Source organism: Streptomyces sp. NPDC015131 (assembly GCF_043079975.1).
In the GTDB taxonomy this organism is placed as follows: Bacteria; Actinomycetota; Actinomycetes; order Streptomycetales; family Streptomycetaceae; genus Streptomyces.
Genome location: NZ_JBIBVB010000004.1, coordinates 578,125 through 686,601, shown reverse-complemented (window position 1 = coordinate 686,601; position 108,477 = coordinate 578,125). Strand labels below are relative to the sequence as shown.

Annotated in this window: 125 protein-coding genes, 1 tRNA gene and 2 pseudogenes (1 of these 128 only partly in view); 40 read left to right on the top strand and 88 right to left on the bottom strand. The window is 70.0% G+C overall.

Annotated features, from left to right (window positions below; translation table 11 throughout):
• Nucleotides 1-81 precede the first annotated feature (81 nt).
• From ACF08D_RS19225 to ACF08D_RS19215, 3 genes are all read left to right on the top strand, one after another.
• Complete coding sequence (locus ACF08D_RS19225; RefSeq protein WP_392223904.1) at nucleotides 82-867, top strand: electron transfer flavoprotein subunit beta/FixA family protein; 786 nt, start codon at nucleotides 82-84, stop codon at nucleotides 865-867.
• Between the two features lie 57 nt (nucleotides 868-924).
• Nucleotides 925-1,887, top strand: coding sequence for an electron transfer flavoprotein subunit alpha/FixB family protein (locus tag ACF08D_RS19220; protein WP_392223903.1), 963 nt, complete (start codon nucleotides 925-927; stop codon nucleotides 1,885-1,887).
• Between the two features lie 153 nt (nucleotides 1,888-2,040).
• On the top strand, nucleotides 2,041-3,330 hold the full coding sequence (locus ACF08D_RS19215; protein ID WP_392223902.1) for a DUF6986 family protein: 1,290 nt from the start codon (nucleotides 2,041-2,043) through the stop codon (nucleotides 3,328-3,330).
• A gap of 115 nt (nucleotides 3,331-3,445) precedes the next feature.
• Here ACF08D_RS19215 and ACF08D_RS19210 read toward each other — a convergent pair whose 3' ends face one another.
• Nucleotides 3,446-4,423: a LacI family DNA-binding transcriptional regulator gene (locus tag ACF08D_RS19210; RefSeq protein WP_392224099.1), complete on the bottom strand. Its 978-nt coding sequence runs from the start codon at nucleotides 4,421-4,423 to the stop codon at nucleotides 3,446-3,448.
• A 371-nt stretch (nucleotides 4,424-4,794) separates the two neighbouring features.
• On the opposite strand from ACF08D_RS19210, the gene ACF08D_RS19205 reads away from it, so the two are divergent.
• A complete protein-coding gene (locus ACF08D_RS19205) occupies nucleotides 4,795-5,754 on the top strand; it encodes an ROK family protein (protein ID WP_392223901.1) in 960 nt (319 codons plus the stop codon).
• A gap of 205 nt (nucleotides 5,755-5,959) precedes the next feature.
• Here ACF08D_RS19205 and ACF08D_RS19200 read toward each other — a convergent pair whose 3' ends face one another.
• A complete protein-coding gene (locus ACF08D_RS19200; protein ID WP_392223900.1) occupies nucleotides 5,960-6,154 on the bottom strand; it encodes a hypothetical protein in 195 nt (64 codons plus the stop codon).
• 229 nt (nucleotides 6,155-6,383) lie between these two features.
• On the opposite strand from ACF08D_RS19200, the gene ACF08D_RS19195 reads away from it, so the two are divergent.
• On the top strand, nucleotides 6,384-7,424 hold the full coding sequence (locus ACF08D_RS19195) for an NUDIX domain-containing protein (RefSeq protein WP_392223899.1): 1,041 nt from the start codon (nucleotides 6,384-6,386) through the stop codon (nucleotides 7,422-7,424).
• Between the two features lie 271 nt (nucleotides 7,425-7,695).
• Here the strand turns inward: ACF08D_RS19195 and ACF08D_RS19190 are convergent, their stop codons facing one another.
• Nucleotides 7,696-8,397: an MBL fold metallo-hydrolase gene (locus ACF08D_RS19190; protein ID WP_392224098.1), complete on the bottom strand. Its 702-nt coding sequence runs from the start codon at nucleotides 8,395-8,397 to the stop codon at nucleotides 7,696-7,698.
• Nucleotides 8,398-8,477: 80 nt separating this feature from the next.
• Nucleotides 8,478-9,872 (bottom strand): dipeptidase, encoded by a 1,395-nt coding sequence (locus ACF08D_RS19185; RefSeq protein ID WP_392223898.1) that lies wholly within the window; start codon nucleotides 9,870-9,872, stop codon nucleotides 8,478-8,480.
• 166 nt (nucleotides 9,873-10,038) lie between these two features.
• Between ACF08D_RS19185 and ACF08D_RS19180 the strand changes: the two genes are divergently transcribed.
• The gene (locus ACF08D_RS19180; RefSeq protein ID WP_392223897.1) at nucleotides 10,039-11,274 is read left to right on the top strand and encodes a geranylgeranyl reductase family protein; all 1,236 of its coding nucleotides are present in this window, start codon (nucleotides 10,039-10,041) and stop codon (nucleotides 11,272-11,274) included.
• Nucleotides 11,275-11,310: 36 nt separating this feature from the next.
• Nucleotides 11,311-11,978, top strand: a pseudogene (locus ACF08D_RS19175) (IS5 family transposase); the annotation flags it as partial.
• Between the two features lie 392 nt (nucleotides 11,979-12,370).
• Here the strand turns inward: ACF08D_RS19175 and ACF08D_RS19170 are convergent.
• Nucleotides 12,371-13,654, bottom strand: a complete 1,284-nt coding sequence (locus tag ACF08D_RS19170; protein WP_392223896.1) for a hypothetical protein — start codon at nucleotides 13,652-13,654, stop codon at nucleotides 12,371-12,373.
• Between the two features lie 438 nt (nucleotides 13,655-14,092).
• Here ACF08D_RS19170 and ACF08D_RS19165 point away from each other — a divergent pair, with 438 nt between their 5' ends.
• From ACF08D_RS19165 to ACF08D_RS19145, 5 genes are all read left to right on the top strand, one after another.
• A complete protein-coding gene (locus ACF08D_RS19165; protein WP_392223895.1) occupies nucleotides 14,093-14,695 on the top strand; it encodes a hypothetical protein in 603 nt (200 codons plus the stop codon).
• A gap of 138 nt (nucleotides 14,696-14,833) precedes the next feature.
• Nucleotides 14,834-17,176 carry a macro domain-containing protein gene (locus ACF08D_RS19160; RefSeq protein WP_392223894.1) on the top strand — a complete coding sequence of 781 codons (2,343 nt, stop codon included), beginning with the start codon at nucleotides 14,834-14,836 and terminating at the stop codon, nucleotides 17,174-17,176.
• Nucleotides 17,177-17,340: 164 nt separating this feature from the next.
• The gene (locus ACF08D_RS19155) at nucleotides 17,341-17,730 is read left to right on the top strand and encodes a VOC family protein (protein ID WP_392223893.1); all 390 of its coding nucleotides are present in this window, start codon (nucleotides 17,341-17,343) and stop codon (nucleotides 17,728-17,730) included.
• A 166-nt stretch (nucleotides 17,731-17,896) separates the two neighbouring features.
• Nucleotides 17,897-18,484, top strand: coding sequence for a TetR/AcrR family transcriptional regulator (locus ACF08D_RS19150; RefSeq protein WP_392223892.1), 588 nt, complete (start codon nucleotides 17,897-17,899; stop codon nucleotides 18,482-18,484).
• On the top strand, nucleotides 18,481-19,656 hold the full coding sequence (locus ACF08D_RS19145; RefSeq protein ID WP_392223891.1) for a GDSL-type esterase/lipase family protein: 1,176 nt from the start codon (nucleotides 18,481-18,483) through the stop codon (nucleotides 19,654-19,656). Before ACF08D_RS19150 ends, ACF08D_RS19145 begins: the two co-directional genes overlap by 4 nt.
• A 101-nt stretch (nucleotides 19,657-19,757) precedes the next feature.
• Here the strand turns inward: ACF08D_RS19145 and ACF08D_RS19140 are convergent, their stop codons facing one another.
• The 5 genes from ACF08D_RS19140 to ACF08D_RS19120 form a co-directional block, all read right to left on the bottom strand.
• Nucleotides 19,758-20,036, bottom strand: coding sequence for a DUF6332 family protein (locus ACF08D_RS19140; protein WP_392223890.1), 279 nt, complete (start codon nucleotides 20,034-20,036; stop codon nucleotides 19,758-19,760).
• Nucleotides 20,037-20,127: 91 nt separating this feature from the next.
• Nucleotides 20,128-20,895, bottom strand: coding sequence for a maleylpyruvate isomerase family mycothiol-dependent enzyme (locus ACF08D_RS19135; RefSeq protein ID WP_392223889.1), 768 nt, complete (start codon nucleotides 20,893-20,895; stop codon nucleotides 20,128-20,130).
• Nucleotides 20,882-22,231 (bottom strand): MFS transporter, encoded by a 1,350-nt coding sequence (locus tag ACF08D_RS19130; RefSeq protein ID WP_392223888.1) that lies wholly within the window; start codon nucleotides 22,229-22,231, stop codon nucleotides 20,882-20,884. Before ACF08D_RS19130 ends, ACF08D_RS19135 begins: the two co-directional genes overlap by 14 nt.
• Nucleotides 22,232-22,490: 259 nt before the next feature.
• Entirely contained in the window at nucleotides 22,491-22,727 is a 237-nt protein-coding gene (locus ACF08D_RS19125) for a hypothetical protein (protein WP_392223887.1), read from the bottom strand.
• Complete coding sequence (locus ACF08D_RS19120; RefSeq protein WP_392223886.1) at nucleotides 22,724-23,404, bottom strand: endonuclease; 681 nt, start codon at nucleotides 23,402-23,404, stop codon at nucleotides 22,724-22,726. Before ACF08D_RS19120 ends, ACF08D_RS19125 begins: the two co-directional genes overlap by 4 nt.
• 260 nt (nucleotides 23,405-23,664) lie before the next feature.
• Between ACF08D_RS19120 and ACF08D_RS19115 the strand changes: the two genes are divergently transcribed.
• Nucleotides 23,665-24,891 (top strand): ROK family protein, encoded by a 1,227-nt coding sequence (locus ACF08D_RS19115; protein WP_392223885.1) that lies wholly within the window; start codon nucleotides 23,665-23,667, stop codon nucleotides 24,889-24,891.
• Nucleotides 24,892-24,943: 52 nt separating this feature from the next.
• Here the strand turns inward: ACF08D_RS19115 and ACF08D_RS19110 are convergent, their stop codons facing one another.
• From ACF08D_RS19110 to ACF08D_RS19100, 3 genes are all read right to left on the bottom strand, one after another.
• Complete coding sequence (locus ACF08D_RS19110; protein WP_392223884.1) at nucleotides 24,944-25,246, bottom strand: mycoredoxin; 303 nt, start codon at nucleotides 25,244-25,246, stop codon at nucleotides 24,944-24,946.
• A 100-nt stretch (nucleotides 25,247-25,346) separates the two neighbouring features.
• Complete coding sequence (locus tag ACF08D_RS19105) at nucleotides 25,347-25,889, bottom strand: ATP-binding protein (protein ID WP_392223883.1); 543 nt, start codon at nucleotides 25,887-25,889, stop codon at nucleotides 25,347-25,349.
• Nucleotides 25,890-26,112: 223 nt separating this feature from the next.
• Entirely contained in the window at nucleotides 26,113-26,463 is a 351-nt protein-coding gene (locus ACF08D_RS19100) for a hypothetical protein (protein WP_392223882.1), read from the bottom strand.
• A 273-nt stretch (nucleotides 26,464-26,736) separates the two neighbouring features.
• Between ACF08D_RS19100 and ACF08D_RS19095 the strand changes: the two genes are divergently transcribed.
• Nucleotides 26,737-27,879, top strand: a complete 1,143-nt coding sequence (locus ACF08D_RS19095) for a PLP-dependent cysteine synthase family protein (RefSeq protein WP_392223881.1) — start codon at nucleotides 26,737-26,739, stop codon at nucleotides 27,877-27,879.
• A 60-nt stretch (nucleotides 27,880-27,939) separates the two neighbouring features.
• On the opposite strand, the gene ACF08D_RS19090 is transcribed toward ACF08D_RS19095, so the two are convergent.
• The 3 genes from ACF08D_RS19090 to ACF08D_RS19080 all read right to left on the bottom strand — a co-directional run bounded on the left by ACF08D_RS19090 (nucleotide 27,940) and on the right by ACF08D_RS19080 (nucleotide 30,093).
• A complete protein-coding gene (locus tag ACF08D_RS19090; protein WP_392223880.1) occupies nucleotides 27,940-28,428 on the bottom strand; it encodes an SRPBCC family protein in 489 nt (162 codons plus the stop codon).
• 217 nt (nucleotides 28,429-28,645) lie between these two features.
• On the bottom strand, nucleotides 28,646-29,101 hold the full coding sequence (locus tag ACF08D_RS19085; protein ID WP_392223879.1) for an SRPBCC family protein: 456 nt from the start codon (nucleotides 29,099-29,101) through the stop codon (nucleotides 28,646-28,648).
• A gap of 161 nt (nucleotides 29,102-29,262) precedes the next feature.
• Complete coding sequence (locus ACF08D_RS19080) at nucleotides 29,263-30,093, bottom strand: DeoR/GlpR family DNA-binding transcription regulator (RefSeq protein ID WP_392223878.1); 831 nt, start codon at nucleotides 30,091-30,093, stop codon at nucleotides 29,263-29,265.
• 186 nt (nucleotides 30,094-30,279) lie between these two features.
• On the opposite strand from ACF08D_RS19080, the gene ACF08D_RS19075 reads away from it, so the two are divergent.
• Nucleotides 30,280-32,763: a hypothetical protein gene (locus ACF08D_RS19075; RefSeq protein ID WP_392223877.1), complete on the top strand. Its 2,484-nt coding sequence runs from the start codon at nucleotides 30,280-30,282 to the stop codon at nucleotides 32,761-32,763.
• Here the strand turns inward: ACF08D_RS19075 and ACF08D_RS19070 are convergent.
• The 5 genes from ACF08D_RS19070 to ACF08D_RS19050 form a co-directional block, all read right to left on the bottom strand.
• Nucleotides 32,733-35,210, bottom strand: coding sequence for a right-handed parallel beta-helix repeat-containing protein (locus ACF08D_RS19070; RefSeq protein WP_392223876.1), 2,478 nt, complete (start codon nucleotides 35,208-35,210; stop codon nucleotides 32,733-32,735). The genes ACF08D_RS19075 and ACF08D_RS19070 overlap by 31 nt on opposite strands.
• A gap of 227 nt (nucleotides 35,211-35,437) precedes the next feature.
• Nucleotides 35,438-36,118, bottom strand: a complete 681-nt coding sequence (locus tag ACF08D_RS19065; RefSeq protein WP_392223875.1) for a hypothetical protein — start codon at nucleotides 36,116-36,118, stop codon at nucleotides 35,438-35,440.
• A 68-nt stretch (nucleotides 36,119-36,186) separates the two neighbouring features.
• Entirely contained in the window at nucleotides 36,187-37,131 is a 945-nt protein-coding gene (locus tag ACF08D_RS19060) for an MOSC domain-containing protein (protein ID WP_392223874.1), read from the bottom strand.
• A 93-nt stretch (nucleotides 37,132-37,224) separates the two neighbouring features.
• Nucleotides 37,225-37,701, bottom strand: a complete 477-nt coding sequence (locus tag ACF08D_RS19055) for a DUF6643 family protein (RefSeq protein ID WP_392223873.1) — start codon at nucleotides 37,699-37,701, stop codon at nucleotides 37,225-37,227.
• A gap of 416 nt (nucleotides 37,702-38,117) precedes the next feature.
• Nucleotides 38,118-39,329: a glycosyltransferase gene (locus ACF08D_RS19050; protein ID WP_392223872.1), complete on the bottom strand. Its 1,212-nt coding sequence runs from the start codon at nucleotides 39,327-39,329 to the stop codon at nucleotides 38,118-38,120.
• Nucleotides 39,330-39,386: 57 nt separating this feature from the next.
• Here ACF08D_RS19050 and ACF08D_RS19045 point away from each other — a divergent pair, with 57 nt between their 5' ends.
• From ACF08D_RS19045 to ACF08D_RS19020, 6 genes are all read left to right on the top strand, one after another.
• Nucleotides 39,387-40,172 carry a glutamate racemase gene (locus tag ACF08D_RS19045; RefSeq protein ID WP_392223871.1) on the top strand — a complete coding sequence of 262 codons (786 nt, stop codon included), beginning with the start codon at nucleotides 39,387-39,389 and terminating at the stop codon, nucleotides 40,170-40,172.
• 85 nt (nucleotides 40,173-40,257) lie between these two features.
• Nucleotides 40,258-40,908 (top strand): hypothetical protein, encoded by a 651-nt coding sequence (locus tag ACF08D_RS19040; protein WP_392223870.1) that lies wholly within the window; start codon nucleotides 40,258-40,260, stop codon nucleotides 40,906-40,908.
• A gap of 76 nt (nucleotides 40,909-40,984) precedes the next feature.
• Nucleotides 40,985-42,634 (top strand): apolipoprotein N-acyltransferase, encoded by a 1,650-nt coding sequence (lnt, locus tag ACF08D_RS19035; protein WP_392223869.1) that lies wholly within the window; start codon nucleotides 40,985-40,987, stop codon nucleotides 42,632-42,634.
• 74 nt (nucleotides 42,635-42,708) lie between these two features.
• Nucleotides 42,709-43,185 carry an NUDIX domain-containing protein gene (locus tag ACF08D_RS19030; protein WP_392223868.1) on the top strand — a complete coding sequence of 159 codons (477 nt, stop codon included), beginning with the start codon at nucleotides 42,709-42,711 and terminating at the stop codon, nucleotides 43,183-43,185.
• A 60-nt stretch (nucleotides 43,186-43,245) separates the two neighbouring features.
• Nucleotides 43,246-44,112 carry a 3-hydroxybutyrate dehydrogenase gene (locus ACF08D_RS19025; RefSeq protein ID WP_392223867.1) on the top strand — a complete coding sequence of 289 codons (867 nt, stop codon included), beginning with the start codon at nucleotides 43,246-43,248 and terminating at the stop codon, nucleotides 44,110-44,112.
• A 61-nt stretch (nucleotides 44,113-44,173) separates the two neighbouring features.
• A complete protein-coding gene (locus tag ACF08D_RS19020; RefSeq protein WP_392223866.1) occupies nucleotides 44,174-46,354 on the top strand; it encodes a helix-turn-helix domain-containing protein in 2,181 nt (726 codons plus the stop codon).
• 52 nt (nucleotides 46,355-46,406) lie between these two features.
• Here the strand turns inward: ACF08D_RS19020 and ACF08D_RS19015 are convergent.
• Nucleotides 46,407-47,699: pseudogene (locus ACF08D_RS19015) on the bottom strand (MFS transporter); the annotation flags it as partial.
• Between the two features lie 72 nt (nucleotides 47,700-47,771).
• Here ACF08D_RS19015 and ACF08D_RS19010 point away from each other — a divergent pair.
• Nucleotides 47,772-48,830, top strand: a complete 1,059-nt coding sequence (locus ACF08D_RS19010; RefSeq protein ID WP_392223865.1) for a tyrosine-type recombinase/integrase — start codon at nucleotides 47,772-47,774, stop codon at nucleotides 48,828-48,830.
• A 225-nt stretch (nucleotides 48,831-49,055) separates the two neighbouring features.
• Here ACF08D_RS19010 and ACF08D_RS19005 read toward each other — a convergent pair.
• Nucleotides 49,056-49,131 (bottom strand) — tRNA-Ala (locus ACF08D_RS19005).
• A 522-nt stretch (nucleotides 49,132-49,653) separates the two neighbouring features.
• Between ACF08D_RS19005 and ACF08D_RS19000 the strand changes: the two genes are divergently transcribed.
• The 3 genes from ACF08D_RS19000 to ACF08D_RS18990 are packed head-to-tail and all read left to right on the top strand — an operon-like array spanning nucleotide 49,654 to nucleotide 51,081.
• Nucleotides 49,654-50,028 carry a helix-turn-helix domain-containing protein gene (locus tag ACF08D_RS19000; RefSeq protein WP_392223864.1) on the top strand — a complete coding sequence of 125 codons (375 nt, stop codon included), beginning with the start codon at nucleotides 49,654-49,656 and terminating at the stop codon, nucleotides 50,026-50,028.
• A complete protein-coding gene (locus ACF08D_RS18995; protein WP_392223863.1) occupies nucleotides 50,025-50,597 on the top strand; it encodes a hypothetical protein in 573 nt (190 codons plus the stop codon). Before ACF08D_RS19000 ends, ACF08D_RS18995 begins: the two co-directional genes overlap by 4 nt.
• A gap of 1 nt (nucleotide 50,598) precedes the next feature.
• Nucleotides 50,599-51,081, top strand: coding sequence for a hypothetical protein (locus tag ACF08D_RS18990; protein ID WP_392223862.1), 483 nt, complete (start codon nucleotides 50,599-50,601; stop codon nucleotides 51,079-51,081).
• A 136-nt stretch (nucleotides 51,082-51,217) separates the two neighbouring features.
• Here the strand turns inward: ACF08D_RS18990 and ACF08D_RS18985 are convergent, their stop codons facing one another.
• Complete coding sequence (locus ACF08D_RS18985) at nucleotides 51,218-51,745, bottom strand: GNAT family N-acetyltransferase (protein ID WP_392223861.1); 528 nt, start codon at nucleotides 51,743-51,745, stop codon at nucleotides 51,218-51,220.
• Nucleotides 51,742-53,001: an XRE family transcriptional regulator gene (locus tag ACF08D_RS18980; RefSeq protein WP_392223860.1), complete on the bottom strand. Its 1,260-nt coding sequence runs from the start codon at nucleotides 52,999-53,001 to the stop codon at nucleotides 51,742-51,744. Before ACF08D_RS18980 ends, ACF08D_RS18985 begins: the two co-directional genes overlap by 4 nt.
• A gap of 187 nt (nucleotides 53,002-53,188) precedes the next feature.
• Between ACF08D_RS18980 and ACF08D_RS18975 the strand changes: the two genes are divergently transcribed.
• The 4 genes from ACF08D_RS18975 to ACF08D_RS18960 all read left to right on the top strand — a co-directional run bounded on the left by ACF08D_RS18975 (nucleotide 53,189) and on the right by ACF08D_RS18960 (nucleotide 55,240).
• On the top strand, nucleotides 53,189-53,476 hold the full coding sequence (locus ACF08D_RS18975) for a hypothetical protein (RefSeq protein WP_392223859.1): 288 nt from the start codon (nucleotides 53,189-53,191) through the stop codon (nucleotides 53,474-53,476).
• Nucleotides 53,477-53,798: 322 nt separating this feature from the next.
• The gene (locus ACF08D_RS18970; protein WP_392223858.1) at nucleotides 53,799-53,921 is read left to right on the top strand and encodes a hypothetical protein; all 123 of its coding nucleotides are present in this window, start codon (nucleotides 53,799-53,801) and stop codon (nucleotides 53,919-53,921) included.
• Nucleotides 53,922-53,999: 78 nt separating this feature from the next.
• Nucleotides 54,000-54,758: a hypothetical protein gene (locus ACF08D_RS18965; RefSeq protein WP_392223857.1), complete on the top strand. Its 759-nt coding sequence runs from the start codon at nucleotides 54,000-54,002 to the stop codon at nucleotides 54,756-54,758.
• Nucleotides 54,759-54,778: 20 nt separating this feature from the next.
• Nucleotides 54,779-55,240: an NUDIX hydrolase gene (locus ACF08D_RS18960; RefSeq protein ID WP_392223856.1), complete on the top strand. Its 462-nt coding sequence runs from the start codon at nucleotides 54,779-54,781 to the stop codon at nucleotides 55,238-55,240.
• A gap of 89 nt (nucleotides 55,241-55,329) precedes the next feature.
• On the opposite strand, the gene ACF08D_RS18955 is transcribed toward ACF08D_RS18960, so the two are convergent.
• From ACF08D_RS18955 to ACF08D_RS18795, 33 genes are all read right to left on the bottom strand, one after another.
• Nucleotides 55,330-55,512 carry a hypothetical protein gene (locus ACF08D_RS18955; RefSeq protein ID WP_392223855.1) on the bottom strand — a complete coding sequence of 61 codons (183 nt, stop codon included), beginning with the start codon at nucleotides 55,510-55,512 and terminating at the stop codon, nucleotides 55,330-55,332.
• A gap of 12 nt (nucleotides 55,513-55,524) precedes the next feature.
• Nucleotides 55,525-56,802 carry a CHAP domain-containing protein gene (locus ACF08D_RS18950; RefSeq protein ID WP_392223854.1) on the bottom strand — a complete coding sequence of 426 codons (1,278 nt, stop codon included), beginning with the start codon at nucleotides 56,800-56,802 and terminating at the stop codon, nucleotides 55,525-55,527.
• Complete coding sequence (locus tag ACF08D_RS18945; protein WP_392223853.1) at nucleotides 56,792-56,965, bottom strand: hypothetical protein; 174 nt, start codon at nucleotides 56,963-56,965, stop codon at nucleotides 56,792-56,794. Before ACF08D_RS18945 ends, ACF08D_RS18950 begins: the two co-directional genes overlap by 11 nt.
• Nucleotides 56,958-57,509, bottom strand: coding sequence for a DivIVA domain-containing protein (locus tag ACF08D_RS18940; protein ID WP_392223852.1), 552 nt, complete (start codon nucleotides 57,507-57,509; stop codon nucleotides 56,958-56,960). The genes ACF08D_RS18945 and ACF08D_RS18940 overlap by 8 nt, the downstream gene beginning before the upstream one ends.
• An 85-nt stretch (nucleotides 57,510-57,594) precedes the next feature.
• Nucleotides 57,595-58,947 (bottom strand): transglycosylase family protein, encoded by a 1,353-nt coding sequence (locus ACF08D_RS18935; protein ID WP_392223851.1) that lies wholly within the window; start codon nucleotides 58,945-58,947, stop codon nucleotides 57,595-57,597.
• A gap of 11 nt (nucleotides 58,948-58,958) precedes the next feature.
• Nucleotides 58,959-59,294, bottom strand: a complete 336-nt coding sequence (locus ACF08D_RS18930; RefSeq protein WP_392223850.1) for a hypothetical protein — start codon at nucleotides 59,292-59,294, stop codon at nucleotides 58,959-58,961.
• Between the two features lie 5 nt (nucleotides 59,295-59,299).
• Nucleotides 59,300-59,755, bottom strand: a complete 456-nt coding sequence (locus ACF08D_RS18925; RefSeq protein ID WP_392223849.1) for a hypothetical protein — start codon at nucleotides 59,753-59,755, stop codon at nucleotides 59,300-59,302.
• 9 nt (nucleotides 59,756-59,764) lie between these two features.
• Nucleotides 59,765-60,595: a hypothetical protein gene (locus ACF08D_RS18920; protein ID WP_392223848.1), complete on the bottom strand. Its 831-nt coding sequence runs from the start codon at nucleotides 60,593-60,595 to the stop codon at nucleotides 59,765-59,767.
• Nucleotides 60,592-61,710, bottom strand: coding sequence for a DUF5047 domain-containing protein (locus tag ACF08D_RS18915; RefSeq protein ID WP_392223847.1), 1,119 nt, complete (start codon nucleotides 61,708-61,710; stop codon nucleotides 60,592-60,594). Before ACF08D_RS18915 ends, ACF08D_RS18920 begins: the two co-directional genes overlap by 4 nt.
• Nucleotides 61,711-61,716: 6 nt before the next feature.
• The gene (locus ACF08D_RS18910; protein ID WP_392223846.1) at nucleotides 61,717-65,721 is read right to left on the bottom strand and encodes a hypothetical protein; all 4,005 of its coding nucleotides are present in this window, start codon (nucleotides 65,719-65,721) and stop codon (nucleotides 61,717-61,719) included.
• Between the two features lie 65 nt (nucleotides 65,722-65,786).
• Nucleotides 65,787-72,062: a transglycosylase SLT domain-containing protein gene (locus ACF08D_RS18905; RefSeq protein ID WP_392223845.1), complete on the bottom strand. Its 6,276-nt coding sequence runs from the start codon at nucleotides 72,060-72,062 to the stop codon at nucleotides 65,787-65,789.
• A 2-nt stretch (nucleotides 72,063-72,064) separates the two neighbouring features.
• A complete protein-coding gene (locus tag ACF08D_RS18900) occupies nucleotides 72,065-72,280 on the bottom strand; it encodes a hypothetical protein (RefSeq protein WP_392223844.1) in 216 nt (71 codons plus the stop codon).
• A 68-nt stretch (nucleotides 72,281-72,348) separates the two neighbouring features.
• A complete protein-coding gene (locus tag ACF08D_RS18895; RefSeq protein ID WP_392223843.1) occupies nucleotides 72,349-72,747 on the bottom strand; it encodes a hypothetical protein in 399 nt (132 codons plus the stop codon).
• An 89-nt stretch (nucleotides 72,748-72,836) separates the two neighbouring features.
• A complete protein-coding gene (locus tag ACF08D_RS18890; protein ID WP_392223842.1) occupies nucleotides 72,837-73,364 on the bottom strand; it encodes a hypothetical protein in 528 nt (175 codons plus the stop codon).
• On the bottom strand, nucleotides 73,364-73,780 hold the full coding sequence (locus tag ACF08D_RS18885; protein ID WP_392223841.1) for a hypothetical protein: 417 nt from the start codon (nucleotides 73,778-73,780) through the stop codon (nucleotides 73,364-73,366). Before ACF08D_RS18885 ends, ACF08D_RS18890 begins: the two co-directional genes overlap by 1 nt.
• A gap of 80 nt (nucleotides 73,781-73,860) precedes the next feature.
• Nucleotides 73,861-74,259: a hypothetical protein gene (locus ACF08D_RS18880; RefSeq protein WP_392223840.1), complete on the bottom strand. Its 399-nt coding sequence runs from the start codon at nucleotides 74,257-74,259 to the stop codon at nucleotides 73,861-73,863.
• Nucleotides 74,259-74,600, bottom strand: a complete 342-nt coding sequence (locus ACF08D_RS18875; protein ID WP_392223839.1) for a hypothetical protein — start codon at nucleotides 74,598-74,600, stop codon at nucleotides 74,259-74,261. The genes ACF08D_RS18880 and ACF08D_RS18875 overlap by 1 nt, the downstream gene beginning before the upstream one ends.
• A gap of 21 nt (nucleotides 74,601-74,621) precedes the next feature.
• Complete coding sequence (locus ACF08D_RS18870; RefSeq protein WP_392223838.1) at nucleotides 74,622-75,047, bottom strand: hypothetical protein; 426 nt, start codon at nucleotides 75,045-75,047, stop codon at nucleotides 74,622-74,624.
• Nucleotides 75,047-75,664, bottom strand: a complete 618-nt coding sequence (locus ACF08D_RS18865; RefSeq protein WP_392223837.1) for a hypothetical protein — start codon at nucleotides 75,662-75,664, stop codon at nucleotides 75,047-75,049. Before ACF08D_RS18865 ends, ACF08D_RS18870 begins: the two co-directional genes overlap by 1 nt.
• Before the next feature lie 21 nt (nucleotides 75,665-75,685).
• A complete protein-coding gene (locus tag ACF08D_RS18860; protein WP_392223836.1) occupies nucleotides 75,686-75,982 on the bottom strand; it encodes a hypothetical protein in 297 nt (98 codons plus the stop codon).
• A gap of 16 nt (nucleotides 75,983-75,998) precedes the next feature.
• Nucleotides 75,999-76,400, bottom strand: a complete 402-nt coding sequence (locus ACF08D_RS18855) for a hypothetical protein (protein ID WP_392223835.1) — start codon at nucleotides 76,398-76,400, stop codon at nucleotides 75,999-76,001.
• Nucleotides 76,401-76,430: 30 nt separating this feature from the next.
• The gene (locus ACF08D_RS18850) at nucleotides 76,431-77,687 is read right to left on the bottom strand and encodes a phage major capsid protein (RefSeq protein WP_392223834.1); all 1,257 of its coding nucleotides are present in this window, start codon (nucleotides 77,685-77,687) and stop codon (nucleotides 76,431-76,433) included.
• A 48-nt stretch (nucleotides 77,688-77,735) separates the two neighbouring features.
• Nucleotides 77,736-78,881, bottom strand: coding sequence for an HK97 family phage prohead protease (locus ACF08D_RS18845; protein WP_392223833.1), 1,146 nt, complete (start codon nucleotides 78,879-78,881; stop codon nucleotides 77,736-77,738).
• A 37-nt stretch (nucleotides 78,882-78,918) separates the two neighbouring features.
• A complete protein-coding gene (locus ACF08D_RS18840; RefSeq protein ID WP_392223832.1) occupies nucleotides 78,919-80,523 on the bottom strand; it encodes a phage portal protein in 1,605 nt (534 codons plus the stop codon).
• Complete coding sequence (locus ACF08D_RS18835; protein WP_392223831.1) at nucleotides 80,523-80,660, bottom strand: hypothetical protein; 138 nt, start codon at nucleotides 80,658-80,660, stop codon at nucleotides 80,523-80,525. Before ACF08D_RS18835 ends, ACF08D_RS18840 begins: the two co-directional genes overlap by 1 nt.
• Nucleotides 80,657-82,096 (bottom strand): terminase, encoded by a 1,440-nt coding sequence (locus ACF08D_RS18830; protein WP_392223830.1) that lies wholly within the window; start codon nucleotides 82,094-82,096, stop codon nucleotides 80,657-80,659. Before ACF08D_RS18830 ends, ACF08D_RS18835 begins: the two co-directional genes overlap by 4 nt.
• Before the next feature lie 311 nt (nucleotides 82,097-82,407).
• A complete protein-coding gene (locus ACF08D_RS18825; protein WP_392223829.1) occupies nucleotides 82,408-83,409 on the bottom strand; it encodes a hypothetical protein in 1,002 nt (333 codons plus the stop codon).
• Nucleotides 83,409-84,377 carry a hypothetical protein gene (locus ACF08D_RS18820; RefSeq protein ID WP_392223828.1) on the bottom strand — a complete coding sequence of 323 codons (969 nt, stop codon included), beginning with the start codon at nucleotides 84,375-84,377 and terminating at the stop codon, nucleotides 83,409-83,411. The genes ACF08D_RS18825 and ACF08D_RS18820 overlap by 1 nt, the downstream gene beginning before the upstream one ends.
• Before the next feature lie 19 nt (nucleotides 84,378-84,396).
• Complete coding sequence (locus ACF08D_RS18815) at nucleotides 84,397-84,804, bottom strand: hypothetical protein (RefSeq protein ID WP_392223827.1); 408 nt, start codon at nucleotides 84,802-84,804, stop codon at nucleotides 84,397-84,399.
• An 8-nt stretch (nucleotides 84,805-84,812) separates the two neighbouring features.
• A complete protein-coding gene (locus tag ACF08D_RS18810; RefSeq protein ID WP_392223826.1) occupies nucleotides 84,813-85,085 on the bottom strand; it encodes a hypothetical protein in 273 nt (90 codons plus the stop codon).
• Nucleotides 85,086-85,097: 12 nt separating this feature from the next.
• Nucleotides 85,098-86,720 (bottom strand): right-handed parallel beta-helix repeat-containing protein, encoded by a 1,623-nt coding sequence (locus tag ACF08D_RS18805; RefSeq protein WP_392223825.1) that lies wholly within the window; start codon nucleotides 86,718-86,720, stop codon nucleotides 85,098-85,100.
• Nucleotides 86,721-87,392: 672 nt separating this feature from the next.
• Nucleotides 87,393-88,289, bottom strand: a complete 897-nt coding sequence (locus ACF08D_RS18800; protein WP_392223824.1) for a hypothetical protein — start codon at nucleotides 88,287-88,289, stop codon at nucleotides 87,393-87,395.
• A 407-nt stretch (nucleotides 88,290-88,696) separates the two neighbouring features.
• The gene (locus ACF08D_RS18795; RefSeq protein WP_392223823.1) at nucleotides 88,697-89,059 is read right to left on the bottom strand and encodes a hypothetical protein; all 363 of its coding nucleotides are present in this window, start codon (nucleotides 89,057-89,059) and stop codon (nucleotides 88,697-88,699) included.
• A 1,648-nt stretch (nucleotides 89,060-90,707) separates the two neighbouring features.
• Between ACF08D_RS18795 and ACF08D_RS18790 the strand changes: the two genes are divergently transcribed.
• The 10 genes from ACF08D_RS18790 (at nucleotide 90,708) to ACF08D_RS18745 (ending at nucleotide 94,587) form a co-directional block, all read left to right on the top strand.
• A complete protein-coding gene (locus tag ACF08D_RS18790) occupies nucleotides 90,708-91,073 on the top strand; it encodes a hypothetical protein (RefSeq protein ID WP_392223822.1) in 366 nt (121 codons plus the stop codon).
• The gene (locus ACF08D_RS18785) at nucleotides 91,073-91,693 is read left to right on the top strand and encodes a hypothetical protein (protein ID WP_392223821.1); all 621 of its coding nucleotides are present in this window, start codon (nucleotides 91,073-91,075) and stop codon (nucleotides 91,691-91,693) included. Before ACF08D_RS18790 ends, ACF08D_RS18785 begins: the two co-directional genes overlap by 1 nt.
• Nucleotides 91,694-91,901: 208 nt before the next feature.
• On the top strand, nucleotides 91,902-92,051 hold the full coding sequence (locus ACF08D_RS18780; RefSeq protein WP_392223820.1) for a hypothetical protein: 150 nt from the start codon (nucleotides 91,902-91,904) through the stop codon (nucleotides 92,049-92,051).
• Nucleotides 92,052-92,057: 6 nt separating this feature from the next.
• On the top strand, nucleotides 92,058-92,273 hold the full coding sequence (locus ACF08D_RS18775) for a hypothetical protein (RefSeq protein ID WP_392223819.1): 216 nt from the start codon (nucleotides 92,058-92,060) through the stop codon (nucleotides 92,271-92,273).
• 89 nt (nucleotides 92,274-92,362) lie between these two features.
• Nucleotides 92,363-92,602 (top strand): hypothetical protein, encoded by a 240-nt coding sequence (locus ACF08D_RS18770; protein WP_392223818.1) that lies wholly within the window; start codon nucleotides 92,363-92,365, stop codon nucleotides 92,600-92,602.
• A gap of 18 nt (nucleotides 92,603-92,620) precedes the next feature.
• Nucleotides 92,621-92,863 carry a hypothetical protein gene (locus ACF08D_RS18765; protein ID WP_392223817.1) on the top strand — a complete coding sequence of 81 codons (243 nt, stop codon included), beginning with the start codon at nucleotides 92,621-92,623 and terminating at the stop codon, nucleotides 92,861-92,863.
• Nucleotides 92,863-93,072, top strand: a complete 210-nt coding sequence (locus ACF08D_RS18760) for a hypothetical protein (protein WP_392223816.1) — start codon at nucleotides 92,863-92,865, stop codon at nucleotides 93,070-93,072. The genes ACF08D_RS18765 and ACF08D_RS18760 overlap by 1 nt, the downstream gene beginning before the upstream one ends.
• A gap of 4 nt (nucleotides 93,073-93,076) precedes the next feature.
• A complete protein-coding gene (locus tag ACF08D_RS18755) occupies nucleotides 93,077-93,403 on the top strand; it encodes a hypothetical protein (RefSeq protein WP_392223815.1) in 327 nt (108 codons plus the stop codon).
• Nucleotides 93,394-94,350 (top strand): helicase HerA domain-containing protein, encoded by a 957-nt coding sequence (locus ACF08D_RS18750; protein ID WP_392223814.1) that lies wholly within the window; start codon nucleotides 93,394-93,396, stop codon nucleotides 94,348-94,350. Before ACF08D_RS18755 ends, ACF08D_RS18750 begins: the two co-directional genes overlap by 10 nt.
• Nucleotides 94,351-94,365: 15 nt before the next feature.
• Nucleotides 94,366-94,587, top strand: coding sequence for a hypothetical protein (locus tag ACF08D_RS18745; RefSeq protein ID WP_392223813.1), 222 nt, complete (start codon nucleotides 94,366-94,368; stop codon nucleotides 94,585-94,587).
• A gap of 494 nt (nucleotides 94,588-95,081) precedes the next feature.
• On the opposite strand, the gene ACF08D_RS18740 is transcribed toward ACF08D_RS18745, so the two are convergent.
• The 25 genes from ACF08D_RS18740 to ACF08D_RS18620 all read right to left on the bottom strand — a co-directional run bounded on the left by ACF08D_RS18740 (nucleotide 95,082) and on the right by ACF08D_RS18620 (nucleotide 106,047).
• The gene (locus ACF08D_RS18740) at nucleotides 95,082-95,381 is read right to left on the bottom strand and encodes an HNH endonuclease (protein WP_392223812.1); all 300 of its coding nucleotides are present in this window, start codon (nucleotides 95,379-95,381) and stop codon (nucleotides 95,082-95,084) included.
• 222 nt (nucleotides 95,382-95,603) lie between these two features.
• Nucleotides 95,604-95,822: a hypothetical protein gene (locus ACF08D_RS18735; protein WP_392223811.1), complete on the bottom strand. Its 219-nt coding sequence runs from the start codon at nucleotides 95,820-95,822 to the stop codon at nucleotides 95,604-95,606.
• Complete coding sequence (locus ACF08D_RS18730) at nucleotides 95,819-95,998, bottom strand: hypothetical protein (protein ID WP_392223810.1); 180 nt, start codon at nucleotides 95,996-95,998, stop codon at nucleotides 95,819-95,821. Before ACF08D_RS18730 ends, ACF08D_RS18735 begins: the two co-directional genes overlap by 4 nt.
• On the bottom strand, nucleotides 95,995-96,633 hold the full coding sequence (locus ACF08D_RS18725) for a hypothetical protein (RefSeq protein WP_392223809.1): 639 nt from the start codon (nucleotides 96,631-96,633) through the stop codon (nucleotides 95,995-95,997). The genes ACF08D_RS18730 and ACF08D_RS18725 overlap by 4 nt, the downstream gene beginning before the upstream one ends.
• A gap of 234 nt (nucleotides 96,634-96,867) precedes the next feature.
• Complete coding sequence (locus tag ACF08D_RS18720; protein ID WP_392223808.1) at nucleotides 96,868-97,062, bottom strand: hypothetical protein; 195 nt, start codon at nucleotides 97,060-97,062, stop codon at nucleotides 96,868-96,870.
• Nucleotides 97,059-97,667 carry a hypothetical protein gene (locus tag ACF08D_RS18715; protein ID WP_392223807.1) on the bottom strand — a complete coding sequence of 203 codons (609 nt, stop codon included), beginning with the start codon at nucleotides 97,665-97,667 and terminating at the stop codon, nucleotides 97,059-97,061. The genes ACF08D_RS18720 and ACF08D_RS18715 overlap by 4 nt, the downstream gene beginning before the upstream one ends.
• Before the next feature lie 278 nt (nucleotides 97,668-97,945).
• Nucleotides 97,946-98,161: a hypothetical protein gene (locus ACF08D_RS18710; protein ID WP_392223806.1), complete on the bottom strand. Its 216-nt coding sequence runs from the start codon at nucleotides 98,159-98,161 to the stop codon at nucleotides 97,946-97,948.
• Nucleotides 98,162-98,393: 232 nt separating this feature from the next.
• Nucleotides 98,394-99,599 (bottom strand): AAA family ATPase, encoded by a 1,206-nt coding sequence (locus tag ACF08D_RS18705; protein ID WP_392223805.1) that lies wholly within the window; start codon nucleotides 99,597-99,599, stop codon nucleotides 98,394-98,396.
• Between the two features lie 252 nt (nucleotides 99,600-99,851).
• Nucleotides 99,852-100,085, bottom strand: a complete 234-nt coding sequence (locus ACF08D_RS18700) for a hypothetical protein (protein ID WP_392223804.1) — start codon at nucleotides 100,083-100,085, stop codon at nucleotides 99,852-99,854.
• Nucleotides 100,082-100,447: a hypothetical protein gene (locus tag ACF08D_RS18695; RefSeq protein WP_392223803.1), complete on the bottom strand. Its 366-nt coding sequence runs from the start codon at nucleotides 100,445-100,447 to the stop codon at nucleotides 100,082-100,084. The genes ACF08D_RS18700 and ACF08D_RS18695 overlap by 4 nt, the downstream gene beginning before the upstream one ends.
• Nucleotides 100,444-100,824, bottom strand: coding sequence for a hypothetical protein (locus ACF08D_RS18690; protein WP_392223802.1), 381 nt, complete (start codon nucleotides 100,822-100,824; stop codon nucleotides 100,444-100,446). The genes ACF08D_RS18695 and ACF08D_RS18690 overlap by 4 nt, the downstream gene beginning before the upstream one ends.
• Nucleotides 100,814-101,182, bottom strand: a complete 369-nt coding sequence (locus ACF08D_RS18685) for a hypothetical protein (protein WP_392223801.1) — start codon at nucleotides 101,180-101,182, stop codon at nucleotides 100,814-100,816. Before ACF08D_RS18685 ends, ACF08D_RS18690 begins: the two co-directional genes overlap by 11 nt.
• Nucleotides 101,183-101,187: 5 nt before the next feature.
• On the bottom strand, nucleotides 101,188-101,331 hold the full coding sequence (locus tag ACF08D_RS18680) for a hypothetical protein (protein ID WP_392223800.1): 144 nt from the start codon (nucleotides 101,329-101,331) through the stop codon (nucleotides 101,188-101,190).
• A gap of 186 nt (nucleotides 101,332-101,517) precedes the next feature.
• Entirely contained in the window at nucleotides 101,518-101,880 is a 363-nt protein-coding gene (locus ACF08D_RS18675; protein ID WP_392223799.1) for a hypothetical protein, read from the bottom strand.
• On the bottom strand, nucleotides 101,873-102,214 hold the full coding sequence (locus ACF08D_RS18670) for a hypothetical protein (RefSeq protein ID WP_392223798.1): 342 nt from the start codon (nucleotides 102,212-102,214) through the stop codon (nucleotides 101,873-101,875). The genes ACF08D_RS18675 and ACF08D_RS18670 overlap by 8 nt, the downstream gene beginning before the upstream one ends.
• 106 nt (nucleotides 102,215-102,320) lie before the next feature.
• On the bottom strand, nucleotides 102,321-102,578 hold the full coding sequence (locus ACF08D_RS18665) for a hypothetical protein (RefSeq protein WP_392223797.1): 258 nt from the start codon (nucleotides 102,576-102,578) through the stop codon (nucleotides 102,321-102,323).
• A complete protein-coding gene (locus ACF08D_RS18660) occupies nucleotides 102,575-102,844 on the bottom strand; it encodes a hypothetical protein (RefSeq protein WP_392223796.1) in 270 nt (89 codons plus the stop codon). The genes ACF08D_RS18665 and ACF08D_RS18660 overlap by 4 nt, the downstream gene beginning before the upstream one ends.
• 19 nt (nucleotides 102,845-102,863) lie before the next feature.
• A complete protein-coding gene (locus tag ACF08D_RS18655; RefSeq protein WP_392223795.1) occupies nucleotides 102,864-103,289 on the bottom strand; it encodes a hypothetical protein in 426 nt (141 codons plus the stop codon).
• Nucleotides 103,286-103,675: an SLOG family protein gene (locus tag ACF08D_RS18650; protein ID WP_392223794.1), complete on the bottom strand. Its 390-nt coding sequence runs from the start codon at nucleotides 103,673-103,675 to the stop codon at nucleotides 103,286-103,288. Before ACF08D_RS18650 ends, ACF08D_RS18655 begins: the two co-directional genes overlap by 4 nt.
• Nucleotides 103,672-103,950 (bottom strand): hypothetical protein, encoded by a 279-nt coding sequence (locus ACF08D_RS18645; RefSeq protein WP_392223793.1) that lies wholly within the window; start codon nucleotides 103,948-103,950, stop codon nucleotides 103,672-103,674. Before ACF08D_RS18645 ends, ACF08D_RS18650 begins: the two co-directional genes overlap by 4 nt.
• Entirely contained in the window at nucleotides 103,947-104,138 is a 192-nt protein-coding gene (locus ACF08D_RS18640) for a hypothetical protein (protein WP_392223792.1), read from the bottom strand. Before ACF08D_RS18640 ends, ACF08D_RS18645 begins: the two co-directional genes overlap by 4 nt.
• Entirely contained in the window at nucleotides 104,135-104,422 is a 288-nt protein-coding gene (locus tag ACF08D_RS18635) for a hypothetical protein (protein WP_392223791.1), read from the bottom strand. The genes ACF08D_RS18640 and ACF08D_RS18635 overlap by 4 nt, the downstream gene beginning before the upstream one ends.
• Nucleotides 104,419-104,751, bottom strand: a complete 333-nt coding sequence (locus ACF08D_RS18630; RefSeq protein ID WP_392223790.1) for a hypothetical protein — start codon at nucleotides 104,749-104,751, stop codon at nucleotides 104,419-104,421. The genes ACF08D_RS18635 and ACF08D_RS18630 overlap by 4 nt, the downstream gene beginning before the upstream one ends.
• Entirely contained in the window at nucleotides 104,748-105,017 is a 270-nt protein-coding gene (locus tag ACF08D_RS18625; RefSeq protein WP_392223789.1) for a hypothetical protein, read from the bottom strand. Before ACF08D_RS18625 ends, ACF08D_RS18630 begins: the two co-directional genes overlap by 4 nt.
• A gap of 214 nt (nucleotides 105,018-105,231) precedes the next feature.
• The gene (locus ACF08D_RS18620) at nucleotides 105,232-106,047 is read right to left on the bottom strand and encodes a hypothetical protein (RefSeq protein WP_392223788.1); all 816 of its coding nucleotides are present in this window, start codon (nucleotides 106,045-106,047) and stop codon (nucleotides 105,232-105,234) included.
• Nucleotides 106,048-106,252: 205 nt separating this feature from the next.
• On the opposite strand from ACF08D_RS18620, the gene ACF08D_RS18615 reads away from it, so the two are divergent.
• The gene (locus ACF08D_RS18615) at nucleotides 106,253-106,582 is read left to right on the top strand and encodes a hypothetical protein (protein WP_392223787.1); all 330 of its coding nucleotides are present in this window, start codon (nucleotides 106,253-106,255) and stop codon (nucleotides 106,580-106,582) included.
• Nucleotides 106,583-106,584: 2 nt separating this feature from the next.
• Here ACF08D_RS18615 and ACF08D_RS18610 read toward each other — a convergent pair whose 3' ends face one another.
• From ACF08D_RS18610 to ACF08D_RS18590, 5 genes are all read right to left on the bottom strand, one after another.
• Complete coding sequence (locus ACF08D_RS18610) at nucleotides 106,585-106,887, bottom strand: hypothetical protein (protein ID WP_392223786.1); 303 nt, start codon at nucleotides 106,885-106,887, stop codon at nucleotides 106,585-106,587.
• Nucleotides 106,880-107,266 (bottom strand): hypothetical protein, encoded by a 387-nt coding sequence (locus ACF08D_RS18605; RefSeq protein ID WP_392223785.1) that lies wholly within the window; start codon nucleotides 107,264-107,266, stop codon nucleotides 106,880-106,882. Before ACF08D_RS18605 ends, ACF08D_RS18610 begins: the two co-directional genes overlap by 8 nt.
• Before the next feature lie 76 nt (nucleotides 107,267-107,342).
• Nucleotides 107,343-107,675, bottom strand: a complete 333-nt coding sequence (locus tag ACF08D_RS18600; RefSeq protein ID WP_392223784.1) for an STAS domain-containing protein — start codon at nucleotides 107,673-107,675, stop codon at nucleotides 107,343-107,345.
• A gap of 218 nt (nucleotides 107,676-107,893) precedes the next feature.
• On the bottom strand, nucleotides 107,894-108,073 hold the full coding sequence (locus tag ACF08D_RS18595; protein ID WP_392223783.1) for a hypothetical protein: 180 nt from the start codon (nucleotides 108,071-108,073) through the stop codon (nucleotides 107,894-107,896).
• Nucleotides 108,070-108,477, bottom strand: partial view of a peptidoglycan-binding protein gene (locus tag ACF08D_RS18590; protein WP_392223782.1) — the 3' portion only. Its footprint extends 354 nt past the window's final position; the window shows 408 of its 762 coding nt (coding positions 355-762); the start codon falls outside the window, past its right edge — the gene reads right to left on this strand; the stop codon is at nucleotides 108,070-108,072. The genes ACF08D_RS18595 and ACF08D_RS18590 overlap by 4 nt, the downstream gene beginning before the upstream one ends.

The following is a 108,477-nucleotide window of genomic DNA, read 5'->3' as shown; positions in this document are numbered from 1 at the left end:
GCCCCGAGCGGAAACCGTCCCATCAGGCGCCTATGCTGCGTGCAACAAGGCAGCCCCGTAATGACGTGTAGGAGAGCCGGCGTGAGCTTGAGGATCGTTGTCTGTGTGAAGTACGTGCCCGACGCCACCGGCGACCGGCACTTCGCCGATGACCTGACCGTCGACCGCGACGACGTCGACGGCCTGCTGTCCGAGCTGGACGAGTACGCGGTGGAGCAGGCGCTGCAGATCGCCGAGGAGGCGGACGACGCGGAGATCACCGTGCTCACCGTCGGCCCCGAGGACGCGAAGGACGCGCTGCGCAAGGCGCTGTCCATGGGCGCCGACAAGGCCGTCCACGTCGAGGACGACGACCTCCACGGCTCCGACGTCATGGCCACCTCGCTGGTGCTCGCCAAGGCCGTCGAGAAGACCGGCTACGACCTGGTCATCTGCGGCATGGCGTCCACCGACGGCGTCATGGGCGTCCTGCCCGCGATCCTCGCCGAGCGCCTGGGCGTCCCGCAGGTCACCCTCCTGTCCGAGGTCTCGGTCGAGGACGGCACCGTCAAGGGCCGCCGCGACGGCGACACCGCGTCCGAGCAGCTGGAGGCGGCGCTCCCGGCCGTCGTGTCCGTGACGGACCAGTCGGGCGAGGCCCGCTACCCGTCCTTCAAGGGCATCATGGCCGCCAAGAAGAAGCCGGTGGAGTCCCTGGAGCTGGACGACCTGGACATCGACGCCGACGAGGTCGGCCTCGAGGGCTCCTGGACCAAGGTCGACTCCGCGGCCGAGCGTCCGGCCCGTACCGCCGGCACGATCGTCAAGGACGAGGGCGAGGGCGGCAAGCAGCTGGCCGAGTTCCTCGCGGGCCAGAAGTTCATCTAGGGCTCGCGCGAGCCACTCACCGCCCAGTTTCTTCGCACCGCAGGAGATTGAAGTCCCATGGCTGAAGTTCTCGTCTACGTCGACCACGTGGACGGTGCCGTCCGCAAGCCCACCCTGGAGCTGCTGACGCTGGCCCGCCGCATCGGCGAGCCGGTCGCCGTCGCGCTCGGCTCCGGCGCCGAGGCCACCGCCGCCACGCTCGCCGAGCACGGCGCGGTCAAGGTCCTGACCGCCGACGCCGCCGAGTTCGCCGACTACCTGGTCGTACCCAAGGTGGACGCGCTCCAGGCCGCGTACGAGCAGGTCTCCCCGGCCGCCGTGCTCGTCCCCTCCTCCGCCGAGGGCAAGGAGATCGCGGCCCGCCTCGCCGTCCGCATCGGCTCCGGCATCATCACCGACGCCGTCGACCTGGAGGCCGGCGCCGAGGGCCCGGTGGCCACGCAGTCCGCGTTCGCGGCCTCGTACACCACCAAGTCCCGCGTCTCCAAGGGCACCCCGGTCATCACGGTGAAGCCCAACTCGGCCCCCGTCGAGGCCGCCCCGGCCGCGGGCGCCGTCGAGGCGCTGTCCGTCTCCTTCTCCGAGAAGGCCACCGGCACCAAGGTTGTCTCCCGCACCCCGCGCGAGTCGACCGGCCGCCCCGAGCTGACCGAGGCCGCCATCGTGGTCTCCGGCGGTCGCGGCGTCAACGGCGCCGAGAACTTCTCGATCATCGAGGAGCTTGCCGACTCGCTCGGTGCCGCCGTCGGCGCCTCCCGCGCCGCCGTGGACGCCGGCTGGTACCCGCACTCCAACCAGGTCGGCCAGACCGGCAAGTCGGTCTCCCCGCAGCTGTACATCGCCTCCGGCATCTCCGGCGCGATCCAGCACCGCGCCGGCATGCAGACCTCGAAGACCATCGTGGCCATCAACAAGGACGCCGAGGCCCCGATCTTCGACCTGGTCGACTACGGCGTGGTCGGCGACCTCTTCCAGGTCGTCCCCCAGCTGACCCAGGAGATCCAGTCCCGCAAGGGCTGACCTGCGGGATCAAGGCGCCCCCGGGGCCGCGCGGTGAACTCCACCGCGCGGCCCCGCGTCGTGCGGGCGACCATTGACGCAGGTCACGACCAGCCATTAACTTCACTATACGGATTGTTGATTCCGTGTAGTGGAAACTTGGAGGGTGTGGGAATGGGTCAGAAGGAGAAGGTGGCAACGAGCCTCGCGGGCGCGGTCAGTGAGAGCGTCAGCGCCTCCCTCGTCCCCGTCGACGAGGAGCTCGCGCGCCGCTACCCGGGCGACCCCGGCACGCGCCAGCCGGTCCACACCGTCTACGTACCCGGCGACGTCTTCGACGCCGGCACCATCCGCTCCTGGGGCGACCAGGCCCTCGCCATGCTCGACGAGCACGCCCCCGACGCCGCCTCCCTCGCCGCCGTCCTCGGCCTGCGAGACGACCTCGCCGAGGACGTCCACGCGCGCGTACGGGCCAAGCTGGCGAACGAACCGATCGAGGATCTCCGCGTCGACTTCGAGGACGGCTACGGCGGCACCGACGAGGACACCCACGCCGCCCGCGCCGCCCGCCTCATCACCGAGGCGTACGCCGACGGCACCGCCGCCCCCTACATGGGCATCCGGATGAAGTGCATGGAAGCCGCCGTACGCGACCGGGGCATCCGCACCACCGACGTCTTCCTCACCGGCCTCGTCGAGAACGGCGGCCTCCCCGACGGCCTCGTCCTCACCCTCCCCAAGGTCACCTACGCCGAACAGGTCGCCGCCTTCGTCCGCCTCCTGGAAGCCTTCGAGAAGGCCCACGGCCTCGACGCCGGCCGCCTCGGCTTCGAGATCCAGATCGAGACCAGCCAGGCCATCCTCGCCGCCGACGGCACCGCCACCGTCGCCCGCATGATCGACGCCGCCGAGGGCCGCGCCACCGGCCTGCACTACGGCACCTTCGACTACAGCGCCTGCGTCGGCGTCTCCGCCGCCTACCAGGCCAGCGACCACCCCGCCGCCGACCACGCCAAGGCCATCATGCAGGTCGCCGCCGCCGGCACCGGCGTACGCGTCTCCGACGGCTCCACCAACGTCCTCCCGGTCGGCCCCACCGAAAAGGTCCACGACGCCTGGCGGCTGCACTACGGCCTCACCCGCCGCGCCCTCGCCCGCGCCTACTACCAGGGCTGGGACATGCACCCCGGCCACCTGCCCACCCGCTACGCCGCCGTCTTCGCCTTCTACCGCGAGGGCTTCGAGCAGGCCGCCGCCCGGCTCTCCGCCTACGCCAACCAGGCCGGCGGAGACGTCATGGACGAGCCCGCCACCGCCAAGGCGCTCAGCTCCTACCTGCTGCGCGGCATCGACTGCGGCGCCCTCGGCACCGACGAGGTCGCCCGCCTCACCGGACTCACCCGCGCGGACCTCGACGGCTTCGCCTCCCCGCGCCGGGGTGACCTGACGGCCCACGCCCAGTAACGGCGCGCGCCGCCGGGACCGCACTCCGCTGCCCCGTACTCCACGGTCGTTCGGACGGGAACGCCACGGAGACGGGGCAGCGGTACGCCGGCCCGCCCTGCCCCCGGGCCGCCGCTCAGGCCGGCGGCAGCTCGCCCGAGCCGCGCGGGACGAGCACCGTGTCCAGGACCGTACGCGCCGGGGCGTCGTCGAGGCCGTCCAGACGGCGGAACAGCCGCTCCGCCGCCGTCCGGCCCAGCGCGGCGGCGTCCTGCGCGATGACCGTGATGCCCAGCAGGTCGCCCAGCTCGATGTCGTCGAAGCCGACGAACGCCACCGGGCGCTCACGGCCCGCCAGTTCACGCACCACGGTCACCGTCACCCGGTTGTTCCCCGCGAAGACCGCCGTCACCGGCTCCGGCCCCGCGAGCATCGCCGACAGCGCCGCACGGACCCGCTCCGGGTCCGTCGGGCCCAGCGAGACCCATCCGTCGTCCACCCGCAGACCCGCGTCCTCCATCGCCGCGCGGTACCCCCGCAGCCGCTCCACGGCGGTGTGGATCCGGGGCTGGTCGCCGATGAAACCGATCCGGCGGTGCCCGTGCGCGATCAGATGGGCGACCCCCGCCCTGGCGCCGCCGTAATTGTCGGAGAGCACCACGTCCGCGTCGATCCGGCCGGCCGGGCGGTCCACGAACACCGTCGCCACGCCCGCCCTCATCTCCGGCTCCAGATACCGGTGGTCGGTACCGGCGGGAATCACGATCAGCCCGTCGACCCGCCGCGCGCACAGCGCCAGCGCCAGCTCTTGCTCCCGCTCGGGGTCCTCGGCACTGGAACCGTTGATCAGCAGCGCCCCGTGCGCCCGCGCCACCTCTTCGACCGCCCGGCTGAGCGGCCCGTAGAAGGGGTCGGCGAGATCCTCCAGGACGAGGCCCACCGACGCGGTACGGCCCTTGCGGAGCACCCGTGCGCTGTCGTTGCGCCGGAAGCCCAGCGCCTCGATGGCCTCCTGGACCCGGCGCTCGGTGTCGGCGGTGACGCCCGCCTCGCCGTTGACCACCCGGGAGACGGTCTTGAGCCCCACACCCGCGCGGGCGGCCACGTCCTTCATGGTGGGCCGGTTGCCGTAGCGGTGGGCGGGGCGGCGGGCGGTCTGGGCCACGGTGAGCTGTCCTGTTCGTCGGTCGTCGGTCGTTGGTCCGCCCAGGGGCGGTGCTACGGGGCTGTGGCGTCGAGCATAGGCCCTGGACAACGTTGTCATCGCGGGAGAGACTGAGGTGGACCGTTCTTGAACCGTTCCTGAACGGAGCCCGCCGGGCGGCGGCCGGCCGCCCGGGTCCCTGCCCGTACGGTGGTGGACGAACGGGCACCGGCACACCGGCCGGGCCGCGTCGCACTTGTACGCGGCGGTCCCGGCCCCGCCGGGCCGGCCGCCTCGGGCCGCGCCGCGCACGTCCACGTCTCACGGGGGAACCGACACCGATGCAATCCGACCTCGTCGCCGCGCTCGACATCGGCGGCACCAAGATCGCCGGCGCCCTGGTGGACGGCGCGGGGCGCATGCTGCTGCGCGTGCGGCGGCCGACGCCCGCGCGGGAGGACGCCGAGACGGTCATGGCAGCCGTCGGGGAGGTCCTCGCCGAACTGGCCGCCTCGCCGCTGTGGCCGGAAGTCGCCGCCGTCGGCATCGGCAGCGCGGGCCCCGTGGACGCCTCGGCCGGTACGGTCAGCCCGGTCAACGTCCCCGGCTGGCGCGGCTACCCCCTGGTGGAGCGGGTGGCCGCCGCGACCGGCGGGCTGCCCGTGGCGCTGGTCGGCGACGGCGTCGCGATGACCGCCGCCGAGCACTGGAAGGGCGCCGCACGCGGCTACGACAACGCGCTGTGCATGGTGGTCTCCACCGGTGTCGGCGGCGGCCTGGTCCTGGGCGGCCACCTCCACACCGGGCCCACCGGCAACGCCGGTCACATCGGCCACATCAGCGTGGACCTGGACGGCGACCCCTGCCCCTGCGGCGGCCGGGGCTGCGTCGAACGGATCGCCAGCGGCCCCCACATCGCCCGCCGGGCGCTGGAGAACGGCTGGCGCCCGGGCCCCGACGGCGACACCACGGCGGCGGCGGTGGCGGCCTCGGCCCGCGCCGGTGACCCGGTCGCCACCGCCTCCTTCGACCGCGCGGCCCGTGCGCTCGCGGCGGGCATCGCCGCCACGGCGACCCTCGTCGAGATCGACATCGCCGTGATCGGCGGGGGAGTGGCGGGGGCCGGCGAGGTCCTCTTCGCCCCGCTGCGGCGCTCCCTGCGCGAGTACGCCACGCTCTCCTTCGTGCGCCGCCTCACGGTCGCCCCGGCGCTCACCGGCGGCGACGCGGGCCTGCTCGGCGCGGCAGCGGCGGCGACCGAGGCCCGACACGGCAGGCAGGCGGTGTCGTACACGGGCTGACGGCGCGCCATGGGTGCGGCGCCCTGGGTGGGCCCCCTGGGGGTGGCGCCGGGCGCGACGCCGGGTGCCCTGGGGTGGGGAGCCCGCCGTGGGGCCGCCCGGCGCGGCGGCCGACTTATGCGCGCCCCGCCGCCCGCAGCCGCGTACGCGCCCCGGCGCCCGCCGGCGGACGCGCGCCGGCCTGCGGGCGCCGTGCGCCCCGTCCTCAGCCCGCCGCGACCTCGACGCGCTGCTCCGGCGCGCGCGACTGGGGCATGATCACCAGGAAGGCGTCGGCCTCGATGTCCATGACGACCTCGACCGCCACGCCCTCGTTCCTCCGGGCCTGGGCGAACTCCTCCGCAGGCCACGAACCCCGCGGACCGCCCGCCGGGAACCTCTCCAACACCATGCGTGCCATCGCACACCCCCTGTCCATCACCTGCTCCAACGACACCGGCCCCACCGCGTCACGGTCCGTCCGGGTATCTCTTCGTACGGTGAGACGTTTCGTCTGCCCCGTCGGACGCGACGGAAGCGCAACAGCCCGGCCACAGTTGGATGCGCGGCCGCACACCCGCGTGCACCGGCGGGTTTCCGTGGCAGGGTGTTGCGGGCAAGCCACTGGGGGCTACGGAGGAGGGGGAACCGTGATCGTCTGGATCAACGGTGCGTTCGGTGCCGGCAAGACCACCACCGCGCGCGAACTGGTCGATCTGATCCCGAACAGCACCGTGTACGACCCCGAGGTGATCGGCGGGACGCTGCGCCATCTGCTGCCGCAGAAGAGGCTCGCCGAGGTGACGGACTACCAGGACCTGCCGATGTGGCGGCGCATGGTGGTCGACACGGCGGCCGCGATGCTCGCGGAGCTGGGCGGCGTCCTGGTGGTGCCGATGACCCTGCTGCGCCAGGAGTACCGCGACGAGATCTTCGGGGGGCTCGCGGCCCGGCGCACGGCCGTCCACCATGTCCTCCTGGCACCAGACGAAACGATACTGCGCAGCCGTATCGCGGGGCGCGAGGAGTTCGACGGCGACCCGGAGGGCAACGAGCGCGTCCGGCAGTGGGCGTACGACCACATCGAGCCCTACCGCGCGGCTCTCGGCAGCTGGTTGCGCGCCGACGCGCACACCGTCGACACCAGCGGCCTCACGCCCGCCGAGACCGCGCGGGCCGTCGCCGACGCGCTCCGCACCGGAGCGGCCGGGCCGTGCGGGATCGTGCAGACCCCGGAGCCGACGGGCGAGACCCTCGCGGCCGGCGTCCTCCTCTTCGACGAGGAGGACCGGGTGCTGCTGGTCGACCCCACCTACAAGCCGGGCTGGGAGTTCCCGGGCGGCGTCGTGGAGCGCGGCGAGCCCCCGGCGCGCGCCGGGATGCGGGAGGTCGCCGAGGAGATCGGGCTCGAACTGGACGCCGTGCCGCGCCTGCTGCTGGTGGACTGGGAACCTCCCCGTCCGCCCGCCTACGGCGGCCTGCGGCTGCTCTTCGACGGCGGCAGGGTGACCGCCGCGCAGGCGCGGAGCGTGCTGCTGCCGGGCGCCGAGCTGCGCGGCTGGCGGTTCGTCACCGAGGGCGAGGCGTCCGGGATGCTGCCGCCGAACCGCTACGCGCGGCTCCGCTGGGCCCTGCGCGCCCGGGAGCGCGGCACGGTCCTGAACCTGGAGGCGGGCGTACCGGTCGGCTGAGACGGAGCGGCGGGCCGCCCGGCGCGCCGCCCCGTCCTGGCGTACGGCCTCCGCCGGCGCCGGCGGCGGTACGGGCGTCGCCCGCGCTGGTACGGGCTCCGTCGTCGCGGCCCTCGGTACGGCCTCCGCCGGTGCCGGTGGCGGTACGGGCTGCGCCGGAGCCGCCCGCGTTGGTACGGGTTCCGCCCGCGTCGCCCGCCTCGGTACGGGCTCCGCCCCGCGTCGCCCGCCTCGGTCCGGGCTCCGACGGCACCCCCCTGCGTCGTACGGCCTAGGTCAGCGCCGCCTCCGTCAGTACCGCGGCCTTGAGCGCCGCCGCCGCGCCGGTCGTCAGCGGGTCGCCGTGCCCGAAGCACACCGTCTCCGGTGCCAGTGCGGCCAGCCGGCGCATCGACGCCCGGGCCTGCTCACGGTCCACATGGAACACGCCCAGCCCCACCCGGCCCACCGAGGCGACCGTGTCGCCGGTGAACAGCACGCCGTGGTGCGGCAGGTGCACCGCGATCGACCCCGCCGTGTGGCCCGGCGTGTGCACCACCCGCGCCCCGTCGCCGAAGCCCAGCTCCTCCCCGTCCACCGGCTGCCGGTCCACCCGGGTCGGCGGTGCTTCCGGCACGGTCAGACCGTGCGCGTACAGCGGCACCTCCCAGTCGAGCAGCACGGGGTCCGGGACCGGTGCCTCGCCCCGGACGACCGGGGCGTCCAGCGGGTGGGCCAGCACCTCGGCGCCGTACCGCGCGGACAGCTCGCCCGCCGCGCCCACATGGTCGCGGTGGCAGTGGGTGAGCACGATCCGGCGCAGGGCCTCCGGGCGGAGGCCCCGGCTCCGTACCGCCTCCTCGATCAGCGGCGCCGCGCCCGCCCAGCCCGCGTCGATCAGCGTCAGGTCGTCGTCCCCGTCGGCCCAGACGTACGCCTGCCCGACCGGGAAGCGCAGCATGAGCAGCCGGGGCCGTACCTCGATGACATCCACGTTCATGGTCATGCCGCGAACGTACGGGCGCCCGGGTCCCACCGGGCCGCGAATCTGCGGTCGGCAGATCCGCCGAGGGCCTACTCCCGTCCGGCGGCGGCGTAGTTGAGCAGGAAGACCGCCTCCGCGACCGACAGGCGCTCCAGCTCGTCCGGCGACACGCTCTCGTTCACCGCGTGGATCTGCGCGGCCGGCTCACTGAGCCCGATCAGCAGGATCTCGGTGTCGGGGTACAGCGCCGCCAGCGTGTTGCACAGCGGGATCGTCCCGCCCATGCCCGCGACCTGCATCCGCTGGCCCGGGTAGGCGAAGGCCAGCGCGTCGGCCATCGAGGTGTACGCCGGGCTCGCCACGTCCGCGAGGAACGGCTGGCCCTGGCCCACCTGCTCCACCGACACGCGCGCGCCCCACGGCGTGTGCGCCTCCAGGTGCGCGGTCAGCAGCTTCGTCGCCTCCGCCGCGTCCTGGCCGGGCGGCACCCGCAGGCTGATCTGGGCACGGGCGGAGGCGTGCACGGACGGGGTGGCGCCGACGACCGGCGGGCAGTCGATGCCCAGCACCGTGACGGCCGGCCGGGCCCACAGCCGGTCGGCGACCGTCCCGTCTCCGATCAGCCCGACCCCGTCGAGGACCTTGGCGTCCTCCCGGAAGTCCTCCTCCGGGTACTGGAGGCCCTGCCAGGTGCCGTCCGCCGGGAGGCCGTCCACGGTGGTCGAACCGTCCTCGGCCCGCAGCGAGTCCAGGACACGGATGAGGGCCGCCAGCGCGTCCGGCGCGGCGCCGCCGAACATGCCGGAGTGGAGATTGCCGCGCAGGGTGTCCACGGTGACCCGCATCATCGTCATCCCGCGCAGCGTCGCCGTGACCGTCGGCAGCCCGGCCCGGAAGTTCCCGGCGTCGCCGATCACGATGGCGTCCGCCGCGAGCAGCTCCGGGTGCGCCTCCGCGTACCGCTCCAGACCGCCGGTGCCCTGCTCCTCCGACCCCTCGGCTATCACCTTGACGCCCACCGGGATGCCGCCGTTCGCCTTCAGGGCGCGCAGCGCGAGCAGGTGCATGATGAACCCGCCCTTGCAGTCGGCGGCCCCGCGCCCGTACCAGCGGCCGTCCTCCCGCTCGGTCAGCTCGAACGGCGGGGTGACCCACGCGCCCTCGTCGAGCGGCGGCTGCACGTCGTAGTGCGCGTACAGCAGCACCGTGGGCGCGCCCTCCGGGCCGGGCAGATGGCCGTAGACCGACTGCGTGCCGTCCGGGGTGTCGAGCAGCGCCACGTCCTCGAAGCCCTCCGCGCGCAGCGCGTCCGCCACCCAGTCCGCGGCGGCCCGGCACTCGCTCGGCGGGAACTGCGCCGGGTCCGCGACCGACCGGAACGCCACCAGCTCCGTGAGCTCCGCCTTGGCGCGGGGCATCAGGGACGCGACGGTCTCGGCGATCGGCTCGAACGGGGCGGTCGGCCGGGTCGGCTGGGCGGTCATGGGCACGCTCCTGGTGGGTGCGACGGTGAAACGGGCGCCCCGTGTGGTGCACTGCGGACGCGGGTTCGATCCTCCCACAGCGGTCGGACACGGCCCGCGCCGTAGGATGCGACCACCGGCACGCGCCAGGGCCGGCAACCGTCGGGAACAGGAGCAGAAGCACATCGTGAGCAGCGAGAACGCAGACGCCGGCAGGGAGAGCGCCGGTCACGAGAACTCCGCACCGGTGTGGGACGTCGTCGTGGTCGGCGCGGGACCGGCGGGAGCCTCCGCGGCGTACGCGGCGGCGGTCGCCGGCCGCCGGGTGCTCCTGCTGGAGAAGGCCGACCTGCCCCGCTACAAGACGTGCGGCGGCGGCATCATCGGACCGTCGCGCGACGCCCTGCCGCCCGGCTTCGAGCTGCCCCTCCAGGACCGGGTCCACGCGGTCACGTTCTCGCTGAACGGCCGCTTCGCCCGTACCCGCCGCTCCAAGCGCATGCTGTTCGGCCTGATCAACCGGCCCGAGTTCGACGCCGGCCTGGTCGAGCAGGCCCAGAAGGCGGGCGCGGAGCTGCGCACGGGCGCGACGGTGGCGCGGGTCGAGCAGCACGGCACGTCGGTCCCGGACCGGCGCACGGTCGCCGTGGTGCTGGCCGACGGGGAGGTCGTCCTCGCCCGGGCGGTCGTGGGCGCCGACGGCAGCGCCGGCCGGATAGGCGCTCATGTGGGCGTGAAGACGGACCAGGTGGACCTGGGCCTGGAGGCGGAGATCCCGGTTCCGGAGACGGTCGCCGAGGACTGGGCGGGCCGGGTGCACCTCGACTGGGGCCCGCTGCCCGGCAGTTACGGCTGGGTCTTCCCCAAGGGCGACACCCTCACCGTGGGCGTGATCTCCGCGCGCGGCGACGGGTCGGCCACGAAGCGGTACCTGGACGACTTCATCGCCCGGCTCGGACTGGCCGGGTTCGAGCCCGCGATCTCGTCGGGGCACCTCACCCGGTGCCGCAGCGACGACTCGCCGCTGTCCCGCGGGCGGGTGCTGGTCTGCGGCGACGCCGCCGGACTGCTGGAGCCGTGGACCCGGGAGGGCATCTCCTTCGCGCTGCGCTCCGGGCGGCTGGCGGGGGAGTGGGCGGTACGGATCGCCGAGGCGGGCGACGCCGTGGACGCCCGCCGCCAGGCGCTGAACTACGCCTTCGCGATCAAGGCGGGGCTGGGCGTGGAGATGGCGGTCGGCCGACGGATGCTCGGTCTGTTCGAGCAGCGGCCGGGCCTGGTCCACGCGACGATCACGGGCCTGCGCCCCGCGTGGCGGGCGTTCAGCGACATCACGCGAGGCGCCACCACGCTCGCCGGCATCGTCCGCACCTCCCCCGTCGCCCGCCGAGCCCTGGACGCCCTGGACCGGCGCCAGGGCTAGGCCGTTTCTTTCAGATCATCGGATCGTCGGTCTGGTGTGTCGCTGGCTGACGCCCAGTGGGCGCGCATCGAGCCGTTGTTGCCGGACCGGACGCCGAAGCGGGGTGGCCGGTGGCGTGATCACCGACAGGTGATCGACGCGATCGCGTTCACGTACCGCACCGGCACGCCGTGGATGGACCTGCCCGAGCACTTCGGCTCGTGGAAGGGCGCCCACAACAGGCTCCGGAAGTGGGCCGCCGACGGCACCTGGGAAAAGGTCTTCATCGCTCTGCCGGCCCAGGCCGACACCGAAGGGGACCTCGACTGGATCGTCGCGGTCGACTCCACGACCGTCCGCGCTCACCAGCACGCGGCCGGGGCCCGTCAAAAGGGGCTCCGGCCGGCGAGCCGGACGACCATGCCCTCGGCCGATCCCGCGGCGGGCCGGCCACCAAGATCCACCTCGCCGCGGACAGCCGCTGCCGGCCACTCGCCTTCGTCCTCACCCCCGGCCAGGCCGGTGATGCACCGGCCTTCCCTGAAGTCATGGCCAGCCTGCGGGTGCCACGGCGGACCGGCCGGCCCAGAACCACACCCGAGATGATCCCGGCCGACAAGGCCTACTCATCGCGCGCGATCCGGACCCATCTCCGTCAGCGCGGGATCCGGGCGGTGACCCCCCAACCTTCCAACCAGGTCACCAAGCGCAAGAGGCGAGGCCGATACCTCGCCGGACTCCACATCGCCGCCATCTTCATCTAGTCGGCCAGGTGATCCGAAGGGAAGCGCCTAACGCCCGCTGCGGATCAGCCCGGAGCGACGCGACGACATCCACGAGGCCTTCCTCGGCCTCGCCACCTGTCTGATCGCCCACCGACACATCCGACGCCTTTGTCAGGTCCCCTGCAGGCTGTCTTTGTCGCACCGGATGATGCCGTCGAGGTCAAGCAGCAGGTTCCGACCACCGGTGCGCAGAGCGTGGACGGCGGCGGCGCGGAAGGCGCTGATGCTGGTTCCGTTCAGTTCACCGACGAGTGCCAGGGAGACGCGCTGGTCGGCGTGCAGTCCACGGCCCCCGTTTCCGCGCTCCGGCTTCAGGCCCTTGATGTCGCGTGTTATTTCAGGGCGTCCAGCTTCACCGAGTACAGGACCCTGTCCTCCTCGCCTTCGGTGAGGCTCCAGAGCTCGTTGGTGGCGTACCAGAGGGAGAGGTCCTGCGGGCGGTACGACCAGTCCTTGCGTGCCTTGAGCGTCCAGTTCGCCGTGGCCCCGCCGACACCGGCCGTGGAGAAGCGGCGGTTGGCCACGGTTCCCTTGGACATGTTGAAGTACAGCGTGTCGCCGTTGGCCTGGACCCCCTGGACATCGCTGATCGCGTCGCCGGCGTTCTGGGGGGCGGTGGACTTCCAGCCCTCTACAGGCGTCCGGTTCAGCCGGTAGTCGTCGCCGAACCGGTAGCGGTAGACCTCGGTGCCGGCATAACTGCCCGTAGTCGACGAAGACTTGTAGTTGCCGCCGACCAGGCTGGCGCCGCCCGCACTGTTGCGGTCCAGCGACACGTAGTCGAAGGAGGCGCCGCCGGAGACGTAGTGCCGTACCTCCGGCAGGACGTACTGGTAGTCGCCGCCGCCTCCGTCCTTCTTCTTGTAGATCTTGCGGGTGTCGAACACGCGGACGCCGGCCTTGCCCGCGTCGGGGCCCGGCTGTCCCTCCCAGTTGGAGGTGCTGGACATGAACAAGTACGGTCCGTACCAGGCCAGTCCGCCGCCATGCCCGTAGATCCGCCGTTGCACGCCCGCTTCGTCCACCCACACAGGGAGCACGAAGCGGTACTTCATGTCGTCCAGATTGACGAAGGCCAGCTTCACCGAGTTGTGGCGGTAGTCCTTCTTGGGCGGCGGAGGGTTCCCGGGGTCCGTCACCGGGTCCTGCTTGGTGTTCTGCCACGTCCAACTGGCTATCGCGGCACGGTTCTCGCCGGTGACGGGAATGCCGCTCAGCTGCGCTTCGCCGGAGGTGGCGAGGCCCTGCGGCACCCAGGGCATCAGGTGTGCGTTCTCCGCGCCCTGCTTTCCCTGCATCACGGTGTCCCAGCAGTACGCCGCGCTGGTCGGCACGGTCGGCTGCGGCAGCGCGTCAGCCCGTGCCGCACACTCCGGATCGCCGCTTCCCAGCATCGCGGTGCGATCCGTGCCGGACAGCGCTCCGTTGATCCCCACGGGCGTGTACTCGGCAGCAGGCGGAGTCTGGTACGGGTTCGTCTTCTCGGTCAGTGCGTAGTGGTCGCCCGTGACGTTCAGGTGCACCAGCGGTGGCTGAGGCAGCGGGGCGGCTGCCGCGGGAACCGCTATGAGCACGGCCATCGCTGTGCCGCCGAACACGAAGAACCGCTTTCTCACTTGCCACCCCGTCAGTCACTTCGACATTCGAAATCCCGTGCGAGAATAGCAGTGGCACGGCACAGCCCTTCACCTGTACGCCACAGGCCCACGCCCGCGTCAGAGCGGAAGGACCAGCGGCAGAGGACAACCGGACGCGTCCGGCCGAAGTCGGCAGGAGCGGTCCGGTCCGGTCCGCGGCGGCCGGCTTGTCACACTGCCTGCATGCAGATCTCGCAGCCCTGCTCGCCGGGTCGGCTGTCGGCCTTCAAGAGCCGGCGGCGCGGCTCAAGAAGACTGAATCGTGATCGCCTCATGAGGTCTCCGGGCTGATCCGCGTTCGCCTTAGCCACCCCCGGGTGGCGGCGGCACTCCACGCCGCCACCCGCCAGCCGCCACCCGCCGGGCGATTCGGGGGAACCGGCCCCGGGGTGCCCCGCTGCGGGGCACCATGCCGGCATGGACGCACAGATCATCACCACCGTCGTGGCCGTCGTCGCGATCGTGGGCGCCTATCTCGGCGCCGCGCGGCAGGCGCGTGCGGCGGTCGAGTCCGTACGCCGAGGGCATCAGCAGTCCGCGTACAGCGACCTCATCCGTGCCGCCCGCCGCTATCTGAAGGCGGTCCGGGGCGCGGTACCTGCGGCGGTGGCCCTGGACGAGAACGTGCGGCGGAGCTTCGGCGCGACACCCGAGGAGGAGGACGACCTTCTCGATGCCGCCGCCGTCGCCCAGTACAGCGCGCTGATCACCCGGGAGTCGACCGACTGCGAGGAGGTCACGGCGGCGGCGACGCTCGTGGAGCTGGAGGCGCCGGGGGAACTGGCCCACTACGCGCGGCTGCTCGCGGAGCATGCGGAGGAGCTGGCGTCCGTCCTCGCCGCCGCGGGCCGACCCGACGACCAGGGCGACGACACCCTGCTCCCGGCGGATCCCCGGAGGGCGACGGACGCCCAGGCCGCTGTCGAGACCGCGCTCGCGAACTTCGTGGCACGGGCGAGGATCTCGCTCAGCGGCGGTGGCGGCGGACGGCTGCCGCGCCTGACGCGCCTGTCGCGCTGAGCCATCGGCCGCAGGCCTGGGCGTTGTTGACGAGTCGGCGGCGGCGTAAGCCCCACCGGCTCCGCCCGAACGCCGTTGTCAGTGGCGGCGGATAGCGTCCGGGGTGGTGGAAGGACCGCTGCCCGACAGGAGTGGACGATGACCGACGACTTTGTGGTGCCCGCGCTCAGGGTGGTGCTGACCGACGTCAACGAGCGCGTAGTGGAGGCGTGGCGGGCCGCGTTCGCCGACACGCCCGCGGTCGAGATCCGCCGGGGCTCGATCCTCGACGAGGACGTCGACGCCTGGGTGACCCCCACCAACTCCCGCGGCCGGATGGACGGTGGCGTCGACGCCGTCATCAAGCGGCACCTCGGGTCGGGCATCCAGGCGCGGGTGCAGCGGGCGATCCGGGACCGGTTCGGCGGCAGCCTCCCGGTGGGCAGCGCCGTGTGCGTACCGACCGGAGCGACCGTCCCGCGGTACCTGATATCGACACCGACCATGGTGCGGTCCTCCGAGAACGTCAGCGACACCCTGAACGTGGCCATGGCGTGTGCCGCCGCGTTCCAGGCCGTCCACCGGCAGAACCGCCGCGCCCCCGGCAGCATCCGCTCCCTGGCGCTGGTCGGACTCGGCGCACAGACCGGCCGCGTGCCCGCCCGGATCTGCGCCAACCTGATGTGGACCGGCTACACGCTCTTCCACGACCACTGGTTCCAGGACGACGACGAGCTGAGGGCCACCATCCAGGCGCAGCGGGGCGGCATCGAGCAGGCGCCGGACACCGAGCGGGTACGCATCGTGCCGCCGCCCGGGCAGCCTCCCGCGCCGGACCAGACCCACCTCTCCGCCACCACGACCGGGAGCCCCGCCCCCATGAACGACACGAGCCCCACCACCCCGGCCCAGCCCGGCGCGAACGATCCGCTCGGCCTCACCGGCCTCTTCGAGGGCGGCGGCGAGCCGTGGCTTCCGCTGCTGAAGCCCGTCATCGATGCGCAGCCGAACGCCGCGGAGTTCATCGGCCCGAGCCGCAGCCCCGAAGTCGTCCCGGTCCGCGAACTGACCTTCCAGGCGCTCAAGCCCAACCCGCCGCACAAGTGGAAGGTCGTGGTCTTCGGCCAGAACGCGTACCCGCGCCCGGAGAGCGCCACGGGCATAGCGATGTTCGACAACACCTTCAACGACTGGCAGGACAGCCAGTTCGGGAGGGTCGTCAGCGTCCGCTGCCTCATCAAGGCGGCGGCGATGTGGAAGTACGGCATCGCCAAGAAGACCCCCATCGCCGACATCCGGGCGCTGCTGAAGGAGCGCGACACGGTCCAGCCGCCGGAGTGGTTCCAGGCGATGCTCACGCAGGGCGTGCTGCTGCTGAACGCCTCGCTCACCGCCAGCGCCGACGGCGCGATGCGCACCGACCGGCACACCGCGTTCTGGCAGCCCGTGGCCGAACGGGTCGTCGAGGAGATCCTCAAGGCCAAGCAGGAGGCCGGCGAGGAGGACCGCGGTGTCGTCTTCGCCTGGTGGGGCGCCCACGCCCGCAACCTGAAGAAGATCGTCCTCCGGATCCAGCAGAAGTACCCCGGTGTCGACGTCCGCCACATCGACCACGCCAATCCGGCGGCCCAGGGCGACCTCTTCTGCGAGGGCGACCACTTCGCCACCGTCAACGCGGCCCTGGCATCGCTGGGCGCCGACGAGATCGACTGGCTGCCGAGCAAGGGGTGGAACACGCAGCCGACCGGTGCCGGAGGCGGGGGAGGCGAAGTCGCCGCGCGGATGGGCGCGTTCATCGCGTCGACCATGGAGCTGCACCAGCTCTACTTGGAGCGGCTCACCAGCGTCAAGGACGAGGGGCTCGTCCTGCCGGCCATCACCGGGGTCTTCGACACACCCCTGATGGACTTCCACGACGCCCTCGCCCCCGTCACCGGCGTCCTGCCCGGGCTCCATCCGCACATCGACCGGTCCCACGAGTTCGGCAAGCGACGGGCCGACGAACCGGCCGGCGGCCTGTCCGCCGACGCGATCGCCGCACTCCACCTCTACACCTGCGAGTCCGCCTTCTACCGCCGGATCAACGCCGTCCTCCGCTCCCCGGACCGGACCGAGGCCGTGCCCTACCTCCCGTACCTGCGGCTGCTGTTCTCGGCGGTCGCGGGCCTGCCCGCCCAGACCCGACCGCTCTGGCGCGGCGTGGCCCTGGACCTGCGCGCCCAGTACCCGGTGGGACGGACGGTCACCTGGTGGGGCGTCTCCTCGTGCACCTCGGAGCTGGGCGTCGCCAAGGCGTTCCTCGGCAGCCGCGGGAAGCGCACGCTCTTCGAGGTGACCCCCGCGCGGGCGGTGGGGATCCGCAGCTTCTCCGCCTTCACCGGGGAGGAGGAGTACATCCTGGCGCCGGGCACGCAGCTCCGGGTGACCGACGTCAAGACCGAGCGCGGCGGCCTCTGCACGGTCAGGCTGACCGAGGCGGAGGAGGCTCCCCTGGTGTCCTGACCGCCCGTCGGCCGGGGCGGCACCCGCGTCCGGCGGGCACGGCTCCGCCCCCGCCACCTGATGACTCCGGGGGCGGCAGCGTCTAAGATCACTCAGGACATCGCGTGTCGGTCGCCGGCTGGGTGAGGCATGGAGGTGTCGGGAAGTGCCCTCGGAGGCATTCCTTGTCAGTCGAGTTGAACCACACGATCGTCCACGCCCGGGACAACCGGGAATCCGCCCAGTTCTTCGCGGATCTGCTGGGACTCGAGATCACCGCGGAGTGGGGCCCGTTCATCGCGGTCGGCCTGAGCAACGGCGTCACGCTGGACTTCGCCACGATCCCCGCGGAACACATCGCCATGCAGCACTACGCCTTCCTCGTCTCCGAGGAGGAGTTCGACGCGGCGTACGCGCGGATCCGCGAGCGCGGCATCGAGCACTATGCCGACCCGCACCGGCGGCAGCCCGGCGCGATCAACCACCACGACGGCGGACGCGGTGTGTACTTCATGGACCCGGCGGGCCACGCCATGGAACTGATCACCGTGCCGTACGGCGGCTGGACCTCGTAACACCCGCACCGGCCCGAGTGGCCGAGGGCCGCACCTCAGCCCGGGGTGCGGCCCCCGGCCGCCGGTGCTCGGCAGTCAGTGGCTATAGGCCATAACTATTTGCCTAAAGGGTGTAGGGAAGTGCACCATGAGCTGAGTCGACGACGGCCGAGACGAAAGGGATGCCATGGTGCGCGCAGGACTGTCCGCCGGCCGGCTGGCCGCGGCGGGTGCCGAGCTGGCCGACGAGGCCGGGTTCGAGCAGGTGACCGTGTCGGCGCTCGCCCGGCGCTTCGGTGTCAAGGCCGCCAGCCTCTACTCGCACGTCAGAAGCTCCGACGACCTCAGGACGCGTATCGCCCTGCTCGCCCTGGAGGAACTCGCCGACCGGGCCGCGCACGCGCTGGCGGGCCGCGCCGGCAAGGACGCCCTCACGGCCCTCGCCGACGTCTACCGCGACTACGCCCACGAGCACCCCGGCCGCTACGCCGCCACCCGCCTTCGGCTCGACCCCGAGACCGCCGCAGCGAGCGCGGGCGGCCGGCACGCCGAGATGTCCCGGGCCGTCCTGCGCGGCTACGACCTGGCGGAACCGGACCGGACCCACGCGGTGCGGCTGCTCGGCAGCGTCTTCCACGGCTACATCGCCCTGGAGCTGGCGGGCGGGTTCAGCCACAGCGCCCCCGGCTCCCAGGAGAGCTGGGAACGGATCCTCGACGCCGTCGACGCCACCCTCCGCAACTGGCCCACGACCCCGAGGACCACCGCATCATGATCACCACCCCCGTCACCGCGGAGCTGCTGCGCGGCGCCCTCGACGTCGAGCACACCGACCACGGCATACGGCCGCACCGGCTGCCCGCCCGCGCCCGCGCGCACAACACCGACGGACAGCTCGCCATGGCCGAGTCCCAACCCTCCGGCGTACGCGTGGTGTTCCGCACCCGGGCCACCACCGTCGAGCTGGAGACGCGGCCCACCAAACGGGTCTACCCGGGCGCCCCGCCGCGCCCCGACGGCGTCTACGACCTGGTCGTGGACGGACTCCCGGCCGGCCGGGGCAGCGTCCCCTGCGGCAACACCCTCACCATCGACCTGGCCACCGGACACACCGAGCACCGGCCCGGCCCGGCCGGCACCCTCCGCTTCGACGGCCTGCCCGGCCACCTCAAGGACATCGAGATCTGGCTCCCGCACAACGAGACCACCGAGCTGCTCACCCTGCGCACCGACGCCGCCGTCCAGCCGGCGGCGGACCACGGCCGCCGGACCTGGCTGCACCACGGCAGCTCCATCAGCCACGGCTCCGACGCCGCGAGCCCCTCCACCACCTGGCCCGCGCTCGCCGCCTCCCTCGGCGGAGTGGAACTGATCAACCTCGGCCTCAGCGGCAGCGCCCTGCTCGACCCGTTCACCGCCCGCGCCATACGCGACACACCCGCCGACCTGATCAGCGTCAAGCTGGGCATCAACCTGGTCAACACCGACGTCATGCGCATGCGCGCCTTCACCCCGGCCGTCCACGGCTTCCTCGACACCATCCGCGACGGCCACCCCACGACACCGCTGCTGGTCGTCTCCCCGATCCTGTGCCCCATGCACGAGGACACGCCGGGGCCCAGCGCCATGGACACCACCGAACTCGCCGCCGGGCGGCTGCGCTACACCGCGACGGGCGACCCCGCGGAGCGGGCGCAGGGCAAGCTGACCCTGCGCACGATCCGGGAGGAGCTGGCCAGGATCGTCGCACAGCGCTCCGCCGACGACCCGCACCTGCACCACCTGGACGGCCGCACCCTCTACGGCGAGCCGGACGCCGCCGAACTGCCGCTGCCCGACGCGCTCCACCCCGACGCCGCCACGCACCGGCGCATGGGCGAACGCTTCGCCCAGCAGGTCCTCGGCCCCGGCGGCCCCTTCGCCCCCGCCCCCGTGCCGCACGGCTGACCCACCGCCCGGCCCACGCGTCGGGACCCCCGGCCCCGATGAGCCGCGTTGGGACCCCCGGCTCCCGATGCCCCACGCGTCGGGACCCCGGCTCCGATGCCCTACGCGTCGGGGCCCGCGCCCCCCGGCTGCCCCGTCCGGGCCGGCGCCGCCGTACTGAACCGCCACAACACCCGCACCACACGGAACAGGAAACCCGCACCCGCCACCGCGCAGGCCGCGCCGAGCACCCCGCGCTCCGTGTCACCCTCCAGCGCAAGGACCCACACGGGCGCGGCGCACACCGCGAACAGCAGGGCCGCGAGCAGGACCCCGGTCACCAGCGCGAACCCGATCTCGACCGTGATGGCGTCCCGCTCCGCCTGCGTACGCTTCCCCATGGGGCGAGTCTCACCCAAGCGCCGCCCGGGGACAAGGAGTTGCCCGGGCGGCGCGCCGCCCTCCACGCCGGCCGGGACGCGCCGCCGCGGGCTACGACCAGGTGATGCCCGACGTCTCCCGCCACAGCCGGGCCGGGCGCGGGTCGCCGGACACGGTCACCGCGTCGAGCGGCAACCGGTTCCAGAGCGTCAGATAGAGCGCGGCGGCCGGCCCGCTCAGCTCGCAGTCCGCCGCCTCCCCCGCGAGGTCCCCGTCCGCCTCCGTCGTCCGGTCCGCGCGCGGAGCCCGGTCCGACAGCCGTACGGTCCAGACGTCGCCGGTGTCCGTCGGCCGTACGCGCAGCACGGCGGGCTCCGTCGTACGCACCCGGCTCCTGTCCCGGGCGTGCATCCCGCACAGCAGCTCGTCGATCCCGTCCGCGGCGAACGCGGCCGGGACCTCGGGCACCACGTCGTCCCCCAGCGCCGCCTGCGCGTCCACCCGGTGCACCGCCGTCTCGTGCGCCTGGCGCCGGGCCCAGAAGGCGCGCGGTGACGGCGCCGGAAGGAACGCCCAGCACTCCAGCGCGTCCGGCGCCTCGGTCAGCGCGGCCACCAGGCGGCCGTGCCCCTCGCGGAACCAGCCGAGCAACTCGGCGCCGTCCAGGTCGGGTTCACCCGCGGCGGGGCGGTAGGACGTGTACCCCTCCGCGACGAAGGCGGTCGCCCACCGGTGGACCATGCCCGTGTGCCGTACGAGGTCCCTGACGTGCCAGCCCGGGCAGGTGGGCACCGGTGCCCCCGTCCCCGCCCGCTCGGCCGCGTCGGCGAGCAACTGGCCTTCGGCGGCCAGTGACTTGATGTGCTCAGCGATCTCCATGGCGTGATTCTGCCAGCCGCGCCGCCTCCCGGGACCCCGTCGCGGCGACCGCTCCCGGCCGCGCGGACGGCGTCGCCGGACCGACCGGTGCGCCCGGCTCCCGTACGGTCCCGTGCTCGGTGGGGGCGCGGCCGGCCGCGTACCCGATCAGCGCGGCGCCCGCGGCCAGGACCGCGACGGTCGTCAGCGCCACCGGCAGGGAGAACCAGTCCGCGAGGAAGCCGATCGCCGGCGGGCCCAGCAGCATGCCGCCGTACCCCAGGGTCGAGGCCGCGGCCACACCCGCCGGACCGGCCACCGCGCCCGCCCGGGCGACGGCGACCGGGAAGATGTTCGCCAGCCCCAGCCCGGTCACGGCGAAGCCCAGGAGAGCGAGCCAGACCGTCGGGGCCAGCGCGCCCAGCAGCATGCCCGCCGCGGCGGTGGACCCGCCCGCGACGAGCGTGCGGGTCTGGCCGAGCCGCTCCAGCATCGTCGTACCGGACAGCCGCCCGGCGGTCATGGCCAGGGCGAAGGCCGAGTAGCCGGCGGCGGCCACGCCCGGGTGGGCGCCCAGGTCCTGCTCCAGGTGGAGCGCCCCCCAGTCGGCCAGCGCCCCCTCGCCGTACGCGGTGCAGAGCGCGATCACCCCGAAGACGGTGACGAGCCGGCGCGACCGGCCGTCGAGCCGGCCCGGCGCCCGGCGCTCCCCGGTGGGCGCTGCCACCGGGGCGGCGGGGGAGGGGTAGCGCAGGAGTACGGGTCCGGCGACCGCCGTGAGCAGCAGGCCGGCGACGGTCAGGCCGAGCAGGTGCGCGGTGGGTGTGACACCGCCCGCCACCAGGCCGCCGAGCCCGGCGCCGAGCATGCCGCCGAGGCTGAAGGCGGCGTGGAAGCTCGGCATCACCGGGCGGCGCAGTGCGGTCACCAGGTCGACGGCCGCGCTGTTCATGGCCACGTTGATGCCGCCGTACGCGGTGCCGAACACCAGCAGCACCAGGCCGAGCGCGAGCGCGGAGTGGGTCAGCGGCGGCAGGGCGATGCTCAGGCTGAGCAGCACCGCCGACGCGACCGTCACCGGATGGCTGCCGAAGCGCCGGCACAGGCGGCCGGTGAGCGTCATGGTCACCACCGCCCCGGCCGAGACGCCGAGGAGGGCGAGGCCGAGGTCGCCGGCGGAGGCGCCGGTCTGCTCCTTGATGGCCGGGATGCGGACGACCCATCCGGCGAACAGGAAGCCGTCGAGGGCGAAGAACAGGGTCAGGGCGGTACGGAGGCGGGCCAGGGGGCGGGCGGGCGTGTCCTTGCCGGACCCTCCCCGAGCGGCGAGCGTCCGGAGTTTGTTCAGTAGCGGCACAAATTCAGGATAGAGGGCGGGAAGGGGCCCTCTCAACCACCGGAACGGTGACCTCCGCCGCATCCGGGACGCCGCACCCGGGACGCGCGCATCGGGGACGCCGGACGCGTAACGCCGCATCCGGGACGCGCGCATCCGGGACGCCGGACGCATGACGCCGCACCCGGGACACCGAATGCGCGCGCCACGCGCGCGTGGGCACCCGGCACCCGGCCCGCGGATGAGGCGGGCCGGGTGCCGGTGTGGTGGAAGCGCGGGGTCAGCGGTCGCGGTCGCCCTTCGGCTTGCCGCCGGACAGCGGGGCGCCCGCGTCGATCTGCCGCTTCCGGGCGGTCAGGACCTGGACGACCATCGCGCGGTCGGCGTGCTCGTGCTCGTAGTGCAGCAGCTGGTCGAGTTCCGGTACGCCCAGCTCCCGGATGCGGTGCTCCAGTGTGCCCACGGTCAGCTCGTCGTAGTCGGGCAGCGGCAGTGCGCCGCGGTCGGGGGTGCTCATCCGGATCCTCCCTGTGTCTCGTCGGCCGTCTTACGGACGTCGTCGGCCACGTGCCCGTCCAGCGCGGCGCGCACCAGGGCGGCCGCCAGGGCGGGCAGATCCTCCTTCCGCACCAGGCCGGCCAGCGCCTCCGGGTCCGCCGGAAGGCCCAGCCGCTTCGCCCCCTTCAGGGTCTTGTCGTCGAAGTGCGGCGCGAACTCCGGCCATGCACCCTGCACCTCGCGCAGGAAGATGTCCGCCCCGGCCGGCCCGATCCCCGGCGCCTCCCGGAGCAGCGACCGCAGCCGGTCCGCGTCCCCGCCGGCCTTCTCGCGGAGCCGCCGCAGGTCACCGCCGTACGTGTCGAGCAGCAGGTCGGCGGCGTCGCCCAGCTGGGTCGACGTCCGTTCGTCGTACCGCCGGTAGCCGCCCTCGCCGAGCGCGTCCACCCGCTGCTGCCACGTGGCGTCCCGCATGTGCCGCGCGTCCCGCATGCCCGCGTCGAACAGGGCGCGGGCCGCCGCCACCGCGATGTCCGCCCGGATCCGGGCGCTCAGCAGATGGGCCAGGACGAACACCTGGTACAGCGGCTGGGGCGTGTCCTTCAGGCGGATGCCGGCCTCCTCCGCGTACGTACGGCCCTCGGCGTCCAGCAGGGCCCGCACGGTCGCCCTGTGGTCGCTGTCCGCTCGCGCCATGGAACCTCCCGGAGCCTCGCGCGATACGGCCCCCGTCCGTCCGTCGCTGCCTGCGTCCTCGCGGTACGTCGCTGTCCGTACGCCCTGTCCGTACGCCCTGTCCGTACGCCCCTTCCGGCCGTGGGCACGGCACCGGTCACGGCACCCGGTACGGCCTCGGCCCGCCTCGGCGACCCTGCCGCCCGCAGTACCCGTCACGGACCGGCCGAAACAGCACCACGGGGCGGGCGGGCCCCCGGGATCATGGGAGACTCGCCCCCATGAACGGCAAGGCGACCACGACCCGCTCCCGGCTGGACCGGGGCCGCAGCGCGCTCGGACCCGCGCTGGAACTGGTGCACACCGGGCGCGCGCCCACCCGTGCCGTGCTCACCGCCGAACTGGGCGTCACCCGCGCCACCGCCGGCGCCGTCGCCGCCGAGCTGGAGGCCCTCGGGCTGATCCGCGTCGACTCCCGCCCCGGCGCCGGGGCCGGGTCCCAGGGCCGGCCCTCGCACCGCCTCACCGTCGAGGAGAACGGCCCGGTCGCGCTCGCCGCCCAGATCCACGCCGACGGCTTCCGCGCCGCCCTGGTCGGCCTCGGCGGCCGGGTCGTGGCCACCGCGCCCGGCTCCATGACGGTCACCGCCGACCCGGCCCAGGTCCTCGCGGCCGTCGTCGACGCGGGCGCCGCCCTGCTGCGCGAGAGCGGGCGCCGCTGCGTGGGCGCCGGGCTGGCCGTCCCCTCGGCGGTGGCCGAGCCCGACGGGACCGCGCTCAACCCGCTCCACCTCGCCTGGCCCGCCGGGGCGCCGGTCCGCGACGTCTTCGCCGCGCTCGTCCGGGAGGCTGGCATCGACGGCCCCGCCTTCACCGGCAACGACGTCAACCTCGCCGCGCTGGCCGAGCACCGGCACGGCGCCGGCCGCGGCGCCCAGCACCTGCTGTGCGTGGCCACCGGGCACCGGGGCGTGGGCGGCGCCCTCGTCCTCGACGGGCGCCTGCACACCGGCAGCTCCGGCCTGGCACTGGAGGTCGGCCACCTCACCGTGAACCCCGAGGGCCGCCCCTGCTACTGCGGCGGCCGCGGCTGCCTGGACGTGGAGGCCGACCCGCTGGCCTTCCTCACCGCCGCGGGCCGCGAGCCCGGGCCCGAGGTGTCGCTGCTCCAGCAGTGCCGCGACCTGCTGCGCGACCACCCCGGGGACCCCGGCGTCCGCGCGGCCACTGCCGAACTCATCGACCGGCTCGGACTGGGGCTGGCCGGGCTGGTCAACATCCTCAACCCCGACCGCATCATCCTCGGCGGCCTGCACCGCGAGCTGCTCACCGCCGACCCCGAACGGCTCCGCGCCGTGGTCGCCGACCGCAGCCTGTGGGGCCGCAGCGGCGGCGTACCGATCCTCGGCTGCACCCTGGACCACAACAGCCTCGCCGGCGCCGCCGAACTGGCCTGGCAGCCGGTGCTGGACGACCCGCTCTCCGCCCTGGTCCGCACCGCCGCCTGAGCGGCACCGGCACCGCCACGGGCGTGCCCGCCGGGTGCGCTCTGCAGGCGCCCTACAGCAGGTGCGGGGCCTCGCTCCGCACCGTGCGCAGCAGGCGCCGCAGCGACGGGTTCACCAGCGCCGTGCCCGCGACGCTCACCGTCGGCACGGTCTCGTTGCCGCCGGCGACGGAGCGGACGTACGCCGCCGCCTCGGGGTCCTTCCAGATGTTCACCTCGGTGTACCGCAGCCCCGTGCACCGCAGTTGGAGCCGCAGCTTCATGCAGTACGGGCAGCCGGGCCGCCAGTACACCACGACGCCCTCGCGCTCCTCGCCCATCGGACCCTCCGCCGCCGCGCCTCTCCACCGCTCCACCCCGGTGAGCGTACTGCGGGCGACGTAAGCGCCGGGTACGCGCGCGTGCACACGTGAGACGCGCGGCGGTGGACGGCCGGCCCGCCGGGGCCGGACCCGGTCAGCCCGCCACGGCCGGCCGGGCGACGGCACGTTCGCGGATGGCGTCCGCCGCCTCCATGGTGTCCCCGAAGGGCACGGTGTTGGTGAACGGGCCGGTGGTGGCGGCCCCGTACACGGGAAGCGGCGGTATGGGCAGGGGTGTGCTCGTGGGCGCCGGAAGGGTGAACCAGACGACCTTCCCGCTCTCGCCCTGCGGCCGGGCGCCCCAGCTCTCGCTGAACGCCTCGATGAGGGCGAGTCCGCGGCCCGAAGTGGCCATCGGATCAGAGAGGTTGACCGCCGGAAGGCGCGGGTCGTGGTCGTGCACCGAGACCGTCAGCCGGTCGAGCAGCAGCTCGATCTCGACGGTGCACACCTTGTCCGGCTGGGCGTGCTGGTGGACGTTCGTCAGGAGCTCGGTGACACCGAGCGCGGCTTTCTCGATCAGACTGTCGAGATTCCAGTAGCGCAACTGCGCCGAAACGATTCTGCGGACCTGACCGATCCGCGACGGCAGGGCATGGAGCTCTACCGTGCACTGCCTGCTTACCTGGCTGATCACGGCTGCGACTCCCCGAAATGAGGTCCGGAAGAAGACGGAGATCGGATCCAGTAGTTGGCTGGCTCTTGGTCCGGCGGGCTGGATCGCAGCGTCACCGCCGGTGCACCCTGGGTAGTGATGTCAGTCCAGCGTGGACCACAGGTGACCACTGCGCAACTCGCGGCACACGAGCCGCACCGGTTCCTGAGTCCCCGCCCTGGGGCTGCTGTCGGTCGGCTGCCGGTCAGCGCCGCCGGTGACGGTCCTCGTCGCCCTCGCCGTCGTGGGCCCGGCGTACGGCATCCAGCAGCCTGCCCGCCACGGCGGTCGGCGCCCTGTCCGGCTCACGGCCGTCCCGGCCCATCGTGAGCCGGTACCGCGTGCCGTTGAGTGTCGCCACCATCGCGTCCTCGCGCCCCGCGAACCACGGGCGGCTCGCCCTGACCGTCCGCACCGGCGCGCTGTCGATCACCCGTCCATAGCTGGTCAGCAGGTCCAGCCGACCGTCCTTGATGAGCACCTCGCCCGCCCGGGTCAGCGAACGCGGCCACTGTTCGATCCGTACGCCGGTGGCACTGAAATCTGCCTCGGCCATCACGCACCCAGCCCCCTTCGCGCAGGTTTATGCCGGTCAGTCTGCACAACAGTCCGCGACCGCGCCAGGGTCCGTGGCGGGATGCGCCCCCCGCGTCCCGCACCGCGCCGCGCGCTGCGCCCCCTGCGCCGCGCACTACCGGCCGATGCGCCCCCGGCTCCCCGGGGCGGGCCTGCAAGCGTTCCCTATGGGTCGTCAAAGTCATCGTTTGCCCAGGTGAGGGAGGTATGTTCGAGGTGGGGGAGCCGGGGACGAACGGACGAGGAGCGGCGCGTGAGCACCATCGAACACACAGGGCAGACAGGGGCGGCCGGCCCGGCCCGGACGGTCGACGTGGACCGCAGCGACCCCGCGTACCGCGCCTGGCTGAAGGACGCCGTCCGCAAGGTGCAGGCCGACGCCAACCGGTCCGCCGACACCCACCTCCTGCGCTTCCCGCTGCCCGAGCGGTGGGGCATCGACCTCTACCTCAAGGACGAGTCGACCCACCCCACCGGCAGCCTGAAGCACCGCCTGGCGCGCTCCCTGTTCCTCTACGGGCTCTGCAATGGCTGGATCCGTCCGGACCGTCCCGTCATCGAGGCGTCCAGCGGCTCGACCGCCGTCTCCGAGGCGTACTTCGCGAGCCTCGTCGGGGTGCCGTTCATCGCCGTCATGCCGCGCACCACCAGCGCCGAGAAGATCCGGCTCATTGAATTCCACGGCGGCACGTGCCACTTCGTCGACGACTCCCGCACCATGTACGAGGAGTCCGCCGCCCTCGCCGCCGCCACCGGCGGCCACTACATGGACCAGTTCACCTACGCGGAGCGGGCCACCGACTGGCGCGGCAACAACAACATCGCCGAGTCGATCTACCAGCAGCTCCGGCTCGAACGCTATCCGGAGCCCGCCTGGATCGTCGCCACCGCCGGCACCGGCGGCACCTCGGCGACCATCGCCCGCTACGTCCACTACATGATGTACGACACCCGTGTCTGCGTCCCCGACCCGGAGAACTCCTGCTTCTTCGAGGGCTGGACCACCGGCGACCCCGACGCCGCCAGCGACTGCGGCTCACGCATCGAGGGCATCGGGCGGCCCCGGATGGAGCCGAGCTTCGTGCCCGGCGCCATCGACCGGATGATGAAGGTCCCCGACGCCGCCAGCGTGGCCGCCGTACGGGCCCTGGAGAACGCCATCGGACGCAAGGCGGGCGGCTCGACCGGGACCGGGCTGTGGAGCGCGCTGAAGATCGTCGCCGAGATGGTGGCGGAGGGGCGCAGGGGCAGTGTGGTGACGCTGATCTGCGACCCCGGCGACCGCTACCTCGACAAGTACTACTCCAACGCCTGGCTCGCCGAGCAGGGGCTCGACATCACCCCCTACAGCGCGACCATCAACGAGTTCCTCCGCACCGGCGCCTGGCCCGCCTGACCGGCCCGGTACGGCGGGCCACCCGCCCGTACGGGCCGCGTCACCGGCCGCGTCGCCGGCTCATGGGGCCGGTGACGCGGCCAGTCTGCGGTCCAGTTCGCGCAGCGCGTCCCGCACCGAGCGGACCACCCCCGGCCGGGCCGCCCGCAGCAGGGTGCGCAGCGGGGCGGCGGCGTCGACCGCCATCGTCCACCGCACCCGGGTGCCCGGGCCCGCCGGTGCGGGGGTGAGCAGCCACTCCTCCATCAGGGCGCGCAGACCGGGGGCGTTGGCCTCCTCCACGCGGTACGCGTAGCGCTCCCCGGCGTCCGACACCAGGATGCGCTCCTGGAACACCAGCCCGCCGCGCAGCCGCACCTCCCGGCCGGCCCCGCCCGCGGTCGGCCGGGCGGCCGTGACCGCCGGCCACCACGAGGGCGTGCCGGGCACGTCGTCGGCCAGCGCCCGGTACACCGCCGCCGGCGTCGCCGCCAGCTCCGAGGTATGGACCAGGCGCAGCGGAGCGGATATCAGGAAGTCGAGCCCCACGGGGCGCAGTCGGCGTGCCATGTTCCGTACCTCCAGCAGACGAAGGGATCCGGTCTCGCCAGGTGTGCCCCACCGATCGGCCCGACCGGTCCTCCCCGTGCCGGGCGAGCGGGTCCGTCCGTCCTCGCGCCGAGCGGCCCGTCCGCCCGGCCGTCCGTCCTCGCGCCGGGCGGTCCGTTCGCCCGGGGGCGTGCTCCGGCGGCGGCCACCTGGGCCCCACACCCTAACTGGCGCCCAGTCAGTTGTCCGCAAGGAGGCCGGACAGGGCCCGCCCGAACATCCACCGCCCCGCCCGCGCCACCAGCCCGTCGCACACCCGGGGCACCCCCCGTACGCGTACCTCCTCCGTCCATGTCACCCGGACCGACCCGGGCGCCGTCTCCCGCACCTCGATCTCGGCCCACCCCATGACCACCCGGCCCCGCTTCTCCAGGCGGCACGTCCCGGCGCCCGCCCCACCGGCCGCGCCCGCCCCGGGAGGCTCACAGCGCACCACCTCCATGGGGTCGTCGAACCCGGCCCGACCGACACCCGTACGCATCGTGAACCGGCTCCCCGCCCGCACCGGCCCCGGGCTCACCTCCGTGGCCCTGGTCAGCGGGACCAGCGCCGCGTGCGCCGGCCAGTCGGTGACCCGGCGCCACGCCTCGGTGGCCGGCATCGGTGCGTCGCGGACGATACGGATCAGAGCCATGCGCCGATCGTAGGCCGCCCGGACGCCGGCGCACCGCACCTGTGGACAACGCCCGGAACACTCCAGGCCGCCCCCAGCCGCCCCTCGACCCGGCCGACCCGTGTCCGCACCCGCAGACCCGCCCCGGCCACCCCGGCCGCCCCCGTGGACGGCGACGGCCGTCAGACCGTGTCGTCCTCGCCCGCCACCACCAGGCCCGGCAGGTGCTCGGTCATCTCCGCCCGTACCCCGTCGGAGAGACCGCGGTCCGTGACCAGGGCCTCGACCTCGTCCAGCCGGGCGAAGGAACTCAGGCCCACCGTGCCCCACTTGGTGTGGTCCGCCACGACCACCACACGCCGTGCCGAACGGATGAAACGACGGTTGGTCTCCGCCTCCGCCAGGTTCGGCGTGGACAGGCCCGCCTCCACCGAGATGCCGTGCACCCCCAGGAACAGCACGTCGAAGTGGAGCGACCGGATCGCCTGGTCGGCCACCGGCCCCACCAGCGAGTCCGAGGGCGTCCGCACGCCCCCCGTCAGCACCACCGTCGCCGCCCCCGCGCGCGGGGAACCGCCCGCGGCGGAGCGCTGCGCCGTGTGGAAGACGTCGGCGACCCGCACCGAGTTGGTCACCACCGTCAGGTCCGGCACGTCCAGCAGCTGCTGCGCCAGCGCGTACGTCGTCGTACCGCCGGACAGGGCGATCGCGCTGCCCGGCGCCGCCATCGCCGCCGCGGCCCGCGCGATGTCCTCCTTGGCGCCCTGCTCCAGCGACGACTTGGCCTCGAAACCCGGCTCATGGGTGCTCGCCTCGGCCAGCGGCACCGCACCGCCGTGCACCTTCTCGATCACGCCCTGCCGGGCCAGCGCGTCCAGGTCCCTGCGGACGGTCATGTCCGAGACGTTGAGTCTGCGGGTGAGCTCATTGACCCGCACCCCGCCGCGCCGCCTCACCTCGTCGAGGATCAAGGCGCGCCGCTGCTCCGCGAGGAGGTTCTGGTTGTCGCTCACCGAAAGGGCCGGTCCTTCCCTGTCGTCACACCCGCTGGCCAAGGCCCATCATCCTGCCACGGGCCGGACGGCGACAGACCGGGGGAGATTCGGTGAGAACCCTGCCGGTCGCCGCCGCCGTCCACGATCCTGGTCGGGTCCGGTCACGCGCCCCCGCCCGCCACGACCCCTGAGAGGGAGGACGACGTGCCCCCTGACACCCCGGAGCCTCCGCGCCCCGGCGCCGCGCTGGAACTGCTGGTCCACGGCGTCGGCGGCACCACGCCCGAGCAGATGCTCGACGACCCCCGCACCGTCCGGGTGACCGGTGACGAGACGGCGGCGATGTACCGGCGCACCGACGACCAGTACGCCGAGAAGGACCCGGAGCGGTTCGCCGACGGGCGGCCCGTCCCCGAGGCGTACTGCTGGTGCAACCTCACCTCCGGCAACGGATCCCGCGCCCTGTGGCTGCTGCTCCTGCCCTTCATGGTCGTCAACCTCGCCCACTGGATGCGCCCGCCCGCCGCGCCGCCCCCGGGCCCCGGGCCCGCTCCCGTTCCGACCCCGGGCACCGGCACCGGCCCCGACGGCGACCCCGACCCCGACCCCGACGAGACCTCCTCCAACGAGCACCCCCGGGCCGCCGTACGGCTCTACGGCGTGCTCGTCCGGCTCATCGCCCTCAGCCTGACCGTGCTGCTCACCGCCGCCGCCTGCGAGGTCGCCCTCGACCTCACCGCCTGGCAGTGCGCCGGCTCCGCCCGCTGCGCCGGGGAGCGGGCCTGGCTCGGCTTCATGTCCGCCGCCGAGGGCGGCTGGTGGTCCCAGCCCGGACGCCGGCTCGCGCTCGCCGCCCTCGTACCCACCGCCCTGGTCACGCTCCTGTGGTACCTGTCGAACCGCACCTGGAGCGCCTACGAGGCCCAGCGCCCGCCCCGGGGCGGGGTGGACGGCGACGGCTCCCCCGACCGGCTCCTGAGGCCCGCGCTCGGCCGGCCCGGCTTCTGGTACGGCCGCCGGCTCGTCGCCCGGCTGCGGGCCGCGCACACCGCCGCGGGGCTCCTCACCGTCGCGGCGGCCGTCGGCGGGGCGGCCGCACGCCACGACCGGGGCGCCCCCGGTGCCGTGCGCGAGGCCGCCGGATGGGCCCTGGAGGCCCTGCTGTTACTCGGGGCGGTGGCCGTGACCTGGGTCGTGTGCCGCCGGGGCCGCAGCGAGCGGCGCCTCGACAACCGGCTCGACCGCGCCGCCGTCACCTGGCTGCCCGGCGCCTCGATCGCCCTCCTCGCCCTCGCGGTGCTCTACGCCGGCTGGTCCCGCCCCGGCTGGCGCTCGGCGGGCACCCTCCCCGGAGACACCACCTTCAGCGTGATCGTCCTCGCCCAGGGGCTCCTCGTCCTGGCCCTCGCCGCCGTCGCGCTCCGGCTGAACCGGCGCGCCCCCCACACCCGTACCGTCCTGTACGGACTCGGCGGCCCCGCCACGGCGATGCTCGCCTGCGCCCTCGGCGGGGTGATGAGCGGCGGCGTCGCCCAGCGCGTCGCCGACTGGCTGGACGGCCCGGCCACCCCGGGCACCGGCGACGCCCCCATCGGCCCGCCCGTCCTGCTCAGCTGGCAGGCGTCCGTCATCCCCGTACTGCTGCTCCTGCTCCTCGTGCCGCTCGCCGTCCTCGCCGTCCGCACGGCGCTCGCCGCCCGCCGCCTGGCGCCCGTCGTGGAGGCCGAGTACGAGGGCGAGAAGCCCGACACCGTCCGTACCCGCCGCATCGCCGCCACCCGGGCCCGCGCCGCCCTCACCGACGCGGCGCCCGGCATCGTCGGCATCGTCTCCGGGGCGACCCTGCTCCTCGGGGCCGGCGCCCTCGCCGGCGCCTGGGCCAGCGGGCAGGTGCCCGGACGGGCCTTCGACGGCGGGCACCCGTTCGTGCGGAGCGCCGCCGAAGCGGCCCAGGCGCTCGGCTCCTGGCTGATCGGGCTCGGCTGCATACTGTTCGTCACCTGGGGCCGCCGCGCCTACAAGGACGCCTCCGCCCGCCGCACCATCGGCATCCTCTGGGACGTCGGCACCTTCTGGCCGCGCGCCGCCCACCCCTTCGCCCCGCCCTGCTACGCCGAACGGGCCGTGCCCGACCTCGCCTGGCGCATGTCCTCCTGGACCGGCCGCACCGGCGGGCGCCTGGTCATCTCCGGGCACTCCCAGGGAAGCGTCCTCGCCGCGGCGGCCGTCTGGCAGCTCCCCGCGGGCACCCGCCGCCGGGTCGCGCTGCTCACCTACGGCTCGCCCCTGGAACGGCTCTACGGCCGGTGGTTCCCCGCCTACTTCGGGCCGGGCCCGCTGGGCGCGCTCCACCGCGAGGTGCACTGCTGGCGCAACCTGTGGCGGCGCACCGACCCGATCGGCGGCCCGGTCAACCTCCCCCCGGAGGCCGGCAAACCGGAGGTCGACCACCGGGCCCTGCGCGACCCGGTCGTCTACGGCCGCACCCATGAGCACCCGCTGCCCGAACCGATCCGCGGCCACGGCGACTACCAGGCCGACCCGGTGTTCGCCAAGGAGCGCACCGTCCTGCTGAACCGGCTCCCGCCCGCCCTGCCGCTGCCCGCCCCCAGGGCGGTGCCCGGCGGCGGAACACCGCACACGGGGGCGGCGGACGCTCAGGGCAGCTCGGGCAGGTCCTCCGGGTAGAGCAGGGTCAGGTCGTCGGTGCTCATCTCGGTGAGCCCGGCGACCCGGCCCGCGTGCCGCTCCACCATCGACTCGAACGTCCGCCGCGCAGTACGGCCGTTGCCGAAGGCAGGCCCCTTGGGCAGCTCGGTGAAGTACTTCCGCAGCGCCTCCGCCGTGCCCGCCGCCAGCCGGTACTCGTGCTCCTCCGCCTGCTGCTCCACGATCCGCAACAGCTCACCCGGCACATAGTCGTTGAAGGTGATCGTCCGGGAGAAGCGGGACGCCACACCCGGGTTGACGGTGAGGAACCGCTCCATCTCCGCCGTGTACCCGGCGACGATCACCACGACCGCTTCCCGGTGGTCCTCCATCAGCTTCACCAGCGTGTCGATCGCCTCCCGGCCGAAGTCCCGGCCCGAGTCCTCCGGCGACAGCGCGTACGCCTCGTCGATGAACAGCACCCCGCCGCGCGCCCGGTCGAACGCCTCCTGGGTGCGGATCGCGGTGGAGCCGATGTGCTCACCGACCAGGTCCACCCGGGACACCTCGACCAGGTGCCCGCGCTCCAGCACCCCCAGGGACGCCAGGATCTCCCCGTACAGCCGGGCCACGGTCGTCTTGCCCGTACCGGGGGAGCCCGTGAAGACCAGATGGCGCCGGACGGACGCGGCCTTCAGCCCGGCCTCCCGCCGCCTCCTGCCCACCTCGATCATGTTGGTGAGGGTGCGGACCTCCCGCTTGACGCTGTCCAGCCCCACCAGCGCGTCGAGTTCGCCGAGCACCTCCTCGGCGGTACGCGCCGCCACGGGCCCCTCCACCGCCGCCGGAGGGGCGGCGGGGGCCGGGACGACCGCGGTGCGGGCACCCGCCGCGCCCTGCGGCGCCGCCGGCGACGGCACGACCGGTGGAGCGGACGGTACGCTGGACACCGGCCCCAGCAGCCCGCCGACCGACACCGGAGCGGCCGGGACCGGCGCTCCGGCCCGGGCCGTCAGGACACCGCTGTCGTCCCCCGTGCAGTCCTCGGCCACCGGCCCGTCCTCGCCGAACTCGTACCCGCCCCGCGCGCACCGCTCGGTCCGGCACCGCCGCAGCGTCGTACGGCAGCCGTCCATGACATGGAAGCCGTACCCGCCGCTCGCGGTCACCCGGCAGCCGTGGAACGTGCCGCGGCCCTCCGCCGACACATAGACGCCCGCCTCGGTCGGCGAGGTGATGGTGCACCGCTCGATCACCGGATCGGCGCCCTTGGTCACGATCACCCCCGTCTGCACCGAGTCGACGGTGCAGTTGTTGAGAGTGCCGCCGCTGCCGTGGTCGCGGAACCAGGCACCGGTGGACGCCTCGCGGACACGGCAGTCGTCCAGCTGCGCCGTGGCGCCGTCGCTCACGGACACCGCCGTGTTCCGCACCTGCGACAGGTCGCTGTCCACCACGTCGACCCGGGAGCCCCGGTCGAGGACGAACAGCGCGTCCGGCACGTCGTGGACCCGGCACGAGTCGAGGACGGCCGTCGCGCCGTCGCTCACCCAGACCGCCGGATAGTCGCCCGTACTGTCGTGGATCTCGCACTGGTTGGCGTCCACGCGGGTGCCCGGGTCCCACACCGACAGGCCGTTGCGGCCGAACCGGCGCACCGCCGAGCGCGTCAGCGTCAGCACCGAACGGGACCGCAGGTCCACGGCGTTCTCCGGGATGTCGTGGATGTCGCAGTCCGACAGGGTCAGCACCGCGTCCGTGTCGAGGGTGATCCCGTCGGCGGTCGTCCGGTGCACGGACGAGTCGGTCAGATGGGCCGCGGCCCGCGCGGAGACATGGACGCCGCTGCCCTTGATCTCGTACACCTCGCAGCCGATGGCCTCAAGGCCGCTGCCCTCGCCCGTCACGGACAGACCCGCGCCCGAGGAGTGGTGCACCCGGCAGCGCTCCAGCCGCGGATGCGCGCCGCCGCGCACCGAGACCCCGGACTGTCCGGCGGCGACCACCTCGCACTCCTCGAACACCCCGCCCGCGCCGTCCAGTACGCCGATCCCCACCCCGGCCGGATTGTCGACCGTGCAGCGCCGGACCGTGGGCCGCGCCGCGCCCCGCACCTCCAGCCCGGCCGCCGAGCGGGTCACGATCCGCAGGTCCAGCAGCTCCGGGGTGCCGTCCTCGACGAGCAGGGCCGGCGCCGAGGTGTCCTGGCCCTCCACGTGCAGGTCCTGGACGGTCGCCGAGGCGCGCACGGTCAGCGGCACCCCGTCGGCGGGCGCGATCCGCACCGAGCCGACCGCGCCCTCCGCGCCACGCAGCGTCACCGCCCGCTGGAGGACCAGGTTCTCCCGGTACGTGCCGGGGGCGATGGTCAGGACGTCGCCGTCACCGGCGGCCTCCAGGGCCGCGGCGAGGGAGGCGTACTCGCCCGTGCGGCGCCGCCACCGCGATGTGCCGGTGTGCGTCACCTGGACCGTGCCCTGTGCCATGGTGCTGCTCTGCCCCCGCCTCGTGCGCCGCGTCTGAGTGGACGATCGCCCCACCGTAGCGCGCGCGGAGGGAGCGGGTTGACCGGTCCGCCACGCTCGTCCCGCCCGTACGGACAAGGATGGGGCGCCGGTACGGACGCCGGTACGGCGCCGCTACGGACGGTTTGCGGGGACGCGCGCGTGGTCGCTGACGGGGACGGCCGCGGGACGCACGTGCGGACGGGGAGTCAGCTGCCGGTCCCCGCCCGGCCCCAGTCCGGTCCCACCTGCTCCCACGCCCGGTCCAGGCGCGCGTACCGCCGCCGCACCAACCGCCCTACGACGATCCGCCGGACGCCCTCGACGAACCCGGCGGCCAGCATGGCCGTGCCGATGCCCGCCAGCACGGCGTGGTCCCGCGCGGTCTCCTCGGTCATGGGCCGGCCGACCGGCCGCCCGGTGCCGTCGGTCCAGATCCGGAACGTGTCGCCGGGCGCGACATCGTGCCGGGGCGCCGTCAGCACGCTCGTGCGGGACGTCCCGTCGGGACCGGTCCAGCGCACCGGTACGGCCCGCCGGATCCCCGGCTCCGGCTCCCGTTCCGGCTCCCGAGCCGGTTCCGCAGCGGGGCCGCTGTCCCGTACGGCGGTGGTGTCCCGTACGGCGGTGGTGTCGGCGCCCGTGGTGGCGGCCCGCGCGAGGGCGTCCTGGTCCAGCACCTCGGCGGCCACGGGGTGGCGCTCCCGCTGCTCCTCGCGCACCGCCCGCTGGAGCGACGAGTGGGTCACCGCACCGGACACCACCCCGGCGGCGGGGGCGGCCAGACACATCAGCAACAGGGCGACGAGCGCCGTCCAGGCCTCGGCGCGATCGGTGGAGCGGCGCAGGGGGTTGTGCCGCCAGCGCCACACTCCGGTCACCGCACGCACGGGCCCCCACCCCCTTTCGTGTCCGTCAACGCGTCTGCCGGGCTCCCGGGTTCCCGAGCCGGGACGGCCTATGCGACGGGGGAGGGTTCCTGGCCGAGAACGCGCACCGGGTCGCCGACGCGGAGGGTGCCGGTGTTCTCGGGGATCAGGTGCTGTCCGAACACCATCTTCCTGCCGAACAGCCGGTGCCGGGCCAGGGTGCGCAGCGGTTCCGTGCCGCGCTGTCCGGTCGACTGGTCGACCGTGGTCACGACGCAGCGGCCGCACGGCTTGGCGACGCGGAAGGTGACGTCGCCGATCGCCAGCCGGGTCCAGCGGTCCTCCGCCCAGGGCGCGGTGCCCTCCACGACGACGGTCGGCCGGAAGCGGTCCATGGGCAGCGGGCCCTCGCCGGGGTGGTCGCCCTCGGCGATCAGGTCGTTCAGCGCGTCCAGGGAGGCGACGGAGGTGACCAGGACGGGGTAGCCGTCGGCGAAGTTGACGGTCTCCCCGGGCCGTCCGTACTTCGGGTTGACGGGCCGGCGGTGCGCCGGGTCGTCCATGTGCACCAGCCGTACGTCGTCGTCCAGGAAGGCCCGGAACCACGCGTCGGCGGCCTCCCCCGCGGGTACCGCCTCGACCTTGGTGCCGAAGACCTCCGCCGTGACGGTGGCGCCCGGCTCCGGGACGGCGACCGTCAGCGGCTCCACGCCCGGTGCGGACAGCCGGATGCCGCCGTCGCCACTCCCGTACCGGGTCCCGTCCACGCCCTCGTACGGCGCCCCGTCCTCGCTCCCGCCGGATGCGTGCCCGTCCTCGGCCCCGGCCGCCGCTGGGGCGGTCAGGGGCTCGGCGAACGCCAACGCCAGCCGCGGGTGGCTGCGTTGGCTGACCACCTTCGCCGCCGGGTCGAGAAGCGCCCAGCGGCGGTCCCCGGCCAGCCCCCACGGCTCGACCGCCGCCACGAGGGGCGAGGGGCCGCCGAGGGACTTCACCGGACGGACGTGGAGGGAGCGCAGGACGGGGGTCGGCATGACCTCATCCTGCCAGTACGGGAGGCGTCTCCCCCGACGGCCCGGAGGGATCCTGAGGGATCGGGCCGGACCCGTAAGGGCGTCAGTACCGGATCAGTAGCCCCCGCCCTGGTAGGGGCGCTGGTACGGGTCGTCGTACGCGCCGGGCGCGGCGGCCGGGACGGGCCGGGGCGCCGCCGGGCGCATCGCCTCGTACCCCGCCGGCGCCTGCCGCTGCTGCGGCGGCTGCGGACCCGGATAGCCGTACCCGCGCGGGGCGGTGGGCTGCTGGGGGATGTACGGGGCCGGCATGTGCTGGAGCGGGGCGGGCTGTGCGGCCGCCTGCTGGGGATAGCCGTACGAACCGCCTCCGTAGGGCGCCGCCATGGGCTGGGAGGGGGCCGCCGGCAGGGCGGGGAGGGCCGCGGGCAGCGCCGGCATGTAGGAGTGGCCGGTGTCGTAGGCGGCGGGCACTCGGATCGGCGCGATCTGAGGCGTGCCCCGTTCCGCGACGAGGGAGTCGTAGATCGGGGTGTCCGGGAACGACGGCGCGTTGTAGTACGCGCCGCCGTAGGAACGGGGGGAGGTCATGGCACATAAGGTAAGCCCATGAAGTGCCTTATGGGGAGGCCGATAAGCCGGTTGTTTTACGCGGTGTGAGTGGCGGCCGACCGCCAATACGAGCGAACCTGGGAAAATCGGTCACGGTCCGTGTAAAGGCCAGGCCGCCGGGGGGTTACCGGCGGGTCGTCGGTGCTCGGCCGGAGGCACGGTGAGAGGTACGGCGCGGCGTCCCGGCCATTAATCCGCACCCTCGGACGTGGCTCGGGCACTGACCATGTCCATGCTGGAATTTGATCAATGTTTGCGTCGCCACGCGGAGTCTTCACCCCGCCTCGACACGGAATTGAGGGTGCGTTACTGCGCGTGCCGGTAAATGTGCGCTGAGGTGCCGCAGGGGATCATTCCCGGGGTCTCGGGCCTCGGGCCCCGGGCCCCCGGCGGCGTCACTTCTCCGGAGCGACCCGCGGGCGCGGGTACGTGCGGCCCTTCCATGCCGCCCCGCGCCCCCGGTGGTGCAGGACCGCCGAGTCGACCGTCATGCACAGATAGAGGCACGCCGTGAACGGCAGCAGGAACGCCTGCCACGGCGACTGCCGGTAGTAGCGCAGCATCGGGACGTACGAACCGGCCATCAGCGTCCACGCCAGCGCGCCCAGGGCGCCCGCCGCCGCGTCGCCCCCGAACAGCCCCGCGCACAGCGCGGCCGGCGGCGCCAGATACACCAGCCCCAGCCCCGCCACCGTCCCCACCAGCAGCACCGGGTTGTGCCAGAGCTGGGCGTACGCGCTGCGGGCCACCATCCGCCACAGATCCGCGAGCCGGGGGTACGGGCGCACACTGTCCACCCGGTCGGCCAGCCCCAGCCAGATCCGGCCCCCGGCCCGCTGCACCGCCCGGGCCAGGGACACGTCGTCGATCACGGCCTGGCGGATCGACTCCGGCACCCCCGCCCGTACCGCCGTCTCCGTCCGCAGCAGCACACACCCTCCGGCCGCCGCCGCCGTCCGCCTCCCCACCGCGTTCACCCGGCGGAACGGATACAGCTTCGCGAAGAAGTAGACGAACGCGGGGACGATCAGCCGCTCCCAGCCGGTCACCACCCGCAGCCGGGCCATCTGTGACACCAGGTCCAGCCCCCCGGTGGTGGCCGCGGCGACCAGCTCCCGCAGGCTGTCCGGCTCGTGCGCGATGTCCGCGTCCGTCAGCAGCAGGTACTCGGGGCCGCCCGCACACGCCGTCCCCCGCGACTCCTCGGCCGCCCCACGCGCGCGTGCCCGCGCGATCCCGTGCCGCAGCGCCCACAGCTTGCCCGTCCAGCCCGCATCCGGAGGGCCGGGCGACACCACGGTCAGCGGCGGCCCCCCGCACCGTACGGCCAGGGCACGGGCCACGTCCCCCGTACCGTCCGTACTGCCGTCGTCCACCAGGACGATCTCCAGCGGGCCCGGATAGTCCTGCGCCAACAGGGACGGCAGGCTCAGCGGCAGCACCTCCGCCTCGTCCCTGGCCGGCACCACCACCGCCACCGACGGCCACCGGGCGGGAGCCTCCCGCCGCGGCAGGCGCTGATCCGTACGCCAGAAGAAGCCCTGCCCCAGCAGCAGCCACACCCAGGCGGCCACCGACCCCAGGGCGATCCACGCAATGGTGCTCATTCGTCGCAGTCTGCCCCACAACGCCGGGTCCGCAAGGGTGTCGGCTAGGGTGACCGGGTGAAGATCGCGCTCATGGACTCCGGAATCGGCCTCCTCGCTGCGGCCACCGCGGTGCGCCGGCTGCGGCCGGACGCGGCGCTCGTCCTCTCCTCCGACCCCGACGGCATGCCGTGGGGCCCCCGTACGGTCGACGACCTCACCACGCGCGCGCTCCGAGTGGCCCGGGCCGCCGCCGCGCACCGTCCCGACGCCCTGATCGTGGCCTGCAACACCGCCTCCGTGCACACCCTGCCGGCGCTCCGCGCCGAGCTGGAGCCCGCCATCCCGGTCATCGGCACCGTCCCCGCGATCAAGCCCGCCGCGGCCGGCGGCGGCCGGGTCGCGATCTGGGCCACCCCGGCCACCACCGGCAGCCCCTACCAGCGCCGGCTCATCCAGGACTTCGCCGGCTCCGCCGCCGTCACCGAAGTGCCCTGCCCCGGCCTCGCCGACGCCGTCCAGCACGCCGACGAGGACGCCGTCGACCGCGCCATCGCCGCGGCCGCCGCGCTCACCCCCGACGACGCCCGGGCCGTCGTCCTCGGCTGCACCCACTACGAGCTGGTCGCCGAACGCATCCGTACCGCCCTGCGCCCGGCCGGCTCCCCGCCCCTGGCGCTCCACGGCTCCGCCGAAGCGGTCGCCGCCCAAGCGCTGCGCCGCATCGGCGCCGCCCCGGCGCCCGGGGCCACCCCGTCGAGTGAGCTGACCGTGCTGCTCAGCGGCCGTCCGGCCGACCTGCCCGACGCCGCGCTCGGCTACGCGGAGGGCCGCCTCCTGCGCGCCGCCGCGCCCGCGTCCTGACGTCACCCCGCCCCGGCCGGACGTACCGACACCGGTGGCGCTTCCCCGGCGGCTGTGAACACGGAACGTGAGTACGCTGCTACGCATGAGCTCCCGTAACGATCGACCCTCCGTGGCGACCGGGGCGGACCGGGTGCCCGACGTCTGGACCGGACGGGCCACCAACCGCGTCCAGTGGCTGCTCGCCGGCGCCGGGGCGGCCTGTGTGGCCCTCGGCGTCGCCCTCGCCATCGACCTGTCCTGGGCGTCCGGCACCGCCGCCCTCCTGATGGCGGTGGTCGGCTGCGTCGCCGCCGGGCTGCTGGTGCTCTTCGGGACGCTCGCCTTCGTCCACGTCGAGATCACCGTCGACCCGTACGCCCTGGAGGTGCGCTGCGGGCACATGGGCGTACCGCGCCGGCGCATCCCCCTCGACACCGTGGTGGGCGCCGAGTTCGCCCCCTCGGTCACCCCGCGCCAGTGGGGCGGCTGGGGCTACCGCTGGCGGCCCGAGAGGGGCACGGCCGTGGTCGTGCGCCGGGGCGAGGGCCTCGTCCTCACCCTCGGGGACGGGCGGAGCTTCACCGTCACCGTGGACGACGCCGAGACCGCCGTGCGCGTCATCCGGCACCGGCTCGGCCTGCGCCGGCAGCACCGGGTGGCCGCCGTCCGGACGGCCCCGCACCCGGGCGCGGGGGCGGCCCCCCAGGACCCCGGCGGGGACGGCGCGACCGCCCCGGGCCGCGGCTCACCCTGACGGCGGGGCGCATGGCGGGCGGTGCGGCTCCGGCCCGCGCTGGGGTTCGCCCAGGTGACCGCCGTAGACTCCGCACGTGAGCGCCACCATGACCGCCGTCGACGTCCCTCCGCCCGGCCCCGGCCCCGGCCGGCGGGCGAGCCTCCTGCCTCGGTGGCTGGAGCGCCGGGTGGCCCGGCCCCTGGGCGCGGTGCTCTCCGGTGTCCTGCTCTACCTGAGCTTCCCGCCCCGCCCCCTGTGGTGGCTCGCCGTGCCCGCCTTCGCCCTCCTCGGCTGGACCCTGCACGGCAGGCGGCTGCGGGCCGGGTTCGGCCTCGGCTACCTCGCGGGGCTCGGGTTCCTGCTGCCGCTCCTCGTGTGGACCGGCGAGGAGGTCGGGGCGGTGCCCTGGCTGGCGCTCGTCGCGGCCGAGTCGCTGTTCGTCGCGGCGGCCTGCATGCTCGTCGCCGCCGTGTCCCGGCTCCCCGCCTGGCCGGTGTTCGCCGCCGCCGTGTGGGTCCTGGGCGAGGCGGCACGCGCGCGTGTGCCGTTCGGCGGGTTCCCCTGGGGCAAGATCGCGTTCGGGCAGGCGGACGGACTGTTCCTGCCGCTCGCGGCGGTCGGCGGCACACCCGTCCTGGGCTTCGCCGTCGCCCTGTGCGGCTTCGGCCTGTACGCGACCGCCGGCGCCGTCCGCGCGTACCGGACCGCCGGCCGCCTCCCGCGCGGCCCCCTCGCCGCCGCCACACTGTCCCTCCTCGCCCCGGTCGCGGCGGCCCTCGCCGCCCAGCCGCTGGTCTCCGCCACGGCGGAGGACGGAACGGCGACCGTCGCGGCCATCCAGGGCAATGTGCCCCGCCTCGGCCTGGACTTCAACGAACAGCGGCGCGCCGTCCTCGACAACCACGCCCGCCGCACCGAGCAGCTCGCCGCCGACGTCGCGGCGGGCCGGGCCCCCCGGCCCGACTTCGTCCTGTGGCCGGAGAACTCCTCCGACCTCGACCCCTACCGCAACGACGACGCCCGGTTCGTCATCGACCAGGCCGTCCGCGCCATCGGCGCCCCGACCGTCGTCGGCGCCGTCCTCACCCCCGAGACCGGGCCACTGCGCAACACCCTCATCCAGTGGGACCCCCGGAGCGGCCCCGTCGCCACGTACGACAAGCGGCACGTCCAGCCCTTCGGCGAGTACATCCCGATGCGGTCCTTCGTACGCCTCTTCAACAAGGACGTCGACCGGGTCAGCCGCGACTTCGGCCCCGGTGACAAGGTGGGCGTCTTCGACCTCGCCGGTACGAAGGTGGGCCTCGCCACCTGCTACGAGGCGGCCTTCGACTGGGCGGTGCGCGACACCGTCACGCACGGCGCCCGGCTCATCTCCGTACCGAGCAACAACGCCACCTTCGGCCGCAGCGAGATGACCTACCAGCAGCTCGCCATGTCGCGCGTCCGGGCCGTCGAGCACAGCCGCGCCGTGGTCGTCCCCGTCACCAGCGGGGTCAGCGCCATCATCCGGCCAGACGGCACCATCGTGCGCGAGTCCCGGATGTTCACCCCGGACGCCCTGGTCGCCGAGGTCCCGCTGCGCTCCTCCCTGACCCCCGCCACCCGCCTGGGCACCCTCCCCGAAGCGGCCCTGGTGACCGTCGCCGCCGCCGGACTCGGCTGGGCGGCCTCCGGCGCCGTACGCCGTCGGAGGGCCCCGCACGCGAAGGCCGCCGCCGGCCCCGGCGCCACCGGCGTGTGAGGACCGCCGGGAGCTCGTTGTCGCGCGCTGCCGGCGGGGACGGGAGAGATCCGGACACATCTTAGGGTCGGGGTATGGGAACCCCCGACTTCATCCGTGCCGTCCGGGCCACCGCCGGCCACCAACTGCTGTTCCTGCCGGGCGTCAGTGCCGTCGTCCTCGACGGTGCCGGACGGGTCCTCCTCGTCCGGCGTGCCGACAACGGCTGGTGGTCGATCGTCGGCGGCATCCCCGAACCGGGGGAGCAGCCCGCCGTGAGCATCGTGCGCGAGGTGTACGAGGAGACGGCCGTGGAGTGCGTGGCCGAGCGCGTCGTCCTGGTGGAGACGCTGCCCACGATCACCTACCCGAACGGCGACCAGTGCCAGTACATGGACACCTGCTTCCGCTGCCGGGCCGTCGGCGGCGAGGCGCGGGTCAACGACGACGAGTCGACGGAGGTGGGCTGGTTCCCGCTGGACGCCCTGCCGCCGCTGCGACCGGGGGATCTCTTCCGGATCAAGCAGGCGTGCGCTGACGAACCCACATGGTTCTCCACCACGCCGTCCTAGGGCGAAGTGTGGGCCCGGACCACATCGGGCGCCGGGGGAGGGCTCCTTAAGGTGCGGAACATGACCGCACCCCACACCGCATCCTCCGCCGACGCCCCTCTCGCCGGTCTCGCCGGCCCTGCCGGTCTCGGCAGTCCCGCCGGTCTTGGCGGTCTTGGCGGTTCGGCCGGTCTCGGCGGGCGCACCGCCCTCGTCACCGGCGCGGCGAGCGGCATCGGCCGGGCCTGCGCCCTGCGGCTGGCCGCCGCCGGGGCGAAGGTCCGGGCCGTCGACCGGGACGCGCACGGACTGGACGCCCTGGCCGACGAGGTGGTGCCCGGCACCGCCGGCGCGGTCGAACCCCACGTACTGGACCTCACCGACCTCGACGCCGCCGAGACACTGGCGGCGGGCACCGACATCCTGGTCAACAACGCCGGACTCCAACTCGTCCGCCCCCTCCAGAACTTCCCGCCCGACGTCTTCCACACCGTCCTCACGGTGATGCTGGAAGCGCCGTTCCGCCTGATCAGAGGCGCACTGCCGCACATGTACGCCCAGGAGTGGGGCCGTATCGTCAACATCTCCTCCGTCCACGGACTGCGCGCCTCCCCGTTCAAGTCCGCCTATGTGGCCGCGAAACACGGCCTGGAAGGGCTGTCCAAGACCGCCGCCCTCGAAGGCGCGCCGCACGGCGTCACCTCCAACTGCGTCAACCCCGGCTATGTGCGCACACCACTGGTGGAGGCCCAGATCGCCGACCAGGCCCGCACCCACGGCATCGCGCCCGAGCGCGTGCTGACGGACGTCCTGCTCAAGGACTCGGCGCTCAAGCGGCTCGTCGAACCCGGGGAGGTCGCCGAAGCCGTCGTCTACCTGTGCTCCCCGCCCGCCTCGTTCATCACCGGCACCTCACTCGTCCTGGACGGCGGCTGGACCGCGCACTGAGCCGGCCGCGGTTGTCCACAGGGCTGGTGCGACCACCCGTACGGCAGGTATCCCTGTGACCATGTCCGAAGAACCGCAGCACGAGCCGGAGACCGGCGCCGACCCGGCCGCCTACCTGGGGCTCCTCGCCCGGGGCGCGGCCGCCGAGGCGTACGACCGGCCCGTGCTCCTCGCCCGCGCGGACGGCGCCGGAGCCGAGACGCTCGCCGCGCTCGACCGCGCCAAGCGGCTGGCGCTGCGCGTCCGCGCCGAGCTGGAGGGCCGCCGGCGCCGCGAGGCGGAGCTGTCCGCGCTCTTCGAGACCGCCCACGACCTCGCCGGCCTGCGCGACCTCGACGCGGTGCTGCGCGCCATCGTCCAGCGCGCCCGGTCCCTGCTGGGCACCGAGGTCGCCTATCTGAGCCTCAACGACCCGGCGGCGGGCGACACCTACATGCGGGTCACCGAGGGCTCGGTCTCGGCACGCTTCCAGCAGCTGCGCCTCGGCATGGGGGAGGGGCTCGGCGGGCTGGTCGCCCAGACCGCCCGGCCGTACGTGACGGAGAGCTACTTCGACGACGAGCGGTTCGCCCACACCCGCGCCATCGACTCGGGAGTGCGCGACGAGGGCCTCGTGGCGATCCTGGGCGTACCGCTCACCCTGGGCAGCCAGGTGATCGGCGTGCTCTTCGCCGCCGACCGGCGCGCCCGGGTCTTCGAGCGCGAACAGGTCGCCCTGCTCGGCTCGTTCGCCGCGCACGCCGCCGTGGCGATCGACACCGCCAACCTGCTGGCCGAGACCCGGTCCGCGCTGGCCGAGCTGGAGCGGGCCAACGCCATCATCCGCGCCCACAGCGGGGTGATCGAGCGGGCCTCGGAGGTGCACGACCGGCTGACGGAGCTGGTCCTGCGGGGCGGCGGCGTCGCCGAGGTGGCGGCGGCCGTCTCGGAAGTCCTGGGCGAATCGGTGGAGTTCACCGAGGGCCCGCCCCCGGGCGAGTGCGCCGACGGACACGCCACCCGGTACGGCGACCGCTGGGTGGCCGCCGTATCGGCCGGCGGCGAGGCCCTCGGGGCGCTCGTCCTGCGCGGCCAGCCGGACCTGGACCCGGTCGACCAGCGGACCCTGGAGCGCGCCGCGATGGTCACCTCCCTGCTGCTCCTGGCGCGCCGCTCCGCCGGGGAGGCCGAGCAGAGAGTGCGGGGCGAGCTGCTGGACGACCTGCTCGACGCGCCCGAGCGCGACCGGCGACTCCTGGTGGAGCGCGCCGCCCGGCTCCGTACCGACTTCGGTGCCCCGCACGTGGTGCTGGCCGCCCGCCTCACGGAGGCCGACAGCCACGAGGACGACCGCCCCGGGGCGCCGCCGGCCGACCGGACCGCCGCCGCCGCCGACACCACCGCGCCCGGCCGGCGGGGTGCGGAGCGGCGCGCCACGGACACCGGCGCCGGGGGCGGACGAGGCGAGGCGAGGCGGGGCCCGGACGGGCACGGCGCGGGCGGGCGAGCCACCGAGGGGCGGCCGGGCGGGCGAGGCCCCGATGGGCGCAGCGGCGGTGATCGCCGCAGCGGTGGCGAACCTTTGGGCGGCGCCGACCGGCAGAGCGCCGACCGGCAGAGATCCGATCGGCAGAGCGCCGACCGGCAGCGCCTCTGGTCGGCCGCCTCGCATCTGGCCGCCACCCGGCACGGCCTGGCCTCGGCGCGGGACGGCGGCACCGTACTGCTGCTCCCGCTCGGGCCGGGCGACACCGCCGCCGAGCTGGCCCGCCAGACCGCCAAGCACCTCGGCGGCGCCCTGCGCGAACCGGTCACCGTCGGCGCCTCCTCCCCGGTGGACGCCCCCGCCTCCTGCCCCGGTGCCATCGCCCCGGCGTACGCCGAGGCGCGCCGCTGCCTGGACGCGCTGCACCTGCTCGGCCGCGCCGGAGAGGGCGCCGCCGCGTCCGACCTGGGCTTCCTCGGGCTGCTGCTCGCCGACACCCGGGACATCGGCGGCTTCGTGACCCGTACCATCGGGGCGGTCGTCGCCTACGACCGGACGCGGGGCACGGACCTGGTCCGCACCCTCGACGCGTACTTCGCCAGCGGGATGAGCCCGGTGCGTACGAAGGACGAACTGCACGTCCACGTCAACACCGTGGCGCAGCGCCTGGAGCGCATAGCCCGGCTCCTCGGCCCGGACTGGCAGTCCCCCGCCCGGGCCCTGGAGATCCAGCTCGCGCTGCGGCTGCACGCGATGTCCGCCACCGTCGGGCACTGAGAAGGCCGGCCACCCCGGGGTCGGGGCGGCCGGCCGGCCGGGTCTTGGCGGGTCAGCGCCGCGCCAGGACCTCCTCCTCCGTGGCCACGTCGTCGGCCAGGTCCTTGTTGCGGGTTTCCTGGGCGCACAGGATGGCCACCACGGTGATCAGCGCCGCCGCGATGACGTACAGGGCGATCGGTGTCGCGCTGCCGTAGTCGGCCAGCAGCGCGGTCGCGATCAGCGGCGCCGGAGCGCCGGCGGCCACCGATGAGAACTGCGCACCGATGGAGGCGCCCGAGTAGCGCATCCGGGTGGCGAACATCTCGGAGAAGAACGCCGCCTGCGGCGCGTACATCGCCCCGTGCAGCACCAGTCCCACCGTCACCGCCAGCAGCAGACTGCCGAAGCTCTTGGAGTCGATCAGCGCGAAGAACGGGAACATCCACGCCCCGACGCCCACCGCCCCGATCAGGTAGACCGGTCGGCGGCCGATACGGTCGGACAGCGCGCCCCACGCCGGGATCACCGCGAAGTGCACGGCGGAGGCGATGAGGACGGCGTTGAGCGCGGTCTGCTTGCTGAGCCCGGTCGCCGTCGTCGCGTACACCAGGATGAAGGCGGTGATCACGTAGTAGCTGATGTTCTCCGCCATGCGGGCGCCCATCGCGATCAGCACGTCGCGCCAGTGGTGCCGCAGCACGGCGACCAGCGGCAGCTTCTCCACCTGCGCGGTCTCCGCCTTGCGGGCCTCCGCCCGCGCCAGCGCCGCCTTGAAGACGGGCGACTCGTCCACCGACAGGCGGATCCAGAGGCCGACGATCACCAGCACTCCGGACAGCAGGAATGGCACCCGCCAGCCCCAGGACGTGAACGCCTCCTCGGACAGCAGCGCGGTGAGCGCGGACAGCACCCCGGTCGCCAGCAACTGCCCGGCCGGCGCGCCGGTCTGCGGCCAGGACGCCCAGAACCCGCGCCGCCGGGCGTCCCCGTGCTCCGACACCAGCAGGACGGCCCCGCCCCACTCACCGCCCAGGGCGAAGCCCTGTACCAGCCGCAGCACCGTCAGCAGCACGGGCGCCGCTGTCCCGATGGTGGCGTGTGTCGGCAGCAGCCCGATGGCAAAGGTCGCCCCGCCCATCAGCAACAGGCTCAGCACGAGCAGCTTCTTCCGCCCGAGCCGGTCCCCGTAGTGCCCGAACACCAACGCCCCGAGCGGCCGCGCCGCGAACCCGACGGCGTACGTCAGGAAGGACAGCAGGGTGCCCACCAGCGGATCGGAGCCGGGGAAGAACAGCTTGTTGAACACGAGCGCTGCGGCGGACCCGTACAGGAAGAAGTCGTATTGTCCCCATAGAGGGGTAGTATGTCCACTTGAAGGGCCATAACAGATAATTGCGGCTTATGCCCGTAGGGCTGGCCGCTGTGAGGTACCACCATGGCCACCGCGAAGTCGACGCGACGACGCCCCCAGCTGCAAGATCACCACCCCTCCGTGCATGAGGCGGTGCTGGAGTTCGTCCGCGCCCAGAAGAGTCACGGCGTGCCGCACGGCACCGTGAAGCAGTACCGGCAGGTGAACAACCGGCTCGTCAGCTACTTCCAGGGTCGACAGATCGCCGGGATCACAGCGGATGACCTGGCGCAGTTCCTCTACGGGGAAGGCGGGATCCTGGTCGGGCGCGACCCGAAGACGGGTACGACGTACCGTTCGGCAATCAACGCCCTGTTTCGGTACGCGAAGTTCCGGAAGTGGATCCGCCGAGAAGTCAGATGCCCGACCCCCGTATTCAAAGATCGAACCCCTCAACGTCAAATAGCACCAACGCGGCTCACAGAGGATGAACTGATCTCGCTAATCGAAAGAGCCGAGCATCCTGTGCTACGGGCCATGGTCGCGGTCGCCGTGTCCACAGCACTCCGGATATCTGACATCGTGAAGCTCAAAATCAGAGACGTCGATTTTGAAACCGGCGACATCTACGTCTGGATTCAGAAGACCGGAAGATTCCATCCACTTCCATTGACGCTCGACCTCGAAGAAGAGCTGCGGCGCTACCTTCTCTGGTATACAAGGGAGACAGGGATGACGCCTGCCGCTATGACTTATCTCTTTCCCGGATGGTCCCGGAGGAATGCGACGGGAACTGGATACGTGTACTACGTTCCAGACCCTAGCACTCAAGCCAAGTATTCCTGGTGCACCGAGCGGCTTAAAGGGTTGTTCCTGGATCTCGGGATCATTCTGGAGTCGGGAGAGGCATGGCACACGATCCGGCGATCAGTGGCCCGGATCTATTTCGAACGTCTCCGTGCGGAAGTCTCACATGACCACGCACTTCGAGAGACGATGGTCTTCCTGGGGCACAAGAGCCAAGAAACTACCGAGAAGTACCTCGGTATTCAGGCGGAGATAGAAGCGCGTAACGCGCGGCTTCGCGGTCAGCGGTTTATCGGTCGCTCATCCAGTGTCACGGACATCCGCCAGGCTCGTTGACCAGGCGAGTCAGCAGCTGCGCTCGCTCGTCTTCCGTAAGGCCGGGGAGCGTCTCTATCCGACGTTGCAACCGCTGTCTGCGCTGCTGTCTCAGCCTCCGCTGAATCCTCTCGTCCGACCAGTCGGCCGCTCCCTTGCGGCGCCACGCCTGGGAGGGAAGGCCGTCGCGTCCTGTCCAGAGTCCTGCCATGGGAATCACCTGCCACGTGCGGAGTAGCGGTTCATTGGGTCCCCTGCCTGGATTCGAACCAGGGTCCTCCTCCCCGCGAGGGGAGTGCTCTGCCCATTGAGCTACAGAGGAGGTATTTGGTTGTCGGTGGCGGTGGCCTGCTAGGCGCAGGGCCGTCCGTCCACCGTTGTTCGGTTGCGCCGGCTGCCAAGGACCCCGCGGTGCGGTGCCGACCCCTCGCCCCGAAGGGCTCCGACGGTTTGTCCCGGTTGCCCGGTTCGTCCGTCTAGGTCCATCGTGCGCCCAGCGTGGCAACCGCGCAAGGGTTCTGGGGTAAGAAATCGAAGATCTTTGTATTCGGTCGCAGAGGGTTACTGCATCCAGAGGGCCACTTGCTGAGACAGTCATCTTCGCAAGCAAGTACGCCAGTGATTTTTTGAAGACAAGTGGGGTTGTCTTAAAGGTAGTTGAGGCGAGGCAAATTCTTGCCAGCTCAGAACTCTTGACCCTGTGCACGGGCAAGCGCAGCGTGGTTAGCCAGAGGTGCTAACCAAAGATCCCGCCCTTGTGCAGGGCCCCGCATGACCCGAAGCCGGCGGCGACCCCAACTAGGCCGACGTACATCCCTACAAACGTCGCAAGGAAGTGGACCTAGTGCGCAAGCGTGATCATGACTACTTCAGTGAATGGCTGGAGCGGACCTTGAGAAACGAGAAGATCAGCGGCGGCGAGGTTGCCAAGGCTGTGGGTGTGGCCGAATCGGCGGTCAGCAGGTGGCGCAACGGTCAGGGCGCGCCGTCGATCGACTCGTGCATGCGACTTGCCAACTTCCTGAAAGTGAATCCGATTCGCCTGGCAGTGACAGCCGGTTTGATGCGTGCCCAAGACGTCGGACTGGAACGTCTCCCTCTACCTGAAGATAAAGCGCGGGATGCTCTTGTGAGAGAGCAGGTCATGAAAATGCGAGGGTTGACAGACGAAGAGCGAGTGGCAGTCTTGAAAACGCTAGGCATGGAGGTTGAAAGATGAGGGGTCTCCTGACGCGGCTCTTGTCAGAGGAATACCGTTATCCGGTAGCCCTCGGCTTGGCCCACCTTGGCTGGTGGAGTACCGCCATAGTGGTCGTGCTGCGAGCGGCAGAGATCCTGCCCAGTCAGTACGGCCTCATCACGGTTTGCACAATCGGATTGGCGATAGCCGCCACGCTCGCCCTGATCCGGGTGAGGATCACCAACACTCTCATAGTGGCTCTTCATGCCACGGTCCGTTCGCTGGTCGCCATTTCAGCAAACGCCTTCGTTGACACGTGCATCGTCGGCCTGGACAAACGGGGAAGAATTGAATCAGTCGACCACGCCGACGTGATCGGCTGGGACAACGAGCGCCTGACGGGTGAAGACCTGCAAGCGCTCCTGCGGCCACCGGCTGGTGGCTCCCGATGCATCGAACCGGGCGCGACGGTCAACACCGCCATGGTCAGCCAGGCTGGCGACGTGTTCGACGCGAAGATCTCGGTGGTGTGCCTGGAGTTCGGCGCCCCGGACGGGGACTGCCAGGTCATCGCCACCATCTCACCCCGAAACACCCTGCGAGAATGACATGACCAAGCACGCACGCAAGCATGCACCGCCAACGGCCGGATGGGACCCCCGGATAGCTGCACAGCCGGGGAGCGGATGGGACACGCAGTCGACGGCCCAGCCGCCAGCGATGCCGCCGCGCGAGTTCGCAGCCGCCCAAGAGCAGGTGAGGTCAAGCGAACGGGGCCAGGTCCCTGGGGCGCCTCGAAAGCGCCGCCACATCTTCCTGTGGTTCTTCCTCGCGATACAGGTGATCTTCATCATCTGGTTGATCGTCGGACTGACCTCCGTCGCACAGAGCTACCCCGAGTGCGCCGGGCTCACCGGCCAGGCCCTGGAACTCTGTGAGTCGGAGCAGGCCGGCACCGGTCTCGGCGCCACTGTCGGCGCCGGCTTCATCATCCTGATCTGGGCCGCCGTCGACATCATCCTCGCCATCATGTACGGGCTCTACCGACTCGCAAGGAAGGGGTGGGGCGCAGAGGTGCCACCAATGGTGTGACGCGGCGGCACAGAAAAAGCCCCCTCTCCAGGTAGGTGAGAGGGGGCTTCCGTGTGCCCCGGTCCGTGTACTGCGGGCCGCCCCGGGGCGCATCTGACCTCTTACGTTACCCGCATTTCCACGTCATGGCCATGGATCAACGATTGCGGATCATGGCGCGAAGGACCGGAGATGCTGGCGACGGACGGCTGTCGCCCAGGTCCCGGTACCCCCAGGTCTGGTAGAGCCGGTGGACCTTTCCGTCGCCCGCCTGCGGATTGACCATGAGCGTGACGTACTGCTCGGTGCGCCGGGCGAGGAGCGCGTCGTGCAGGCGCTTTGCCGCTCCGGTGCCGCGCCAGGGTTTCCGTACGCCGATCTCCTTCAGCGCCAGGGCCGGCTGACCCGTGTAGTCCGGACCCGGGAGCGGTTCGATGCGCTTCCACCAACGGTCGTCGTGTTCGACCGTGTTGACGTAGGCGTAGCCGACCGGCTCTTCGCCGTCATAGCCGAGGGTGATCTCGAAGCCGGGCTCCGAGGCGTGCCGGTCAAGCCTTTCGGCGAACGCGGACACGGCGTAGTTCGGCAGGTGGATCAGCTCGGCGCGCACGTCGGCGTACACGTCCAGTAGCGTCTGGCGCTCCGGCCGATCGAGCCGGGTGAGGTGTCGCACCTCTATCGTCATGACCTTCCTCCGATGTCGTTCTGGTACTCGGACCAGGTGCTCGCGGCCTGGGTGCCGGGTGCGGTCGAGGTCAGCTCGGCTCCGAACCGGTGCAGCAGGGCAACCACGCGGGGGTGCTGCGTTGCCGAGTCCGCTGGCACGGCCATGGCGGTGGCGAGAGCCGGCTCCACATCACCCTGTGCCAGCTGGGCTCGCGCCAGGCGCGCAGTCGCGATGGCGCGCGATCGGTGCATGTGCGGTCGGAGCCCTGCGAGGCAGCGGTGACCATGTGCTTCGGCTCGTTCGCAGTCGCCGAGCGTCAGGTAGGCGGACAGGGCCAGGCTGTCCAGCTCGGCCTGGTCGTAGAAGGCGTTCATCCACGCGGGGCGGTACTCGTGGGGGTCGGCCCGCCGCATCGCTTCCTGCGCTTGATCGAATGCCCGGCGGGCAGCGGTAGCGTCTCGGGCGATTCCGTAGATGGCCGCCTGGCGGGCGAGGCCGAGGGAGGCGAACATGGGGTCGCGGCGTGTCAGGGAGAGGCTCCGCGCGACTTCGTTGGCCGCTGCGGCGTCCGAGCTGCGCCCCATGTGACGGTAGAGGGTGCCGGCGTGTGACCAGATGCGGAACTTGATGTACGGGTCGCCCGACATCTCGGCCAGCTGCTGGGCTTCGCGCATGTGCGCCAGGGCGCGGTCGAATCGACGGCCGTCGATGGCCGCCCACATGGCGGAGGAGCGGAAGGCGGCGGCGCAGCCGTACAGCTGGTTGCGGACCCGCTGACTGGCGCCGCCAGTGCGCTGCACCTGAAGTGCCTCGGCGGCGAGGGAGGCGGCTCTCTGCTCGATGCCGAGCTGGCCGCCGTGGCGGTGGTCGCTGGCGATGATCTCTGCGAACCGGTGCTGGAGTCGTTCGACGTCGCGGGTACCGATTCGGTGTGGGCTGGTGGCGGGGGCCATGGTGGCAGCGGCGACGGCTGCCCCGGCGGCCGTGACGAAGCGGCGGCGGTGCACGGATGCCTCCCGAGGGGCTGCGGCAGTGCTAGGTGGTCTAAACCCTAGGTCCGAAACGGCACAGCCGAACACCGCCTCCAGCGCGACGCACGTCTTCGTGGCGGGGCGCTGGGTCTTGCCCGAAAGCAGGTTGTGGATGCTTCGAGCTGTGAAGCTTCCCGGCCTTCCGGTGAGGCGCAGTAGCTCGTCATTCATCTGACCGGCTAACTCTTCGCGCTTAAGACCGAGTTCGCTCATGCGCTTCCGCAACTCCGCGTTCGCTCCCATGCGCTGAAAGTAGTTGGAGAGGCGTAGGGAGCGCCAGACGCAAAGTAATGGGGTTGTAAAGTTTTCCCTCCTGGTGCAGCCACGTGCAGGCACACATTTCCTGTCCCCGGAGCCGGCGGGGGCGTTGACTAAGCACCAACGCCGCTAAGGGCCTTGGTTGGCCACAACGAAGGGGAAGTGAGCCCGCATGGACAGGAGCGAGAACACGGCAGTTCGAAACATCCCGCGCGGCCCCCTCGGAACCGCCGGCGCGATGCGCACCCCGGGCGACCTTCAGCTCGGCGACCTGATCGAGTTCGACGGGCTCTACTACCCGATCGTGGACATGCAGGCGGCGCGCGCCGGGATGAAGGTGCTGCGGTTCGAGGGCCACCCGCCGCACACGATCGACGAACCGATCCTGGCCTACCGCGCGGTCACCTACACGGCCCGCTCCTGTGTCGTTCTCCCGAACCACCAGAGCTACCGGTCATGACTCCCGCGCCGGGGCTGCTCGTCACAAGCTCCCCCGGCGCGGGTCCAGCTCCCGAGGCCCGGCACAGCCCTGTCCATCAAGACGCGGCCTGTGACTGAGGACCATCAGTCCGCCGGACCTCGGGGACGACCACCACCTCGTGCGGGGACGTTAGGGCCTCCGCCGCGCCCCATGCGGTCCCCCGACCGCAACCTCCGCACGGGGTGGTGCTGAACGCCCACCCGGCCGTCCATGTCTTGGGGACGGTACGGCCGGGTGGGTCCGCAAGTGCACGACAGCGCAAGGAATCCCCTGCGCTGCACTCCAAGAGAAGGGTCTCGCCATGACTCTCAAGGAAGCACTCAAGCGCCAGGCTACCCCGATGGGTGGCGAGGACGACCAGCCGGACAACACCGACATCGAGTCCGGCGACGGCAAGGGTGGTTCCGGCTCGCCGGGTCACTGATCACTCAAGCACGATCCCTTTTCGCGAGGTCCCCGGTCCTACCGCCGGGGGCCTCGCCCTTCCCGTTAGGCTCCGCTCATGCCCATGAACCTCCTCGTGGTCGACTGGGACTTCTTCTTCCCCACCCCGATGGCAGGCGGCCCGCCGGTCGAGCACAGCGACCTGTACGCGTGGCCGGTGGCCGACGACGCCGTGCACGTCGAACTGATCTGGCTCCGCCGGGTCCGGAAGTTCCAGGCCGTGGGCATGCCGCTGCCGCGGTGCACCGGATACGAGGGCTTCTGGGACCGGTTCCGGATCTCGCCGCGCGCCAAGGTGTACTACGCCGACTCCAACGCCTGGGCAGGGCACCTCTTCCCCTCGAACCTCGGGGGCGAGGGGCCGTGGAACTACGTGCACCTGTACGACGCCCACCACGACTGCGGCTACCGCAACAACCACAAGTCGTTCGACCAATGGAAGGCCGCAGGCCGTATCGGTGCCGAGAACTGGATGCTGGCCCACTACTGGAACGGGTCCAAGCTGGCCGTCCACTTCCCGCCCTGGCGCGAGTCCATGGAACGGCCGGCGGAATCACCGCTGATCCCGGTCGGCATGACCATCGACGACGGCTCGGCGCCGGAGATCGTCTTCGACGCGGTCTACCTGTGCCGGTCCGGCGCCTGGGTGCCGAGCTGGTGCGACGATCAGTTCAGCGACTTCCTCGAAGCCTGCCCGGCACAGCCGGTGCAGATCCCGCAGAACCGGTGGAATCATCCCCGCCCCGACGTCGTCAGGATGGCGGAGCTGGGCCGCAGCCTCGGCCCCAGGCGCGGCTTCGTCCAGACCGATACCTAAAAGGTCAGTACCTTACCGCCATGACCACAACGCACCACGGTCCCGATGCCCACGCCTCCGTCGTCGTCGCCCGCGATTCGGCAGGGCTGATCGCCATCCTGAGCGCAGACTTTCCCGATCACGGGGGCGAGCACGTGTTCCTTCCGGGCGGGCGTCAGGAGCCGGGCGAGAGTCCGGTCGACTGCGCGCGGAGGGAACTGCTTGAGGAAGCCGGCATCACCGCCGGGGAGTGGGATGCGCTCGGCACGTACGCCATCACCCTCAACAGCCCGGCCCGTGTCTCCCTGTTCCTGGCCCAGGGTCTCACTCTCGGCCCTCAGCAGCTCACCGACACGGAAGAGGGCTTCAAGCTGATGTGGTGGCCGATGGAAGACGCGATCAAGGCAGCCGAGGGCGGGCGATTCCTGCTACAGGGTGGACCGCTGGCGCTCTTCCTTGCGGCACGGCACCTCGGCCCCAGGCGCGGCTTCGTCATCCCCTGAAACGCAAAAAGGCCCCCTCCCCGCCGAAGCAGGGAGGGGGCACAGATTGCCGGGCGCTACCCGGCGCGAGACCGGGATCACCACCTAGGTCAGCCGGCGTCCTTGTTGGGGACGGCGTAGGTCACGCCCAGGGCACCGAGGACGGAGAGAACGACAGTGACGACGTCGCCCGTGTCGAGGGCGCCGTCGGATGTGGCGACGGCGAGCGTGCCGGCCGCGGCAGCGGCAGCAGCAACGATCGCCTTCGCCATGGACGAAAGCCGATAGAGCATGAGGTGTTCTCCTTACGGTCGGTACTTCGACGCCCAGGCGGGCATCGGGCGGCCGACGGAGGCCGGAGCTGAGTCCGGTCCGTTGCCGCGCAGGCCGTTGCGCCCGTTGAAGTAGGCGCTGACCTGGCTCCTGGCGCCGGGGGCCATCTCGCGGTCCCCGATGGCGCAGGCGTGGATGTGCCAGCTGAACCCCTCGGCCGGGCTGCGGACCCAGGCGGCGAAGCCGACCTGGCGCAGCGCCTTCAGCAGGGTGTTGCTGGAGCTGGCGATGTCGACGACGCCGCCGCCGTCGTGGGTGCCGGCGCTGGCGGCGACGCCGGTGCTGTAGCTGCCCTGGGACAGCCGGAAGGTGCCGCCGAATCGTTCCGCCGCCTGCTCCAGCATCACCTTCGTGCGCTGGTTGACGGTACGGCCGCCGTAGGTGGTGCGCCGGTAGTCGTGGGCGGGCTCGCCGGGGGCTGCGGCGGGCGGCTTCGGCGCGGGTGCCGGCGGCGGTGCCGGCTGTGTGGCGCCGCTCTTGGCGTACGCCTCGCGGTGCAGCTCCGCCCACCCCATCGGGCCGATGGCGGGGTCGTTGGGCCGCTCGGCGAACTGGGGGTTGGCCTTGTGGAAGGCGGCGACCGCGGCCTGGGTCCGGGGGCCGTAGTTGTCGGCGAACGGCACACTGGCCGCCATGTACCCGGCCTTCTTCAGCGCCACCTGGAGCGTCCGGGCGGAGGGCCTGGAGCTGTCGGGCCGCAGCCCGGCCGGGAAGGGTGGGGTGAAGGAGGCGGGCTGGGCCGGCGATGCCTGCGGCTTCGGGGCCGGCGCCGCAGGTGCGGGGGCCGGCGCGGGCACGGCCGCGTAGGCGGGTCGGCCGTAGCCGACGATCGTAGAGGCGTCCCGGACGCGGCGGGCGCACCGGTTAGCGGTGTTGCCCTCGATGGTGTACACCTTGGACCCGACGACCTGGGTGACGATCCCGATGTGGTCGATGGCGGCGACGTTGTTGGTGTACGCCCAGTCGAAGAACACGATGTCGCCCCGGGCTATGCCCGCGACGTCGGTGCGCCAGCGGCCTTCGCGCTGGAAGCGCTGGGCGTGGGCGACGGTCCAGGCGTAGTCGGTTCCGAAGCAGACGGCCTTGTGGTTGCCGCTCTGCGCCGCCGCCCAGGTGATCGCCATGTTGCACCAGGCGGCGTTGAGGAACTGGCTGCCGTTGCGTGCGGCGTACCAGCGGGTGGCGACGTTGGGGCGGCCGGCGGTCCCGAGAAGGGACTCCATCTTGGCGATCATGGCTTCACGACTCATCGTCGGTCACCTCCAGCCAGGCGGGCTTGCCGTAGACGCCGTCCTCGTCGGGCTCGCCGAACATCTCGGCCAGCAGGGCTTCCTCGTCGTCCTCGGTGCGGCCTCGGCCCTCCTCGGGCATGCCGCCGAGGTTGAGGGTCTGGATCTCCTGGTCGTCAGGCATCGGCCTTCATCTCCCGCTCGAACGCGGCCAGGGCGCCGCGCAGCCACTGGCGGTAGTAGGTCTCTCGTTCCTGGAGCGCCTGCACGGACGCGGACAGCTCCGACTCGCGGCGTTCCAGGTCGTGGATCTTCCGCTCGCGCTCGGTGTGCGCGGCGGAGACGATGCCGTCGGCCTCGGACTCCGCCTTCGCGATCAGGCGCTCCGCGTTCTGGGTGGCGTCCGTGATGATGCGGTCAGCGTCGATCCGGGCCTCGGCGCGGACGGTGCCGGCTTCGGCATGGGCCTCGGCCACCGTCTGGTCGGCCGTCCGCTGGGCGACGACGAGAAGCTTCTCGACGGTCGCCATGGTCGGTGCCCCGGAGTCGTGGGGTACCGGCGCACGGGCGGCGCGCAGCTCCTTCTCCAGCCGGGCGACGGTCTCGTTGAGGTCGGACATGTCGTCGCTGATCCGGTCCAGGTACTCGTCGACCTCGTCCTGGTCGTAGCCCTCCCGGATCCGGGTGGTGGTGAACTGCTTGGTCTCGATGTCTGCGGGTGTGAGCATGCGGCGCTCCTTCGCGGGTGAAGAGCGACGGCCCTCCGGCACGTAACCGGAGGGCCGTCGACCGGCAGCGGACTGCCGGGTGGTGTTACAGGGAGACCCCGTTGCTGCGGAGCCAGGTGACCGGGTCGAGGAAGTTGCCGGCCGCGAACCTGGGCTGAAGGCGCAGCTCCAGGTGAAGGTGGGGGCCGGTGCTGTTGCCGGTGCTGCCGACGTAGCCGATGACCTGGCCCGGCTTGACCGTCTGGCCGACGCTCACGGTCTTGCCGGACATGTGGGCGTACATCAGGTGCTTGCCGTCGGCCAGCTTGATCTGCACGTTGATGCCGTACGACGACGAGGTGTCGGAAGCGACGACGACGCCGTTGGTGATCGCGTACAGCGGTGTGCCCTGGGGGGCGGTGAAGTCGGTACCGGTGTGGTAGCCGAGCGTGTAGCTGGAGCGCGGGTTGCCGAAGCCCTGGGAGACATGCCCCTTCACGGGCGCGACGAACGACGCCGGGGCCGGGGCCGGGGCGGGCGCCGGCTTCTGCGGTGCGGGATCGGCCGGCTTGGGTGCAGGGGCAGGGGTAGGGCCGGCGCTGTCCGGGAGCGCCAGGACCATGCCGGGCTGGATCATGTTCGGGTTGGGGCCGACGACCGTCTTGTTGGTCGAGTACAGGGCGGCCCACCCGCCCTTGACGTTGTACTTGGCGGCGATCGAGGAGAGGGTTTCGCCCCTGGCGACGGTGTGGGTCTTGGCCGCCGGGGGAGTGGCCGTACCTGTTACCGGTATGCGCAGCACCCAGCCGACCTCGATGCGGTCGGCATGCCGGATCTTGTCGGTGTTGTAGTAGTAGACGACCTCCCAGCCCCGCTCCGCGTTCCCGGCGTTCGTCACCCCGTGCGCCTTGGCGATCTTGTAGAGGGTGTCGCCGGCCTTCACGGTGTACGAGACGAACCGGTCGCCGTGGCCGGAGTCAGGCTTGTCGTCCCCGGCCGGGGGCGGGGTGTCCTTCGGGGGCACGGGCGTCGGCGCCGGAGGCGTCACGGGCGCGGCGGCGTACGGGGTGTTGGACAGGCCCTTGCCGCAGACCGGCCAGGCGCCCTTGCCCTGCGGGCGGAGGTTGCCGTAGCCCTTCCACAGCACGCGCTCGGCGACGGTGATCTGCTGTTCCTTGGTGGCCAGGTGAGCGTTGGACGCAAACTCGTGGCCGCCGTACGCCTTCCACGTCGATGCCGAGAACTGGACGCCGCCGTAGTAGCCGTTGCCGGTGTTGATCGCCCAGTTGCCGGACGACTCGCACTGGGCGGTCACGGCCCATTCGCCAGCGGTGGCCGCCTGGGCGCTGCCGGCGAACGTGGCGGGTATCGCCGCGGTACCGAGAATGAGCGAAGCACCCAAAGCTATGCGTCGCGGGTTGTCGTTCTTCTTGGGCTTCCGGTGCTTACCGTTGCTCATTGCCTTACCTTTCAGAAGAAGTCGACCGTCTCCAGTTCCTCGGGAAGCGGGGGCGGGGGAATGCTGTGACGTGCTAGCTCAAACCGCAGAGTGCGGATATGGCGAATGGCCGACCGGATGATGCCCTGTTGCTTCTCGACCGTGGTCGTCAGCCGGGTCATCTCTTCGCGGTACGACTCCTTGAACTCTTCGAACTGCTCACGGTCGACCTTGCGTTGGTCGACCTCGATGGCCGCCCTCTGAACCTCGCTCGACTTGCGAGCGGTGTAGCGAATGCCCAGATAGGCGAGAACTCCGGTAACACCACCACCGCCGAGGGCCGTGACCAGTGCATCTTGAAGGGCCACGAGAACTACTCCTCCTCCGGCGGCTGCTGACTCTTCGCGGTGTTGCCTGCGGGCCTGTTGAGCGGCGGTTCACCTCTTCCGACGCCGACCATCCCGGAGCCCAGCAGCACGAGTACGGCGTAGCCGATCCAGATCGTCGCTCCGCGCACTCCGACCTCCCAGGGCATGTTCTGGAAGGCCATGGAAAGTAGCGAGTCGACGCCCCAGAAGATCGGGGCGGGGACCGCGGCCATGAATCCGTACTTGTCGAATCCGGGTGGCCAGAAGGCGGTGAAGGTCGCTATGCCGCCGAGGATGAGCTGAACGAGGCCGCACCAGAAGGTGTCTATATGGCCGGCCAGGACGTACATCTGCACTGCTTCGGTCGGCGCCACGATGGTGGACCAGCCCAGCATCAGCTGAATGATGCCGATCGTGAGGAGAAAGCCCCTTCGGTGGCCCAATCCCTTCAGCACTGTCATGCGGTCTCCTCAGAGGAAGTATTCGATGCCGTTGAAGGAGATCCACGACGGTGCTGTCACCGAGTGGCTGTGGCTCGGAATCGAGTGGTCGTGGTCGGCGAAGGCGATCGGGTGGGTGTGCGGGTTGAGGTCTCCGTTGCCGTATCCGTCGCCGGTCGAGTTGGAGAGGTCGACGAGGCTGGTGAATCCGCTGCCGCCGCTGTTGGGTCCGGTGGTGCCGCCGACGACGGTGACCGTGCCGCTGGTGGTGAAGTCGAGCCGCACCGCGACAGCGCCGGTAGCGTCACGGGCGGCCAGGATGGGGCGCACCGAGGAGGGGCGGAAGTCGGTGGCCAGCGCGGTGCTCAGGACCGCGGTGCCCGATCCAACATCGACGCCGCCGCGCCACTGCATCTTCCACGAGCCGTGGTCCATCACCCGGCGGTACTGGACGTCGCCCATGTTGTTGCCGTTGTGGGCCCAGCCGGAGGTGAGGGAGGCGGTCGTCCAACCGCCGGCCGCGGCGCCCGCCAGGTCGGCGACATGCCCGACGGCGAGAAGGTCGGCGCCCTGCTTCTCCAGCAGGACGGTGGTGCCGACCCGGGGGCTGTAGGTGTCCTCGAAGCGGACACCGTCGATGGTGACCGTGGTGTCGCCCGAGATCTGGACGCTGATGGTGGGCGGCGTGGTGGCGGCAGAGACGGCGGTGATGATGCCCTTGCGCTTGGTCATCGGGTCGAAGCCGAGCCGGGCCTGCTTGCCGATCTCTATGGCCAGGTCGCGGACCGCCCAGTGCTGCGTAGCGGCCTGCCGCGCCTGCTGGACTGCCGCGGCAGCCTCTTCGGGGGTGGGCGTGGTCACGGGGCCGCCCCCCTCTGCCGCAGGGTGAGGCTCTGCGTCCCGTCCCGGAGGGGGACGTTGAACGCGTCCACGCTGTAGAGGCCGGCGACGCCCGAGCGGTCGCGGCGCACCTCGACGACGTCTCCGGCCTCGTAGGACGGGTTCACCGTCGCGGTGATGGACAGCTGGCTGGAGGCGCCCAGGACAGCCGCCAGGATGCCCTGTGCGACGGCCTGGGCCTCCTCGTTGGTCTTGACGAGGTTGTCCGAGTGGAACATCGGTACTTCCCCGTACGGCCCGAACCGGTACGTCGGGGAGGTCGGGTTCATGTCCCATGCCTCGCCGCGCACGGGGGGCTTCTCGTCGCCGGGTGATTCCCCGGTGACGATGACGCCGTTGTGTCCGGGCTCGTCCGAGTAGACCCGGGACAGGTCGATCATGGTGCAGCCGTCACCCTCGATGTACGTGAAGTCGGGGGCGGGCAGGGCGTTGATGTCCTCGGGCGGCGCGATGACCAGGCGGCCTTCGACGTCGAAGTAGATCTCGCACCCCATGCTGGTGGCGAGCTGCGTGACTGCCTCCCACGGGTCGTTGCCCGCGTCGAAGAGCAGTGGCGCCGTCGTCGTCAGCGTGGAGGTGATCGCGTCGTACTGGGCGGCAGGGAAGGTCCGCTGAACGATGTGCTTGATCGCCGTGAGGACGTTGGTTCCCGAGGCGATCGTGTAGGGGACGGTGAACTTGTCCCGGGCGATCGTCCGCGACCTGTCGAAGCACTCCAGGTCGATGGTGGGGGAGCCGCCAGTGGTGTCGCTGATGGACGCCTTGGACAACCGGAACACGCCGAGGGGGCAGACCTCCTCGGTGCCGTCGGGGTAGCGCACGCCGCGGTAGGCCCGGAGTTCGGTGCCACGCGGCGTGAGGACTTCGCCGTCCTCGCGAGGGGTGAGGACGCCGAGCGGGTCGACGGAGCTGCACGTGAGCTTGCGGCGGACAGCTGCCGTCCGGTCGATGTCGACGCTTCCCGATACGGCCGGCAGACGGATGGTTTCCAGATCCGGGCTGATCACGTCTACGTACGAGAAGTAGTCGTGTGAGCGCCGGATCGTTTCGTAGAAGCGGTCCGTCTGCCGTGCCATATTCAGTTACTCCTCTGGCGCAACCTCCACGAAGGAGAGCTTCACTTCCCGGATGGGGTCGGACCAGCGCTGCCCTGTCGGCAGCATCGACGACTCAAGGTCACCGACTGGGCGCACCCACCATGAGTGGTCGACGTCGGACTGGAGCAACAGCGTCCGTCGGCTTTCGAGGAGCCGCTTCAGTGCCGCGTAGTCCTCACGCTTGACGTAGACCGAGATGGTGAACATGTCGGCCTTGTAGCCCTCGGTGATCACCAGCGGGTACTTCTCGCCGAGGGGCTGGAAGTGCGCCGCCGTATTGGTGGTGGAGATGCCGATGGCTTCGGTCTTGACCTTCTTCAGCTGAAGGTTCATCGACAGGTCGTGCACGTTCTTCAGCCACCAGCCGAGGTCGGTGAACGTCGCCTCGTCGCTCGGCGGGCCGAAGCCGGAGGCGAACCTGTCGCCGCGCATTCCGTACGACAGGGTCTGCACCCGGTATCGCCGGCTGTGCAGCGGCACGATGGTGTGATCGGTGTAGGACAGCGATCCGGTAGACGGGTCGAACCGGGCCCCGGTCGCCCGCTGAGCCGGGAGCACCTGCCACTCGGCGGGGTAGCCGGTGCCGGAGTCGTCCTGGTACTCGATGAGCGGGGTCGACCAGATCGGGTGCTCCGGCCGGGCGGTCCCGTTCCTCCAGATCGGCTCCTCCTCGTCGGCCGGGGCGCCCAGCATGACGCCGACACGGTCGAACTGGACCGTGTCGTTGACCGCGCGCCCGATGGCGGACAGCCGCGGCCGGATCCTTGTAGTGCCGGCCGGGAGGTTCATCACCGCCCAGCTCTTTGTCCAGACCGAGGAATCGAAGGTGTTGCCGACCGTCGAGACTTCGCTGATCTTCTGGTTGGCCCGGAAGAACTCCAGGGTCAGAACCGGGGTGCCGGTCGAGGAACCGAGGAAGTGCGCGGTCACGGAGACCTTGCTCTGCGCCAGCTCCAGTACCTCGGGCTCAATGTCCGAGATGTCGATCATCCGGTTGGTGTAGGCCGCGACGGTGCCGGCCACCACGGGGTTCGCCGGCTTGATGATGCCGATCCATGACGCCATCGAGTTCGCCGCGCTGCCCGAGCCGGGCGCCATGGTGCCGTACACCGACTGGGTTCCGGTCGCGGCGCTGCCGTTGGAGTCGTAGACCGCGGTACTGAGCCAGGGGTTGGAGCTGCCGTTGGCGTTGTCGACTCGCTCCGTCTCGTTCGGGCCGGGGGCCGGCGGCGAGGAGACGGCCTTGATGATGCCGATCCAGGAGATGGCGGCCGAGTACGACAAGACCTGGAACGTGCCGGACCGGGAGTGGTTGCCGGTGCTGATCTTGGAGTTCGAGTCGTACATCGCCAGGTTGACGGCGTAGTTGTCGTCCAGGCGCTGGGTGCCGTCCGAACGCTCGGCGGTCTCCGTCGAAGTCCAGCTCGGGGTGCCGTTGAACGACAGCTCCCGGGAGGCCGCGAACGCGGTGATGCGCCAGTTGTTCGAGTTGGTGTTGCTCACCGTGGCCGTGGCGATGCTGGAGCCGTTGATGGCCGCGTTCTCGCCCTCGGCCAGGAACTGCTGGCTGGCGTCCAGGCAGTTCCGGTAAGCACTGGCCTGGGTCATCATCGGCGTGGCGTTGGCGCTGAGCGAGCCGGTCCACGAGCTGGGCTCGGAGGAGCCGGCGGTGCGCTTGAACACCGCAAAGGTCAGGATCAGGCTCGACCCCGTCTTGGTGGTCTTCCGCACGAGCGTCCAGCCCGAAGGGGCGGTGACGGTGTTGACCGTGCCTACGCACGAGAACGTGGCCACCATCAGATCACCGGACTGAACACCGGCCGGTTTGTTGATCCGGAAGGTGCTGTTGCCGAACGCCTGACTCGACCACGGAGCCGCCGCCCCGACGAACGCGATGGAGGACGGGTTGCTCGGCGGGGCGATGTTCGCGGTGAAGGTGCCGCCGGAGACGTCGTCGCTGGCGGCGAAGGCCGCGACCCGCCAGGCGTTGGGGTCGGTGTTGTTGACGACCTGCGTCTGGTGGGTGAGCGCGCCGGACGAGTCGGTCTTCACGTTCTCCGCGAGGAACTGCTCATCCGCGTGAGCCGCGCCCGAGTAGGCGACCACGACGGCGGTGCGCCGGCTCGACGACGCGCTCAGGCTGCCGTCGGTCCAGGTGGCGGGGTCGGCGGCCAGGCCGGTCCGCTTCAGGATCCACAGCGCGATGTCCGTGGAGCCGTCATCGACGCTGGCGGTGTTCACGACGTCCCAGCCGGTCGGGGGCGTGATCGTCCCGTGGCTGGTGGAGGTGACGAAGGCCAGCATGAGGTCGTTGTCCGCGAGGCCGGTCGGTTTGTTGAGGGTGTAGTTGGTGCCCGTGGTGGGCGTGGTGAACACCGAGCTGGTCGCGCGGAACGCCAGGCTTCCGGAGACACCGGTGTACGTCATCTGGTTCGTCTTGAGCCCGTGCTTGCCGGTACCGGTAGCAGTGACGCGCTGGGTGGTGGTGGCCGCGTTCGCCTGCACCCACGCGTCCGAGCTGGGCGCCGGGTCGTCGCCCGTCGCCAGGAAGCTCGTCAGCAGGTTGCGGGACTGGTGGCCACCGTCGGACCAGGCCGTGTTGGTGCCGTACATCAGGCCGAGGTGGTCGGCGTAGTGGGCCTCACCCACCGACCCGCAGCCGACGACGGTGATCGCCACTTCGGCCCACTTCGCCGATGCGTGGGTGATGTGGTTGCCAACGAGTTCGGTCCAGGTGGACGTCGCGTCGGTGTCCGAGTCGACGGTCGTGGTGGCCAGCAGCGTCCAGTTCTCGTCGTACTCCTTGACCACGAGGTTCACGGTGCGGGCTGCGGTGCCGGCCTTGAGCTGGGCCCGGACGGTCACCGGAGCGCTCGGCTCGACTTCCACGGCCGTGCTGGTGGCGGTCATGTCGGTGGCGGACGAGGCGGCCATCACCATGGACGCCTCACCGTTGCCGAAGGCGTGGGCGGTGCTCCGGTCCGGGATGCAGTTGGTGCCGACGAACTCGACCGGGTCGGTGGCTATCTCGAAGTCGGCCTGCTGGACGGACAGCAGGTTGCTGCTGTCCCGCATCTTGAGCTGGGCCGAGGAGGTGAAGGAGTCCGGGACGACCGAGGGGACGCCCACGCCGGGGGTGCCGGCGATCCCGGCGTTGTCGTCTCCGGGCACGCCGGGGGCGGGGCCCTGGATCGTGAAGGCGCGGTTGGCCCAGGTGCTCTTGGCGCCGAACTGGCTGTACACGCGGACGTACGTGAAGTAGCTGTCCGGGTTGAGGGAGGTCGGCAGGACGTAGCTGTTGGCCTCACCCTTCACGGTCGTCGCGTAGACCGGCGGGGCCGTGTCGGGGCTGAAGGTGGACGACGCCACCTGGGCCGCAGTGAAGATCCGGTAGTCGGCCTTGAGCTGCGGCTCACCCTCGCCCTGCCGGTACGTCCAGGCGATCGTTGGGGAGGGGGTCATGATCGTGCCGGACGGTGAGGTCACGGTGGCCGTCGGCCGGGTGTGGAAGTTGACCTGGCAGTAGAGCTGGGTGATCCGGATGGCGTCGAACAGGTTGTTCAGGCAGAAGACGCGGAGCCGGAGCTTGTTCAACCGGTGGATGTCCCACGGGAAGCCCAGCGGGTCCCGGGTGTAGGTGCCTACCTCGAAGGTGGTGAACGCGCTCGTCGCGCGCAGCGTGCGCGTGGTGTAGCGGGATGTGTTCTGCGACGAGAGGACGTTGACGGTGACGGAACGCGGGCCGGAGCCCGCGTTCGTCTTCATGCGGATGAACACCGTGATGCTGTCGATGATCGCGCCGTCGGGGAGGTCGGTCACATCGATGGGGAAGGAGACGCCTGCCCCTCCACGGTACGAGGGGCAGATGATGCCGCAGTCGTCGGCGAGGTAGCCGACGGCCTCCCAGATCTTCGTGACGCTCGCCCCGAAGAAGGTCCAGCCGTCGTTCTCCACGTCCCCGTCAGGGAGGATCAGGAAGGACTGCGTCATCGCCCATGTCTCCCTTTTGAGTTGTTGTGCTGTGCGAGGAGGGGCCCCCGAGGGGACCCCTCCCGTTACCTGGTGCCGACCCGCTGCTGGAGCATCCCGCGAAGCTCGGGGATGACCTCGTCCTGGAACTTCTTGACGGCTGCGGTGTCGGTGGGCCCGTTGAAGGTGACGTTGATCGTGATGTCGCCATCGCCCGCGCGAGCGGCAACCTTCACGCCACCCCGGCCGACCAGGACCGTCGGCTGGCGCTCCAGTGCCCCGGTCTCGACTGCGCGCCGGCACACCTTGGAGACGAACGCCTCCAGGCCGCCGGCGTTGCGCAGCATGCCGAGCATCGAATCGACGCCCGACATGCGGCGGCGCACGTCGTGGTTGGGCATGACGCGCTCGCCGCCCCGGAACCACATCAGCTCCGGGCCGTGCTCGCCGACCCAGCTCCAGCCACGGTGGGCGCCCGGCGTTCCCGTGTAGAGGTTGCCGGGGATGCCCAGGCCGGAGCCGCCGCGCTTGAAGTCCTCCAGCTGCCAGCGCGCCTGTGGGGACAGGTCGCTGGCGCCCGAGTACACCGCGTGGATGTGCTCGTTGCCCTGCCATCCCGGGCCCGAGCGGATCCAGGCGGCGAAGCCGTTGGCGTGGAGCTTGGCCAGCAGGCCGGGGTCGGTGGAAGCGATGTCGTAGACACCGCCACCCGCGTGCGTTCCCGCACTGGCCCCGACGCTGGTGCTGTACGGACCCTGAACGATCATGCCCGACGAAACGCCGGCCGCAGCCAGTGCGGCAGCAGCGCTGCCGTTGGCCGCACCCAGCGCCCCGCCGCCACCACCGCTGGCCGCGGCAGCGGCCTGGGCCGCCGCCAGGGCCTCGGCCGCCGCGATGGCAGCCTCGGTCGCCGCGATGAACTCTTCGATCTTGGCGATAGCGGCGTCGAGCTGTTCCACGATGGTGGCGACCATCGAGGTGAACGCCGCCGACACCGCCTCGTTCATCGCCTGGGCCGCGGTCGGCATCGTCGTCTGCATGTGTTCCTCGAACGGCATGACGTTGCCGTCCCGAATCGTGGTCCACTGCTCTGTCGATGTCGTCTGCATGGTGGTCCAGGCGGTGTCCGACGCGGTCTGCATCGTCGTCGCCATCAGGGGCATGGTGGTGCCCTGGTGCAGCTCGGCCTCTGTGAAGGTGGTGTCCCGCATCAGAGCCCACTGCAACGCCGACTGGAGATTCATGTCCAGCCAGGCGGCGTTCGACTTCGTCTGCATCGCCGTGGTCATCAGGGGCATGGTGGTGCCCTGGTGCAGCTCGGCCTCGGCGAACGTCGTGTCCCGCATGAGGCCCCACTGCAAGGCGGACTGGAGGTTCATGTCCAGCCAGGCGCTGTTCGCGGTGTCACGCATGGTGACGTAGGCGGCCGGGATGTCCAGTCCGGTGGACTGGGCCACCAGGCCGGCCTGAGCCTTGATCGACTCCTGTCCGGCCTGCCCGAGCTGCACAACGTGCTCCCAGACGCTCTGGACGACTTCCGCCATCTGCTGGGCCGCCTGGGTGACCCCGAGGAAGCCCTCCTCCTTCAGGCCGCCGAGGTCCCCGGGCAGCGGGGGCATCGCCGGCAGGGTCGGTGCCGCGGTCATGGAGCTGATGATCGCGGCCGTCTTCTTTGCCGGCTCGACGGTCTCCCCACCCCGGAAGTTGACCAGCTCGGGGCCGCGCTCGCCGACCAGGTGGGGGCCGGGCAGGGCGCCCGGCGTGCCGTTGGCGTACGGGCTTCCCGGCACGCTGCCGCCGTATCGCGACTTGATGTACCGGGCAGCCGCGGTCATGTTCGCCAGCGGGTCGAGGATGTTGTTGGGAAGGAACGGATCGCGGTGGGCCGCGAAGGTCGACGGTATTACCTGCATGAGGCCCCGACTGGCCTGCCCCTTGGCCGCGTTGGAGTCCCAGGTGTTGATCGCCATCGGGTTTCCGCCGGACTCGGCCTGCATCAGGGCGAGGAAGCGGGGGAGCTGCGAAGCCGCAAGTCCCGCGCGCGCAAGCGCCTGTGCGGCGAGGCCCGCCCACTGCTGGACGTTCCCCCCACCGCCGCCGCCCATGGCGATTACGGGAGGCGTTGCCGCCGCCGCCTTCTTCATGAGGAAGTCGGGCAGTACGTCTCCGATGAGCTTCTGGCCGAAGCCAGCCGCTATCTTGCTGAACCCACCGCCGCCGCCGAAGTCAGAGATCGACTTCTTGGCATCCGAGAGACCGGTAGCGATGTGCTCCTTGGTGAGCGCAGGCAGAACGAACTGCGCGAGCATCTTGAGCATCGCGCCGGCGGCGCCGCCGACGACTTCCCTGCCCGCCGCCCCGGTGGCAACCCTGGCGGCTGCCTGCGCGGTGGACTTCGCGAGACCCGGACCCACGAAATTGCTAGCGAAGCCGAGAGTGCTCAGCGCGGCATTCAAGGGTCCTTTGGACCGGGGGGCCTCAAGGTCCGGGTTCGTTGAGGAGTCGCCTCCCGTGATAACGCCACCCGGACCGACCACGCCACCGTCGTTGGTGCGGCCGGCAGCGGGGCCGGTGTCGCCACCGCCCCCGCTGCCTCCGCTGAAGAACGAGGCGACGGCCCCACCGATCCCGGACAGAGCGTCCAGGCCGCGATAGACGTTGAGAAGGATCTTGCCGACGTGCGGCGCGATCATCCCCATGATGTCGATGCCGCCACCGCCACCACCGCCACCGACGCCGAGACCAGAGCCGCCGGACCTGAAGCTGGCGACCTGAGCCCGGGCGGGACCGGAGAGCTGGGGGTGGTTCATGAGTACCGCGTGGATGTGCGGAGACATGCCGTGCTCTGGCCCACGGATCCAGGCCGCGAAGCCCGCCGCGTGGAGCCTCGCCAGGACGGCCGGGGACGTGGTGGCGAGGTCGACTGCACCACCGCCAGCGTGAGTACCGGCGGAAAGGGAGCCGTGCGAGAACTCGCCCTGGGTGACCATGCTGAGCGGGACACCCGCGCGAGCGAGTGCCGCCGCCGTCATGCCACCGACGGCGAAGCGCTGCCACCCGAACTGGTCGAAGCTGGCAGCACCACGGCCGGCACCGCGGTGTCCGGCGAACTGCCGGTTGGCGGAGTTGACGAAGCCGGGCCCGCCCAGGCCGCGTACGGCCTCGGGGGTGAGCACGCCTTCGCCCCGGGAGAGGATCGCCGGCACGGTGTCCTTGCCGGGCGCGTAGCCCCGCAGGGCACCGCCGCGGCGAAGGTTCACCGGGCCGCCGTGCGCGAAGCCGATCTCGGGGCACGGCCGCTTCATGGGCTTGACGCCCCCGGGCAGGCCGCCCTTGGCGAAGTGCTGCCACTCGACGACGCCGCCCGTAGCGAACGACGGGAAGTTGACGTTGCCGATCTCGCCGACCGAGACGTTGATCTCCAGGAAGTTGGTGATCTTGTTGAAGCCCCTGATCAGGCCGTTGATGATGCTGATCACGCCGTTGATGGCGCGCTCGATGATTCCGCCGATCGCGTTCCAGACCGTCCGGGCGATGTTTTGCAGGGTGGTCCAGGTGTTCTGCCAGGCGGTACGGATGGCGCCGCTGAAGGTGTCCCAGAGGCGTCGGATCGTGCCGAGGAAGTTGTCCCAGGCGTCCTGGAGGGCGCGCCAGATGTTGCGAGCAGCCGTGCTGATCGCGTTCCAGAAGTTGGTCCAGACGGTGGCCAGGGCGCTGCTGATGGTGTTCCAGATCGTCCGGACCGCGGTGAGGAACGCGCTCCAGGCGGCCTGCATGGCGGTCCAGATGGCCTGAGCCGCCGTTCGCACCGCATTCCAGAAAGCGGTCCATGCGGCCTGTAGGGCGGTGCTTACCGTGGTCCAGATTGTCCGGACGGCCGTGAGGAAGGCGTTCCAGGCCGTTTGCATGGCAGTCCATATGGCCTGGGCTGCGGTGCGGACGGCGTTCCAGAATGCGTCCCACGCTGTCCGGAGGACGGCGCTAGCGGTAGTCCAGATGGTCTGAACAGCCGTCAGGAACGCCTGCCAGGCAGCCCGGATGGCATTCCATATGGCTTCACCCGCGGTCCTGATCGCGTTCCAAACGGCGCTCCAGTTCCCGCTGAGCGCCGCGCTGATCGCGTCCCAGATGGACCGGACGGTCGTGAGAAAAGCATTCCAGGCAGCTCGTAGAGCGTTCCAGACCGCCTCTGCGACAGTGCGGATTCCGTTCCATACCGTCGACCACGCCGCTTGCAGGGCGCCCGATACTGCGGACCACATCGTCTGAAGGACCGAAACGAAAGCCTGCCAGCCGGCTCGCAGGGCGGACCATACGGCTTCAGCGACTGTCCGGATGCCCGTCCATACGGCATTCCATGCGGTGGACAGAGCGGCCGAAACGGTGCTCCATATCGTCTGGAGCGCCATGATGAAAGCGTTCCAGGCGATGCGGAGCGCATTCCAAACAGCTTCCGCCGTGGTCCTGATGACGTTCCATACGGCGCTCCAGGAAGTCGAAAGCGCCACGGACACCGTCGACCAAATCGTCTGGAGAACGCCGACGAAAGTGGTCCAAGCCAGTTGCATTCCCGACCATATGGTCTGGGCGACGTTCTGTATCAGCCCCCATACCGTATTCCAGGCGGTGGAGAGGAGGGGGGAGACGGTATTCCAGGCGGTCACGAACGCGTTGACAACCGCATTCCACGCGATCTGGAGTGCGCCCCAGACGGTATCTGCAACGAGCTTGATTCCGTTCCAGACCGTGGTCCAGATCGGGCCGAGGTTGTTCGCCAGCCAGACAACCTTGTCGACGACCCAGCCAAGAGCATCAGCGAAGCCCGCGACGAGCTGAACCCCGATGATGAGGGCCTGGACGAAGACGCCGAGAATGACGCCCGCTATCTGACCGATCAGCGACCAGAGCGGCTGAAGCTTCGCGTTCAGTTCGCCGAACTTCTGGATCAGGGGCTGTAGGTGCTGCTCCCACAGCAGCTTGAGGGCCTGGCCAAGCTCGGCCACCTTGTTCCGGAAGAACTCGGAGTGCTGCCAGGCAAGGATGATGAGAGAAACGGCCGCGCCGATGATTCCGCCCAGGCGGAGGATCAGGGGCAGCAGCCGGCCGATGACACCGAACAGGCCGCCACCGCCGCCCAGGCCGAGGCGCAGAAGACCGAGCGGGATCAGAAGCCCGGACCAGGCGCCCTTCAGGGCGACGAAGCCCGCGACCAGCGCCATGAGCACGCCCGGCGGAAGAGATGCAGCCATGCGCGCGAGAGCTGTCGCCAGGGCCAGAGCGCTGGGGGCCAGCTTGACGGCGGCTGCCCAGATGTTCGCCAGCAGCTGTCCGAGTGCGCTGAAGAACTCCCTGACTTGTGGTGCGTGCTCCCGCACGTAGGCGAGGAAGCGCTGAAACCCGCCCTCTTGGGCCCACTTGGCGAGCGCCGCGGCGCCCTTCTCCAGGACTTGGGCGATCTCCAGGCCCAGCGGGGCGAAGGCGCGGAAGCCGATGCCCAGGAAGGTGAGCACCGAACGGCCAGCGTTCAGGAGAGAGTTGAGGGCCGGGACCCCGTACGTCAGGACGTACTGAATGAACCGGTCGAACCCCTGGCCCGACATCCACTTCTTGAAGCCTTCGGCAATCTCGTTGATGGCCGGCGCGACCGCCCTGACGACGGGGGGAAGCTTCGCGAATCCGGCGGCAAGCCCTTCGACCGCCTTGGTGGCGATGGGCAGAGTCGTGCTCTGCGTGAGCGTGATGAACCGCTGGTAGGAGTCGTTGAGCTGCACCATCGCCGTGAGGAATGCACGCTGCGCGGGAGGGGCGGCCCGGAGGGCGTTGTTGAACTGGTCCTGAAGCTTGTTGACCTTGGCGAGCTGCTGCTCGTACTGCTTCGTGCCGGGGGTCATCTGGCTCAGGACGGTCTTCGCCTGGACCAATTCCTTGTAGAGGTGGCCGATCGACGAGTTGAAGCCCATCGTGCGCTGAATGGCGCCCGCCATTGCCATGCCGAATATGCCCAGGGCGCTGCCTGCCGCTACGCCCATCGAAGTGAGACCGCCCGCTGCTGCTGTCGCTGCGGCGCCTATGGGTATGAGCCCGGGAAGTACGGCGACGCGAAGCGCACCGGCCAGACCTGTGAATCCCCTGGCGACCAGGCTGACGCTGCGGTCGAAACTCCGCATCGCTGTCGACAGCTGGTCCACCGGCCCGCGTGCGTTGCGGAAGCTGTTGCCCATGTTCTGTGCGGCGGCCTGCATGCGTGCGTCCATGGCCGCGACCTGGCTTCGCAGCATGGCAATTTGCCGCTGGGCTTCCCGCACTCCCGAACCGTTGAACCGGCTGAAGATGCTGATTCCCATATTCGTGATGACGGCCACGATTACTCCTCATCATCATCTTCAGCCGGGTAAAGCAAATCCCCGGGCCGGGGGTACCGCTGCGGCTCGGGGACGGGGTTTTTCTTGTTCTTTTTCTCGTCGGTGAAATTGGCTGCACCGAACATGTAATTGAGTGTCTGCAACTGCTCGTGTATGGCAGCCTGCGACTCGTTGGCGTATCGGTGATCGAGGGGCCCGTAGGCCAGCTCGTAAGCCATCCACTCGGCTAGTTCTTGGGAGGTGTGCGTTTCCAGCAGTTCCCGGACGGAAATCCCGAGCTGGAGAGCTAGGCGGAAGTAGAATCCTCGCTCGGGTCGTCGTCGAAACCCTCGGCCAGCTCCTTGACGTCCTCGTCAGAAAGGCCGTTCATTTCGTTGCACTTGTTGAAGACCCTTTGGAGGCCCTTAGCCGGCATGTCGCCCAGCTCGCGGAGATCCTTGGGGTTGAAGAGCTGTTCGCCGTCCTCGTTGACGATGCAGAGCATGACGAGGCGCGCGCGAAGGTTGGCGAGGTTCGGGACCTGCTTGCCCTTCTTCATCTCGACCATCGATGCCTCGAAGGCATCTCGCTGGGCGCCGGTCATCTCGCGCAGGAGGACTGAGCCGTCCCATTCGGGAACCTCGAATTCCTCCGTCCGCCGCTTCTTACCGGCCGCGAGGATCTGGTCCCTACCGAGAATTGCCATTGCGGGTACTCCTTATTGAGTTGTCGCGGGTTGCGGGTATGCGTGAAAAAGGGGAGACGGATGACCCGCGACATCCGCCTCCCCGGCTTTTAGAGGAGGCCGCCCATTCGGGTGCCGGCGCGAGCCGCGCGGTTCACCTCTTCCTCGATTGCCTCTGCGGCAGCTCGATCGAAGAGGGGGCGGGCGTCCATGATCGGTTCGCGGAACCAGGAGTAGCCCGGGTTCCGGAACCAGTGCCTACGGTCGCCGTAGAGGGGATGCCGCCAGCCGCCCCGCGTGTCGAGGCCGCGGGGGAGGGCCGCTTCGTCGGGCTCCCGCATCGTGGTGATGATGCGGAGGCCGGCCACCGGGGCGAGGCGAGGCTGAACCGTCACGCCCTCGGCCACGCGGGCGCGGAGCCCGGTGTGCTTCCCCCGGAGGGCCGGCAGGCGCAGGGCGTTGGACTTGACCTGGCCGACCACCGGCAGCGCCGCCTCGCGCAGCCGGCGTGCGACGCGGTCTCCGGCTGTGGCGTCCAGTTCGGACAGCGCGGCAAGGACGCGAGTCCACTCCGGACCGGTGTCCAGACTGAGATCCAGTTCGCCCGAGCCGCGCGCGAAGCGTGGGCGCGGGGGCATCAGGAAGTGGCGCGAGCGATCCCGGACCGCTGGGCCGGGAACTCGACCTCGATCTCGGACAGGTCACCGACGTCGCCACCGAGAGCCGTGTACTCCAGCAGGATGCAGGTGCCGGTGTACTTCGGGTTGGTGACGGAGACGGCCGCCGAGGTGGGCCGGACCTCTACGGTGAATTCCGTCTCGTTGTTGTACAGGGGGTACAGGGTCGCGTCGACGTTGGCCGCGGCGAAGTCCTGCTGGAAGGTGATGGAGAACTTGTCGTCCTTGAGGCCGGCGACGCGCTCACGGCCGGAGCCGGAGAAGTTCGTCGTCTCGACCTCGTCCTTGGAAAGCGACACCTCGACCGAGGAAACGTGGTCGGAGAAGTTGACTCCGTTGACCACGATGTAGCAGTCCTTGAGTACAAGCTTGGGCATTGACTAACACCCTTTCGTTATTAAGTTGTGGCAGGCTTGGTGCTATGCCAAAGCCCGTACTTGCATGGCGAGTCAGGGCGTTAGCGGCCCTTGTGGTCTGACCCGTGCGGCGTTGCGACGTCGTCGCGGCCCTGCTCGATCTCGGCCTCGCCGTCGGCCTCTCCCGCGTGCGGGGTGACGACGTCCGGAGTGCCGGCCTCGTCGGCGGTTCCTGCTTCTGCCGCCGCGGCCTCGTCAGCCTCGTCCTGGGGCTCGGGCGAGGGGGCTTCGTCCTGGGCCTCGGGCTCGGGGTGCTGCTCGACCTTGACGTGGCCGGCCTCGATGAGGGAGTCGGCTTCGCCCTGGGTGAGCTTCATGCAGACGTGGTCGCCCTTGCTGTGCTCGGCCAGGCGGTTGCTCAGGACGACGAAGCAGTAGTCCTTGGTGGTGTTCTCGTTCTCGTACTGCTTGCCGGGTACGGCCGGCATGAGGTAGCTCATCAGCCAGTCCTCACCACGGCGACGGTCAGAGCGGTGACGCCGCCCGGGTAGGTCAGGCCGCAGCGTCCGGTGCCGTCGGAGGCGTCGTACTCCTTGCGGAGCGGGATCCAGCGCTCGCCGCCGTTGGGAACGGAGATCGCGGGGTCGGGGTTCAGCTCGCCGTACACCGTGCTGCCAGGGACGGTGATGGTGACGGTCTGGGCGGAGGTGTGGCCGTTCTTCACGACGATGAACGTGTCGCGGCCGTTGCCCACTTCGGCGGTGTCACCGCCTGCGTTCGCGGCGACGAAGGTCGGCGGCGTGCCGGTGGAGACGAGCTGGTGAGTCGACAGTGCAGCCATTGTTCAGTTGTCCTTTCGGTGTCACGCCGTTCCCGGCGTTGTGACGCATAGGCGCACCGCCGCGCCGATGTAGGTGATCCGGCCGAACTCGTACTCGGCGCCGTACTTCTCGACGCCTTTCGCGAAGCAGTCCGTACCGTCGGCGAGGCCCAAGTCGCTGTGCTTGAAGAAGACTTGCCGTATGCTCTTCGGCCCTGACCCGGTGAGGTATGGATCGATGTGATCCTGGGCCGCCCGGACGTCGGTGCGCGGCATCATGACGAAGATCAGGAAGTCCCATTCGTCACTACCGCAGGCCATCGCCACGGCGAAGTTCGCCTTGTCTGGTGCGACCACCGCGGCCGGGGCCTGGACGATGTCCGGGATCGTGTCGTAGACGTGGAGTCCGGGGATCTTGGATTGCAGAGTCGCCTTGATGGCGTCCCTGATCTGGGACAGGGACGCCATCACGCCACCTTCTTGCCTGCGCGGCGGTAGGGGACGAGCTTCGCCGCAGCGATCTTGTTGTCACGCACGCGTACGACGCCGAACTCGTTCGTGCCGGCCACGCCGAGCGGGGCATCCCGGAGCTGGAACGTTTCCGCAGCGAGGATGAGGCATGCCTGCTTCACCGGGGCCGGGACGCTCGCCCATCCCCAGTTGGCCGTGACCCGCAGGTGTGCCTCGTCGTACGGTCCGGGGAAGGTCTTTCCCCCGCCCCGGACCGCTCGTATCTCGGTGTAGGGCCAGCCCGGCATGCCGTCCCGGATGCCGTTGCGCGGCAGCAGCTTGTAGTCCCCGCTCGCCCAGGGGGTCCAGGTGCCGTCCGATCCCTCCACCTCCACCACCAGTCCGGTGGTGGTGTGGAAGTCGTCAACGAACGCCCGGCCCGCGTTGAGCGCCAGGAACTCGCGCGCCGAGACCGCGCCGGCGTTGTTGAACTGCCGGCCGCAGTACCGCTCGATCTCCCGCGAGGCGGAATTGAGGGCGTCCCCGAGAGCGGCGTCACGGGACGGGTCGGTGAAGACGTCGCCCATGTATGCCTTGAGCTGGGGAAGTGTCGCGTAGGTGTCACCCAGTGCCATTCACACGCACCTCCCCGGGGGCTACTTGTTCTCGTCCGGTGTGCGGTTCTTGCTGCCCGCCGGACGGCCGCGGCGGCGATTCGGCGGCTCGAAGGACTCGTCGTTGTCCTCGCCCTGGGGCTCGCCGTCGTCCTCGACGTCGTCCTCGTTGGCCTTGCTCGCGTGCTCCAGGGCACCGAGCCGTTCGGCCTCCTTGCGGCTGACGCGCTGGCCGGGGATCGCCCAGAGCCATCGGGCCTCGGGGTCGTCCTCGGGGACGACGCGCTTGCCGTCTTCGGTCAGGCAGAGGCGCTGCTTGATCTCTACGGTGTCGGACATCGGCGGCTCCCTTTCGTCAGGCAGCGGAAACGGTGATCGAGTAGGTGAAGGACGGGGTCGTGCCGCCGATGGTCGACTTGTGCCGCACGTAGGGGGCGCCGGTGACGGCCCCCCGGGTGGTGGCGGCGGCGGTGAAGTTGGACGGCGCCGTGCCGACGCTGCCGGAGCGGTAGCCGTTGGCACCGAACTGGCCGAGGGGGAACCAGTTGCTCCCGTCGGCGGAGCCCTCGATGTCGACGACCATGGTCGGGGTGGTGCCGGAAGCAGCCGTCACATCGACGGTGACGACCAGGGAGCCGGCGTCGCCCAGCTCCATGGCAGTGCCGGTCGTGCTGGACGTCTCGGCTCCCGACGCCTTGAGCGAGGTCCGGGCGTCACGCTTGACGAAACGCCCAAGACCGCTGCTGTAGGAAGGCATGGGTCAGTTACTCCTTAGCGCCAAGAGGCATCAGGTCAGGCCGGTGACGGCCGCGAACGCCTTCGGACGGAGGTGAACCATGGCCACGCGGAAGGACGCACGGATGGCGACCTGGCCGCGCTGGAAGAAGTCGGCGTGCGAGTTGGAGACCTGCACGTCGATGCCCTGCCGGGTGAACAGGGCGGAGTGGTTCACATAGTCGCCGAGGATGGCCTTGCTGCCGGACACCGCGGTCGTCTGGACAACGGGGATGCCCCAGATCGTCTCGACGCCGGGGATGCTCGGGTGGCCCCACAGGTAGACGCCGTCAGCGGTCTTCATCAGACGGACGCCCTCCCACTTGGCCGGGGTGATGAACACGACGCTGGGCTCGGAGAAGCCGTCGTCGCGGATCTTGCGGGCTGCCTTGTAGATCGCGTCCGGGACGGGGTCGCCGCCGAGGGCCTGCGTCTGGATGCCGGGGACGTTCTCGGTGCCCAGCAGGTTGGGGGCGACACCGTCGCCGACCAGGACCTGGCTGTCCAGGCGCTGGCGCAGCATGAAGGGCAGGCGCTGGTTGACGTACGGGGAGACGCCCGGCTCGTCGGCCAGCTGCTCGTCGGTCATGGGCAGGAAGGCGGTGATCTTCCGGACCGGGACCTCCTTCTCCACGACCTTCAGCGCGACTTCCTTGTACAGCGCGCCTTCCGCGGTCTCCGCCGCGGCGTTGTTGTACACGGTCTCTTCCATGTACTTGACGAGTTCCATGGAGGTGGTCATCGTCGGGATCGCGTCCACGACCTGGGGCGCCGGCCGCGTCGGGAAGGCGGAGAAGATGCCGGTGCGGGTCGACTCGGGCTTCCAGCCGTCCGTGGTCTGGAAGAGCGTCTTCAGTTCGATCGGGAGGTTCGCACTCGGGCCGTGGCCGCGGCCGTACTCCTTCAGGGCCCGGGACTCGGCGAACAGCTCACCGAAGGTCTTGGTCTCAAGCTCGCGACCCCGGGAGGCCGGGGGAGCGGCACCGTCGCCGGACTGGGCGCCCTCGTCCTGGCGCTTGGCCTCGGCGGCTGCTCGGGCGACGATCAGGAGGTCGTCGACCTTCTTCTTGCAGTCGTCGATCTCGCGGTTCAGCTTGCCGATCTCGGCAACCTTGGCGTGGGTGTCGCCGGCCAGGCTCTTGACCTTGGCCATGTCGAAGTCGGGTCCGGCCTCGTCGAGGATCCCCTTGAGACCCTTGCGCTTCTCGTCCAGCTTCTCCTGCGCCTGCTTCAGCGCGGGAAACTCAACGATGCGGTCATCGTTGTACATCGAAAGCTCTCCTGCTTATTCAGTTTTTGTTCAGTTGTGCGAGCTGGGTTACAGCTCGTTGACGCGGGCGAGTGCGGCCATGAGCGTGGAGGCGGTAAGCGCCTCTTCGACCTGGAGCTGCTTCTCGTCCTCGACAGGGTGCTCAAGCAGAGACTTGAGTCGCGTCACGTCGTCCTCCAGCCACGACAGGAGGTCGACCATGGCCGGCGACATGCCTCGGCCCTTCTGCGCCCGGAGAGCCACGACTTCCGTTGCGCGGTCGATGAGGTTGGAGACTCGGGCCAGCACTTCGGTGGCCTCGTCGTTGAACCTCAGATTCTTCTGGCCGTCCCCTGCTGTACGCAGCATGGGCGGCTCGCGGTCGGCGTCCCGGAGGTGGGATGCCAGGTGTTCGTAGACGGCCTTCCGGTCTCCCTCGGGGATGACGGAAGCGCCCTTCGCGCCGTTCAGGACGGCAATGCCCTGGAGGCAGGCGCGGATGTTGGCCGGGCCGCCGACACCGTGGTGGTGGGGGAACCGGTAAGAGGTCTTCATCTCGGGGTCGCCGTCGGGGTCGACCCACGCGTACACGCTGCGCAGCTCGGACGGCCGGGCGTCGTCGGGCAGGGCCTTGACGGTGGCCGTCCCGTTCCAGGGCATGGCCGCGACCGCGGTCTCGTGGACGGGGAGCGCCCGCTTCACGGCCGGGTAGAACCGGCGCGGTGCGTCTTCGTCGTCCTCGGCCTTGCTCTTGACGGCCAGGGTGCCGGTGCGGCCGGGGCCGCCGGCGCCGAGGAGGACGGGGCTGACCTCGAAGATGTCGACTGCCTTGATCACGCGGACCTGCTTGCCCTCGCGCTCTTCCCGTTCCGACTCGACCACGTTGAAGCCCCAGGAGTATTCCTGGAGTTCGCCCATCTGCTTGATGGTCTCGAAGGTCTCCCGGCCGGCCTGGGTCTTCATGTTGAACTGCATCTCGCAGACCGCCTCGCGGTCCGTGACCCGGACGACGCCCTTGCCGACCGGCAGGGCTCCCTGCCAGCTGGCGTGGTTGTAGGCACTGATCCGTACCGGCTGGCCGTCCTTGCCCTTGAAGGCATCCTTGGTTACGACATCGTCGTCGAGGTCCACCGTGTCGAACGTGCTGAAGACGGCCACCACAACACCCTGGTCGGCGTCCTTCAGCTCGACGCGGTCAAGCGCCTTGCGCTCCATCACGTCACCACCTTGTTGTCTATGCGCCGATCGCAGGTCATGTGCCGCCTCCCGGCTCTTGATCGTTGTCAGTCCGCGCGGGTGCGGGTGCTTGCTGTTCATCGCGGTTGCCGGCTGGCCGGGGCGGTGCGCCCGGCTGCGGCTTGGGTAGGGGGGCCTTCTCCAGCAGGGAGAGGTCCCCGGACTCGACGGCGGCCACGGCGGAGGCCACGGTGCACTGGCCCTGGGAGACGAGGACGGCGACGATCTTGGCCTGCTGCTCCAGCAGCTCCAGTTCCTCGCGCTGCCTGTCGACGGACTCGTCCGGCACGCGCGTGGACTGCATCTGGACACTGACCAGGCCGGTGTGCCGACCGATGAGCTTGCCGATGTCGTAGTCCCGGGTGGCCTCGATCATGGCGTCGGGCTCGAAGCCCTGCATGATGCCGCTCGACAGGGTGGCTACGTCGGTGTTGAAGATCTCGGCCCGGTCCTTGTCGTCCTCGCGCAGGAAGGCGATGTCCCGGGTGTCGAACCAGAGGTGCGCCCCGTTGGTGGGCACCTCCAGCAGGGTTTCGAGCGACGCGGCGGCCATGCGCCACATCGGTCGGATAGTTACGTCGGCGAAGCGCCGGCGGGCAGCGGCGTAAACACCCTGGGAGTTGAGGCCGGAGCCTTGCAGCCCTTCGGAGAAGCCGACGATAGAACCCGGCACTCCTGCTGCACTGGCGATGCGTGATTCGCCCTTGCCGACGATGCCGGTGAAGTCGAGGGCCTTGAAGTCCATCGTCAGTGGGACGACGTCCGCGCCGCCGAGGAGGAACACCGTGCGGTAGGCGTTCATCGCGCCCTGGTGGTTCTCCTTGAACTGGGCGACGAACTCATCAAACTCGTCCTCGCCGGTCTCCTTGTCGAACTTGACCGCCATGTTGGGCACCGCGGCGTTCTCGAAGAACTTCTTCTTGTGGGTGGCCGCCAGGGTGTCCGACTCGATCTCCCGCAGTACCGGAGTCAGCCAGCTCATGCCCCGGAACCGGGCGTCCGGGTCCGGGATGGGGGAGAAGTGGGCCACCTCGTCGGGCAGCAGGTCGACGGCAGGCGCGTCCGGGCCCGGCGGGTTGTACCGGTAGAGGATGACCCGCGTATCCAGGGCCTTGAGGTCGCCGCTCAGCGAGCCGAGAATGATCTCGACCCAGTCGGGGCGCATACGGACCAGGCGCCGGCCGGGGCCGGCGGCGCTCTTGCCGTAACGGCCGTTGTCGTCGGTGATCGTGATGAACGCGTTGCCGGCCAGGTCCGCGTCCTGGATCATGTGGGACAGCAGCTCGCCGGTGGTTCCGCCGGGCCACGGCTTTTCCAGCAGCGCCAGCTCGGTGGAGCCGAACAGCTCGCTGGGGCGGCCGTCCTTGAATCGCCTCCACTGGAAGCGGGCCTCGGAGAAGGCCATCTGCCGGGCAGCCATGCAGGCGAAGACGGCCCCGTTGCGCTTGTAGGCGCCCTCCACGTAGCCGACGAAGTCGTTGGCGATCCGTTCGGTGTCGCCGAGGCCACCGACGTAGAACGGCGTCCGCATGCGGTCGAGGGACCAGAAGGGGGACTCGGTGAACGCCTTGAGGTTCTGGGCCTGGCGCTCCTTGACCCGGTCGAGAAGCGGGCGCTTCATCATCGGGCATCATCCCAACCGACGCGCACCGCAGCCGCGATCCAGCCCGGCGTGAGAGCCACCTTGTGTGCGGCGAATCCGATGCCGTACAAAACGGCGGCGAGGGCGAGGAGGAGGTACTTGGATATGGCCTTCACCCCCATGCCACCTTGACTTTGGACCTTTTCTTGTGCGCGCATTTCTTGTAACCCCACATCGCCAAGGTTGCGGCCACCAGCGGGGATATGTCCACGGTGGAGTTCCGTTTGGACCAGGCCCAGGTATCGGCGAGGTCTCGTTTGTCGGCTCCGGCCACCGCGTCGTTCAGGGGCCTTTGATCCAGGTGATTCAGGTCCGGTTCGTTTCCCGGCCGAGGGACGACGCTCGCGTAGAACTCGCCGCAGGCTTGGGCGTATTCGCGGGTCACCGGCGAGATGACCTTGACCCCGGCGGCCTCCAGGGCGTCGATGAACGCCCCTGCCTGGCCGGCCTTGTCGATGACGACCGCCATTGGCTTGCAGGCCCGCCATATGCTGACGACCCGGTCGACGACCCAGGCGGTGCCGGGGCGGTGGTCTATGGCCAGTGGTTCGGCCAGTGACCGACCGGTGATCTCGACGTGCCGTTCGCCTTCTTCGTTGAGCCCAGCCGCGGCGATGCACGAGGCGGTGGATCCGTCCGGTGTTACGTCTACTGCCAGGACGAGCGGGTCGACCAGGACGCTGTTCTCGTCAGCGCGAGACTCCCACGATTCCTTGTCGATGACTCGCCACTCGTCTTCGCCGTCTAGCGGCCAGTCTCCGACGCCCAGACGCTCTCGCGAGAAAATCGCCGGGCCCATCGAGCGGCGTTCCGATTCGACGTGCTCCACCGATATGCGGATCCCCAGTCCGGGGTTGGCTTTGGCATACGAGCCCACGGAATCGAGCGGATCATGTTCCTCGCAATCGGAAGGACAAAGAACAGTGCAAGGGTCAATGGACCATTCCGCGTAGAAGAGCTTGGGGTCGTCGCCTTTGAGGGCTCGGCGGCGTACGCGCCCGAACTGGGTACTTTCCTGGGTGCCGGCGCTGCCGAGATAGGCGACCTGGGGGTTGGGCCTGGCCGAGGTGGTGAACTGGAGTGCCGCGGTCTGCTCCTCGGTGAGGTACATCGCCTCGTCGCAGATGACGCGGTCCAGGGTCAGACCTCGTGCGGTGCCCTTCTGCCGGGTGCTGAACATCAGGCGGGCGCCGCTGTGCAGCTCGATGCTCTCCTCGCCGTGCCCGCGCACGACGCGCTTGACCTCGGCCTTGAACTCGGGGGTGCCGAGGATCAGGCCCTCGATGCGTCGGAAGCCCTCGGCGGCGGTCTTGAAGACGTGGGCGGTGTGGAGGATCTGCTCGTCGTTGATGAACAGTCCCCACAGGCACAGGGCCTCGATGATGGATCCCTTGCCGTTCTGGCGGGAGACCATGACGCCGACTTCGTTGGCGCAGAACTTTCCGTCCTCGCGGATGGCGAGGGCGTGGTCAAGGACCAGCTCCTGCCACGGGTCCAGGATCAGGCCCGCCGACGCGGCCAGAGCGACGGCCTCCTTGCCGGCGCTCTGCACCCTTGGTCCCGAGGGGACGTGCAGGATCCGAGGAGTCTGACTGCCTCTTACGGCGGGATCGAAGCTCATCGAGAACCGACACCTCCGCCTCTTCGCTCGGAAGGGCAGCGAGTTCTTCGAGCACCTTCATCAGTCGAAGCACCAGAGCGGCCGTGTCACCGGTCCTGAGCTTTGATGCGAGACAGGTCTTGCAGCGGTTACCGTCCAGCTCGTTCACGAGGAAGTCGCGGATGGCCTCCAGCTCGGTGCGGCGGTCGCCCGAGCGGACGGCATCCCCGAAGGGTGTCGCGTCACTCACAGCGGCACCCCTTTCAGTCGTTGATGACGACGACGGTTCGGCTCTCGGGGTCGATCACCAGGACGTGGTCGCCGAAGACGCGGGTCTCGGCGGCGATGGCGACCGTCGGCATGAGGCTGACGGCCATGGAGCCGGTCACGGGCACGCCTGCGGTGATGTCCGAGACGGGGACGGGGGCGGTGGCCGCGATGGAGCCGTCGGCCGGGATCTCGTGGTAGCCGCTGACCACCGCTGCCGGTGCAGGCGCGGTTGCCGCCAGAGCCCCTTGAACGGTGACGGTGCCGGAGGCGGCAGCCGTCGGGCCGGGTGCTTCGACGGCGATAGAGCCCGACGAGGGCGGTGCCGTGTTGGCCGGCTTGATGAGGCCGATCCAGTTCGCCGCCGCGGTCCAGGACCAGGTGCGGTCGATGGTGCGGCTGGTGTTGCCGGTAGAGACGGCCCCGTTGGAGTCCCAGAGGGCCAGGTTCAGGCGCAGGACGCCACTCTCCTGCGAGGTGTTGCGCCTCTGGCTGGTCTCGTTGCTGGTGAAGCTGGCGCCGCCCAGGCCCGCGTCGGCGCTGGTGGCTCCGGCGACGGTCACACGCCAGGCCGAGGAGTCGGTGTTGTTCACCGTGGCCGTGCTCATCGAGAAGCCGTCCTGGGCCCCGGTGCCGCCGCCCTCCGCGACGAACTGGTCCGCCGCGGCGTCGGCGCCCCGGTAGGCCGCCACGAGCGACATCTTGATCGTCTCGGAAGAGCCGAGGCTGCCGCTCCAGGTCGACGGCTCGCTGCCGGTCGCCGTCTTCTTCATGACGGTGACCTGGTGCGGGTTGCTGCCGGAACGGTAGGTCGTCCGGACGAGTGTCCAGCCGGAAGGGACGTTGACCGTGACCTGCGAGCCGCTGTCGCCGGGGTACAGCGCCAGCACGCCGATCAGCAGATCGTCGGCCTGGATACTGGCCGGCTTCGTGAGCGTGTAGCTGGTGTCGCTGGTGGTCTCCGAGGTGCCGGCCTGGCTGACAAAGGAGATCGCCATCAGCGGGTACTCCTCTTGGCTCTCAGCGTCCGGTCCTCGGGGGCGATGGAGATCACCCGGCCGCCGAATGGCCGGGTCTCCGCCGTGATGCTCACCGTGGGCGACGGCGAAACGGCCATGGAGCCGAAGACATCCGAGGCGACGTTGATCGTGGCCTGGGGCGCCGGCGCGGTGACGGCCAGGGCGCCTTCAGCGGGAACGATGTGCTCCGCGGCGAAGGCGACGGACGGCATCGGTGCCGTGGCGGTCAGCGTGCCCTCGACGGTGACGGTGCCGGATGCCGCAGAGGTGGCAGAGGGCGCCGTGACAGCGAGAGGACCCTCGGTGATCTCACGAAGGCCGATGGTTCGCGACATGCCGTCGGTGGGTGCCGCAGACCCGTTGATGGTGATGCCGTTCTGCGTGCCACCGGCAACCGAGGAGCCGGTGTCGTACAGAGCCATCGCGTAGGAGATCGTGGCGCCGTTGTTGCCGACGTCGAACCGCTCGGTGACGCCGCTGGCGGTGAACGTGACGTGGGTGGTGCTGTCCTCGCGAACCGTCCTGAAATGCAGGACCAGGGCTCGGGAGGTGGTCGAGATATTGGGTCCGGCCTGGTTCTGGGCCGTCGTCGAGTGGGTCAGGGCGGACCCGTGGATCGGTGAGTCCGTGTCCACGCCGCGGTAGGCGGCTATCGCGCCTACGAGCGGGGAGGTGGCTCCCGGGACGGTGAAAGTGAAGTTGCTGGCCGCCACGTCACCAGAGGTTGCGACCTTGTAGAAGACGTAGTTGCGGAATGCCGCTCCGCTGGTGGCGTCATCGCTGTCGTGCTGTGTCCAGCCGGATGGTGCGGTGACCGTTTGAAGGTTGGAGGACGTGAAGGCCACCATGATGTCGTCCACCTGCAAGCCGGTCGGCTTGGCGATGGTGAGCGTGTCGGTGTTGGCGGTGCCGCCGTCCTCCTCGGCGGCAACGAAGGAAATAGCCACGGGGAGCTACCCCCTTCGGTCAGCTCGCGGGCATGGTGAACGTGCCGCTCGTGATGGTCACGTTGACGCCGGAGTTGAGAGCGGTGGTGTTGAGGTTGAGTTCGGCCCCGGAGGTGCCCACGGCTCCGTCGTAGACGTTGGCGCCCGTGCTGTCCTCCACCCGGAACCAGCCGGCCGTGCCGGTGGCCGCTGCGGCGACCGTCTTGGGCGTACCGGCAAGAGTGATGACACCGGACGACGCGGCGCCATAGGACGGGTCGCTGAGTGTGAAGGTAGCCAGCAGGGTGCCCGTCTCCGCATCGTTGGCGGTGGCCGGCTGCGAGCCAGTGTAGATCTTGATGGTGCCAGCGCCCGCTCCTGCGTCAACCCTCGTTGTAACCGCATCGGCCATCGCGTTGCGCACGGCGGTGGCAAGCCTGAGTGCCATTTCGTCTCCTACCGCTGGGTAACGCGGATGGTGATGGACCGCTCGTCGGTGCGGCCCTGGTTGGTCGTGATCTTGTTGGAAACCGAGTACACCTGGCCCACGGTCCCGCCGGACAGCCAGACGGTGGCGGTCGAGGCGCTGAACGCCTCGGATGCCTTCGTGATGCCGGCCGAGACGGTCATCGTGGACGAGGTGATCGATTCCGAGGCCCCGAGCCACTGTGACCAGTCGAAGACCCAGTCCAGGGTGGCGTCGGGGTCCTTCAGATGGTTTGCGGCCAACGCTGACCCCCTTTATGCGCGGTGCTGGTTGGCGGTGCCGGCCGAAGGCACGGCGTCGGTGACGGTGTTCTGGAGGAACGCTTCGCCGCCGGTCACGACGGCCACGTTGTTGAACGTGGTCTGCGGCGTAGTCACGGTCGAGCTGGCGGCCGTGGCGGAGTACGTCGTCCAGCCCTCGAAGCTGTTGAAAATGATCGACAGGTCGACTGGGGTGGTGCCCAGGATCTCGATGGCCGCGCGCATCGCGTTGAAACCGGTGCCGGTCTCGCCGCGTTGTATCCGGTTGCTCATCAGGCAGTTGTCGTTGTTCGCCTGGTTGGTGATCTGGATTCCGGAGTACGTGTTGTGCGTGGCGGCGCCGGCCTTCCGGATGTAGTTGCCCTGGATGAAGTTGTTCTGCGACGTCGAGCCGATCAGGATGCCGTGCCAGCCGGTGTCGGAGATCCGGTTGTTGCCGACCAGGCACTGGGCGCTGCCGCCGAGGTAGATCCCGTCCGCCCCCGTGGAGCGGATCGTGTTCCCGTTGATGTTGTTGAAGTGGCTCGCGCTGATCGTGATGCCGCGGTTGTTCGTTGGCCCCAGGGTGTTGCCGATCACGGTGCAGTAGTTCGCGAAGTCCAGGTAGATCGCCGGGTTGGTGTTCGCGCTGGCAGTGATCACGTTGTTGGAGATCGTCGTGTCGCGGATCTCGCGCCCGGAGGCCCCGTTCAGGAACACGGCAGAGATCTTGAAGTCCTTGCAGGTGTTCCCGTCGATCACGATGCGCTGGACGACGTTGGACGCGTTGCCGGTCACCTCGATGCAGCTGCCGTCGCCGACGCTGCCCGGGCTGAGCAGCGTGTTGTTGGCGATGATCGAGTCCGTCCACGAGTACGCCTGGATCGAGTTGTCCAGGGAGCCGTTCGACGTGTTGCCGATGACCCGGATGCCGGTGTGAAAGAGGCCGGCTGCGTCGGTGTGGGAACCGACCAGGCGGCCGAACACCCCCAGGCCGGAGCCGTCCTCGGCCGCGCCCTGGTAGCAGTTGGTGATGTTGACGTTCTTGCACGCCGTCGAAGAGCCGCTGATGTCGAGCTGGATCGCCTCGGAGAACACGCGGACCTGGCCCGTGGTGTTGTCCTTGAAGCCCTCGAACCGGCAGCTGTCGATGACGGCGCCGTCCACGGCCTGAAGCTCGATGGCGTGGTAGCTGGCGACGTTCCGGATCGTGGCGTCCCGGACGACGATGTCCTTGCAGTTGATGAACGCCATGATGTTGGCGTTGTTGTCGACCGCCCAGGACTGGCCCTTGCCGTCCCAGGTGCCGCCGAGGACGGTGATGCGGCTCTTGCCGGTGTAACCGGACTCGCCGCCCTCGTAGTTCTTCAGCATCTCGAAGTTGCCGGCCCCGGCGAAGATGTAGGCGCCGTAGGCCATGAGCGTGACGTCGCTCTTGATGAGCAGCCCGGAGCTGATCTTGTACTTCCCGGGCGGAATGACGACCGTGGCACCGCCCTCGCTCGTCGCCGCCGTCGCCGCCGCGGTCAGCGCGGCCTGGATCGCCGCCTGGTCGTTCGTGCTGTTGTCGCCCTTGGCGCCGTACGCCCGGACGTTGTAGGCGCCCTCGAAGCCGACGGGGCTGACATTCTTCGGCATCGCGGGTCACGCCCCTTCGCTACAGCTCAGCGGGTCGCGGTCAGCTAGCGGGGACGCACATGGCGTTGACCGAGAGCTGAATGGGGCTGCCGCCATGATTCTGAACCGTCACGAGCCAGGACTGCGAAGCGCCGTCAGAGGGTTCGTCCTTGAAGACGCGCCAGTCCGAGACGTTGCCGATGTGGTAGCCACCTCCGGTGACCCGCTCACCAGAGGGGCACTCGGCTGCGGCCGTCTTCGTCTCGCCGGGATTGATGGTGACCTGGTCCCCACCCACGCGATGCAGCCCGGTAGTCCCGGAGGGCCCCTGTGGACCAGCTGGCCCTGCGGGGCCCTGGGGCCCCGTTGCTCCGGCTGGACCTTGTTGTCCAGCGGGTCCGGGAGGTCCGGCCGGACCTGTGGGGCCAGAAGCCCCGGCCGGACCCCGTGGTCCGACCTGGTTCCAGGTCTTCTCGGTGTACCCAGACGGGCAGGAAGTGCCGGCTTCCTTGTCGATGAAGAAGGCGGTGCGGTAGGTGCCGGCGCTCGGGAGACACACGTGGTACTCCCCATCGTCGCTGTCCGGGATAGCTGCTACGGCTAGCTGCGAACCGCCTGCCAGAAGCACACCGACTCCTGCTACCGCAAGGATCTTCCTCTTGTCGATCACACGATTCCTTCCGCTCGGGCGGGCTATGCGCCGGCGCCCTGGACGATGACCCGGTACTGGTTGTTGCTGGGTGCGGACGCGAACCGCAGCGTGCACGTCGTCGTGGACGTCGCCTCGTTGTCGACGAGGATCTCCTCGTACGGGCTGGCGGCGTTCCGGACCGTAACCGCGACGTCTCGGGTGCCGAGGTTGTGGGTGACGACGATGTTCGTCGCCGAGCCGTCCCCGATGTTGCCGGCGTAGACGCGCGCCACCGTGGAGTCGACAGCGACCGCGTCGGCCGAGACGGAGATGCCGGAGCCCTGCCCCACGGCCAGTGCGGAGCCGCCGCCGCCCGTCAGACCGTTGCCGGCCGCCGCAGCGGCGATCCGGACCGTGTCGGAGCTGATCTCCAGTCCGGTGCCGGTGGCGACGTTGAAGGTGCCGGCAGGGGACTCGCTGAGACCGTCGCCCGCGGTGTAGGCCGTGCCACCACCGCCGATCTCCGTCCAGGAGAGGCTGGTCGTGCCGAGGGTGACGTTGTCGGTGATGAGCCGGAACACCTTGTCGGCGTTGACCGTGCCTTCCAGCACGGTGACGGTGGCGCCCTTCAGCTCGTCCGCCGAGTCCGCGTCCACGGCCCGGGTCGGGGCGCCCGAGGCCGCGACGACATAGATGCCGTTCTCGGAGCCCGTGGACTGGTTCTTCAGCAGGATGCGGTCACCCGTCGCCAGCGTGACACCGTCGACCGTCTGCCCGTTGGCGAAGGCCGAGGACAGCGTGCCGTTGGCGGTGGTGGCCACGCGCACGGCCAGTTTCCAGGACAAATTCCTGGTGAGCGCATCCGCGTACTGCTTGGTGACCGCATCGGTGGCAGCTGAGGGGTCCGCGAGGTTCTGGATCCTCTGATTCTGAAGATCGAGCCCGTTTCCGACTTTCATGGCCACAGTGAGTTCCCCTTACGAAACTACGGCCGACCCGGAAGTCGGCGAACTCCACGTAACCGTGGCCTGGTTGACGGTTCCGTGCTCTACGTCCGTGACGACCACCCTCCCCGAGCTATCGAAGACGGTGACATGGACTTTCCTGCCGAGGTTGTGGTTGATGACCCACGAAGCGGACGCGACGGACTGCGTGTGCTCGTGGTACGCCCCTCCGGGGCTCCCGGGAGGCCCTGGAGGGCCCTGTGGCCCGGCCGCGGCCACCGAGACAACGTGGACGGACTCCGAGACGGCCAGGGACGGCGCCGGCGGCTGCGAAACGGTGATGCTCGGCGCAGCTGCGAAAATCGTCAGCACATTTGCCGTGGAATCGACGACCAGGAGGTTATTGACCTGCGTTACCTCGGTCATCGCGTGACGGCCTTAGAAAAGCCGACGTCCCCCTCGATAATGCGGGTCACAACCCCGCTTCCGGAGGTTATAAGCATGTCGTAGACCGCATGATTGAAGCTCATCGCTGACGTGATCGACGGCGCGAGGGTAATTTTTATTACCCCCGATGCATTAAATGGTCCCCATGTAATTCCGGGCTGCGAAAGCGCCGAATTCGCGTCCAGGATCGTGGTGGGGCTGTCGACGCTTTCCCGGATCTGCATCCGAGCGCTGTAGCCGGCAAGGTTGACAAGCGCACCGTTGCTGTCCTTGTACGTGATCGTTAGCTCGAACGTCTCGCCCTGCTGGATCGTGAGTCCGTAGTGCGCTGCGCCCATGTCCGCTTCGACCCTTCTGTGCAAAACCGCAGGTCAAAGGCCCTTTTTCGACGGTTGCGAGGCGCAACTGCTTCAAAAACGGCACTAGAGAGAGAAAGCGGCCGACGGCGGGGTCGGCCATGCTTGATTTTTTTACGCCGGCTACCCACCCCCCTACCCCTGCCGCGGCGTCAAGTTACCGTCGCGTCCGCTGAATACGTGTCAGCTGAGTGGGATGGAGCGGGGCTCGTGGTCTTTGAGTCGCCGCGTCCGGGAATTGCCGGTGACCCTGGCGCATAGGTATTGCATAGCAATGCGACACCCGTCGCGGGGGCACGAACCAACGATGCATAAATCTACGGACGTGCATCCCATTCAAAAGGGCTCGGCTGGGGCCCCAAACTCACCTATGACCATTCACCCAACAACGGCTCAATCGCACCTCATAAGCCGTAGGCGTTCCCCTTGCACCGGTACGCACCGGGTGCACCCATGCCGCATGCACGGATAGGGGACCCTACTGCACCCACACATCCCACGGGGCCCTACCGGGGGTGGTAGGGGGCGTCGCCCATCTGCCAAGGGAAGGGGGGACCCATTCCCTGCTCTGTGACACCGTGGCGGCCGGTGACCGCTCTATGAGTGGGTATGTGCTCGGTTCTCGTATGAGGTCGAGTCTGGCAACATCAAAGTCAAAGTGATTTTGAGTTTTCGATTTTCAACTTTAGAAAGTTTCGACTTTCAAGCATGTAAGGCAATCAAGCACTGAATGCAGGGCAAACCCTAAACGCCAACCGAATCCCTTATCGCCAGCACTCTCGCCACTCGACGCACCACACTGCACACGGATCTCTCGTCTCTCGTGCACTCTCTTCCCACCATGCGAGGGGGCAGGGCTTCCCTATCCATAGGGCAGGGCCACTCCCTGCCAAGGGGTATGGGCATGGGGGTAGAGGTGGTAGGGATATGGGCATGCATGCATGGTGCATGTGTGGTATGAGGTGGGGATCCAGGGTGCAGTGGATACCAAGATCAACTAGCATTACTGTGGATTGTACTTTAGTCACTACTTCGGAGTAGAAGAATCTTCGAAATAGTTCTGGTAATTGGCTTGATTTGCTTGTATTCAGTGGTGTCGTGGTGCACACTAGATACATAAGGGAAAAGGGAACGGGACCAGGAAGAACCCCAAGGATAGGACCCCGATATACAGGGCGCGTCACTTGGAACCAGGTCCACACATTCCGCCCAGTACCTAATACCCGTAGCACCTTTCAAAGCTCCACAGTTGAAACCCCTGATAGTCCCGATGATCACAGCCCCGCTGTGTAGTGGCGAATGGTACCAAGTACCGATAGGGGTAGGAAAACACCCCACACCATTGGAATGCAGCCCCGTTCGAGTCGGGCTGTGGGGACTATGAGGAACCCGGACGACATGACGGAAGCTTAGGAGTGGCAGTCGCCCGTTGCCCCGGATGGGAGAGCACCCGTACAGCCGAAAGCCCGAAAGGCAAAGAGGCAGCATGGGAGAGCACGGCAAAACGTACCCACTGGCGTGATTGGCTTGATCCGGTAATCCTCCCGCGCGGTTCCAATTGGGCCGAAGCTCCAAAAAGAGGTCACCCGCGCATGTCAAGGTAGGAAAACCATCCCGAAAGGCCATCGCTATGGCCACGAACACACTCGTTGACGCCCCTGCAACGACCGCCGCTCTTTTCCAGGCAATTCGGTCGGGCAGTGAAGGTGTCACGGTTGACAGTTACGGCCGGGAACTTCCCGAAACTGGCTATTGGGTAGGTGGTCAGTCTTGGACACTCGTCAAGGCCGTGTCTCGCGTCACGCCGGATGATGTGGCCGGTTTCGTCAGCACGCACCCCGAAGCACGCTACTTCGGAGTGTGGGTTGAAAAGGGCCGCGCATACATCGACGCCGTGGATTACGTGGAAGGTTCGCGCCGCGCTTTCGCTCTGGCGACTGTGCGCAGCGAAATGGCCGTGTTCAACATCGGCACCGGTGAAAGCGAGTGGCTGTAATGATCCCCGTCAAGGCGGACACCGCCACTCGTGAACAGTACGTGCAAAACGTGCTGGCCGTGTTTCACCGCGCGACCCCGGATCAGCGGGCGCGCGGTGAGGCGTGGTACCGCACGGCTCACCAACTCGCCGAAATGATTTCTGGTGGGGATGTCGTTGCGGGCGCCGGAGTGATCGCAGTGCTTTCGGCCAACAAGTCGTGGGCCGCAAATCGCAGTCTGGCGGAACGGGCGTTCGTTACCGGTGAGCCCTCCGGGCATACCGGGGACAATCTCCGAAAGGCCGCCAAGATCATGGCCGGCGTGGACCCGGCGGAAGTCCTCCCCATGGACGTCAAGACGGGGAACTTTTACCGGTGCATTCTCGATCCGACCGACCCCGAAGCGGTCTGCATCGACCGCCACGCCCATGACATTGCCGTCGGCGAGACGTACGGGAACCGCGACCGTGGCCTGTCCAGCAAGCGCCGGTATGCGCTCATCGCGCATGCCTACCGCGAAGCCGCCATGAGGCTCGGAACGCTCCCCAGCACTGTCCAGTCCGTGACGTGGCTGGTGCAAGTCGAGTCGGTCGCCGGAACCGGCACCCGGTCACGTGAGCACGCCCGGAGCGCAGCATGAATTTCTTCACCGAGCACTGGCACGAAATAGTGGTTTCGGTAGTCGTCATCACCGCGATCATCATCGGTCATTTCACGGGACGCGATGATGACTGACCCCGAGCACGTCGACCATCCGCATTGGCCGGGCACCCTCCGGGGCTGCCCGGCTTGTGAAGAGCAACGGGCCGCCGAGGATGAGGCGGCGTACGACGAAATGGAGCACCGTGATGACCACGGAGCTGCTGTACAACGGTGAGCCGGTTGATCTTCACCCGCTCGATGACACCGACGACGCGTTCGAGGCCCGGTATCCGTTCACGGACCGGGCCTTCATTGTGACCGCCGAGGACATCGTCCCGGCCGCCGACTGGGAGTGATCGGCCATGCCCAACATCCCCGCAAAACTCGCCGCTGATTTCGTCACCACCTGGGGCGACAAGATGCTGGCCAACGAAACGGCCACCAGCCTCACGTGCACGGAAGTCAACGTCCTCGCCGAGATGCTTCATGCACTCGGCGCCGACCCCGACAACGTAAAGGCGTGGCTGGAAACCCACGCCGAAGCAGATGGCGCCGAAGAGCGCACGCTGCACGAGTAGTTCCGCAGCCCCGGCGGTTGAGCCGTAGCCGCGTCACAGCGGCACCGGGGCACTGAAAGTGCCGAAATCCCCTACCAAGGAATCGCGCTATGAACATCACCGAGCGCAGGCAGATCCACAACAAGTTCCACCCGCCCGTCAATAAGGGAGGGTGGAACGGAACCTACGTAGTACCACCGCACCCGCTGGAGGGCCGCAGCGTCGCCCAGTGGGTTGCAGAGGCCCGGAAGGGCTGGCCGAAGGTTCCGGTCCCGAGCGATCCGTACGTGGCCGCCCGCAAGGTGCTGGACAAGCACGCCGACGACGACGTGCTGTTCGAGCGCATCTAACCACCCGGAGCAAACGTCATGGATCACAAGACGCTCGGCATCATGTGGGAGCGCGCGAAAAGGGACCGCCTCCACCTTGTGGTGACAGCCGTTCTCCCTAGCCCGGAACTCGGCTGCAACGTCGAAATGACGGGCCACGTCATCGGCCGAGGCTCGAAATATTCGATCTACTTCCCAGGCACCCGCGAATTCATCGAAGACGTTCGCGCAGAGTGGATCACCGACGCGCGGCTGATCGCCCCGAGCAGCGAGGAGCAGTGATGACCACTCGTACCGCCTACCTCGTCCGCGTCGTCGCCGTCTACGAGTGCGACGCGTGCGGTGAGTTCGAGCTGCAAGAGGGCGTCGACTTCACCGGCGTCCCGCAATTCGACCACGCCCATGACTGCACTGTCGTCGCCGATGACTCCTGCGGCTGTGGCGCTACTGGCGTTCACGGCGTGGACCACGGCGACTACCCCAAGGACTAACGACATGCCCGAGAACGAGTACATCTTCCATGACAACCGCCGAGTACAGGTGGGCGAGTCGTTCACACCGTTCACCGAGTACCCGGATTACGTCGTCACGCTCGTCCGCGTGGGATCCACCCACCTTGTCCTGCGGGACAGGACCGGCGAGTTCGTACGGCCGATCCGCGACGTCCCCAAACCCGTGATGGAGCTGGTGAATTGCGTCGTCACGTACCAGTGCCCGGTTTGCTTCACCGAAGTGACCTTCACCAACAACTATCACCCCGATGACGACCCGCCCAGGCACGAGGAGTGCAAGGGCCCGTCAGGAGTAACGCCATGGACCTGAACTTCAGCACCGGTATCTACAGCGGCCTGGCGACCCCGGCCGCGTCGTTCCAGTTCCCGGAGATCCTCACCTACCGGGACGCGTTCCACCTGATCGCCGAGTCGCCCGAGTCGGCCCCGCTGCTGGGCGTGGACGGCGAAGGCAACCCGATCAGCGTCGACCTGGACAGCGACTCGCCCCACGTACTGATCTCCGCCGCGTCCGGCGGCGGCAAGTCGGTGCTCGCCCGGGGCATTGCGACGCAGTTCCTCGTGAACGGCGCCGACGTCGTGTTCCTGGACGTCAAGCGGCACAGCCACCGCTGGGCGAAGAACCTGCCCGGCGTGACGTACGCGGCGGCCCTGCCGGACATCGGCAACGCCTTGGTGAAGCTCGGCGAAGAGGTGCACCGCCGCAACGAGATCGTGGAACAGTTCGCCGGCCCGATCGAGGAGGCCCCGGTCGGGGACCGCATCGTGGTCGTCCTCGAAGAACTCAACGCCACCATGACGCAGCTGAAGGGACTGTCGAAGAAGCTGCCCCGTGGCGCCTACACCGCCGAGGACGCCTTCCGCGACATCATGTTCATGGGCCGGGCCGCGAAGGTCCACGTCGTGGCGGTCGCCCAGTACGCCACGGTCGAAGCGATGGGCGGCGGCGACATCCGGGAGAACTTCTCCACCCGCATCCTGATCCGGTACACGAAGAACGCCTGGACCATGCTGGCGTACGACTGCGGCCTGCCGCAGCCGGCGCCCGAGGAGCCGGGCCGGGGCATGGTCTGCCGGGGCGGGAAGGCGCGCCAGGTCCAGTTCCTCTACCTCACCGAGGAGGAGGCCGCGGCGATGGTCCGCGAGGCGTACGAGGCCCGCGTCGAGGCGGGCGAGGCGGCACCGCCACCGCCGCCGGGCGGCTGGAGCGCGCGTCCGGAGCCCGCACGGGCCGGAACGTTTCTCCGCCCGTTCTGAGAGGAGCTGATGACGATGAGCACCTGGACCACCAGCACCTTCGGCGAGCTGCGCCGGGGTGCCCGGTTCCGGTTCCCCGGTGAGGACGTGACCAACGTCGTCACCGGGGTCACCGACCGCTACACCGACAAGCACGGGACGTGGATCGTCGTCACGTCCCGTGGGGGCGACACGGGACGTCCGCACGGGAAGAGCGCGTACCTCGCGGACGACCCCGTGGAAGTTCTGGAGGACTGATGGTCACGTGTTGGCAGTACCGCCACACCGGCTGGAGCGTGCACAGCGGTGCAGGGGGCGCCCGAAACTGGTGGTTGGCCCGGTACGAGAACGGCCGCCAGGTGGAGGTCCACTACGCCGCTGACGGCCGCCTCGTGCGCTTCGGTACGCATGAGAGCGCCACCCGGAGAGCCATGAGGCTCAATAGCGCCATCGGCGTATTTCGCAGACGACTCGATGACGTACGGCTTCCCGGCCTGTACGACGGCGGGGACATGAGAGGATGACCGGTCGTGGAAGACCTGGACACGCAGATCATGGCATTCGCGGACGCCCTCGAAGCGGCCGGAAGCGTAGACGCGGCAGACGAGCTGCGGTCTTATGCGGCGAGTATCCGGGAGGCATGGCGTGGTGCTGATCGGTGGCCGCATCTTGCTGACACGCTTGAGACGGTGGCCAACGCTGCGAACGAAGCGTCACGGATCGTTCAAGAGCACACTGTGCCGCCGTTCACCTCACCCCCATCGCCGTGAGGTCGGGGGCGGTTTCGGCAGCACCGGGGGTCCCGTGCGGGCCCCTTTGCTGCTGTTGCAGCTCCGGTGCATGGGGACGACGTTGGCCGGGTCCTCGGCGAGGTCGGGCCGGATGACGCGGGGGATGATGTGGTCGAGCGTCCAGGACAGGCGGTGTTCCTTGGGCAGGTCGAGGTCGATGCGGCCCCCGCAGCGTGCGCAGATGGCCGGCAGGTTGTCCTTGGCCCAGGCGCAGAGGCGTTTCCAGGCCCTGGTGGATCTTCCGGAGCTGGGCGTCGTCATGCCCACCTCCGGGTCGTGGGGCGCAGCACGCGGATGCCTGCTTGCAGCGGAGGTCCGGCGACACTCTGCGCCCCACAGCTCTGCGGGTGTCCCCGGAACGCAGAAAAGCCCGGGACCTGGTGAAGGTCTCGGGCTTTTTGCAGTGGGGACCGGGCTTGGGCGAAACCCGTTTAGGGTAGGCTTCGCCCACATGATCAGTAGCGTACCGCATTTCGGTAAGAATTAAACCCCCCGCAGGGCACGAATTTCAAAAAGATTCCAGAGAGCTTGATCCTTTCCGGTGCCCCCGTATTGCTTCAGCTTTCCGTGCCGCGCCCAGTTGTAGATCCGGCGCCGGTACCGCTCCAGCTCGGCGGCGTCCAGATCGCCGACCGTGACGCCCGGCGGCAGCATGTCGGCGACCGCGGCGAGGGTGGGCACGAGGATCAAGCCCTCCGTCACGGCTCCGCCTCGCGCAGCGCCGCCTCGGCGAGGACGCGGCGCCGCAGCACCGCCTCGAACCGCCGCAGCTCGTCGTCGGGGGCACCCGAGGCCCTGAGAGCGCCCCTGGCGCGCTCGTAGTCCCGCTGGGCCAGCAGAACCATCTCCGTCAGCGCGGAGGCCGTCCAGCGCCTCACGAGCGGCCCCCTTGCGCCTCCAGCAGGCCCAGCCACTCGTGCCGCTCGTAGCGGACGCCGCAGGCGGCGGTGCCGGGGTGTCCGATGCAGCGCACGGCCGTGGAGGCGTCGTCCGCGACCGCGAGGCCGCCGCCGCATTCGCCGCACACCGTGCCGGCGATCATGACGGTGCGGGCGTCGAGCGACAGGAGCCGCCGCGCGTCGCGCACCCAGGCGCGGGTCGCCGCAGCGATGTCGGCGACGAGCCCGGGGTGCGTCTCCTCCAGGCGCCGGGTCTCGTCGCGCATGAACAGCAGCAGGTCCGGCATCGGGCGCAGTGCCCAGGTGCGGTCGAGCCCGCGTTCGATGAGGACGCGGTCGGTCCAGTACCCGGCTTCGGCGGTGATCTCGTCGAGGAGCATGAAGCCGGTGGTGCTGCCAGGGGGTCGACTGCCAGGCTTGTTCGGGGAACCGCGTTCGGCACGGCCGTTCTGGGTGGTGCCGGTGTGTTTCCTGAGCTGTTCGAGCAGTCCGGCCATGCGCACGGTATTGGCCCGCTCTTCGAGCTGCCCGCTGACCTTGACCCGGTATTCGATGCGCTCCTCCCATCCGTTGACGAGGAGCGCGACATTCTGCTCAATTTCGCGTATCGACACCGGGGCCCTTCCTTTGATACGTGCCGACCGGGTAATGGGCGCAGTCGCATCCCTGACATGCGGCGTGCCCGGGAATGTGGGGCTTGACGCCAGTACCGGCGGTGCAGGGGTGGCTTTTCACGTTGCCCGCCCTTGTCAGCGTCACGGTGGCATCGCAGCGGGGACAGCGGGGAGTAACGTCGAAAGCGCCGCCTTTTTGCATGGTGTCCGCCTCATTGGCACACTGCTGGCAGATCACGACTTCTCCTGCTCTTCGTAGCGGATGCCGGACATGGTGAGCTGCTGTGCCATGAGATATATGGTCTCTGGCTTCGCAACGAAACTCAGCAGCCGCCGCATCGTGGTGGGTTCGTAAAAGGACACACGCACGCCCTTTTCTTCGTTGGCGGTGTGCATTGAGATCCGCTTCGTCGGGTCAGAGTCAGTCACTCGGGACACTCCTCGTGCACGGCCCATATCCAGGACCCGTGATGAATTCCGGCGTAGGTCTCGCCGTTCTTGATGAACCGTTTGCATATGTCGCAGGTCGGCAGCCGTTCATCAGAACGGCGGTGGTTCGCAGACCCGGCACGAGAGGGCGTCGCCGCCGTGGAGCCGGGGGCACCGTGCTGGTGGCTCCCACCCCTGCGAGCGCCAGGCGTCGCAGGGGCTGTACGAGGGGGGTCGGGAAGCTCCTCCACCTTGGCGGCGTCCATCGCGTTGGCCCCGCAGCCGTGCTCGGCCAGGACCGGGCGCTGCTGGTGCAGGGCACCCCCGAGGGGACGGTGCACGCCCGTCTGGCGCCCGTCCGGGCCGAAGGCCGGCGGCGTGGACCGGCGGGTACGCACGAACAGCTTGTGGGGCCGTCCGGCCTGGGTCTGGAGGTCGAAGACGCGGCGCCCCGACATGAGCGCGGCCACGTAGCCGTCCCGGGTGACCGGCGCCGGGTCGGCCGTGGTCCGGACCCCGGAGCTGTGGCACAGGAACACGTACGCCTGGCAGCGGACGCACTGCGCGACGCGGATCGGGGTGTCGACGGGGCCGGGGGAGGTCACAGGGGGCCGTCCTGCCCTCCGGGAATGACCCAGGAGCGACTTTCAGAGCCCGGGAGACCCCAGAGGACCCCGAAGGGCTTCTCGCGCGCTACAAGCCCAACGCCGACCGGGTCGTTGCAGCGCATCCCCCGGCGGTGCTTCTCGAAGGCGGTGAGCGAGCTGAACGTGAGGTGGCAGCTGCCGCAGTGCGAGCGTTCGGCGCCCGTCCACCAGCGCCCGCACATGCCATGGACGATCTTTGTCATGGTCAGATCCCTATTCAGTTGTTGATCATCGGGTCAGAACTCGGGATGGCACTCGAAGCTGTCGAAGCGCCGCTTCCCGTCCAGCGACCACCAGTGCCGCCACCGGTTCATGTCGGGGGAGTAGACGACCCGCTCCCCGGTCTCGTCGGTGACGATCACCGCACCTTTCCGCTCGGCCAGGCGCAGCATCCGCGTCCAGCTCCTCCCGCGACGGCCCGACATATAGGCGGGGGTCCTGCTCGTGCTCATCGGAGATCACCGTCCAGTGCGTGCACCATCCCGTGCAGGGCTGCACATGTTGGTAGGGCCTCCCGTATAGGGAGGTATAAGTATTTATTGAATATATTGGTTCTGACCTGGGGTTTTTCCTGCATGTGTTGGTGCACGTGTTGGTGCACGCATTGCAGATGTTGGGGTGACCAGCAGTAATTCCCCGGTCACGGATTTACAACATCGGCATTCTCTGCATCCCGGTCACCGTCTAGGGCAGGGTCCACTCCGCTTCCTTACCGAAACCGCGAGTGCTGACTACCCTGAGTGTTTTCCGGGCGGTGTTGATTTTCCGCTCCCCGAAGTGGTGCTTCCGGCCCTCGTCCAGGCATTCCTTCCGGGTCTTAGGGCCGTCCCGGAGAAAGCCGCGCAGCCAGTCGACGGCGTCGCTGGAAGAGCCGTCCCCGCCGCCGGCGCGGTCGGCGAGAACGTCGCTGGCGCGGACGGTGGTGGGGTCGAGCCATTCGAGCCGCGACGTGGTGATGAAGGTCTGCGCCTGGTCGCTGAAATACTGGTGGGTGTGGATTCGGTAGCGGAAGCTCTCCAACCCCTTCTCCGCCATGTTTCCCTTCTCCTGGGAGAGGATGATGGCGTCCTGGTCGTCCGGGTCTTCCACAACCCCCATCGCTGCACGGGCAACGTTGCCGAGTTCCGAGCTTCCCATGATCCCTTCGAGGATATCGACGCTCTGCCCCTTGCGGAGGTGGGAGATGCCGAGAATGGCGCAGCGGCACTCCTCGGCGATCTCGCGGCGCAGCCTTTCGAGGATCGGGCGCATTTCGTCGCCGTCGTTCTTCTTTCCCCGCAGGTTCGAGGAAATAGGGTCCAGGATGACGAGAACGCACTGCTCCCGCACTACTAGCTCGCGCAGCGGTGCAATGTCGTTGGGCAGGGTCAGTTTCCCGAGTTCCCCCGCCTCATCCCTGACCTCCAGGAATTTCACCCGGTCCATGTCGGCCCCGGCGGCGCGGAGGCGGGGTACCACGACGTTTTTCGGGTTGTCCTCGTTGATGACGACGAGGACGTTCTGCGGCGAGCGGTAGAACTCGCCTTTCATGTCCCCGATGGTCACCCAGGCGGCGAGCTGCGTGGCGAGGGTCGACTTCCCGACGCCGCCGCGGCCGGCCAGCAACGTCAGCTCGCCGAGGGGGATGCGGTTGTTCCACAGCCAGACGAGACGCTCCTCGATGATCGTGGACGCGGGGACGGCGCTGAGCTTACGGAGGGAGGCCCGCTCCTCCTCGGCCTCCTGCCGGCCTTTCTCGCGGGCGAGGAACTTCTCCTTCTCGGCCTTCGCGCGGAGCGCCTGGGCGGCGTCCTGCTCGGCCCGGGCGATGTCAGCGGCGACGCCCTCGGCGCCGGGGTAGGGCCGCCCGGAGTCGGGCACCCAGGCCGGTTGGCTGAACGTCGTCGTCACTACCGCGCCCTTCCGTATTCAGTTGTGGTCGTGCACAGTCTGCGTCGCCCGCCGGGCAGCGGCACGAGCCACCGGGGGCGCAGGGGTCGGGGTTCCGTAGCGGGTTGACCCTGTCCCATGCCAGGTACAGAAATACGGTGCCCAGGCCCAGGAAGACCATGAGGGCGATGATGCCCGCCCCGATCTTCCCGTCCACGGTTGCCAGCACGCAGAGGGCGACGCCCATCGCGTAAACCCAGGCGACGAACAGCTTCACGGCACGGTCACCGCCAGCGGTACGACCCAGACGTCGGCCTCGGTGCCGGTGTCGCGGTCGGTCCAGCCGGCGGGCCCCCAGGTGGGGTCGGGGAGCCACCGGAACGGCTCGTTGAGGTTGCGGCGGGCGATCTGCCAGGCGTGCCAGTCGGCGGCCCAGGCGCGGGCGTGCAGGCCCTCGCCCTCGCCGTCGCCGAGGGCGGTGTAGCTGTAGACGGCGTGGACGTTCATGACGGCCTCGTCCCTGGTCGGTGCTTGCAGAAGTAGGCGTACAGTTCGGGCTCGCCGATGCGGCCACGGCCGCCGAGGTCTCCGCACTCGGGGCACCGGGAGGGGTAGGACCACAGTGGTTCGCCGTTGCTCCAACAGTCGGCGCCTGCGCACTCGTGGCACGTCCAGGACTCGTAGGGGACGGAGCCGACGACATCGTGGTACGCCTGGGACAGTACGGTGACCGGCTTCCCGCAGCCGCAGTCCCCGGTACGGGCCCGTTCGTTGTGGTGACGCCAACGGGCTTCGGCCATGCGCTCGTACGGGACGAGCCAGTCCAGGCCGATGGCTTCGAGTTTAAGCAGCAGGCGATCGGTGATCACTTCGACGCCTCCCCCTGTGTCGGCAGCGGCGACGGCGGGAGCGTGATGAGGGGGCCGTTGTCGTCACCGGCCCAATCGCATGGCTTCAGCACCACCAGCCGGTCCGGCCGCACGTACGCGATGGGGTAACCGGCGCCGGGGTCGGAGCGCCACACGACGCGGAGGCGGACGCGGCCCGACAGCGTCAGCGACACCGATCGGCAGCCGGAGGCGCCGCCGTCGCACTCCGTGCCGTGGTCGGCGGGAGCGCACACGAGAGAGCACCGCTCCGACCCGAGGACGACGCCCTCGGCCAGGGCGACGCTGCGGCCGATGACGCCGAAGAAGATGGCGGTGTCGCCGGCCTCGATCTCGACGCCGCGGGCGTCAGTCACCATCGTGCGCCGCCTTCTTCATCGTCAGGATGACCTCTTCGGCGGTGCGGTCGGGGTCGTCGTTCCAGACGGCGATGACGGCGTGCGGGTCGATCAGTACACCCACCCTTTCCTGCGCCAGCGTGTGCGACCCCTTGATGAAGTCGGGGAAGTCCAGCTTGATCTGCTTGGCCAGCTTCTCCTTGGCGTTTTCCAGGGTCTCCCAGTTCCCGTTCCGGTTGGCGGCGGCCATGGCGCCCATCGCGCAGGCGGCCGGGGTGCCGTAGGGGCTGAGCACGTCGTCCGCGAAATACTTCCCCTTGACGTGGCCGTGCTCGGCGATGTACTCGGCGCCCTCGGCCAGGATGTCGGTGTCGTTCACGACAGTCACTTCCTTCGCTTGAACTCCCAGCCCATGTCCTCGTATCGGCGCTTGGACTGGCTGGTCAGCTTCACCTCGGCGACGAACTTGCCGTCCTTGTAGGCGTAGTAGTACGAGACGATGTCCATGGGCTTGGCACCCCGGGTCATTTCCTCACCTGCCCGCAGGTGGGGCAATTTCGGGTCCGCACCTTAAAACGAATCCTGTTTCCGTCGCTTGTGATGATGCTTTCCTCGCCGTGTGCCCAGACCACCCTTTTGGCGCTGGTGGTTGACTCGGCCAGCTCTCCGAAAATCTCCCTAACTTGACCGTAGTTGTCGAATTCTAGTGTGACGTCAGCCATTCTCTACTTCCTCTGCCCGCTGCTTCAGCAGCAGTGCGATGTCCTCGGCGGTGGTGGGGTTGTCCTCCGAGTCGTTGACGTTGAAGATGGCCGCGCTGAAGCCGAATCCAGCGCCGTCGACTTCGAAGCTGTAGTCGTACGCGTCCTCCGGCAGCGTCCCGTACAGCTCCCACTCGGCGCGGGCGCAGGCCCCGAGGGCGCACACGGGCAGCGACGTGTCCTTGAGGGCCTTCTCGAAGAGAGTCAGGCTGGCGCCGGAGCGGTGTGCGGGTGTCAGTCCCCCCTCGTGCTTCCCGTCGCGGACGATGACGGTGGCGGCGTGCCGGTATACGTCGGCCTTGTTGACGTCAGGCACCGTTTTTCCCCTTCTCGATGAACTCGTCCAGCTTCGCCAGGGCATTGCCCTCGTCCATTTCGTAGAAGAGGCCGTTGTAATCGCCGTTCTCGTCTATGACACCCACGGCTTCAATGAGACTCAGCCCGAGGAGGTCAGCGGCGGTGGCGGCGATGCCGACCGCCTCAATTTCCTCGACTGACTTCCCAGTGGCAAGGTAGATGGCCCAACCGGCGATGCAGCGTGCCGTGCCGCAGTCGGCGGTGTGGGTCTCCCAGAGCCCCTGGTAGTGGGTTTCGGGGCGCATCTTGATGTGGTTCCGAACCTGGAGCATCAGGTCTACGTTGTAGGTCATTTCTTCCAGTCCCCTTTCACGAGAACGACGACGGTGAGGACGAGCAGAACGACGGTGACGACGCCGATGAACGCGGCGTACGCCCACGCCAGTACGTCCAGAGCGTTCATGGGCCGTTCCTTTTGGTGCGGTTGGTTTTGATCTCCCGCCCCACCTCGTACGCGGCCCACTCCACGACGTCCTCGACAACCTTGTCGACGGCCCAGGCGTGGCCCCAGAACTGGCCGCTGGCGCGCAGGCGTTCGGCGAGGGCGTCCCGGTAGGCGTCGACCAGCTCCGCCCCTCCGGTGGCCTGTATCAGTGCATCGCGGGCCTCGATGAGGCGGGTTGTTGCGGTGTCCAGGCGTTCGAGACGTTCGGTCACCCGTCCTCCTCCCGCACCCGCAGGTGCATGCCGGTGTCACTCCAGTCGATGTGTGTGCCGCCGGGCGGCGTCCCCGCGTCGCGGGACAGGTGCCTGGCTGGCCGGTGCCTCTCACGTACGTGCTCGTCCGCCTGGTACTGGGCGATCTCCCAGAAGACGGAGGCACCGAATACGTCCTCGTCGGAGTCCTTACAGATGGAGCACTGCCACAGCCAGATACCGGGGGTGCCCGCCATTTTCCAGACGCGGACCTTGTTGTGTTTCACGTGGTGTCGCCGTACCGGGTCACCGCTGCGACCGCGGCAGGTCGCTCGTGCTGCCGCGGAAGTCCGGGTCGGGGATGATGCTCTGCGGCTTGAACGTGACGCGGTAGTGGTTCGCGCTGGCGCTCACCGGCTCGCCCTGCTCCACGAAGTAGGAGACGTTGTCGGACAGGCCCAGGAAGTGCTTCTTGTACGTGCCCGGCCCGGCCTTGCACGTCACTTCGAGCTGACTGCTCTCGTCGGCGATGGAGCACGGGCCCTCGATGCTCAGCAGGTACTTGTCGGTGATGCCGTTGAACATCACGATGCGCCGGTTGACCTCGAAGTTGTCGGCCGCCTTGGACAGGTTCTCCGACACCACGTCGGCGTCGTCGTCGGTGCAGGCGGACAGCGTGACCAGGGCGGCGACGCCCGCCAGGGCGCCGGCGATGTACTTCACGTGCTTCATGCGGTGTACCTCCGTACGGGTATCCCGGCCTCCTCGGCGAGGCGGGCGCAGTGGCTGGCCCCGGGGGAGCCGTTCTTGATGAACGCGAGGCAGATGTCGGCGCCCAGCTCGACCATGAGTCGGTTGCGGGCGAGCCCGGCCTGCGGGTTGTAGATGCCGTGGGGGCGCCAGACGGCGGGGTGGGGCTCCTCTGCGACGCCCATAACGCGGGCCCAGCGGCCGGCGAAGAAGTCGGCCCCGTTCGGACACGCTCCGTGGACGATGACGAGGGGTCGATACGGGGGAGCGGCGGTGTATACATCGGCGAGCGCCTGATACAGAGTGACGACGTTGTCCCATCCCTGGCTGCCGGTGACGAGGATGCGGTAGGTCGCCAGGATCGTCACGGGAACTCGTCGTCCCCCCACAGGAACTCGTCCTCGGGCGCGAGGAAGCGCAGCATGTCGGGGGTGGTGTCGAACGTCCAGAGTTCGTGTTCCTTGTCGTTCGCCCACACCACGAGCTTGTCGGCGAGGCGGTAGGCGCCCGGGAGGTGGCAGGCCCGGGTGCGTACGAGCCAGGACGCGAGCATCTCGGCGAGGACCGCCCGGTCCGGCTTCTCGGACAGCACGACGAACGGCTGGCGGTCCTTGTGGTAGGTGATCGCCCAGGTCCAGTTCACTCGTCCTCCACGTTGTCGGGGTTGTGGGCGCCGCAGTGATGGCGGCACCCGTAACAGGGGCAGCGGCACGGGTTGGGGACGGTTTCGCGGCCGGGGCAGGTGTGGGTGTCCTTGTGGCTGACGTGGGCGCCGAGGGTGGCGGAGACGTGGCCGCAGTGGTCGCAGATCCAGTCGCCGATCCCTTTCACCCCGTGTCCCCCGTCAGGATCTTGGTGATGGCTTCGCGGAGGCTCACGGAGTCGGGGAAGCCCAAGCCTGGCAGGACTTCGGTGCTGTGGACCGCCGCCATCACCTCGTCGACCAGGCCGGCGACGCGGTCGGCGTGCCACTCCCAGAACAGCTCACGGCAGGTGTCGTTGGGGAAGCGGGCGATGGTCTCGGCGTGACCGTCGGCGTACTCCAGGAACAGCCACCAGTCCCCGTTGTACTGGCGGACCTTGAGCATGTCGGCGTTGGTGACGGTGGGCTTCATGTCTCGGTGTCCGTCGCCGCCTTCTTCAGGGCAAGCAGGACGTCCTCGACAGTGCGCCCTGAGTGGTCGTTCCACTCGCCGATGTCCCAGCGGGCGATGGTGTTGATGACCCGCTGGACGGCTTCGTTTACCTCGGGCACGGGCCCGTTGCGGCTGATGGCGGCGACCCCGCCCCGTGAGTTGCCAGTGACGGCGCGGTCGATAGCGCCCATCAGGCAGACTGGGCCGTGCTTGGTGTCGCCGTCGTCGGTGTCGCCCTGGTGCCAGCCATCGCGGAGGATGATGTCGGCGGCGGTGTTCAGAATCTCTTCGGGGGTCATGTTGGTCATGAGGACTCTTTCGTCAGGTCGATGAGGTCGGCTGCGAGCAGGGCTTCCAGGGCGTTGCATCGTTGGCAGTGATTGGGGTCGTAGCCGCAGATAACGTCGTCGCCGTGCTTGCCTGACGCCTCCAGAATCTTTTCGGCCAGCTCCCGGGCGTGGTCGCGGAGGAGCTTGTCGACCAGGGCCTCGACGCTGCCGCAATGTGGCCCTTGCCCGCAGTAGCAATTGGCCGCGTCGGCGTACTCGGCGAGGAAGTCGTCGCGGGCGGTCACGACTCCTTAGCCTCCTCGACCCACGTGGTGTACCTACGGGTGCCGCTGCTGTAGTCGACTTCTTTCTCGTACTCGTCCACCCGGCGCACGACGCCATCGATGACGAGCCAGGTGCCGGTGGACGGGACGGCGGTGGCGGGGTCCCATGCGCATTTACCGCCACGGCAAGCACCTGAGTTGCCGCACTCCGGGCAGTCTTGGCAGTAGCAGTTGCTCACCGGTATGCCTCGGTGCCTTCGACGGGCAGGCCGGTACGGTCCGGCTCCGGATGGTCGGCGATCATCTTCGCTTCGCTGTCGTACCAGCGGGCCGACGGGAACTGCTGCTGCGCCAGCAGCCGCAGCTCGGCGTTGCCGGTGACCGTGTCGGCGTACCGCGGCCCCGGCGTGAGAGCGACGACCTCCAGCTTGCTGGCCCGGAAACCCTTGGTGGCGAGGATGACCGTGCCCCAGCAGTCGACCACCGCGTGCAGCAGGCCGGGTATCGGATCCATCCAGAATCCGCTGAAAGGGTGCCGACCGTGGTCGGCGTAGAAGTTCGTCTCGGGGCTGTAGCTGACGTAGAAGCCGCAGGTGCAGTGCTTCAGCAGGTGCCCGTCGGGGCCGTACACCTTCCGGGCGTGCTCCAGATTGTCCTTTGCCGTCCGGAGTGTGCCCTGGAGCAGGCGCGGGTTGTCCCCGTTCACGGTGACGTGCGGGGACCGCGACCAGTGCCCGTAGGTGCCCAGGTAGCGGTAATACTCGTCCTGCTCCGCCCTCTTCAGTCGCACCTCCAGTTCCCGGATCTGCTGCTCGTAGAACTCCGGGCGCTGGATCGTGGCAACGCATCCGGCGGTGTTCGGCCCGTCCACCCACTGGTAGTCGGTCTGCGACGGGGAGGTGATCCGGGTCGGTGTCTGGCGCGCCTCTACATGGACCCGGAACTGGGTGCTGCTGAAGTCGGAAAGGTCGTGGAACTCCTCCACCACCCTGGACGGGGTCCACGAGAAGTGCCGGTATCCCCGGAGCTTGCCGGGGTACAGGGCGGTCATGCCGGTACCGGCTGTTCGGCCGGCGTCTCGACAGGCGCCTCCTCGGGCAGCGGCTCGAACTCCACCTCTTCGGTCTCGGTACCGATGTCAGCCATGACGGTTCTCCTTGCGGGTACGGGTATGTAGAGGGCCTGGGCGCGGTGTTGGGGGCGGCCCAGCGGGTAGATACTTCAACTGCGCGCCATACAGCGAGGGGAGCGGGCATGTGAAGGTCAAGTGCTTGGCGGAGCGCCCACATCGGTTCTCTGTCCCGCTGTCCAAGGTCTGGAAGGGCGGCGTCGTACGATGCCCGGGATGCGGGTTCAACACCTATTTACAGCCGAAGCGTGACGGGTTCTTCAGCGGCCTCGAAATGGTCCTGATCTACGGCGGCTTGATCATCGTCGTGGGCGGCATAATCGCCGTGTTCGTCCTGATCGGGATCAACGGCCCGCAGGGGGACACCGACCCCGGACCTGACGCCGGCGATCCGTGCTCGAAGCCGGGCCAGGTCTACCACGACGAGGACGGCAACAAGCTGGTCTGCCAGGACTAGCGCTACGTCCACCAGCGGCGCAGGTCGGCGCCGCAGACGCGGGCGAGCTGCTGCATGCCGACCATGGCCTGGACGTCCTCGTGGGTGTGGCAGGGCCAGAGCCGGTCCAGCCACCACACCTCCCAGGTGTCGAGCCGGTAGCCGCGCAGATCCTTCGGTTCTCGTGCGATCCGGCACTCGGGCGGGTAGAAGCCCATGTCCTCGATGAACAGCCGCGCCTGCCGGACGAAGGGCGCGATGATCATGCGGAACGGGACCACGAAGTCGGGCCGCTGGTACAGGTGATCCCGCTCCCAGTCACGCATCGTCGAGCGCCCGCTTGAACGCGAGGAGGACGTCCTCCTTGCTGGTGTTGGGGTCGTCGTTCCACTTCGGGATCACGATCTCGCTGTGGCACCTCGTGCCGGCGACCACCGCAGCCAGGCGCTTGACGGCTCCGTCCCATGCGGCGCTGTCCTCGGCGGTCTCGGTGGCCGTGCCGCCGCGCGCTCGGTTGATCGCGCCCAGGGCGCAGACAGGGGCGGTGCGCTCGGCCAGCCAGCCCTGGTAGCGCCAGTCGTCCATCGTGGGCTTTTCGATGCCTGCGATGTCGATGATGTCCGGGTGCTGGTGGTAGTCCTTCTGGTGCCAGCCGTCGCGTTCGATGATCTCGATGGCGCCCCGCAGGAGGTCGTCAGGTGTCATGGTTCGGCTCCGTTCGTGAATACGAGAAAGCCCCGAGGGCGTAGGCCCTGGGGCTGGGGGTGGACGGGGCGTCCCGTCAGGTGGCGTCGAGGAACCTGGCCGTGTCGGTCGCCTTCAGCAGCCGCATGATCGGCTTCGGGACGTGGACCAGGCGGAAGGTCATGCCGCGGGCACGGGCGCGGCGGCGGGCGCTCAGCAGTTCCGTGATCCCTGAGCAGTCGCAGAAGCGGACGCCGGCGAAGTCGACGTCGATCCGCCGGGCACCGGAGCGGAGGGCATCGTCGAGAGCGGCCTCCAGCACGGCCGAGGCGTGCCAGTCGATCTCGCCCTTGACCACGACCACAGCGGTGTCATCCCTGACCCGGCATTCCGCCGAGAGGTACGTCCCTGCTGGGTCGCCGCTGCTCACGCTGCCAGTCTGCGCCCCTCCCGGACTCCTGAGCGTCAAGAGCGGGTGAAGATTCGGTGGCCGGGCTACGCCGGACGAGCAGGTCGGGCGGCGTGGCGCCGCACCTGCGGCGACCGGACGTGGAGGATGGGCCTGTCCCTGGCGGGGCGCGTACGTCGGGCGCCTCCGGCGTGGGCGACGAACCGGTGTGCGCCGCCGTCACAACCCGCCGGGGACATCTACAGCGTCTCCCGCCACTCTTCGAGCTGGAGGTTCCACTGCCCGCAGCTGTCGGCACTTTCGCCCCCCTCACAGTGCTCGTCGCCCTCGGGATGGACGGCGTGGACGTGCTCGCCGGCCAGGATCTTCTGGTCGATGGCCTTGCGCTGTGCCTTCCGGCGGCCGAACAGCGGCATCACCAGTCCCTCACCCGGAAGAGCTGCGACTTCGCCTCGACCAGCTTCATCGTCTGCGGGCCGACGATGCCGCTGCCGGGCCAGCCCTGAGCCCGCTGGAACATCGCGGTCGCCTTCTTCGTCTTGTCGTCGTAGACGCCCGGCGTGTACATGAAGTCGATGCCCGGGATCAGCGACCAGACGCCGCGCTGGTAGTTGGCGACGTCGTCCCGCGACGAGTCGGAGCCCACCTTGACGACCCCGGTCTTCGACTCGGCCGCCGCCCTCACCTGCCGGTAGGAGATCCACGACCGCTTCGCCAGCGGCACCGGCTTCTCCGGCGGGATCGGGACCTTCGTCACCGGCCGGCCGAGCTGCTTCAGCAGCGCCGCCCTGCCCGCGACCCCGTCGCTCCAGGCGCCCCGGTA

Bases quoted from the DNA above. Each gene is read 5' to 3' on its own strand.
- ACF08D_RS19220 (WP_392223903.1), top strand. From the start codon at position 925: ATGGCTGAAGTTCTCGTCTACGTCGACCACGTGGACGGTGCCGTCCGC.
- ACF08D_RS19215 (WP_392223902.1), top strand. From the start codon at position 2,041: ATGGGTCAGAAGGAGAAGGTGGCAACGAGCCTCGCGGGCGCGGTCAGT.
- ACF08D_RS19210 (WP_392224099.1), bottom strand. From the start codon at position 4,423: ATGAAGGACGTGGCCGCCCGCGCGGGTGTGGGGCTCAAGACCGTCTCC.
- ACF08D_RS19205 (WP_392223901.1), top strand. From the start codon at position 4,795: ATGCAATCCGACCTCGTCGCCGCGCTCGACATCGGCGGCACCAAGATC.
- ACF08D_RS19200 (WP_392223900.1), bottom strand. From the start codon at position 6,154: ATGGCACGCATGGTGTTGGAGAGGTTCCCGGCGGGCGGTCCGCGGGGT.
- ACF08D_RS19185 (WP_392223898.1), bottom strand. From the start codon at position 9,872: ATGACCGCCCAGCCGACCCGGCCGACCGCCCCGTTCGAGCCGATCGCC.
- ACF08D_RS19165 (WP_392223895.1), top strand. From the start codon at position 14,093: ATGGACGCACAGATCATCACCACCGTCGTGGCCGTCGTCGCGATCGTG.
- ACF08D_RS19160 (WP_392223894.1), top strand. From the start codon at position 14,834: ATGACCGACGACTTTGTGGTGCCCGCGCTCAGGGTGGTGCTGACCGAC.
- ACF08D_RS19150 (WP_392223892.1), top strand. From the start codon at position 17,897: ATGGTGCGCGCAGGACTGTCCGCCGGCCGGCTGGCCGCGGCGGGTGCC.
- ACF08D_RS19145 (WP_392223891.1), top strand. From the start codon at position 18,481: ATGATCACCACCCCCGTCACCGCGGAGCTGCTGCGCGGCGCCCTCGAC.
- ACF08D_RS19140 (WP_392223890.1), bottom strand. From the start codon at position 20,036: ATGGGGAAGCGTACGCAGGCGGAGCGGGACGCCATCACGGTCGAGATC.
- ACF08D_RS19135 (WP_392223889.1), bottom strand. From the start codon at position 20,895: ATGGAGATCGCTGAGCACATCAAGTCACTGGCCGCCGAAGGCCAGTTG.
- ACF08D_RS19125 (WP_392223887.1), bottom strand. From the start codon at position 22,727: ATGAGCACCCCCGACCGCGGCGCACTGCCGCTGCCCGACTACGACGAG.
- ACF08D_RS19120 (WP_392223886.1), bottom strand. From the start codon at position 23,404: ATGGCGCGAGCGGACAGCGACCACAGGGCGACCGTGCGGGCCCTGCTG.
- ACF08D_RS19115 (WP_392223885.1), top strand. From the start codon at position 23,665: ATGAACGGCAAGGCGACCACGACCCGCTCCCGGCTGGACCGGGGCCGC.
- ACF08D_RS19100 (WP_392223882.1), bottom strand. From the start codon at position 26,463: ATGGCCGAGGCAGATTTCAGTGCCACCGGCGTACGGATCGAACAGTGG.
- ACF08D_RS19090 (WP_392223880.1), bottom strand. From the start codon at position 28,428: ATGGCACGCCGACTGCGCCCCGTGGGGCTCGACTTCCTGATATCCGCT.
- ACF08D_RS19085 (WP_392223879.1), bottom strand. From the start codon at position 29,101: ATGGCTCTGATCCGTATCGTCCGCGACGCACCGATGCCGGCCACCGAG.
- ACF08D_RS19070 (WP_392223876.1), bottom strand. From the start codon at position 35,210: ATGGCACAGGGCACGGTCCAGGTGACGCACACCGGCACATCGCGGTGG.
- ACF08D_RS19060 (WP_392223874.1), bottom strand. From the start codon at position 37,131: ATGCCGACCCCCGTCCTGCGCTCCCTCCACGTCCGTCCGGTGAAGTCC.
- ACF08D_RS19055 (WP_392223873.1), bottom strand. From the start codon at position 37,701: ATGACCTCCCCCCGTTCCTACGGCGGCGCGTACTACAACGCGCCGTCG.
- ACF08D_RS19050 (WP_392223872.1), bottom strand. From the start codon at position 39,329: ATGAGCACCATTGCGTGGATCGCCCTGGGGTCGGTGGCCGCCTGGGTG.
- ACF08D_RS19040 (WP_392223870.1), top strand. From the start codon at position 40,258: ATGAGCTCCCGTAACGATCGACCCTCCGTGGCGACCGGGGCGGACCGG.
- ACF08D_RS19030 (WP_392223868.1), top strand. From the start codon at position 42,709: ATGGGAACCCCCGACTTCATCCGTGCCGTCCGGGCCACCGCCGGCCAC.
- ACF08D_RS19025 (WP_392223867.1), top strand. From the start codon at position 43,246: ATGACCGCACCCCACACCGCATCCTCCGCCGACGCCCCTCTCGCCGGT.
- ACF08D_RS19020 (WP_392223866.1), top strand. From the start codon at position 44,174: ATGTCCGAAGAACCGCAGCACGAGCCGGAGACCGGCGCCGACCCGGCC.
- ACF08D_RS19010 (WP_392223865.1), top strand. From the start codon at position 47,772: ATGGCCACCGCGAAGTCGACGCGACGACGCCCCCAGCTGCAAGATCAC.
- ACF08D_RS18995 (WP_392223863.1), top strand. From the start codon at position 50,025: ATGAGGGGTCTCCTGACGCGGCTCTTGTCAGAGGAATACCGTTATCCG.
- ACF08D_RS18990 (WP_392223862.1), top strand. From the start codon at position 50,599: ATGACCAAGCACGCACGCAAGCATGCACCGCCAACGGCCGGATGGGAC.
- ACF08D_RS18985 (WP_392223861.1), bottom strand. From the start codon at position 51,745: ATGACGATAGAGGTGCGACACCTCACCCGGCTCGATCGGCCGGAGCGC.
- ACF08D_RS18980 (WP_392223860.1), bottom strand. From the start codon at position 53,001: ATGGGAGCGAACGCGGAGTTGCGGAAGCGCATGAGCGAACTCGGTCTT.
- ACF08D_RS18975 (WP_392223859.1), top strand. From the start codon at position 53,189: ATGGACAGGAGCGAGAACACGGCAGTTCGAAACATCCCGCGCGGCCCC.
- ACF08D_RS18970 (WP_392223858.1), top strand. From the start codon at position 53,799: ATGACTCTCAAGGAAGCACTCAAGCGCCAGGCTACCCCGATGGGTGGC.
- ACF08D_RS18965 (WP_392223857.1), top strand. From the start codon at position 54,000: ATGCCCATGAACCTCCTCGTGGTCGACTGGGACTTCTTCTTCCCCACC.
- ACF08D_RS18960 (WP_392223856.1), top strand. From the start codon at position 54,779: ATGACCACAACGCACCACGGTCCCGATGCCCACGCCTCCGTCGTCGTC.
- ACF08D_RS18955 (WP_392223855.1), bottom strand. From the start codon at position 55,512: ATGCTCTATCGGCTTTCGTCCATGGCGAAGGCGATCGTTGCTGCTGCC.
- ACF08D_RS18950 (WP_392223854.1), bottom strand. From the start codon at position 56,802: ATGAGTCGTGAAGCCATGATCGCCAAGATGGAGTCCCTTCTCGGGACC.
- ACF08D_RS18945 (WP_392223853.1), bottom strand. From the start codon at position 56,965: ATGCCTGACGACCAGGAGATCCAGACCCTCAACCTCGGCGGCATGCCC.
- ACF08D_RS18940 (WP_392223852.1), bottom strand. From the start codon at position 57,509: ATGCTCACACCCGCAGACATCGAGACCAAGCAGTTCACCACCACCCGG.
- ACF08D_RS18935 (WP_392223851.1), bottom strand. From the start codon at position 58,947: ATGAGCAACGGTAAGCACCGGAAGCCCAAGAAGAACGACAACCCGCGA.
- ACF08D_RS18925 (WP_392223849.1), bottom strand. From the start codon at position 59,755: ATGACAGTGCTGAAGGGATTGGGCCACCGAAGGGGCTTTCTCCTCACG.
- ACF08D_RS18915 (WP_392223847.1), bottom strand. From the start codon at position 61,710: ATGGCACGGCAGACGGACCGCTTCTACGAAACGATCCGGCGCTCACAC.
- ACF08D_RS18910 (WP_392223846.1), bottom strand. From the start codon at position 65,721: ATGACGCAGTCCTTCCTGATCCTCCCTGACGGGGACGTGGAGAACGAC.
- ACF08D_RS18900 (WP_392223844.1), bottom strand. From the start codon at position 72,280: ATGGCTTACGAGCTGGCCTACGGGCCCCTCGATCACCGATACGCCAAC.
- ACF08D_RS18895 (WP_392223843.1), bottom strand. From the start codon at position 72,747: ATGGCAATTCTCGGTAGGGACCAGATCCTCGCGGCCGGTAAGAAGCGG.
- ACF08D_RS18890 (WP_392223842.1), bottom strand. From the start codon at position 73,364: ATGCCCCCGCGCCCACGCTTCGCGCGCGGCTCGGGCGAACTGGATCTC.
- ACF08D_RS18885 (WP_392223841.1), bottom strand. From the start codon at position 73,780: ATGCCCAAGCTTGTACTCAAGGACTGCTACATCGTGGTCAACGGAGTC.
- ACF08D_RS18880 (WP_392223840.1), bottom strand. From the start codon at position 74,259: ATGAGCTACCTCATGCCGGCCGTACCCGGCAAGCAGTACGAGAACGAG.
- ACF08D_RS18875 (WP_392223839.1), bottom strand. From the start codon at position 74,600: ATGGCTGCACTGTCGACTCACCAGCTCGTCTCCACCGGCACGCCGCCG.
- ACF08D_RS18870 (WP_392223838.1), bottom strand. From the start codon at position 75,047: ATGGCGTCCCTGTCCCAGATCAGGGACGCCATCAAGGCGACTCTGCAA.
- ACF08D_RS18865 (WP_392223837.1), bottom strand. From the start codon at position 75,664: ATGGCACTGGGTGACACCTACGCGACACTTCCCCAGCTCAAGGCATAC.
- ACF08D_RS18860 (WP_392223836.1), bottom strand. From the start codon at position 75,982: ATGTCCGACACCGTAGAGATCAAGCAGCGCCTCTGCCTGACCGAAGAC.
- ACF08D_RS18855 (WP_392223835.1), bottom strand. From the start codon at position 76,400: ATGCCTTCCTACAGCAGCGGTCTTGGGCGTTTCGTCAAGCGTGACGCC.
- ACF08D_RS18850 (WP_392223834.1), bottom strand. From the start codon at position 77,687: ATGTACAACGATGACCGCATCGTTGAGTTTCCCGCGCTGAAGCAGGCG.
- ACF08D_RS18845 (WP_392223833.1), bottom strand. From the start codon at position 78,881: ATGGAGCGCAAGGCGCTTGACCGCGTCGAGCTGAAGGACGCCGACCAG.
- ACF08D_RS18840 (WP_392223832.1), bottom strand. From the start codon at position 80,523: ATGAAGCGCCCGCTTCTCGACCGGGTCAAGGAGCGCCAGGCCCAGAAC.
- ACF08D_RS18825 (WP_392223829.1), bottom strand. From the start codon at position 83,409: ATGGCGATCTCCTTTGTCAGCCAGGCCGGCACCTCGGAGACCACCAGC.
- ACF08D_RS18815 (WP_392223827.1), bottom strand. From the start codon at position 84,804: ATGGCACTCAGGCTTGCCACCGCCGTGCGCAACGCGATGGCCGATGCG.
- ACF08D_RS18805 (WP_392223825.1), bottom strand. From the start codon at position 86,720: ATGCCGAAGAATGTCAGCCCCGTCGGCTTCGAGGGCGCCTACAACGTC.
- ACF08D_RS18800 (WP_392223824.1), bottom strand. From the start codon at position 88,289: ATGAAAGTCGGAAACGGGCTCGATCTTCAGAATCAGAGGATCCAGAAC.
- ACF08D_RS18795 (WP_392223823.1), bottom strand. From the start codon at position 89,059: ATGGGCGCAGCGCACTACGGACTCACGATCCAGCAGGGCGAGACGTTC.
- ACF08D_RS18790 (WP_392223822.1), top strand. From the start codon at position 90,708: ATGGCCACGAACACACTCGTTGACGCCCCTGCAACGACCGCCGCTCTT.
- ACF08D_RS18785 (WP_392223821.1), top strand. From the start codon at position 91,073: ATGATCCCCGTCAAGGCGGACACCGCCACTCGTGAACAGTACGTGCAA.
- ACF08D_RS18780 (WP_392223820.1), top strand. From the start codon at position 91,902: ATGACCACGGAGCTGCTGTACAACGGTGAGCCGGTTGATCTTCACCCG.
- ACF08D_RS18775 (WP_392223819.1), top strand. From the start codon at position 92,058: ATGCCCAACATCCCCGCAAAACTCGCCGCTGATTTCGTCACCACCTGG.
- ACF08D_RS18770 (WP_392223818.1), top strand. From the start codon at position 92,363: ATGAACATCACCGAGCGCAGGCAGATCCACAACAAGTTCCACCCGCCC.
- ACF08D_RS18765 (WP_392223817.1), top strand. From the start codon at position 92,621: ATGGATCACAAGACGCTCGGCATCATGTGGGAGCGCGCGAAAAGGGAC.
- ACF08D_RS18760 (WP_392223816.1), top strand. From the start codon at position 92,863: ATGACCACTCGTACCGCCTACCTCGTCCGCGTCGTCGCCGTCTACGAG.
- ACF08D_RS18755 (WP_392223815.1), top strand. From the start codon at position 93,077: ATGCCCGAGAACGAGTACATCTTCCATGACAACCGCCGAGTACAGGTG.
- ACF08D_RS18750 (WP_392223814.1), top strand. From the start codon at position 93,394: ATGGACCTGAACTTCAGCACCGGTATCTACAGCGGCCTGGCGACCCCG.
- ACF08D_RS18745 (WP_392223813.1), top strand. From the start codon at position 94,366: ATGAGCACCTGGACCACCAGCACCTTCGGCGAGCTGCGCCGGGGTGCC.
- ACF08D_RS18740 (WP_392223812.1), bottom strand. From the start codon at position 95,381: ATGACGACGCCCAGCTCCGGAAGATCCACCAGGGCCTGGAAACGCCTC.
- ACF08D_RS18710 (WP_392223806.1), bottom strand. From the start codon at position 98,161: ATGAGCACGAGCAGGACCCCCGCCTATATGTCGGGCCGTCGCGGGAGG.
- ACF08D_RS18700 (WP_392223804.1), bottom strand. From the start codon at position 100,085: ATGAACGTCCACGCCGTCTACAGCTACACCGCCCTCGGCGACGGCGAG.
- ACF08D_RS18690 (WP_392223802.1), bottom strand. From the start codon at position 100,824: ATGGTGACTGACGCCCGCGGCGTCGAGATCGAGGCCGGCGACACCGCC.
- ACF08D_RS18680 (WP_392223800.1), bottom strand. From the start codon at position 101,331: ATGACCCGGGGTGCCAAGCCCATGGACATCGTCTCGTACTACTACGCC.
- ACF08D_RS18670 (WP_392223798.1), bottom strand. From the start codon at position 102,214: ATGACCTACAACGTAGACCTGATGCTCCAGGTTCGGAACCACATCAAG.
- ACF08D_RS18655 (WP_392223795.1), bottom strand. From the start codon at position 103,289: ATGAAGCACGTGAAGTACATCGCCGGCGCCCTGGCGGGCGTCGCCGCC.
- ACF08D_RS18635 (WP_392223791.1), bottom strand. From the start codon at position 104,422: ATGAAGCCCACCGTCACCAACGCCGACATGCTCAAGGTCCGCCAGTAC.
- ACF08D_RS18630 (WP_392223790.1), bottom strand. From the start codon at position 104,751: ATGACCAACATGACCCCCGAAGAGATTCTGAACACCGCCGCCGACATC.
- ACF08D_RS18620 (WP_392223788.1), bottom strand. From the start codon at position 106,047: ATGACCGCCCTGTACCCCGGCAAGCTCCGGGGATACCGGCACTTCTCG.
- ACF08D_RS18610 (WP_392223786.1), bottom strand. From the start codon at position 106,887: ATGCGTGACTGGGAGCGGGATCACCTGTACCAGCGGCCCGACTTCGTG.
- ACF08D_RS18605 (WP_392223785.1), bottom strand. From the start codon at position 107,266: ATGACACCTGACGACCTCCTGCGGGGCGCCATCGAGATCATCGAACGC.